This is a genomic window from Methanoregula sp. (genome assembly GCF_041663825.1).
Classification (GTDB): Archaea; Halobacteriota; Methanomicrobia; order Methanomicrobiales; family Methanospirillaceae; genus Methanoregula.
Genome location: NZ_JBAYLY010000011.1, coordinates 1 through 86,079, shown reverse-complemented (window position 1 = coordinate 86,079; position 86,079 = coordinate 1). Strand labels below are relative to the sequence as shown.

Annotated in this window: 80 protein-coding genes and 5 tRNA genes; 46 read left to right on the top strand and 39 right to left on the bottom strand. The window is 55.2% G+C overall.

What is annotated here, in order from left to right; translation table 11 throughout:
- The 11 genes from WCX19_RS07160 to WCX19_RS07110 all read left to right on the top strand — a co-directional run.
- Positions 1-301, top strand: a 301-nt coding sequence (locus tag WCX19_RS07160; RefSeq protein WP_373006592.1) for a hypothetical protein, incomplete at its 5' end; no start/stop codon positions are given.
- A gap of 312 nt (positions 302-613) precedes the next feature.
- Complete coding sequence (locus WCX19_RS07155) at positions 614-2,398, top strand: N-6 DNA methylase (RefSeq protein ID WP_373006590.1); 1,785 nt, start codon at positions 614-616, stop codon at positions 2,396-2,398.
- Positions 2,398-3,480, top strand: coding sequence for a virulence RhuM family protein (locus WCX19_RS07150; protein WP_373006588.1), 1,083 nt, complete (start codon positions 2,398-2,400; stop codon positions 3,478-3,480). Before WCX19_RS07155 ends, WCX19_RS07150 begins: the two co-directional genes overlap by 1 nt.
- Complete coding sequence (locus WCX19_RS07145) at positions 3,477-3,722, top strand: hypothetical protein (protein ID WP_373006586.1); 246 nt, start codon at positions 3,477-3,479, stop codon at positions 3,720-3,722. Before WCX19_RS07150 ends, WCX19_RS07145 begins: the two co-directional genes overlap by 4 nt.
- Positions 3,706-5,589, top strand: coding sequence for an SIR2 family protein (locus tag WCX19_RS07140; protein ID WP_373006584.1), 1,884 nt, complete (start codon positions 3,706-3,708; stop codon positions 5,587-5,589). The genes WCX19_RS07145 and WCX19_RS07140 overlap by 17 nt, the downstream gene beginning before the upstream one ends.
- A gap of 1 nt (position 5,590) precedes the next feature.
- Positions 5,591-6,862, top strand: coding sequence for a restriction endonuclease subunit S (locus WCX19_RS07135; protein ID WP_373006582.1), 1,272 nt, complete (start codon positions 5,591-5,593; stop codon positions 6,860-6,862).
- A gap of 3 nt (positions 6,863-6,865) precedes the next feature.
- Positions 6,866-7,750 carry a HEPN domain-containing protein gene (locus tag WCX19_RS07130; protein WP_373006580.1) on the top strand — a complete coding sequence of 295 codons (885 nt, stop codon included), beginning with the start codon at positions 6,866-6,868 and terminating at the stop codon, positions 7,748-7,750.
- Positions 7,747-8,964 carry an HsdR family type I site-specific deoxyribonuclease gene (locus WCX19_RS07125; protein ID WP_373006578.1) on the top strand — a complete coding sequence of 406 codons (1,218 nt, stop codon included), beginning with the start codon at positions 7,747-7,749 and terminating at the stop codon, positions 8,962-8,964. The genes WCX19_RS07130 and WCX19_RS07125 overlap by 4 nt, the downstream gene beginning before the upstream one ends.
- A complete protein-coding gene (locus tag WCX19_RS07120; protein WP_373006598.1) occupies positions 8,919-10,772 on the top strand; it encodes an HsdR family type I site-specific deoxyribonuclease in 1,854 nt (617 codons plus the stop codon). The genes WCX19_RS07125 and WCX19_RS07120 overlap by 46 nt, the downstream gene beginning before the upstream one ends.
- Positions 10,756-11,304: a YgjP-like metallopeptidase domain-containing protein gene (locus WCX19_RS07115; protein WP_373006576.1), complete on the top strand. Its 549-nt coding sequence runs from the start codon at positions 10,756-10,758 to the stop codon at positions 11,302-11,304. The genes WCX19_RS07120 and WCX19_RS07115 overlap by 17 nt, the downstream gene beginning before the upstream one ends.
- 653 nt (positions 11,305-11,957) lie before the next feature.
- Entirely contained in the window at positions 11,958-13,289 is a 1,332-nt protein-coding gene (locus WCX19_RS07110) for a Fic family protein (protein ID WP_373006574.1), read from the top strand.
- Positions 13,290-13,297: 8 nt separating this feature from the next.
- Here the strand turns inward: WCX19_RS07110 and thiI are convergent, their stop codons facing one another.
- The 8 genes from thiI to WCX19_RS07070 form a co-directional block, all read right to left on the bottom strand.
- Positions 13,298-14,410: a tRNA uracil 4-sulfurtransferase ThiI gene (thiI, locus tag WCX19_RS07105; RefSeq protein ID WP_373006572.1), complete on the bottom strand. Its 1,113-nt coding sequence runs from the start codon at positions 14,408-14,410 to the stop codon at positions 13,298-13,300.
- A 7-nt stretch (positions 14,411-14,417) separates the two neighbouring features.
- The gene (locus WCX19_RS07100; RefSeq protein WP_373006570.1) at positions 14,418-14,726 is read right to left on the bottom strand and encodes a DUF1894 domain-containing protein; all 309 of its coding nucleotides are present in this window, start codon (positions 14,724-14,726) and stop codon (positions 14,418-14,420) included.
- A complete protein-coding gene (locus WCX19_RS07095; protein ID WP_373006568.1) occupies positions 14,705-15,187 on the bottom strand; it encodes a DUF1890 domain-containing protein in 483 nt (160 codons plus the stop codon). The genes WCX19_RS07100 and WCX19_RS07095 overlap by 22 nt, the downstream gene beginning before the upstream one ends.
- The gene (locus tag WCX19_RS07090; RefSeq protein WP_373006596.1) at positions 15,184-16,662 is read right to left on the bottom strand and encodes a homoserine O-acetyltransferase; all 1,479 of its coding nucleotides are present in this window, start codon (positions 16,660-16,662) and stop codon (positions 15,184-15,186) included. Before WCX19_RS07090 ends, WCX19_RS07095 begins: the two co-directional genes overlap by 4 nt.
- A gap of 11 nt (positions 16,663-16,673) precedes the next feature.
- The gene (locus tag WCX19_RS07085; protein WP_373006566.1) at positions 16,674-17,969 is read right to left on the bottom strand and encodes an O-acetylhomoserine aminocarboxypropyltransferase/cysteine synthase family protein; all 1,296 of its coding nucleotides are present in this window, start codon (positions 17,967-17,969) and stop codon (positions 16,674-16,676) included.
- An 83-nt stretch (positions 17,970-18,052) separates the two neighbouring features.
- Positions 18,053-19,426: an O-phospho-L-seryl-tRNA:Cys-tRNA synthase gene (gene pscS / locus WCX19_RS07080; RefSeq protein WP_373006564.1), complete on the bottom strand. Its 1,374-nt coding sequence runs from the start codon at positions 19,424-19,426 to the stop codon at positions 18,053-18,055.
- Between the two features lie 13 nt (positions 19,427-19,439).
- A tRNA-Cys gene (locus tag WCX19_RS07075) sits at positions 19,440-19,510 on the bottom strand.
- Between the two features lie 374 nt (positions 19,511-19,884).
- A complete protein-coding gene (locus WCX19_RS07070) occupies positions 19,885-20,175 on the bottom strand; it encodes a hypothetical protein (protein WP_373006562.1) in 291 nt (96 codons plus the stop codon).
- Between the two features lie 372 nt (positions 20,176-20,547).
- Here WCX19_RS07070 and WCX19_RS07065 point away from each other — a divergent pair, with 372 nt between their 5' ends.
- Entirely contained in the window at positions 20,548-21,840 is a 1,293-nt protein-coding gene (locus tag WCX19_RS07065; protein WP_373006560.1) for a response regulator, read from the top strand.
- Here the strand turns inward: WCX19_RS07065 and WCX19_RS07060 are convergent.
- The 4 genes from WCX19_RS07060 to WCX19_RS07045 form a co-directional block, all read right to left on the bottom strand.
- Positions 21,834-22,142 carry a two-CW domain-containing protein gene (locus WCX19_RS07060; RefSeq protein WP_373006558.1) on the bottom strand — a complete coding sequence of 103 codons (309 nt, stop codon included), beginning with the start codon at positions 22,140-22,142 and terminating at the stop codon, positions 21,834-21,836. The two genes, WCX19_RS07065 and WCX19_RS07060, sit on opposite strands and share 7 nt — an antisense overlap.
- A gap of 198 nt (positions 22,143-22,340) precedes the next feature.
- Positions 22,341-22,412, bottom strand: a tRNA-Cys gene (locus WCX19_RS07055).
- Positions 22,413-22,522: 110 nt separating this feature from the next.
- Positions 22,523-23,518 carry a radical SAM protein gene (locus WCX19_RS07050; protein WP_373006556.1) on the bottom strand — a complete coding sequence of 332 codons (996 nt, stop codon included), beginning with the start codon at positions 23,516-23,518 and terminating at the stop codon, positions 22,523-22,525.
- 66 nt (positions 23,519-23,584) lie between these two features.
- Positions 23,585-23,656: transfer RNA gene (locus WCX19_RS07045), tRNA-Cys, on the bottom strand.
- A gap of 395 nt (positions 23,657-24,051) precedes the next feature.
- Between WCX19_RS07045 and WCX19_RS07040 the strand changes: the two genes are divergently transcribed.
- The 13 genes from WCX19_RS07040 (at position 24,052) to WCX19_RS06980 (ending at position 37,036) form a co-directional block, all read left to right on the top strand.
- The gene (locus WCX19_RS07040; RefSeq protein WP_373006554.1) at positions 24,052-25,170 is read left to right on the top strand and encodes an ABC transporter substrate-binding protein; all 1,119 of its coding nucleotides are present in this window, start codon (positions 24,052-24,054) and stop codon (positions 25,168-25,170) included.
- Between the two features lie 399 nt (positions 25,171-25,569).
- Positions 25,570-26,232 (top strand): hypothetical protein, encoded by a 663-nt coding sequence (locus tag WCX19_RS07035; protein WP_373006552.1) that lies wholly within the window; start codon positions 25,570-25,572, stop codon positions 26,230-26,232.
- Between the two features lie 575 nt (positions 26,233-26,807).
- Positions 26,808-27,635, top strand: a complete 828-nt coding sequence (locus WCX19_RS07030; RefSeq protein ID WP_373006550.1) for an ABC transporter ATP-binding protein — start codon at positions 26,808-26,810, stop codon at positions 27,633-27,635.
- On the top strand, positions 27,632-28,567 hold the full coding sequence (locus tag WCX19_RS07025; protein WP_373006548.1) for an ABC transporter permease: 936 nt from the start codon (positions 27,632-27,634) through the stop codon (positions 28,565-28,567). Before WCX19_RS07030 ends, WCX19_RS07025 begins: the two co-directional genes overlap by 4 nt.
- A 123-nt stretch (positions 28,568-28,690) precedes the next feature.
- Positions 28,691-28,981: a hypothetical protein gene (locus WCX19_RS07020; protein WP_373006546.1), complete on the top strand. Its 291-nt coding sequence runs from the start codon at positions 28,691-28,693 to the stop codon at positions 28,979-28,981.
- A gap of 195 nt (positions 28,982-29,176) precedes the next feature.
- The gene (locus WCX19_RS07015) at positions 29,177-29,941 is read left to right on the top strand and encodes an FRG domain-containing protein (protein WP_373006544.1); all 765 of its coding nucleotides are present in this window, start codon (positions 29,177-29,179) and stop codon (positions 29,939-29,941) included.
- Between the two features lie 219 nt (positions 29,942-30,160).
- Positions 30,161-31,363, top strand: a complete 1,203-nt coding sequence (locus WCX19_RS07010) for a pyridoxal phosphate-dependent aminotransferase (protein WP_373006542.1) — start codon at positions 30,161-30,163, stop codon at positions 31,361-31,363.
- Positions 31,364-31,372: 9 nt separating this feature from the next.
- Positions 31,373-32,674, top strand: coding sequence for a phenylacetate--CoA ligase family protein (locus tag WCX19_RS07005; RefSeq protein WP_373006540.1), 1,302 nt, complete (start codon positions 31,373-31,375; stop codon positions 32,672-32,674).
- 136 nt (positions 32,675-32,810) lie between these two features.
- The gene (locus WCX19_RS07000; protein WP_373006594.1) at positions 32,811-33,689 is read left to right on the top strand and encodes a thiamine pyrophosphate-dependent enzyme; all 879 of its coding nucleotides are present in this window, start codon (positions 32,811-32,813) and stop codon (positions 33,687-33,689) included.
- Positions 33,686-34,798: a transketolase C-terminal domain-containing protein gene (locus WCX19_RS06995; RefSeq protein ID WP_373006538.1), complete on the top strand. Its 1,113-nt coding sequence runs from the start codon at positions 33,686-33,688 to the stop codon at positions 34,796-34,798. The genes WCX19_RS07000 and WCX19_RS06995 overlap by 4 nt, the downstream gene beginning before the upstream one ends.
- Positions 34,791-35,318, top strand: coding sequence for a 2-oxoacid:acceptor oxidoreductase family protein (locus WCX19_RS06990; RefSeq protein ID WP_373006536.1), 528 nt, complete (start codon positions 34,791-34,793; stop codon positions 35,316-35,318). The genes WCX19_RS06995 and WCX19_RS06990 overlap by 8 nt, the downstream gene beginning before the upstream one ends.
- Positions 35,315-35,572 carry a 4Fe-4S binding protein gene (locus WCX19_RS06985; protein ID WP_373006534.1) on the top strand — a complete coding sequence of 86 codons (258 nt, stop codon included), beginning with the start codon at positions 35,315-35,317 and terminating at the stop codon, positions 35,570-35,572. The genes WCX19_RS06990 and WCX19_RS06985 overlap by 4 nt, the downstream gene beginning before the upstream one ends.
- Positions 35,573-36,520: 948 nt before the next feature.
- Positions 36,521-37,036 (top strand): hypothetical protein, encoded by a 516-nt coding sequence (locus WCX19_RS06980; RefSeq protein WP_373006532.1) that lies wholly within the window; start codon positions 36,521-36,523, stop codon positions 37,034-37,036.
- A gap of 103 nt (positions 37,037-37,139) precedes the next feature.
- On the opposite strand, the gene tsaA is transcribed toward WCX19_RS06980, so the two are convergent.
- Positions 37,140-37,583, bottom strand: a complete 444-nt coding sequence (gene tsaA / locus WCX19_RS06975; RefSeq protein WP_373006530.1) for a tRNA (N6-threonylcarbamoyladenosine(37)-N6)-methyltransferase TrmO — start codon at positions 37,581-37,583, stop codon at positions 37,140-37,142.
- A 375-nt stretch (positions 37,584-37,958) separates the two neighbouring features.
- Here tsaA and WCX19_RS06970 point away from each other — a divergent pair, with 375 nt between their 5' ends.
- Positions 37,959-38,156 carry a winged helix-turn-helix domain-containing protein gene (locus WCX19_RS06970; protein WP_373006528.1) on the top strand — a complete coding sequence of 66 codons (198 nt, stop codon included), beginning with the start codon at positions 37,959-37,961 and terminating at the stop codon, positions 38,154-38,156.
- A gap of 186 nt (positions 38,157-38,342) precedes the next feature.
- On the opposite strand, the gene WCX19_RS06965 is transcribed toward WCX19_RS06970, so the two are convergent.
- The 7 genes from WCX19_RS06965 to WCX19_RS06935 form a co-directional block, all read right to left on the bottom strand.
- Positions 38,343-39,554 carry a PLP-dependent aspartate aminotransferase family protein gene (locus WCX19_RS06965; protein WP_373006526.1) on the bottom strand — a complete coding sequence of 404 codons (1,212 nt, stop codon included), beginning with the start codon at positions 39,552-39,554 and terminating at the stop codon, positions 38,343-38,345.
- A gap of 207 nt (positions 39,555-39,761) precedes the next feature.
- A complete protein-coding gene (cysS, locus tag WCX19_RS06960) occupies positions 39,762-41,021 on the bottom strand; it encodes a cysteine--tRNA ligase (RefSeq protein ID WP_373006524.1) in 1,260 nt (419 codons plus the stop codon).
- 22 nt (positions 41,022-41,043) lie between these two features.
- A tRNA-Cys gene (locus WCX19_RS06955) sits at positions 41,044-41,116 on the bottom strand.
- Between the two features lie 223 nt (positions 41,117-41,339).
- The gene (locus WCX19_RS06950; RefSeq protein WP_373006522.1) at positions 41,340-42,449 is read right to left on the bottom strand and encodes a PLP-dependent aspartate aminotransferase family protein; all 1,110 of its coding nucleotides are present in this window, start codon (positions 42,447-42,449) and stop codon (positions 41,340-41,342) included.
- Between the two features lies 1 nt (position 42,450).
- The gene (locus WCX19_RS06945) at positions 42,451-43,431 is read right to left on the bottom strand and encodes a PLP-dependent cysteine synthase family protein (protein ID WP_373006520.1); all 981 of its coding nucleotides are present in this window, start codon (positions 43,429-43,431) and stop codon (positions 42,451-42,453) included.
- Positions 43,432-43,866: 435 nt separating this feature from the next.
- Positions 43,867-44,091 carry a hypothetical protein gene (locus tag WCX19_RS06940; protein WP_373006518.1) on the bottom strand — a complete coding sequence of 75 codons (225 nt, stop codon included), beginning with the start codon at positions 44,089-44,091 and terminating at the stop codon, positions 43,867-43,869.
- On the bottom strand, positions 44,088-44,444 hold the full coding sequence (locus WCX19_RS06935; RefSeq protein WP_373006516.1) for a hypothetical protein: 357 nt from the start codon (positions 44,442-44,444) through the stop codon (positions 44,088-44,090). Before WCX19_RS06935 ends, WCX19_RS06940 begins: the two co-directional genes overlap by 4 nt.
- A gap of 480 nt (positions 44,445-44,924) precedes the next feature.
- Between WCX19_RS06935 and WCX19_RS06930 the strand changes: the two genes are divergently transcribed.
- The 3 genes from WCX19_RS06930 to WCX19_RS06920 all read left to right on the top strand — a co-directional run bounded on the left by WCX19_RS06930 (position 44,925) and on the right by WCX19_RS06920 (position 46,434).
- Positions 44,925-45,161, top strand: a complete 237-nt coding sequence (locus tag WCX19_RS06930) for an Lrp/AsnC ligand binding domain-containing protein (protein WP_373006514.1) — start codon at positions 44,925-44,927, stop codon at positions 45,159-45,161.
- 363 nt (positions 45,162-45,524) lie between these two features.
- Positions 45,525-46,163 (top strand): hypothetical protein, encoded by a 639-nt coding sequence (locus tag WCX19_RS06925; RefSeq protein WP_373006512.1) that lies wholly within the window; start codon positions 45,525-45,527, stop codon positions 46,161-46,163.
- On the top strand, positions 46,138-46,434 hold the full coding sequence (locus WCX19_RS06920; protein ID WP_373006510.1) for a hypothetical protein: 297 nt from the start codon (positions 46,138-46,140) through the stop codon (positions 46,432-46,434). The genes WCX19_RS06925 and WCX19_RS06920 overlap by 26 nt, the downstream gene beginning before the upstream one ends.
- 76 nt (positions 46,435-46,510) lie before the next feature.
- Here the strand turns inward: WCX19_RS06920 and WCX19_RS06915 are convergent, their stop codons facing one another.
- Both WCX19_RS06915 and WCX19_RS06910 read right to left on the bottom strand, forming a co-directional pair.
- Positions 46,511-47,581 (bottom strand): ThiF family adenylyltransferase, encoded by a 1,071-nt coding sequence (locus tag WCX19_RS06915; RefSeq protein ID WP_373006508.1) that lies wholly within the window; start codon positions 47,579-47,581, stop codon positions 46,511-46,513.
- A gap of 25 nt (positions 47,582-47,606) precedes the next feature.
- Complete coding sequence (locus tag WCX19_RS06910) at positions 47,607-48,791, bottom strand: cysteine desulfurase (protein WP_373006506.1); 1,185 nt, start codon at positions 48,789-48,791, stop codon at positions 47,607-47,609.
- Between the two features lie 1,029 nt (positions 48,792-49,820).
- Here WCX19_RS06910 and cysK point away from each other — a divergent pair.
- The 4 genes from cysK to WCX19_RS06890 all read left to right on the top strand — a co-directional run bounded on the left by cysK (position 49,821) and on the right by WCX19_RS06890 (position 56,490).
- Positions 49,821-50,750, top strand: coding sequence for a cysteine synthase A (gene cysK, locus WCX19_RS06905; protein WP_373006504.1), 930 nt, complete (start codon positions 49,821-49,823; stop codon positions 50,748-50,750).
- A 13-nt stretch (positions 50,751-50,763) separates the two neighbouring features.
- Complete coding sequence (gene cysE, locus WCX19_RS06900) at positions 50,764-51,729, top strand: serine O-acetyltransferase (RefSeq protein WP_373006502.1); 966 nt, start codon at positions 50,764-50,766, stop codon at positions 51,727-51,729.
- A gap of 50 nt (positions 51,730-51,779) precedes the next feature.
- Positions 51,780-52,976, top strand: a complete 1,197-nt coding sequence (locus WCX19_RS06895) for a pyridoxal phosphate-dependent aminotransferase (protein WP_373006500.1) — start codon at positions 51,780-51,782, stop codon at positions 52,974-52,976.
- A gap of 568 nt (positions 52,977-53,544) precedes the next feature.
- Complete coding sequence (locus tag WCX19_RS06890) at positions 53,545-56,490, top strand: kelch repeat-containing protein (protein WP_373006498.1); 2,946 nt, start codon at positions 53,545-53,547, stop codon at positions 56,488-56,490.
- A 239-nt stretch (positions 56,491-56,729) separates the two neighbouring features.
- Here WCX19_RS06890 and WCX19_RS06885 read toward each other — a convergent pair whose 3' ends face one another.
- Positions 56,730-57,071 (bottom strand): DUF3147 family protein, encoded by a 342-nt coding sequence (locus tag WCX19_RS06885; protein ID WP_373006496.1) that lies wholly within the window; start codon positions 57,069-57,071, stop codon positions 56,730-56,732.
- A gap of 137 nt (positions 57,072-57,208) precedes the next feature.
- On the opposite strand from WCX19_RS06885, the gene WCX19_RS06880 reads away from it, so the two are divergent.
- Together WCX19_RS06880 and WCX19_RS06875 are read left to right on the top strand one after the other, a co-directional pair.
- Positions 57,209-58,420 carry a YcaO-related McrA-glycine thioamidation protein gene (locus WCX19_RS06880; protein WP_373006494.1) on the top strand — a complete coding sequence of 404 codons (1,212 nt, stop codon included), beginning with the start codon at positions 57,209-57,211 and terminating at the stop codon, positions 58,418-58,420.
- On the top strand, positions 58,383-59,036 hold the full coding sequence (locus WCX19_RS06875; RefSeq protein WP_373006492.1) for a TfuA-related McrA-glycine thioamidation protein: 654 nt from the start codon (positions 58,383-58,385) through the stop codon (positions 59,034-59,036). Before WCX19_RS06880 ends, WCX19_RS06875 begins: the two co-directional genes overlap by 38 nt.
- Before the next feature lie 60 nt (positions 59,037-59,096).
- On the opposite strand, the gene WCX19_RS06870 is transcribed toward WCX19_RS06875, so the two are convergent.
- From WCX19_RS06870 to WCX19_RS06845, 6 genes are all read right to left on the bottom strand, one after another.
- Entirely contained in the window at positions 59,097-59,693 is a 597-nt protein-coding gene (locus WCX19_RS06870; RefSeq protein ID WP_373006490.1) for a CDP-alcohol phosphatidyltransferase family protein, read from the bottom strand.
- Entirely contained in the window at positions 59,690-60,202 is a 513-nt protein-coding gene (locus WCX19_RS06865) for an adenylate kinase family protein (RefSeq protein ID WP_373006488.1), read from the bottom strand. Before WCX19_RS06865 ends, WCX19_RS06870 begins: the two co-directional genes overlap by 4 nt.
- Complete coding sequence (gene hisC, locus WCX19_RS06860; RefSeq protein WP_373006486.1) at positions 60,199-61,254, bottom strand: histidinol-phosphate transaminase; 1,056 nt, start codon at positions 61,252-61,254, stop codon at positions 60,199-60,201. The genes WCX19_RS06865 and hisC overlap by 4 nt, the downstream gene beginning before the upstream one ends.
- Entirely contained in the window at positions 61,226-62,377 is a 1,152-nt protein-coding gene (locus tag WCX19_RS06855; protein WP_373006484.1) for an aspartate aminotransferase family protein, read from the bottom strand. Before WCX19_RS06855 ends, hisC begins: the two co-directional genes overlap by 29 nt.
- A 102-nt stretch (positions 62,378-62,479) precedes the next feature.
- On the bottom strand, positions 62,480-63,397 hold the full coding sequence (gene guaA / locus WCX19_RS06850; protein ID WP_373006482.1) for a glutamine-hydrolyzing GMP synthase: 918 nt from the start codon (positions 63,395-63,397) through the stop codon (positions 62,480-62,482).
- A 12-nt stretch (positions 63,398-63,409) separates the two neighbouring features.
- Positions 63,410-64,990 (bottom strand): CTP synthase, encoded by a 1,581-nt coding sequence (locus WCX19_RS06845; RefSeq protein ID WP_373006480.1) that lies wholly within the window; start codon positions 64,988-64,990, stop codon positions 63,410-63,412.
- Between the two features lie 211 nt (positions 64,991-65,201).
- Here WCX19_RS06845 and WCX19_RS06840 point away from each other — a divergent pair, with 211 nt between their 5' ends.
- Positions 65,202-65,924: a tetratricopeptide repeat protein gene (locus WCX19_RS06840; RefSeq protein WP_373006478.1), complete on the top strand. Its 723-nt coding sequence runs from the start codon at positions 65,202-65,204 to the stop codon at positions 65,922-65,924.
- A 729-nt stretch (positions 65,925-66,653) separates the two neighbouring features.
- On the opposite strand, the gene WCX19_RS06835 is transcribed toward WCX19_RS06840, so the two are convergent.
- The gene (locus WCX19_RS06835; protein WP_373006476.1) at positions 66,654-67,070 is read right to left on the bottom strand and encodes a PaaI family thioesterase; all 417 of its coding nucleotides are present in this window, start codon (positions 67,068-67,070) and stop codon (positions 66,654-66,656) included.
- Positions 67,071-67,200: 130 nt separating this feature from the next.
- On the opposite strand from WCX19_RS06835, the gene WCX19_RS06830 reads away from it, so the two are divergent.
- The 5 genes from WCX19_RS06830 (at position 67,201) to WCX19_RS06810 (ending at position 71,917) form a co-directional block, all read left to right on the top strand.
- Positions 67,201-67,431 (top strand): hypothetical protein, encoded by a 231-nt coding sequence (locus tag WCX19_RS06830; protein WP_373006474.1) that lies wholly within the window; start codon positions 67,201-67,203, stop codon positions 67,429-67,431.
- A 98-nt stretch (positions 67,432-67,529) separates the two neighbouring features.
- Positions 67,530-68,237, top strand: a complete 708-nt coding sequence (locus WCX19_RS06825) for a dolichyl-phosphate beta-glucosyltransferase (protein WP_373006472.1) — start codon at positions 67,530-67,532, stop codon at positions 68,235-68,237.
- Complete coding sequence (locus tag WCX19_RS06820; protein WP_373006470.1) at positions 68,234-70,048, top strand: tetratricopeptide repeat protein; 1,815 nt, start codon at positions 68,234-68,236, stop codon at positions 70,046-70,048. The genes WCX19_RS06825 and WCX19_RS06820 overlap by 4 nt, the downstream gene beginning before the upstream one ends.
- Positions 70,029-71,330 carry a BREX system ATP-binding protein BrxD gene (brxD, locus tag WCX19_RS06815; RefSeq protein ID WP_373006468.1) on the top strand — a complete coding sequence of 434 codons (1,302 nt, stop codon included), beginning with the start codon at positions 70,029-70,031 and terminating at the stop codon, positions 71,328-71,330. The genes WCX19_RS06820 and brxD overlap by 20 nt, the downstream gene beginning before the upstream one ends.
- A gap of 50 nt (positions 71,331-71,380) precedes the next feature.
- Positions 71,381-71,917, top strand: coding sequence for a hypothetical protein (locus tag WCX19_RS06810; protein ID WP_373006466.1), 537 nt, complete (start codon positions 71,381-71,383; stop codon positions 71,915-71,917).
- Between the two features lie 36 nt (positions 71,918-71,953).
- Here the strand turns inward: WCX19_RS06810 and hisD are convergent, their stop codons facing one another.
- Positions 71,954-73,234 (bottom strand): histidinol dehydrogenase, encoded by a 1,281-nt coding sequence (hisD, locus tag WCX19_RS06805; protein WP_373006464.1) that lies wholly within the window; start codon positions 73,232-73,234, stop codon positions 71,954-71,956.
- A gap of 103 nt (positions 73,235-73,337) precedes the next feature.
- Positions 73,338-74,465 carry a putative sulfate/molybdate transporter gene (locus WCX19_RS06800; protein WP_373006462.1) on the bottom strand — a complete coding sequence of 376 codons (1,128 nt, stop codon included), beginning with the start codon at positions 74,463-74,465 and terminating at the stop codon, positions 73,338-73,340.
- Between the two features lie 195 nt (positions 74,466-74,660).
- Here WCX19_RS06800 and WCX19_RS06795 point away from each other — a divergent pair, with 195 nt between their 5' ends.
- The 3 genes from WCX19_RS06795 to WCX19_RS06785 all read left to right on the top strand — a co-directional run bounded on the left by WCX19_RS06795 (position 74,661) and on the right by WCX19_RS06785 (position 75,928).
- A complete protein-coding gene (locus tag WCX19_RS06795; protein ID WP_373006460.1) occupies positions 74,661-74,849 on the top strand; it encodes a hypothetical protein in 189 nt (62 codons plus the stop codon).
- An 11-nt stretch (positions 74,850-74,860) separates the two neighbouring features.
- Positions 74,861-75,046: a hypothetical protein gene (locus WCX19_RS06790; protein ID WP_373006458.1), complete on the top strand. Its 186-nt coding sequence runs from the start codon at positions 74,861-74,863 to the stop codon at positions 75,044-75,046.
- 93 nt (positions 75,047-75,139) lie between these two features.
- Entirely contained in the window at positions 75,140-75,928 is a 789-nt protein-coding gene (locus tag WCX19_RS06785) for an MBL fold metallo-hydrolase (RefSeq protein WP_373006456.1), read from the top strand.
- Positions 75,929-75,933: 5 nt separating this feature from the next.
- Here WCX19_RS06785 and WCX19_RS06780 read toward each other — a convergent pair whose 3' ends face one another.
- Both WCX19_RS06780 and WCX19_RS06775 read right to left on the bottom strand, forming a co-directional pair.
- Complete coding sequence (locus WCX19_RS06780; RefSeq protein WP_373006454.1) at positions 75,934-77,010, bottom strand: response regulator; 1,077 nt, start codon at positions 77,008-77,010, stop codon at positions 75,934-75,936.
- Between the two features lie 70 nt (positions 77,011-77,080).
- Entirely contained in the window at positions 77,081-78,274 is a 1,194-nt protein-coding gene (locus WCX19_RS06775; RefSeq protein ID WP_373006452.1) for a hypothetical protein, read from the bottom strand.
- Between the two features lie 163 nt (positions 78,275-78,437).
- Here WCX19_RS06775 and WCX19_RS06770 point away from each other — a divergent pair, with 163 nt between their 5' ends.
- A complete protein-coding gene (locus WCX19_RS06770; RefSeq protein ID WP_373006450.1) occupies positions 78,438-80,090 on the top strand; it encodes an ATP-dependent DNA ligase in 1,653 nt (550 codons plus the stop codon).
- Positions 80,091-80,094: 4 nt separating this feature from the next.
- On the opposite strand, the gene WCX19_RS06765 is transcribed toward WCX19_RS06770, so the two are convergent.
- From WCX19_RS06765 to WCX19_RS06750, 4 genes are all read right to left on the bottom strand, one after another.
- Complete coding sequence (locus WCX19_RS06765) at positions 80,095-81,237, bottom strand: hypothetical protein (RefSeq protein WP_373006448.1); 1,143 nt, start codon at positions 81,235-81,237, stop codon at positions 80,095-80,097.
- A gap of 69 nt (positions 81,238-81,306) precedes the next feature.
- Complete coding sequence (locus WCX19_RS06760) at positions 81,307-81,576, bottom strand: hypothetical protein (RefSeq protein WP_373006446.1); 270 nt, start codon at positions 81,574-81,576, stop codon at positions 81,307-81,309.
- An 11-nt stretch (positions 81,577-81,587) separates the two neighbouring features.
- A complete protein-coding gene (locus tag WCX19_RS06755) occupies positions 81,588-82,718 on the bottom strand; it encodes a glycosyltransferase (protein ID WP_373006444.1) in 1,131 nt (376 codons plus the stop codon).
- 901 nt (positions 82,719-83,619) lie between these two features.
- Positions 83,620-83,693, bottom strand: a tRNA-Val gene (locus WCX19_RS06750).
- Between the two features lie 161 nt (positions 83,694-83,854).
- On the opposite strand from WCX19_RS06750, the gene WCX19_RS06745 reads away from it, so the two are divergent.
- Complete coding sequence (locus WCX19_RS06745) at positions 83,855-84,175, top strand: DUF4389 domain-containing protein (RefSeq protein WP_373006442.1); 321 nt, start codon at positions 83,855-83,857, stop codon at positions 84,173-84,175.
- A gap of 81 nt (positions 84,176-84,256) precedes the next feature.
- Here the strand turns inward: WCX19_RS06745 and serA are convergent, their stop codons facing one another.
- On the bottom strand, positions 84,257-85,861 hold the full coding sequence (serA, locus tag WCX19_RS06740) for a phosphoglycerate dehydrogenase (protein ID WP_373006440.1): 1,605 nt from the start codon (positions 85,859-85,861) through the stop codon (positions 84,257-84,259).
- Between the last annotated feature and the right edge of the window lie 218 nt (positions 85,862-86,079).

The window sequence follows — 86,079 nt, the reverse complement described above, 5'->3', positions numbered from 1 at the left end:
TGCTGTTGACGGGGATAAATACTTCAACCAGTTAAAAAAGCAGTTCAGGGCGAATCCCAATACCATTGACAAAGCACTCAAATCCCTTGTTGAGGGCGGCCTTGTCGCAAAGAAGGTAAAGCAACTTGTGGATACCAGTGATACCAACAAGACCTACTATACCACAACAAGACTTGGCGAAAAATTGCTGGCCGGCTTATACGATGCCGCACTGCCTCCGCTTGCGGCACACCCGCCGGCCCCTGCGGCGCCCGCCCGCTCCCAGTCCCGCAGCCGTGCCGCACGGGTCGAGGAAGCCTGAACCGGTCTTACTCAGGTCTTCCTGTTTTTCGTAACAGATCAGCCGGATAGGTATAACCTGCGGGTTAGCTGAATGGGCCGCGGAGGGATGGACGGGAAATGACTTGGCAAATAGGGGGAGAGAGCACCTGATTTTTTACTGCTTTGCGTCAATAAACACCAATATTTTTCTACATCTAAAACAATTACCTATAAATAGATAATTTGAAGTGTGCGCCTTTCATATTGGTGAGTACCAAAAACATAAACAAAAATGCAATGTGTTTATACAATTAACAAAAGTTTTATGTGCAATCGAGTCCAATAAGTGATTATGAGTTTAAACGGTAACCTACCCGGATGGGTTGAGAAAGGGCACTCAACTCTCTGGGCACGGTTTGAAAACAAGCCTTTCCGCCTCGATGAGGCCATTAACGTCCTTGGGGAGGTTGAGCATGATTCTCCTGAAAAGGTGCCTGTCCTGCTCTCCCGGCTACGAAAGGCAGGTCTGCTTTCTGTTACCTCAGACGATAGCGATGCACGCAAGAAGATCTACCAAGTCATCAGCAAAGACGCTCGGGTCACTAAGATTTTTGAAACCGATACCAATCTCACCCGGGGCGACCTTGAGGCCCTGTTGAAACGTGCCGCAGATATCATCAGGACCCGTGTTGATTACAAGTTCATCCTCCTGCCCCTGTTTCTCAAGCGGATCAGTGATAAATGGGAGCTGGAGTATGAATCCACAAAACAAGAGGCCCTTGATGATGGGTACTCGGAAGCTGAGGCCAGTGCCGAGGCCAAGCGGGCGATGTACCATGATTTCGATCTGCCGGACGATTTCCTCTGGGAGAATATCCGGAAGTCCGTGAATAACCTTCCCGAAGTGTTCTCAAAGGCGCTCAAGGAAATTTCCGAACGGAACCCAGAACTCAGCGATGTTCTTGATTCGGTTGATTTTATCGAGTTTGCAAAAAGCCAGGAAAATGCGGAGATCCTCCGGCAACTGGTTGAACTGTTCAGCGAGAAGAAACTCCATCACGTATCCCCGGATATCCTCGGAGATGCCTATGAGTGGATTCTCCGGTACTTTGCACCCCAGAAGGCGAAAGAGGGGGAGGTATACACCCCAAGGGAAGTGATCAGGACCCTTATCGGTATACTCGATCCGAAACCCGGCGAGAGCGTGTATGATCCCGCGTCAGCTTCGAATGGAATGCTCATTGCTGCGCATGCGCATGTCAGGGATCACTTCGGTCCTTCTGCGGCTGAACAACTGTTCCTCTTCGGGCAGGAAGCGAATGCGAAGACCCTCGCGTTTGGCCGAATGAACATGTATATTCATGATATCCGGAATGTGCAGCTCGGGTATGGCGACACGCTCCTGTATCCCAAATTCAAAGACGGCGAGACGATACAGAAGTTCGATATCGTCGTCGCGAACCCTCCGTGGAACCAGGACATGTACGACGAGAACCAGCTCAAAAAAGGCGAGTTCTGGAAGCAGCGGTTTTCCTATGGGTTCCCCAACCGGCAGTCGGCAGACTGGGCGTGGATCCAGCATATGCTTGCCTCTGCAAAGGACGGGAACGGACGCGTGGGGGTTGTTATCGATAACGGCTGCCTCTTTCGGGGCGGCAAGGAGAGGGCCATACGCCAGAAGATCCTTGAGGCGGACCTGCTCGGCTGCGTGATACTGACCCCTGAGAAACTCTTCTATAATACCGGAGCTCCGGGTGCCCTGCTCTTTTTCTGGAAGAACAAGCCGGAGGAGCACCGGAATAAGGTGCTTATCATCAATGCAGCACAGGAGTTTGGGAAGCATCCAGATGTCAGGAAACTCAACATCCTCGCGGACAAGAACATCGAGAAGATCGTCCGTGTGGCAGACACCTGGGAGGAGATTGACGGTTTCTCGAAGGTAGTCCCGCTCGCAGAGATCGAAAAGAACGATTTCAGCCTGAACGTGACGCTGTACGTATCGCCGCAGAAAGTGGTCGAGGAAGTCGATATCCCTGCGACGTGGGCTGCGATAAAGGGTGTGGAGAAAGAACTACTGGCGGTAGATGATCAGATTGCCGGGTATCTCAAAGAGATCGGGTACGGGGGAGGGGAATAATGGCTGAAGAAAATTTGCCTGAAGTATATGACGCTGAACGGGCAGCATCCGAATTTATAATTTATCAGACTGAAGGTGGAGAGACCCGGGTTCAGGTTCGATTGTTTGAACGATCCGTTTGGTTAACTCAGCGATTAATTGCGGATCTGTATCAAAAATCGGTAACCACGATCAATGAACACATACGGAATATCTACGAAGATACAGAACTCGATCCCGCGGCAACTATTCGGAAATTCCGAATAGTTCAAAGTGAAGGTGGCAGAAAGGTCGAACGACTTGTAGATTTTTATAATCTCGATGTTATTCTTGCAGTTGGTTATCGTGTCCGATCTTCTCGTGGCACACAATTCCGCCAATGGGCAACGAAGAGTTTACGGGAATACGTCGTTAAAGGGTTTGTTCTGGATGATGAACGCCTCAAAGAGGGGACAGGTCTTGGAGAAGATTATTTCGATGAGCTCCTTGAGCGTATCCGGGATATCCGGGCTTCTGAGCGGCGGTTCTACCAGAAAATAACCGATATCTATGCTACCAGTATCGATTATAACCCCCATCACCAGATAACACTGGACTTTTTCAAAACGGTGCAGAACAAGATGCACTGGGCAATCCATGGACATACAGCTGCTGAGCTGATTGCAGAGCGGGCTAACGGGAATAAACCGAATATGGGGCTGACCACGTGGAAGCAAGCCCCGAAAGGCCGGATACACAAGACCGATGTGACTGTTGCCAAAAACTACCTCACGCAAGAAGAGATATCGAACCTTAACCTGATCGTGAACCAGTACTTGGACTTTGCTGAGTTCCAGGCACGCCAGCGAAAATCCATGACAATGGAAGACTGGATCGTGAAACTGGACGGTTTTCTGAAACTGAACGACCGTGAGATTCTCCAGACTGCCGGACGCATCTCTGCTGAACGTGCACATCAGAAGGCTGAAGCAGAATTCGAACAGTTCGAACAACGAAGGAGATTGCGGGAATCCTCCGAACCGACCAGTGACTTTGATCATATGGTGGATGAAATAAAGGCACTCCCTTCAGGGAAATCGAAGAAGAACGGTGGTTCTGCATGACGGGGATTGTCCCGATGCCGGCAACTATCTGGAAATTCCAGATAGTTCGATTTTTTGGTACGCAAGATGGAAACGATCTGGAAACCCCGACTCGTCCAAATAATACCGAAAATGCCAAAAACACCAGAATGTCGGCCGGAATTGCAAACCAAGCAATTTTAGATCGTTTTGTTGACGCCAGCAAAACGATCGGTGTCTTTGATCAAACAACAGGAGGGATTTCTTATGCCATCTCCCGATGAAGTCCTTCCCGCTGCATTTGCGTTGCACAACTCCCCCCGGAGATATGCTCTTCTTGTCGGATCCGGTATATCACAGGATACCGGCATTTTTACCGCAAGAGAAATTACCGATGACATTCTCCTTCAAGCGGCAGGAGAGAAAATAACCCCTCCCCGGGAACCCATCGATTGGTACAGGGAAACGCATGGGAATGCTGAACCCACCTTCACCGGCCTTTTTGAAGAATATGCTCAATCGCCCGATGATCGTGAAGCGTTTCTCCGGCAATATTTCGAACCTTCTGAAAAAAACGGTAATGCACAGGTAACGACACCCACTCCCGCCCATATGAGTATTGCCCATCTTGTCCGGGATGGAGTTATCAGCGTCATCATTACGACCAATTTTGATAACCTGCTGGAAAAGGCGATAGAGCAGGTAACCGGGAAAGTGCCGGTCGTGATAACCTATGAGAGCGACCCAAGGAAGATGGAAGTCGCGGGAGAGCACTGCCGGATCGTAAAGGTTAACGGGAGTTATCCCGGTACCGATTTGAAATTGACACCGAAGGATCTCGCAGAGTATGTTCCCTCCCTGGCAGCGTACCTTGACCGAATCTTTTCAGAGTACGGTCTTGTAATCTGCGGATGGTCCGGCGAACACGATACCGGTCTTGTAAAACTCCTCACTGCTGACAGAACAAGGCGATTTGCCACCTTCTGGTGCAACCGGGAGATCCCGGAGAAAATCCCGGAAACGATCAGGACAAAACTGCATCTCTCAACCATCGGGATTACATCAGCAAACGAATTCTTTGGCGATCTCGAATCCCAGATTGCCATGCTCGGCCGCCATGAGCGGAAAACTCCGCTCACGGTTGAACGTGCAATCCAGAATGTCAAAGATGTATTAAAAGAGTCACGACCTGAATTGACACTCCCGGATTTAGTGAACAATGAATTAGATAAAGTTCTGATCGAACTCAATAAAGAGGGATATGTAAAGGATATACATATTGATGGTAAAGCTTGTTATCGACAGAGACTTGAAGATCTTGAAACCGTGACTGCTCCCTTGGCAGCTATGGTGGCAACAATCTCATTTTATGATAACGAAAAATATGGAGATTTACTATCTGATATTATTGAAAGGTTGATCAATTTAGAAAGGAGAGAGCCATTTCCAATTGGTCATCGAAATACAACTTATTTCTCATCTGTTGAAAAATTATCTGAATGTCTTAATAATTTGAGATTTTATCCTGCGTTACTTGTTATTTATTCCAGTGGGATTGCTGCAGTAAAAAAATATAATCTCAAAACAATCGAGGCAATTTTACTAAATCCCTCTATTCGAGAATTTGATTTAAACCATGTCAATTATTCACCTTATTTCAGGTATGTAAACGTCACATCGATTTTCGGTTGTGATCAACACCTTATAATTGAATTTAATCAGGCTAGATTCGGAACTGCACAGTACATGTATTATTATCCCTATCGTGTTGTTCAATCGATTATCCAGTCTTTAATTCCAAGCGAGATTGCCTACGAAGCGGCATTCGATATATTCGAATATCTCTATGGGATTTGTTTTCTTTCTCGTGGCGGAAAAATTAGAACAAGTTCCGTTAAAGATCCCACCAATCCTTTATTGACGCGGGCTTGGGTGAAAACCGTAGGATATGGTGGTCGCGGTCGAATGATGTTACCACACTCTGTCAGATCATATATCCTTGAAATCAACTCACGGGCTGGCGACTCAAAATTTTTCGGACATGATTTCCAGCGGTTTGAACTATGCAATCATGATTTAGCTGAATATTACGAGACAGTACCGCCATTGACCAGAATACAGCCTGCTGGTGAAGTCGGAGGTGAAAATTGAGATGACAATTACCCCCTCATTATCGGCTCATGGCGACCCTTTCGAAATCTGGCCAATTGCTGTATTGAATGACCTCGTATATATCAATCCTGAATCTCGCGACCCTACACTAGATCCCCAAGATAAATTTTCTTATATCGATATCGATTCGGTTGAAAATGGGACCGGATTAATTAAGGGTGTAAAAATAATCTTGGGAAAAGACGCCCCCTCGCGAGCCCGCCGTATTGTACGGGCGGATGATGTAATTATGTCAGAGGTACGCCCGTATCTCAAAGCCTTTGCAATTGTCCCGAAAAAACTGGATAACCAAATTTGTTCTACCGGGTTTGCGGTGTTAAGAAGCAAGGGAGATATTGAGCCGGAATTTTTACTCAATGTACTATTCTCCAATGAAGTTATTGAACAATGTAACCGGATGATGGTCGGGGCTCAATATCCTGCTCTTAATGATTCTCAAGTGAAAAAGATCCATATCCCCCTTCCCCCTCTCCCCGAACAGCGCCAGATCGCCACCATCCTCTCCACCGTTGACAACGCCCTCCAGCGCTCGCAACAGGCGATTACCGAGACGGAGCGGCTCAAGGTAGGCGTGATGCAGGAGCTGATGACGAAGGGCATCGGGCATACAAAATTTAAGGAGGATCCGGATGTCGGGAGGGTGCCGAAGGAATGGAATGTCAATTCATTAGAGCACATTTCAGAGCGGATAACTGTAGGTATAGTTGTAAAACCCGCAGATCATTATGTCGCACAAGGAATTCCAGCATTTAGATCATTTAATATCTTGAGTGATAAACTCAACACGAATGATCTTGTATTTATTTCAAAGATTGAAAACGATAGTATCTTCCTAAAATCAAAGATTTTTTATGGAGATATTCTTGTTGTAAGAACTGGAACTCCAGGAACTGCTTGTGTAGTACCGAAAGAATTTGACGGTTGTAACTGCATTGATTTGATTATAATTAGTCCGAAAAAAATAGCGGTTATTGCGGAGTATCTAAGTAGATATATCAATTCCCAAATAGTCAAATCTCAGATTTTCAATCTAAAATCTGGACTGGCTCAACAACATATCAATGTTAATGAAATTAAAAAGGTCAAAGTCTCAATTCCTCCGCTTACGGAACAACAACAGATTATCGCTATTTTAACGAAAATCGATAGCAAACTCCTCCTCCAGCGCCAGCGTACCTCCCACTACGAACGCTTGAAGCAGGGCCTGATGAACGATCTCCTGACCGGAAAACGAAGGGTGACGGTGACCTGAAGTATGGAACAGACAAAGGTTCCGCAATCCGCATTGCGGTTTCTTGCGACTGCCCAGCAGGATCTCAAGGCTGCCCGTTGCCTGCACGAAAACGGTTACTATCCTCAGGCTGTTTTTTACCTTGAGCAGAGTGTTGAAAAAGGTCTGAAATCCTATTCAATAACATTAGGGATTATCGATGAGAGCGAGGCACGGCGGGAGATCAGCCATAAAACTTTGAAGATTTATGAAAAATCGACAAAAAATTTCAGACAGAGAGTGGTAACTCTTCAGGAAAACCTGAAAAAGATCCCGCAGTTAGAAAATTTCTTTAACCAACAGGTAAATTTTGCTGAAATCCTCGGACAACGTGATCACGCACTCGACCAGATACACACACTCTTAAAACAGGATATTGGATCATTACGGCTCACACAAGAGGAATTAAACAAACACATCACGTCACTTCAGGATCTCCACAGAGAGGCTCAACGAGAAAAATCAAAAATACAATCACGACCGATTACCCCGTCGGAATTTCGTAAATACAAACGCTCTATCGTAAACATGCTGCGTGCCGCCATTCCGAATGATCCTGAAAAAATAAAGCAGGCTAACGAAGAATTGAATCGGGATTTTACATTCGAAACGTATGAAAAAATAATGAAAGATGCGATTACCCGGTATGTCCCTCCAATAGAAGTATTTCAATCGCTTTTGCCTCTTTCGATAATATTGCAATCTCATGCTGTTGCACGATATCCCGCTCCGGATTTCGTTCCCCTTGAGTTTTATACCCCGGATCTTCCTCTCATAAAATCATTTTCGAAACTGGCAGATATTACGGAACGGGTGTTGAATCAGGTAGATGAGATCTATCAAAATGCTGAAGGGAGGTCCGTCTCATGAAATCCCTCGAATCTATCCTCGTCGAGGACCCGTTCATCGAGAAACTGAAGGCAACCGGCTGGACGCTGACCCCGGCCGATCAGCTGGAGCGGGAGAGTTACAGGGAACCACTCCTCGTTAACCCACTCATCCGCGCCATAAAAAAAATCAACAGCGGGATAGGGATCGGGGAGAAGGAGATCTGGCTCGCCGTCCGGGAACTCCAGAGCCGGGGCCCGGGTATTGAATCCGCCCGACAGATCCTCCGGTTCATGAAAGAGGGCATCCCGGTCCGCTTCGAGAAGAGCCGGACCGTGGAATATATCCGGCTTTTCGATTACGATACCCTCGAAAATAACGAATTTGTCGTCTCGCGGCAGGTTATCCACGAGGGGGGAAAAGACCGGATCCGGAACGATATTCTCCTCTATATCAACGGAATCCCGCTCGTCAATATAGAGTGCAAGGACCCGGCAAGCCTCACGGAAGACTGGCACAAGGCATACGCCCAGATCCGGGAATACAAGAAGATCGTCCCGGAGCTCTACAAGTATGTCCAGATCGGGATGGCCGCCGAACAGATCGTGAAGTTCTTCCCGATCGTCCCATGGCTTGACGAGGTAAAGACCGACGAATGGAAGATCGAGGGCAAGGAGCCGCACGATGCCGCGATTTCAATGCTTGCGCCTGCCTGCCTGCTCGACATCCTCCGTCATTTCCTCTTCATGCGCAGGGAGATGGGCGAGGAGACCAAGGTCATTGCCCGGTATATCCAGTACCGTGCGGCAAACAAGATGGTCAACCGGGTTCTCGATAACCTGGCCGGAAAGGAAACAAAGAACAAAGGGCTCATCTGGCACTGGCAGGGTTCGGGAAAGACCCTCACGATGATCTTTGCCGCAAACAAGCTCTACCACCACCCCGCCCTGGACAATCCCTCGATCTTCTTTATTGTCGACCGGATCGATCTGGAGGACCAGCTGTACGAGGAGTATACTGCGCTCTCTCTCACAAAACCCGAGGTCATCGGCAACATCGGGGAACTAAAAAGAGTACTTTCTGCCGACCAGGGGAAAGGCCGGCGGGGGATTATGATCACCCTCATCCACAAGTTCCGGCCCGAGGAACTTTCCGGGCTCCAGAAGGAACTGGAGAACCTGCCGGCGAAAATGTCACGACCCGAAAAAACATCGTCGCATTCATTGACGAGGGCCACCGCTCGCAGTACGGCCTGATGGCCGCCCAGATGCGGCAGGGAATCTTCAAGAATGGCTTCTTCTTTGCCCTGACCGGGACACCGGTGAGTAAGATCGGGAAGGATACCTACACGGAGTTCAGCTATCCCGCAGACGGGGAACTCTATCTTGACAAGTATTTCATCCGTGAATCGATCGAGGACGGGTTTACCGTAAAGATCGTCTACCAGCCGCGCCTTGAAAAAGAGGCCGGGATCCACCTTGACCGCGAGATGCTCCGGATCTTCCTGGAGACCGAGCTCGAAGAGATCCCTGAAGGCTACCGCCAGCCCGTTGAAGAGGGCGTGAAAAAACGCCTCAATATTATCAAGGTCTATCTGGAGAACCCGAAAAGGATCGCTGCAATTGCACAGGACATTGCCGCCCATTTCCGGGAAAATGTCGACGGGAAGTACAAAGCGATGGTCGTAGCGGTGAGCCGCAGGGCATGTGGTATCTACAAGCAGGAACTCGACAAACTTCTCTCCCCGGAATATTCCAAGATTGTCATGACCTACCGGGACGATGAACGGGACGCCGTGATTGATACCTATAAACAGGGCGTCATGGAGGCAAACCCCGGGTACAGCACGGAGGAGATCAACGACAAGACCCGGGAGGAATTCCGCGAGGAAGAGACACCGAAAATCCTTATTGTCACCGACAAACTTCTTACCGGTTTCGATGCCCCCATCCTCCAGACCATGTATCTCGACAAACCGCTCCGTGAACACCGGCTCCTCCAGGCCATAGCCCGAACCAACCGACCGTACAAGGGCATCAAAAAAGCCGGCCTCGTTCTCGATTATGTCGGCATACTCAGGGATTTCAAAAAAGCCCTCGAACACTATAATGAGACCGATATCTCCAGCGCACTGTTCTCCACGGACCAGATTGTACAGGAATTCGAAGCCCTGATGAAGACGCTTACAGATATTTTTACCGGGATCCGCATCGGATCTTATGACCGGGACACGTTCCTCTCGGCAATCGAACTCCTCTCTTCGGACAATAATGCAGCGGAGGAATTTATTGATACCTACCGGGAGATGCGAAAGGTCTTTGAATTCCTCGGCCCTCACCAGATAAAACTCAAATATTTCGAACAGTACAAATGGTTCTCCGAAATCTATTCGTATTATATCCGGATGGCCCTCCGGGACAAGCCCGATTACGATACTTACGTCCAGAAATATTTTGACAAGACCGTCAGGTATGTCCATAAAACGACAGATATCAGCACCATCGAAAACAGTCTCCCCATCATCGAATTCGGACCAGAGTACCTTGAGGCCCTTGAGAAGAAATGCGACAGTACCCGTGAAAAAGCGGCAAACATTGTCTTTACGCTTAACCGCCTCGTCCTCGTTGACCGCCATCAGACACCTGTCTTTGAGTCCCTTCTTGAACGGGTGGAAAAGATCATCCGTGAATGGAAAGAGAAATCCCGGGATTACGAGACGATTTACCGTGACGGGGCAGCGATCATCCAGGAGATGCAACAGTTAAATGCCCGTCGAATCCAGATGGGACTATCAGAATTCGAATATTCTATGTTTTTAAAAATTGAGCAGTCTTGGGGCCAGGATCCGGCGCTTGCTGACGATATCCGACAATTGTCCGGGGATCTTGAAAAATCGATGTTCCCGGGGTGGATATCCCAGATCAGCGCCAAGAAGAATGTTGAGCAGGAGATCCGCCGGTTCTGCCGCAGGTACGGAAAACAGGAAGGAAAGAGCATTGAGGAGATCGATCAACTCTACATCGGGCTCATAGAGAGTGTGAAGAACTATGCAGGCACGAGCTGAAGCCGGTTCTGTTCCCTATTCGGTTACACACCGGAATATCCGGTATCCCCGCCTGGAGTTCAGAACCGGGAGCCTGCTTGTCGTTCTCCCAAAGGGTCAGGATGAAAAGAGGATACTGGAGAAACACCGGGGCTGGATATCAAAAAAATATGACTATATCCGGGCGGCTCTGGAAGCATCCGGGAATATCGAACCTGAATCCCGTTCCCGGGAAGAATTATTGGAACTGACTCTCCGGTTAATTGATGAATATTCCCGGGAGCTTGAGTGTTCCCCGACACGGATCATTACGAAAAAAATGGTGACCAAATGGGCGAGCTGTAGCAGGAGGGGATGCATAACCGTCAACACAGATGTGCAGTTCCTTCCGGAATCTCTGATCAGGTATGTCCTGTTCCATGAGATGCTTCATCTTATCCACAGAAAACACGATGAATCGTTCTGGAAATACATTAACCAGAAGTTCGATAAGCCTCAAGAACTGGAAACACAGCTCTGTTCGTACTGGTTCCTGATTCATAAAATGAAATAAGTGACCTTTCCCTCAGCTCGATCACCCACCCTTCCTTTTTCAATAAGGGCAAGGGGGTCACCCCTCCCTCCAAAAAAATTGGTCGCCCCCCTCCCCCCTACCTCCCAATCAGCAGAAAAACTGGTCGGACCGATCAATTTCAAAATCGGTCGGGGCGACTTCTTTTTTTCCAGTACCACGACCTGTATTTCCACTGAATGGTCAGACGAGAACGGGGGGTCGCCCCGACCGTACTTGATCAGAGGCCGGACCGACTGATCAGGATCATTGGTCGGGGCGACCTTTGATCCACGCGGATTTGAGGTCACCCCCCCTCCCCCTGCCTCCTACTCAACAGAAAAAATGGCCGGACCGATCATTTTCAAAATCGGTCGGGGCGACCGCTGAAACGCTCCGCAACAACATGGATGCGGAGCGGAGTATTTCAGGAAACACGCTGGCCGGGTACTGGAAGGCAGGATCTGGGATCAGGTGCCCATGATCAATGCCGGTGCGGTTTAAGCGGTGTGGTTAAGGGACCGCCCTTTTTACCTGAAAATTTTACTTTCATTTACAGAACCTTTTTGTTCTTCCGCACCAACCAATCTGTAAATACCTGAAAATTTTACAAAAATTTACAGGTTCTGACAGACACGTGGTAGTTCGGGTGCGGGATGAAAAAACCTCAGAAGCCGCCGGATTTCGGTAGGGTATGGTCGGATTATCTTGACAAGTATAATGATCTGGCCAACAAAGTGAACCAGAAGGATGAAGAATCCGAGGAAATACGCAGGCTGATCCGGAAATACAACGAGCAGGAGTATATCCACTGGGACGACCTGAGGCGAAAGAACCTCCCTTACGATCCTGTAACGTTCTGGTTCGTGATACGCACCATCCGCAGTACGAAGTACCGCGAAATCCGGATTGGCGACGAGAAATTCCCCTTCTGTACCCCGGAAAAATTCCAGAAACAACTCCATCGCATCGACAAGGCCTCCCCGGCATCATTCGACTGGCTCTTTGGGGAATTCCCGAGCGCGGCAAACAAGCAACAGTACCTCATCAACTCCCTGATGGAGGAAGCCATCGCATCCAGCCAGCTCGAAGGTGCTGCCACGACCCGGATGGCAGCAAAGAAGATCCTGCGCGAGAAAAGAAAACCAAAAAACACCTCGGAACAGATGATCGTCAACAACTACCAGACGATCAGCCGGCTCAAGGAGCTGCGGGATCAGCCGCTGTCCCGTGAACTTATCCTTGAAATTCACCGCGAGATTACCCAGGAGACGCTTGAGAGCGAAAGTGACGAGACGGACTTCCGGACTACCGATGATATTGTTGTCGGCAGCAAAGCTGATCCGACAAAGATCTACCATTACCCACCGGATGTAGCAAAGATCCCGGCGATGATCGATGACCTCATTATGTTTGCGAATGAGGACGACGAGTTTATCCACCCGATTGTCAAAGCGATCATCCTCCATTTCCTGATCGGGTACATCCACCCGTTCAATGACGGGAACGGGAGGACTGCCCGGGCGCTCTTCTACTGGTATGCCCTCAAACACCACTATGATCTGCTGGAATACATCTCGATCTCACGGATCTTTGTCCACGCCCCGGTTCAGTACACCCGTGCCTACCAGTTGACCGAGACGGACAACAACGATATGACCTATTTCATCGATTTTAATATTCATATCATCAGCCGGGCCCTGGACGCCCTGAAAGAGTACCTTGTCCATAAGAAAGAGGAGGAAACAGAATCCTTAAGTCTCGTCGAACAAATCCCGGATCTCTCTTTCAGGCAGGCAGAGATCCTCCGGGATTTCATTCGTCACCCGACACGGTACTACGCGATCAGCGAGATTGCCGGGAAGTACAAAGTATCGCTACCGACGGCAAGAACCGATCTCCTCCTGCTTGAGGAAAAAGGAAAACTCAAAAAGTATCAGGACGGGAAACGGCAGGTTTTCATGTACCGAACTGAGGCCCGGCGATAAACCCCGGCTCAAACCGGCAGCGGCATCTTCGTCGCTTCCAGCGCCTGCTCGATTGCAAGAATCTCCGCTAATTGAGCCTTGGTCGAAGGCCCCTTAGGCACCGCCTTGCACCCCGTCGCCTTGCTCGTGGACTCATCATAGGTCCCGATCTCCCGGGCGAGCTGCATCGTGTCCACCTTGTCAAACCCGATGAGCGGGCGGTAGACCGGGATGGTTGCTGCATCGGAGAGGACAACCAGGTTGTCGATCGTCTGGCTTGCCACCTGCCCGAGCGACTCGCCATTCACGACGCCCTTTGCCCCGACCTCCGCTGCGACCTTCTCAGCAATCCGGTACATCCGGCGCTTGCAGAAGAGGCAGGTATACTTCTCCTGGTGGTTCCGGGTGAGTTCCTTTTTTGCCGCCGCTAAGTACGGGTCGTGGATCACCCGGAGCTGGATGTCGGGCTGGTACTGGCGCAGGATCTCCACCACCCGTTCTGCCCGGGCAAGCACCGTCTCGTCAAGGAAGGAATCGAGCGCAACAAAGATCGGCACGATCTTACAGCCCCGCTTCATCATCATCCACGCCGCTACGGGAGAGTCGATGCCCCCCGAGACGAGCGCGACAAGCGTCCCTTCGACCCCGAGCGGGAGGCCGCCGACGCCTTTTATCACGGTGTCGTACAGGTAGCACTCGTCCTGCCGGATCTCGACATGGATCTCCACGTCGGGAGCGGCGAGGTTTACCTTCAGGTGCGGGAATGCCTTACGGACGATATCGCCGAGTTCTATCGCCTTATCGTTCGAGGAAAATGCGTGTTTGCCCACCCTTTTAATCCGGAGCGCAAACGTCTTTGCCGTGGCAAGGCCGTGGGTCCGGCCGTATTCGATGAGGGCGGTTTCGAGCGGTACGTCGTGGGGTACATGCTCGACCTCCGAGAACGAGACGATCCCAAAGACGTGCCGGAGTTTTTCGGGATCGACATCGCCGTTGACCCAGATCCTGCCCCGTTCGCTCTGGATCTTTAAGTCCGGCATCAGCAGCCGGATGTTGTTCATCAGGACACGTTCCCACTGCCGGCGCACCGGATCCGACTTCAAAAATATCTCCGAATACCTGACCAGCCATTTCTTCGACATTACAATTTCACCTTATATTACCGGCCTGTTTTTTCGTCTTTGCCGTTTTCCGGACTCGTTCAACTTCTTCCTGTCCTTCAATCCGCAGGAGATAGGTCCCGTGGCAGGGTTTCGTGTAGGGAAACGTGATCTTCGTTCCCTCTTCGATCCCGAGCGCGATGGGTGGGAGCCCGATGATGTACTCGTCGAAGAGCTTGTACCCCGGTTCCACGTACCAGACCTCGGCGTAGTTCTTCTCCACGTACTCCCGGCACTCCTTAAAAGAAGCACCCAGCGGGAGGATCTTCTCATACTTCAGACTCTCGATACAACCCATCCAAGCACCTTGTTGATCTTCGCCTTGAGCTGCGCCGGGTTGTGCACTGCTTTTTCTACAAGGGTCTCGCAGGGGAAATTGATCTCCGCTGCGAGCGGTTCGGGGTCTTTCCCGAAGACGACAACGATAAACCGGCTCCCCGGGAGCAGGTGGCGCAGGGTCGCCGCGTACGCGATGGCCGCGTCGTTATGCGCAAAAACAATGCAGAGCGTACAGTCCCGTTTCTTCTCGACGATCTCCGCGATGCAGGTCTCCAGCACGAGTGTCTTTTGGATGTAGACACTTTTCGGGTCAGAGACTTTCAGGAGGCCGAGCACCGAGGGGTTCCCGGTGACGAGCACGTCCGCCCCCCGGTCGCGGAGGCCGGATGTAACGTAGAGTGCAAGCGCCTGCTGCACCGGTACCTCCGGGCAGCCGAGTACGATAATGGCCTTTTCGTGGGGTGATACTGGATCGGTCATGGGTTCTGTCTCCCGACAAGGGTGCTGATCGCGTCGCTCGTGATAAGCCCGATCACGTGCTGGTCGGAATCGACGACCGGGAGCGCCGAGATCGAATGGGCTTCCATCTTCTGGGCCGCATCCTCCACAGGCTCGTTCTCGGTGGTCGTGACCACGTCCCTGCTCATGATCTCGTCGAGCCAGAGGAAGTTGGACGCGACCGCCTTTGCAATATCCCACGAGGTCACGATCCCCACGAGTTTGCCGCCGTCAGCGGCTAGCACCGGCAGGTGGTTGACACCGCACCGGATCATTCTCCGTGCGGCGACCGCAATCGTGGTACCTTCCTCGATGCATTCGGCGTCCCGGGCCATCACGTCCCCGACCACCGTGTGCGACAGGAACTTGGTGACAAGGTAATTGATCTGTCCCGATTCGAGGAGGAACGCGTCGTGGCCGTAGTTGGACCGGATCTCGCAGTAGTGCACCTCGCGTTCGTTTGCCGTGAGAGCCGTCACGATCTCCTGCGACTGGTAGGGCGGGTAGAGCCAGTCCGACGAGACGGAGATGACAAAGAACGCCGCTTTTGCCGGGGCAAGCCCGGGCGTAAGCGAACCATCCTTTGTCAGGTCGAAGTAGTCGATCGCCTTGGTGATATAGAGGTACGTGTTTGCATCGAACCGTTTTGTGAAGGTGTCTCCCTGGTGGTGGAGGTAACTCTCGATGGCAAACTCGGTCGAGAAATCAAACCCGACCTTATCCTTTCCCTGGAGCGCCCTCCCGAACTTCGTATGCATCGACTCGTCGGAGAGGTACGTGATGTGGCCGACCATCCGGGCGAGTGCGAGGCCATGCGTGGGAAGCCGTTTCCCGTAGTAGTCGCCCTTGTTCCAGTCGGGGTCTGAGATGATCGCTTTCCTGCCGACCTCGTTAAACGCGATCTGCTGGGGCGTCGAGTAGCCGGTTGTGGCGAGGATGATCGCCTTTTTGATCATGTCCGGGTACGAGACTGTCCACTGGAGCGCCTGCATCCCTCCCATCGACCCGCCGGCGACCGCGTAGAGTTCGGTGATGCCGAAGTGATCGAGGAGACGTTTCTGGGCATTGACCATGTCGGGGATTGTGACAACAGGAAAAGTCGCGCCATAGGGTTTGCCGGTTTCGGGGTTTATTGAGGAAGGGCCGGTCGAGCCCTTGCATCCCCCGAGAACGTTACTACAGATCACAAAATAGCGATCCGTATCGAATGCCTTGCCGGGCCCGACAACCGTGTCCCACCAGCCGGGTTTGTCGTCCCCTTCGTGGAACCCGGCGATATGGGCGTCGCCCGACAGGGCATGGCAGATAAGGATCGCGTTGCTCTTCTCTTTGTTCAGTTTGCCGTAGGTCTCAAAGGCGATCGTCACTTTTGGAAGAACCGCACCGCTCTCTAAAGTGAGGGGACCGGGGAGGTCCACCTGTTCTGTCTTAACGATGCCTAGCGAGCCTCGGAGCATACTCATACTCTTTAGACTTGGGCAAGGGCCTGATTAAGATCTTCGATGATATCTTCAATGTCCTCTGTCCCGATGGAGAGCCTGACAAAGTCGGGGGTAACACCGGTCTTTGCCTGTTCCTCAACGGTGAGCTGCTGGTGGGTGGTGCTCGCCGGATGGATCGCGAGACTCTTGGAGTCCCCGATGTTTGCAAGGTCGCTGAAGAGCTTGAGACTGTCGATGAACTTCTTGCTGGCCTTCTCTCCTCCCTTGATACCGACACCGACCAGAGGCCCGAAGCCGCCCTTGAGGTATTTCACCGCAAGTTTGTGGTTGGCGTCATCCGGCAGGCCCGGGTACGTTACCCATGCGACCTTCGGGTGGGTTTTGAGGAACTTCGCGACGGCGAGTGCGTTCTCCGAGTGCCGGGGGACCCGCAGGTGGAGGGTTTCAAGGCCGAGGAGGAGCGTCCACGCATTGAACGGGCTGATGATGGCGCCGGTATCCCGGAGAAGTGAGACACGGATCTTGAAGATGAACGCGACGTTCCCGAGGCCCGGGAAGTTCCCGAACGTGTCCCAGTACTTGAGACCGTGGTAACCCGGGTCCGGTTCGGTGAACTCGGGGAACTTGCCGTTGTTCCAGGCAAACTTACCGGAATCGACGATGACTCCTCCGAGGGAGACACCGTGGCCGCCGATGTACTTCGTGGCCGAGTGGACGATGATGTCGACGCCGTGCTCGAACGGGCGGACAAGGCCGATGCCGGTCGTGTTATCAACGATGACCGGGATGCCGTGGTCGTGGGCAATCTTCGAAATTGCCTCAAAGTCGGGGGTGTCGAGTTTCGGGTTCCCTACGGTCTCGGCGTAAATGGCCCGGGTCTTGGAGTTTATCGCTTTCTTGAACTCCTCGGGTTTTGAGGAGTCCACAAAGACGACATGGCGCCCGAACTTGGGGAGCGTGTAGTGGAAGAACTCGTAGGTGCCGCCGTACAGGTTATCAGCCGAGACGATCTCGTCGCCCGGGCGGGTGAGGTTTAAGATCGCGTAGGTGATTGCCGCAGCGCCCGAACCGGTAGCGAGTGCACTGGTGCCTCCTTCAATGGCGGCGACGCGCTTCTCGAAGACATCCTGGGTCGGGTTCATGAGCCGGCCATAGATGTTCCCGAGTTCCTTTAAGCCAAAGAGGTTTGCAGCCTGCTCGGTGTTCTTGAATACGTACGATGTGGTCTGGTAGATCGGGACGGCTCTCGATCTGGTCGTCGGGTCTACATCCTGTCCTGCATGGATGGCAATCGTGCCAAGTCTGAACTTTTTCTCTGTCATGGTAATCTTTCCTGTATTTTTTATTTCTGTTTTTGTTATGGTCGTCTGGCTTCTCTTATTCTGATACTGGATGCGGACTACACTTATCTGGCCGCTTTATCCACAGGAATCTGGTATTTATCTGCAATTTCCGTAAACGCCTCCGCAAGGTAGTGGATCTGGTCCCAGTTCAGGCCGTAGGTGTTGAGTTTCCACGTCCGGGTCGCACCCGCAAATTCGCCGACGATACCGCGTTTGGTCAGTTCGTCGGAGAAGTAGAAGCCCCGGCGCTTGTGGGTCTGGGCCACGACATCGAAGCTTCCCGTCGTATCGACCTTCGTGAGCGAGTGCTTCCTCGGGTACTCTGAGAGGACCTTGCTGCCGTTGATCCGGAGCAGGGTGTCGATGAAGTAGTTGGACTTCTTTACTTCCTCGTCCCAGTGGAGCACCCGTTCTTTTACCGTGGGGAACGATGCCATCATTGACAGCAGGGTCCCGCCCATGAGCGTGCACCCGAGCAGTTCCACCTCCTTGATCCCGAATTTCCTCTTAGTGAGATCCCCTACCATCCCGGTGGTCCGGAGGGCCTTTGGTGCGAAATCGTCGTTGACCGCAAGGACCCCCGAAGGCGCCACCGAGGCCATGCTCTTGTGTCCGGAGCCGACGACAAAGTCAGCCCCGATCTTCTTGCCGTCGACCGGCTGGACGCCGACCGTATAGGCCCCGTTGTAGAGGAAGGGGATGTCGTACTGGTGGGCGACTTTCCCGATCCCGGTAATTTCGTGCTCGTTTGCATACTGGTAATCGAAGTGGTCGATCATGACGAGCACCGGAAGTTTTCCGGTCTCAGTCTTGACATCCTCGATCTTCTGGGCGGTTGCCTCCGCGGTCACGATATGCTTGTCGTTGAGCGGGACTTCCTTTACCTGGCCGCCTGCATTTTCCACGGCGAGAAACTCGGTATAGTGGGCAAGGGCCGAGACAATGACGCTGTCGCCTTTGTTGACGAGCGTGTTTGCGACGGCCTGGAACCCGCGACGGGCACCGGGGACGACCCGGGCCTGGTCCATGTTGAGCCACTTCGCGAGTTCTTCATGGAACTCTGCGATGCCGGGCCGGGAGATCTTGTCGAGACGGAAGGGTTTGCGGCAGAAATCACAGGTGGAGTATCCGTCACCATAGGATATGAGCGCCTTTCGGGCTTCCGTCGTCAACCGTCCAGCCGCCTGGATGGGGTGGATGTTGATGTATTGTTCTTCGCGGGAACGGACATCGAGGGTTCCTGCGATCTTCGTTACCTTTGGGGTTCCGGTACCGGCCTCGAGGTCTGCAATGATGGCCTTGAGGTCGGAGACCTTTTTCGTGAACGCTGCCTCCTGCTCGGCGGAAAGGCCGGTAGGAAGAGAGTCCCGGAAGATCCCCCGGATCTCTTCAAGCTCGAAGAGTGCTTCAAATGTTTTCTGTACTCTGATACTCATGGGAACACCACGAAGCCAGAACCCGGAATTGAACCGGGATTCACTGATCTGCAGTCAGTCGCGTAGCCTTTCCGCCATCCTGGCATAATCTGTATTCACGATTGTGAATCCGACCATACTAGATAACAATCGTGAATATTTATACATTCTCCAATCGGCGGGTTTTTCCTGATCGCCATAACCGTCGTAAATGTCGGTTTTTTACCCGGAATGGGTATGCCGGATAGAGATATTGCACGCGTGCGAATCATACGCGCTGGTAATCGGAATAAGGAATTTCCCCAATATTATACTTATCTCTAAAATACAAGATGCGTCCCGGGTGGTTGCCGGGACGCGGGTGTTCTCCTGCCAGCAAAAATGATCCCCTCCAACCCTGCGGTTGCATTGAGGAAGGTGCATATGGAAAGGGCGTACCTCGTATTCTCCCGGATAGACCGGGTGTTAAGGTACTGCCATCACATCGTCATGGACCGGCTGGCCATGGCGGGACAACAGGAGTGCCCGAAGCTGGCAAATGTGCCGGTTATACTCTGTCTGTGCCGGTTGGTGCCGGAAACGATTGAACAGAGGAGTAATATCCCGCCAGGGATGCCCGAAGAGACGATGGCCTCTGCGGTACCCCGGTCGTTTCGTTCCGGCAGGTGTCCCTCGTATGACTTTTCCGCGAGAGCGGATACCGCCAGGATCAGGGTGAGTACCCCGATGATGAGGGTAAAAGTTGCGAGGTTTCTTCTTTGTGGTGCCATATTTCGTATTTCTTGTTCACGAAGGTGAACGGATATACTCTGGCGTATTTTTATTTGAACCCTGTAATACCCGCACATTTTGCTGCATTCCTCGAAAAAAGCACATACTGACGGTGAATGCCGCTCTCATCTCCCTGAATATGGCCGGCCCACCGGAGCTGGTTTCCTCATCCTGAACAGGATCGTGCTGTAACCCCGGGTGCGGGATGCATTTCTCGCATATATAACGGCATTTTGCGGCAGATCGTGCCGCAGTGGTACCATTATTACTGATTACCGCGTCACATATGGGATTAACAATTGTGAATATCCGTCGAATCACTGTTTGTGGTTCCGCCATGTACAGGTGCATACCGTTACAGGAAATTTTCCATGATCTCCGTCCTCTACGTCGATGATGATTCGGGCCTTTTGGATATCGGGAAAATTTTTCTTGAGAAAATGGGTAATTTCTCGGTCGAGACCTGCACGTCCGCGCCCGAGGCACTCAAGCGGCTGGAGCAGACGTCTTATAACGCCGTGCTCTCGGATTATGATATGCCGGTGATGAACGGCATCGAGTTCTTAAAAGCGGTCCGGGTGCAGTACCCCGCACTCCCGTTTATCATCTTTACCGGGCGGGGACGGGAGGATGTCGTGGTCGAGGCGATCAACAACGGCGTAGACTTCTACCTCCAGAAGGGGGGCGAACTCAAATCCCAGTTTGCCGAGCTGTCCCACAAGCTCCGTATCGCGGTGGAACGCCGGCAGTCGGGAGAGCAGATCCGGCACCTGGCCCGGCTATATGCCGTGCTCTCAAAAACGAACGAAGCCGCCGTCAACCTCAGGAACATGAACGAGCTTCTCACGGAAGCCTGCCGGATCGCCGTCACGGAAGGCGGATTTTTAATGGCATGGTGCGGGATGTGCCGGCGGAACCGCACCCGTTTTGAAGCCGTCGCTCACTGCAGCTGCGCGGGAACGGCGTCGGGCATGGCTGCCGAACCCGGGACCGATCTCCCGCTGGACATGGCCCCAACGAGCATGGCCCTCGCGGAGAACCGGTATTTTATCTGCGCCGATAACCGGACGGATCCCGGGGTCGCCCCGTGGAGGAACAAACTGCTCTCCTGCGGGTACCGCTCCAGTGCCGCGTTCCCGATCTGGATTGACGATCATGTGATCGGCGTGATGACCATCCATGCCGCAGAGCCCAACTTCTTTTCCGAGGAAGAAGTCCAGCTCCTTGTGGAACTGACCGATAATCTCTCGTTTGCCCTTGAGATGATGGAGAAGGAAAAGAAACGCGAAGAGGTCGAGGAACTGCTCGGGATCACCCAGTTTGCCATCGACCGCGCCGTCGATGCCGCATATCTGGTCAACAGGGACGGGCGGTTTTTATACGTCAATACCAAGACGACCCGGATCTTCGGGTACTCCTATGATGAGATGCTCTCGATGAAAATCCCCGATATCGACAGCCGGTTCCAGCCGCCGCAATCAGGATCATGGAAGGATCATCTCAACGATATCAGGACAAAAGGCGCGATGATTTTTCAGACCGGGCAGAAACGAAAAGACGGGGAGATTGTCCCGGTGCAGATCACCGCCCACCACCTGAATTATGCCGGGAAAGAGTATATCTGGGCGTTCCTGCGCGAAACACAAAAAAGCGATATTTATTGATCCTTTTTGAGCCGGGCAAGGATCTTTGCCGTAGTTTCGAACCTGGGCTTTTCTTCCCTTTGAACGGTCTGGTAAAACTCGCAGTTGAGGCAGTTACCGATCTTTGCGGCATAGGTTCCCTGTACCTTTCCGCCGCACATCGTGCCGGTGAGTGCCCAGCATGCACGACCGCCATTTTTGCCGCCATTGACGCCGTCGGTCTGCGTCTCCGTGGATGCCGGGCAGATCCCGAGTTCGGCGACTTTTGCCCCCCCGGGTTCGCGCCCGCATTTCTTGAATTCCCAGCAGTTCTGTTTTGCCATGAATAGTTACCTCCTTTGTGCCGTGTCAGGGCGCATCAGCCCGGGGAACGGGTCTGGTGCGGAGTACTTTATCGTGCCGCATCAGATACCTGACCTCCCGGGTGCCCGGTTGTCGTGGTTGCCCATGGAACCGGTGGCGTGTTCTTTCTCTTTTTTACCTGCACGATATGCCCGGGTGTTTCCGGGCACTGTCAACGAAGCCAGGACCCGGATTCGAACCGGGTTGTAGCTGATCTGCAGTCAGCCGCGTAGCCACTCCGCCATCCTGGCAGGGTTTGTTCACAATTGTGATATCGACATACCAGTGTAGGTACGGGAATTATTTAAGAGATCTTTTTTCGGCAAGATTTTCCCGTGTCCCGGTATGGCACGAACCCCGGTCAGAGATCGCGCTGGGGCGTGAGGTCGCAACCCGTGCAGGGCAGGCACATGGTCCGTGCCGCACGCACGTCAAGGCCGTGGCGTTCGAGTGCCGCCTTGTTGATCCGGGTCAGTTTTATCAGGCGCTCCGATGACGGCCGTTCGACGGAGATCTCTCCTTTCCTCAGCGGGTGCGGGGAGATCGGGCGCAGGTTGGGGATCACGCCCATCCCGGTGAGGGTTTCAACTCCCTGCCCCACGCATTCGTCGGTCTCGCCAAGCCCGATGATGAAATTCGAGGAGACGTTATTCTTCCCGAAGACCTCCACGGCACCTTTGAGCGCTGCGAGGATCTCATCGAGCGAGAGGTTCGGGCATACCCGCCGGAAGATCTCGCGGTCCATGGTCTCCACGTTGTACTTGATCTCCGATGCGCCTGCTGCATGGAGATCCTCTGTGGATGTCGCTGTCGGGTAGATGGATACACCTATGGGGAGATCGAAACGGCCGGCAAGATGACGGACGATCTGCGTCAGGTACGCCGCCTCTTTCTCCGGCGATTCGGCGACACCGCTCGTGAGGGAGATCGCCGTGATCTTCCCCCGTGCTGACGCTGCTTCAACGAGTGCTGTGATCTCGTCGATCGTCTTTACCCGGCCGTGCAGGATCGGCACCGGGCAGAACTTGCAGTCAAAGACGCACCGTTCGCTCACCGTGATATAGGCCTGTTCCGGGCAATGGCAGAGGGGCAGTTCGAGCTGGCCGCAGGCGATGATCCGCCCGTCTTTCTGGATTGCGACGCCGTTTTTAAAAGGGATCACCTTGAGTGGCGATTCTTTTTTTATGGAGAGCCGGACCCGGCGGGTGCCGGAGCGTACGAAGAAGGAGGAGCCCCCGGCGCCCGGGCCGGCGGTCGCTGTGGTTTTCATATCGGCAGGCAGTAACGAGGCATCGATATCCGCGCTCCCGATGTTGATCAGGAACGCTTTTGTTTCAGCAGTAAGTCCCTGTTCCATCCCATTTCACCCCTTGAGTTAATTAAAAAACGGTTCCCGACGGGAGGTACACTCCCGTGGAGAGCAAGCCAAGGCCCGGATTCGAACCGGGTTGTAGCTGATCTGCAGTCAGCCGCGTAGCCACTCCGCCACCTTGGCAGGGATAGTCACTCTTGTGACATCGCATAATTCCGTTGACCGGATGGTTATTAATATGCTGATTTCAGGGCATTTTTTGCCGCAAAAAGAGCGGGTGATATGCCCTGCCGGGTATCCCGGATCCAAAATTGCCGTATTTCCCCGGATTCCGGAGTGTTCAGGCATCTTTGGCTTACACGTCCGTGTTTTTATGATTTCTCCAGAAACGTATTAGCCGGCTATCTGCCGGTGCAGCACGGTCTCCCGACAGCAGTTCGCTTTCTGCGATTTTATCGCGAAAAATGCGGGCGTGTCCGCACAATAATCTGCGGCCAGGAAAAAAGGAGACCCATGCAGACATTCCTCCCGGGGGATATAAACGGGAGGACACCGCGGGAAAGCCATCGGGGATTACAATGGTAATTAAAAAAGAGTACACGTATATCATCGCAGCAGTTGTCATCATCGCTATCGCAGCTGTTGCATTCTATGCCTTTACCGGATCGAGTACGACAACAAGTGCGACAAAAACCACGGCCGCTGCCTCGTCCGGGACACAAACGCAGCTAAAATCATTGAATGTCGGGTACCTGCCGAATAACGGGCACGCCCTCATATTCATTGCAAAAGAGAAGGGGTACTTTGAAAAAGAGGGGCTGGATGTAAATCTCTTACAGTTCCAGAACAGTGCAGAGGGTACCAATGCCATCATCGCAAAGAAAGTCGATGTCGGTGGCTTTGGCCTTACACCCTTAATCTTCGTATCAAAGGGCGCCAATGAGACGATCATCGGGGGTCTTGACGGGGATGCTGCCGGTCTTGTTGTCACCGCGGACAAGGCTGACCAGTACAAGAACCTGACAACGTTCAAAGACCTTGTGGCCCTGAAAGGAAAGACGATTGCCACCGTCAGGGCATCAACCGGGGACATTCATTTCCGCGACGCCTTAACGCAGGCAGGCCTTGACTTAACAAAAGACATCACGATCCAGGAACTTGCAAACCCGCAACTTGTTCTCGACGCAGTCAAGGCCGGCAAGGTTGACGCCGGGCTTGTCTGGACGCCATACATGGAGCAGGCCCAGAGCCAGGGATTCAAAGTAGTTCTTTATACCGGGGATCTCTACCCGCATCACCCGTGCTGCCGTATCGCCGTACTGACGGATAACCTCAATACCAACCGCGACACGTATGTCAAATTCGATCGGGCACTTATCGAATCCTATAAGTGGCTCAAAGAAAACCCGGATGCATCGGTCGATATCGTCGGAAAATACGTCCCTGTGAACAGATCGATTCTTCAGGATGCCATGACCAACGGAAAAACCTACAATTCCCCGGATCCCAACAAAAACGGGATTGACAAGATCTACACGATGATGAAAAACATGAACTACATCAACACAACCGTCAATATCGACGATCATGTCGACACATCGGTGTACAAACAGGCACTGGACGAACTTGTCAGGGAAAATCCGTCTGATTCCTTCTATGCACAACAGGAGACGGTATACCAGACCCTGGACACCTGAAAAAAGGATACCCGGGGATAATCACTTTTTTTAATTTCATTGGGGCAGTCATCTGCACACAAGAGAAGAATCCTGTTATTTTACTCTCTCAGAGAGAAGGCCGGATTCGCCGGTATTACGCAGGAGTCCGGCAAGGTGGGATTGTCCTTGCCCTGCCGAGACGTTTGTTTTTTCATGAATGAATCGATTTTTAGAACCTTAATTTTAGAACCGTAATAATATCCGGCTCCGCACGGGTGCAGCAGACCCGATGCTGCACGGATTGTACTAGTTTCCTCAAACGTTCCCGGATTGTGTTGGTGTCGTCAACTTTTGCTTAAATGCGACCTGATTAACATTCCCATGCTGAATATGCCTGATGTGGCAGGGTTCACTCCTGTCCGCCAAAGGAGATAACAAATGACGCCAATGAAGTCAGAAGGTATGAAACAGAGTGGTGGTTGTCGTGCGACGGCCATGATGACTGTCTCAAAGTGTATGGACATGCGGATGGAGAAAGCCCTGTGCGATTTCCAGGCCGTGATGTCACAATGCATGGCGCAGTGCATGACCGCTCACTCGGCAAAATCCATGCCGATGAATGCATCCATGATGAGCTCCATGAACGATCTCATGATGATGATGACCAGATGCATGGACTCGAAGTGCATGGACGCACCCATGACAAAATCCATGAAGGGTCTCATGATGATGATGACCACGTGCATGGACTCAAAAAGCATGGACGCATCCATGATGAAGTCGATGAGCGATCTCCAGATGATGATCTCCTGTCACATGGACGCCATGTGCATGGATTCCAAGTGCATGGGTACAATGTCCATGGATTCCAAGTGCATGGACGCACCCATGATGAAGTCGATGAGCGATCTTCAGATGATGCTCATGAAATGCATGGCGCAGTGCATGGAGACCGAGTGCAAGGTCGCCCCGGGCATGATGTCAGACTGCACAGAATCCCGGATGAAGCGGGCCCTCTGCGATCTCCAGATGATGATCCCCTCATGCATGTCCGAATGCATGAATGTCCAGTGCGCCGGCTGCAAGATGCCGATGAACTGATCCGTCCATCCACGCCGAAGAGATATCCGGATAAAACCGCTTTGGCCGGGAACGGGGTTGCGGGAACACCACCCTGGTTCCGGACCACCCGGTTTATCGGGCCGGTCTTTCCTGGTTCCTGTTGGCAGGGTGGCGAGGGCAGGCAGCGATTTGTGACCCTTGTGCCCCGGGGATATCTGAATTGTTGCGAAGAGTAATGCCGCTTGCCGCTAATTCACGGAAATCCGCGATTATGTGACAAGGATTGCTCCCTTATCAGCGTATAAATCTGTTTTTGCTATTAGTATTACTACAGAAGAGCGACCCTGAGGGAACCCTGAGGGGTGACGCTCTGATACCGTTTGCTTTAAAAAAAGCAGTCACAAACGGGAAAAAACGTCGCGACAGGATACAGCAGCGTAACAGGGGCTTTCGTCAGGAGGCCCGGGTTTTTGGGGTAAAAAGGATCCGCGTACAACGAATCATGCCTTATCGGAAATGCCGGGCTGTCCGAAAAAGACCGGGCTGGTGGCGGTTTTGCCGCCTGTCCTTGTTTTTTCGCGTTTTTTGCCCGGGTCAGATAAAAAGGAGTTTTCATGGCAACTATCGATCTGCAAAATATCAGCATGGTATATGGCCTGAACGGGTCGAGCCATACCGCACTGGACTCGGTCAATGTGCATATCAGCGACGGGGATTTTATCTCGCTTATCGGGCCGTCGGGCTGCGGCAAGAGCACGATCATCGACATTGTCTCCGGCCTCAAAAAACCCTCCGGCGGAGAGGTGCTCCTTGACAATGTACCGGTGACGGGGCCCGGGACGGACCGGGGTACGGTCTTCCAGGACTATTCGCTCTTTCCCTGGATGTCGGCCTTTGAGAACATCCGGTTTGCCCTGGAGCACACGGAAGGCATCAGCGGAAAGGAGCGGATCGATGCAGAAGCAAAAAAGTACATCGATCTGGTCGGCCTGACAAACTTCGCCAACGCGTACCCGAACACCCTCTCCGGGGGAATGCGCCAGCGGGTCTCGATTGCCCGTATGTTCTCCATGGACCCGAAGGTCTTTTTGATGGACGAACCCTTCGGCGCACTGGACTCCCTCAACCGGATCTACATGCAGGATCTCCTGCTCCACCTCTGGGCGCAGGGAGAGAAAAGGAAGACCGTCCTCTTTGTCACCCACGATGTAGACGAGGCACTTCTTCTCTCAGACCGGATCGCGGTCATGTCGCCGTCACCGGGCAGGATCAAGGAAGTTATCGACATCCCGTTTGCCCGGCCCCGGTGCAGGAAGACCCTTGCCGCAAGCAGGGAGTACATCCAGCTCAAGTCCCATCTCCTCTCTATCCTGTACTGCGAGATGCTGGACGACATCGAAAAACAGGAACAGAAACTGACAGGGAGTGAATCAGCCGCATGACCCTTTCCCTGAAACTGTCAGCCGAAGGATACGTGGTCATCGCCATTTTGATCGTCACCCTGCTCCTTGCCGTGGCGATCCCGGATGCGCCAAGCCAGGTATCGCCATCGGGCACGACCCTCTTTGCCGGCATCATCATCTTCCTCCTTGCCGCGTTTGTGGCAAGCCTCCTCTACCACCCGAAGGAGGGCCAGGCAGTAAGCGACATCTTTCTGATTATTTCCCTCTTTGTCCTCTCCTGGGAGATCGCATTTGGGAAACTTGCGCTCCTTGACCCCATGCTCTTTCCCGGGCCGGCCCGGGTCTTTGCCGTCTTCGGGAACGATTATGCGCTGATACTCAAAGGGCTCGTCAACTCCTTAGGGCTCCTCGGGGCCGGCTATGCGCTTGCCCTTGCAACCGCGATTCCCATCGGCCTGTACCTGGGGTGGAAAAAACGTCTCTTTAACGCGGCATACCCGATCGCAAAGGCCATCTCCCCCATTCCCCCGACCGCGTACCTCCCGTACACGATCGTGCTGCTCCCGACCTTTGCCTCGGCGTCGATCTTTTTGATCTTTATTGGCGCTTTCTGGCCCATCCTGATCGGGGCCGTGTACGGGGTTCATAGTATCGACCACCGGCTGATCAATTCCGCCCGGACCCTGGGGCTCTCGGAAAAGGACATGGTAAAAAAGGTCCTCTTCCCCGGGGCGCTCCCCTCGATCTTCTCGGGAGCGATGATCGCGTTCATCCTGTCGTTTATCACGCTTACGGTCGCCGAGATGCTTGCCGCGACATCGGGCCTCGGGTGGTACATCCAGTACAACCACGACTTTGCCAACTACGACAAGGTGGTCGCCGGGATCATCGTTGTGGCTCTCGTTGTCATCGTACTGATGTACTTCTTTGACCGGATCCAGAACTACTGCCTCCGGTGGCAGACCCCGTGACTGACAAAAATTGCCGAAGTGTAAACAATCATATGGTGTCCTTTATAAAAGTGGTAAATACGAACCCGCCGGTACATCAATCGGGATTCCATGACAACGAGGGGATGCAACAACAGGAGGTGAATGATGGGTGAGCAGGCAGTTTTTTTCCGGAAAGCGGAGACGTACCGGGTCATGATCGATACCGACGGGACCGGGCATATCCGTATCATTAAAAGGATGAATTTCCGGATGGTGCTTGCCCTCTTTAAGGAGCTCTACCTGGAGATCCACAAGGGTTCCGGCCGCAGCCCCCATATCATCATTCACGTCTCGCAGTCCCTCTACGATGAGATGTCCGAGAACCTCAAGGAATTCTTACTCTTCTGTTCCGCATGCCTCGACGGGACGTTTGAGCTGTCAATTGTGGAATGACAGGGAACCCCGAGAAACAGGCATCAGCCCGTTTCTCTTGGCTACTTTTGACTAATTCGGTGGAATTCAGAAAAGGAAACCGAATGCTCCTAGGCTCCCATAGTATAGATCACAGAATTGATGCTGTTCAAGAGAATAATTCACAGTTGAAAGTATATTATTCTGAAACAATTATGTAACAACTGAGGTTAAAAAATGTCTTGGGCAGACTTCTATTCCGAGATAATCGAAGAAATTGACCGGCTTTCCGAAGACAAAACTAATGGATGCTATTCCCCATTTTTTCGAGGTTTATCAAAAAAATCTCATAACTTGTTGCCCGCTTTATTTAGAGGCATAGACATTTCTCAGGATCTTCAGTATTCAAAAGATCAAGAAATGACCGTATATTACGATTTTCTGAGCAATTCATCAAATTTTCATTCAAACTGTGTGAAAGATTCTTGGGAAGTACTTTATGCGATGCAGCATCATGGAATTCCGACAAGGCTTCTTGATTGGACGGGAAGTTTTGCGGTCGCATTATATTTTGCACTACGCAATTATGATGCTACTAAAACTCCCTGCGTGTGGATATTGAACCCTAAAATGTTAAATAAAAAATCTGTGAAAAAACCACGAATCATCAGTATTGAGGAAGGACAGTTACTTGATTATAAGAAAATGTTTGTAACACGTGAATTCGAGGAAAAGGCATTTGAAAATCCTATCGCGATATTTCCTGTTAAAAGTCATCCTCGTATAACTGCTCAAAATAGTTTTTTTACAGTGCACGGTTCTAATTTAAATCCGTTAGACAAAATTTACTCAAACGATGTTGTCAAACGATTCGATATACCAAAAGAAGTCATTCCCGACGCGTTAAAATTTTTAAAGATGGCAAATATGAACGAATTTGCGTTATTTCCAGACCTTGATGGATTGGGCCGTAGGATTAAGAAAATATATTTTTCGGATTAATCAAAGTTAATAATGTGTTATTCTGGAATGCACTCTTGACATGTGCACTTGCGCACTTTTTGACGTTAACACAAAAAGACAAAGTGTTGAGTTATTCACGTTGACTTTCTTAAAAAAGACGAACTCCCATAATCCTTGATTAACCCTTATTTTGCATAATTGCGGCAAAAATTTCTCGAATCCTGTGGATTATATCACGTAAAATCAACCTCATGAGATGTGACAAGGGTTATTCCAGAATCAACCAGTTCCCCGGCGGGTACGCCTCCCGCTCCGAAGAGACCGCTCCCTGTTTCGCGTGCAGACACCTTCACGGAATCTGTTATACGGGAGATGACCCGGCTTGCCCTGAAGCACGGTGCGGTCAACCTTGCACAAGGATTCCCGGACTTTCCCTGCCCGGACGAACTCAAATCTGCGGCTGGTGAAGCGATCGATGCCGACGTTAACCAGTACGCGATCACGTGGGGGTCAAAAGAACTCCGCGAAGAGATCGTAAAGAGGGTGAAAACCTACAACGGGATGGCATTCGATCCCGAAACCGGGATAACCGTGACCTGCGGCTCGACCGAAGCGATGCTCGCCTCGCTTCTCGCAGTCATCACCCCCGGCGAGGAAGTCATCGTACCTGAGCCTTTTTACGAGAATTACGGCCCCGATGCGATCCTCTCGGGTGCCGCCCCCCGGTATGTACCCCTCGGGGACGATCTCTCCATCGATGAGGAGTCGTGGAAATCGGCATTCTCAAAGAAGACAAAGGCGATCATCCTCAACACCCCGAACAACCCGTCGGGGAAAGTCTTTTCAAAAAAGGAACTCTCGTTTATCGCCGACCTCTGTCTTGATTACAATGTCATCGCGGTCACCGACGAGATCTACGAGCACATCCTCTACGACGGGCATAAGCACGTCTCCATCGGATCGCTTGACGGGATGCAGGACCGGACCATCACGATCGGGAGTTTTTCAAAGACCTACAGTGTTACCGGCTGGCGGGTCGGGTATGCCCTTGCAGACCCGGATCTGACGAACCGTATCCGTAAGATCCACGACTTCCTGACCGTCGGTGCCCCGGCCCCGCTCCAGCAGGCCTGCGCAGCAGCCCTCCGGCTCCCGGCCTCGTATTACCGGGAGCTTGCCGCGGATTACGACAAGAGACGGAAGATCCTCTACAACGGCCTTCGCGAGGCAGGGTTTGCCTGCGAACTGCCCGAGGGAGCCTATTACATCTTCACCGATATTTCCGAATCCGGGAAAACCGACGTGGAGTTTGCCCGTCACCTCATAGAAAAAGCCGGCGTCGCCGCTGTTCCCGGCAGTTCGTTCTACCACGATGGCGGAGAGACAAAACTCCGGTTCACGTTCTCCAAAAAAACCGAGACCCTGCAGGAAGCCTGCAGACGGCTCGAAAACGCATTTTAAGGTGCCCTTATGACTGATAAGAAATACTGGGACAAGGAAATCGAAACAATGCCCCGTGACAAGCTGGAGAAATACCAGCTCAAACTGCTCAAAAGCGAGATTGCCGTTGCACGAAAGGGATCGCCGTATTACAAGAAGGCCCTTCCGGATGTCAATTTAAAATCAATTGACGACCTCCGCAAGTTCCCGTTCGTGACGAAACAGCTCATGCGCGAACGCCAGCAGGCGAGCGAACCGTTTGGCGACATGGTCGCTGTCCCTGAAAAGGACATTGTCTATATCTCCGCATCGAGTGGTTCGACCGGTGTCCCGACCGCATCACCGTTTACCGCACAGGACTTCGATGACTTCATCGACTGCGAGGCCCGGCTCTTCTGGAGAAGCGGGATGCGGCCCAAGGACCGGTACATCCACGCCCTGAACTTCTCGCTCTTCATCGGCGGGCCGTGCGTGCTTGGCGCACAGAGGCTCGGGGCGCTCTCCATCCATGCCGGGTCGATCCCCTCCGACAGACTGATCAACTTCATCAAGCAGTTCAAGCCCAACTGGACCTGGACGACACCGTCCTATGCCTGGTACCTGGGCGAGACCGCGAAAAACGCCGGGCTCAACCCGGCCAAGGACTTAAGCCTCAGGAATTTTATCTGCTCGGGAGAACCCGGCGCCGGGATTAAGGAGACCCGGGAGAATATCGAGGCGCTCTGGGGCGCAAACCTGTACGAGTATTACGGGCTCTCGGATATTTTCGGGGCCTGCGCAGGGTCGTGCACGGAGAAATCCGGGATCCACATCGAAGAGGACCACATGATTGTCGAAGTCCTCGACCCAAAGACCCTTGAACCGGTGGGAGAAGGGGAACGCGGCGAGATGGTGCTCACGACCTTAAAGAAGCGTGCCCGGCCCTTAATCAGGTTCCGGACCGGGGATATTGTCACGTATACTGATGAGAAGTGCAACTGCGGCCGTACCCACAAGAGGCTGCTCGGCGTTCACGGCAGGACTGACGACATGCTCATCATCAAGGGTGTGAACGTCTTCCCCAGCGACGTCGAGGCGGTTGTCCGGGGCCTGGATTTCCTGACCGGCGAGTACCGGCTGATTGTCACCCGTGAGAAGCACCTCGATGTGCTTACGATTGAAGTCGAGAATCTCAAAAAGACGGTTCCCGAAGTCCAGGACATTGTCGCGACCGCCATCAAGGCAAGGCTCGGTGTGAAGGCAGGTATCATCGTACACCCGCCGGGGACACTCCCCCGCGAGACTCACAAGGCAAAGCGGATCATCGACAAGAGAACGAAGGTCTGGGGATAAGATTCCCGGGGGATCCGGAGGATAAGAACCGGAACCGTGCCGTCACCGGGAAAATCCCGGTCTCTTTTTTGCACGGCTCCGATTGATTAAAAAATGCCGGACTGGCCGGCAAAAATAAAAAAAGGATGTGGATATCATCGCTGAAATTCCTGAAACTGAATATGTCCTGAAATGCACGTCGGCCTGTGCCGGCTGCGGGGACTCGCTTGCCCTGCGCTATGTGCTCAAAGCGGCAGGGCCGGATACCGTGCTCGTGATGCCCGCCGGCTGCACGGCCGCATTCCAGGGGGTCTACCCGAAGACTGCCTATACCCTGCCCGTGGTCAACATCGCCTTTGCGGCGGCAGCCTCGTGCGCATCGGGACTCAGCACGTTCCTGCGGGCGAAAGGAAAGAAGACAAAAGTCGTGGTCTATGCCGGGGACGGTGCGACGCTTGACATCGGGCTCTCGGCGGTTTCGGGCGCATTCGAACGCCGCACCGATTTCCTGTATGTCTGCTACGACAACGAGGCATACGGGAACACCGGGATGCAGCGGTCCGGCGCGACGCCGCTTGGCGCAAAAACGACAACGACCCCGGCCGGGAAACCCGAGGTAAAAAAGGACATCGACACGATCATCGCCGCCCACGAACCGCCGTACCAGGCGACCGCTTGCGCCTCGTATCCCCAGGACCTGTTCAGGAAAGTCCAGAAAGCCCTCACGTTTACCGGCCCGACATTTGTCCACGTCCTCTCGCCCTGCCCGCCCGGGTGGCGGTACTCTGCGGAAAAGACGGTTGAAGTCGGCAAACTCGCGGTAAAGTCCGGCATGTGGGTGCTCTACGAGCGCGAGCAGGGAAAACTCACCATAAGCCCCCCCTCGAAAGCCGCGATGAAAAACCCGGTCCCGCTTGAAGAGTACCTTGCGCTCCAGGGCCGGTTCAAAGGCATCGATGCAACAACCGTGGAACATCTCAAGGAACGGATCGCCGGGAACTTCCGGCGGCTTGCGGCAGAGGAGGCAGAGCCATGAGAAAGATCGCGACGGGAAACAAGGCGGTAGCCGAAGCCGTCAAGCAGGCCCGGCCCGACGTGGTCGCCGCGTACCCGATCACGCCCCAGTCCGAGATCGTGGAGACGATTGCGGAGTACATTGCGACCGGCAAGCTCGAAAGCCAGTTTATCCCGGTCGAGAGCGAGCATTCGTCGATGGCTGCCTGTATCGGTGCGAGCATCGCGGGGGCGAGGACATTTACCGCGACAAGTTCGCACGGCCTCGCATACATGCACGAGATGACCAACTGGGCGGCCGGCGCACGGCTTCCTGTCGTCATGGTAAACGTGAACCGGGCGCTCGCCCCCGGCTGGAACATCTGGGCGGAACATTCCGACGCGATACAGGAGCGCGATACCGGCTGGCTCCAGGTCTTTGTCTCGACCGTGCAGGAAGCCTACGATACGACGCTCATGGCGTTTCGGATCGCGGAGCACACCGACGTCCTCCTGCCGGTGATGGTGAACCTGGACGGCTTTACCCTCTCGCATATCATGCAGCCGCTCGACACCGTAGAGCCGGGCGATTTCATCCCGCCGGTCCATACCCCTCATCCGGTCGACCCGGCCCATCCCGGGGGGTACGGGACGATCACCGGCCCGGCCGACCAGTTCCGGTTCCGGTATGAGATGGAGCGCTCGATGCAGCAGGCAAAGGCTGTCATCGGTGAGACGGAGCAGGAGTTTGCCCGGCGTTTCGGCCGGGCGTACGGTGCGGCCGAGGAGTACCGGGCCGGGGATGCGGACGTGGTCGTCGTGGCTCTTGGAACGCTCGGGAAAGAGGCGGAGGTTGCGGTCGATATCCTGCGAAACGAGGGGATCAAAGCAGGATCGGTCCGGCCCCGCTGGTTCCGCCCGTTCCCTGACCTGGATCTCGCCGGGAAGGAGGTCGTCGTGATCGACCGGGATTACTCGTTTGGGTTTGGCGGCGTGCTTGCCCATGCGATCCGGTCAAAGAACCTGACAAAGGTGTACAGCGTGATCGCCGGCCTTGGCGGGCAGGAAGTGACGTACGATGATATCGCGGAGTTTGTCCGGCACCGGCGGATCGGGGAAGAGTTCTGGTTCGGGGTGAACGACCGTGTATGAGATCCGGATCCACTCCCGGGGCGGGCAGGGCGGCGTGACCGCGGCCCGACTCCTTGCGACTGCCGCACTCCATGACGGGAAGTTTGCGACCGCCTGCCCGTTCTACGGCGCCGAGCGCCGGGGGGCGCCGGTGGTCTCATTTGTCCGGATCGACGACCGCCCGATTAAGGTCTACAGCCAGATCCACGAGCCGGATCTCGTGGTGGTGCTCGATGCGAGTGTCATGGACGTCGTCGATGTGCTGCACGGTCTCAAAACCGGCGGCCGGGTGTTCATCAACAGCGCCCATCCCCGGGAGTTTGCCGGGTTTGCTGCGCATCACGCGGACCTCACCGGGATAGCCCTGAAGGAAAACCTCGTTGTTTCAGGGAGCCCGATCCTCAACACCCCGGTCATCGGGGCACTGGCAAAGCTTGGGATCATATCGCCCGGCTCGGCGACATCTGCGATCCGGGAGATGTTTGCCGATGAACGGAACGTGCGTGCGGCCGAGGCCGCATACCGGGAGATGATCGTATGAGCCAGAAAAAGAGCGAGTATGTTGCCGTCAGCAGGCCGGTCCCGGGCTCTGCCGGCCAGACCGGTTCGTGGCGGGTCTTTCGGCCCGTTGTCGACAAAGAACAGTGCAATGCATGCGGACTCTGTGCGGTGTACTGCCCGGATGCCGCGATTGATAAAGAACTGGACATCGATCTCGCGTTCTGCAAGGGCTGCGGCATCTGCGCAAACGAGTGCCCGAAAAAGGCTATTGCGATGGTCAGGGAAGAGAAATAACTTTTTTACCGGCGGCCCGGGTCATTCAGGTTGTTCCTCTGCCGGCACCGGTTCCGTGCGCATACCGGGAATATTACCTGACCCCCCTCATTTTCCCGGGTAGTTGTAAGGTTCATTGCCGCCAGTTCTGGATAATTCGCACAGATCGGGATTTTTTGCTCATTTATGTGCATTCATATAGGTACCCTGCCCAGCAGTACCTGTGTCAGTACGGACGATCTCCCGGAAATGTACCCGCAAAAACCGGCTATCCCTACAGTCTTTTCTCGACAGGAGAACCGTTTACTGCAACCAGTGTTACTGTCATGACCCGCGGCACTGCTCCCGCCCGGAGGATCGCACTGCTGCTGCCCCGCGGCAGGCCGGCCTGAAGAATGGCGATGCGGAACTGTTTTTCTGAATTGGGATGCTGATCGGCCGGCCCTGACCGCCCCCCACAAGAGGGGGGGTCGCACCAAATTATGCATGACCCCCCCTACCGGTACGACCCGTTTTTAAACCTCAAATACATCTGTTTTTACGTCATAGAATCCCGCAAAATAGTGCCCCGGGATCCCAAAATATGGTGGGGGGGTCGTACCCTGTTTGAAACACCGGCCCGGGCCATGAAAACCCCGCGATCCCGTGCACATAATTTCAGCACAACCTGTTCCCAGTTTTCACCGTAAATATCCGCGCAGTACAGTTTTTTGAACCGGCCGGAAAACAGGATCATGAATTTTAAAAAAATGACCGGATCCAATCCTCAAAAAGAGGGGGGTCACACTAAATTATGCATGACCCCCCCTCATTTTGCCCTAAAAAAGATGCGGTTTTAAGGGATGAACCGGGTGCCCGGGCTGCCCGGTAAAAATGACCGGAAACTATGTAATACAACCACCCGTTTATCTGTTATCGCGAAAGGCGGCAGAGAACAAAATAAGCCCCGCTGCCCCGTGAAAAATTCCCGTGCTGATCACCATGGCCATATTCAGACAAAAGACAGAGAAAAGAAGTGCCGTCCTTTACCTTCCCACGCCCTTTCCTGACATCAGGGCGTTTACTGCGCTCGTCCAGTTAGTCATCATGAACAACCCGTTCGGGTGCACGTCCTATATGACCGACAGGAAAAACCATCCGCCGGTCGAGAAAATCCGGGAAATGTACACCGCGAAATTCGTGTACATCGGTACCGGCCGCCTCCAGACCGGGTCGGGCTCGGAGATCTACGACACCCTCGAAGGGTACGAGGACGGGATTGCCGCGGTCGTCTCAAACACCGCAAACGCGATGGCACACCGGGGGAAGGCAAAACACACTCCCGACGCCGACCTCTTCGCCGTGACCCTCCAGTGCCATGAACCAGACGATACGCTCTGGTTATTCAGTGTCTCACGCGACCGGATCACGATCTCTTCCTACCAAGATGATGCGGTAAAAAAGCGGGTCGATGCATGGGCAAAAACGGTGCCGGCACTGCAATAAACAGTCCCCTGTCGGCAGGTACCTCAACATTTTTAGGGTACAGGTGAGCGAACACTCCGGATCGCACATCCTTGTGCGGTTCAAAAAAAACTGCCCTTACCATTCAGTGCCGGGCATCGGCATGCGCATCGAACGCCGGCACATAGGGTTTGATATCCAGGAGCGGCGTGCCGTCAAGGATGTCCACATCTTCTATCGTTATCACGTTACCCTCGACACCCACGAGCCGGACGACCGAGAGGCCGATCGCGTTCGGGCGTTTCGCCGACCGGGTCGCAAAGATGCCACGGGGAACGGGATCAAGGAAGGGGGTGATCGTCAGGCTGTACCCCGTGGACCGGTGCAGGGCGTATAAGAGGATGATATGCGAGAACCCGCCAAGATCCGCCAGGCCCCCCACAAGATCGCTCCTGATATCGACGCTCCCCCGAACACCCCGGGCTCCCACAGGCTGAATGGGCATATCGGTGACATCGGAAAACGGAGAATGGATCGTACCAATTGATGTGTAGGTGAAGGCCGTGTCCTGGTCGGGCGCAGTAGGCATAGATAAGTATCGGTGTACGCACGTAAAAAACCGGTGTCTTCGGCAGCTTTTGTACATGCAGCAAAAATGCGCGGTGAGAATGCGCGGCACATACTTGTATGATTACTGTGCATATTAAAAGAAGAGTTGCCCGACAGGAAAATACAGGCAATATTTGTCTTAAATGACCATTGTGTCAAAATTTGCCAGTATTTTACCTGTGGGCGATGCCTGCTCAAGGGGGGAGGTGAAGCGAAAGACTTAACAATTGTGATTTCTCACTTAGTTATGGTGATTCCACTATGAGGGATCGTCTTTGTTGTAAACACAAACGAATCTGACAAACCGTTTGCTCGGCTCGGGCACCTGCCCCCGTCAGCAAAACTGGTGTATAAAGTGCTGGAAACAAGCGGACAACTGACGCAGAAGGATCTCATCCGCGAGACCTCGCTGCCATCCCGGACTGTCCGGTATGCATTAAACAGGCTCAAGGCAGAGAAGTTCTTGATCGAACACTACTACTTCATCGATGCCAGGCAAAGCCTGTACGGCCTGAACAACACAAAGCCGCAGGAAGAGGTGGTCGCTGCATGATGCGTCCTATGCATACAACCGGCACGTTCCTATCCAGATAGGTTCTGTGGTAAAGCCTCCCATGGGCCTCCCTTTTTTTCCGCGTTTAATATTCCAATAACGAATTTTTAATGGTCATTCCGACCCATCCGTGACCCAGTGAGTAGTACATGTCTCCGGTCAGGGTGGAAAAAAGGGTGGGCTTCTTCATATGCATTCGAGGGCATAGGCAAGGTCGGCGATAAGATCCTCAGGATCCTCAAGGCCGACCGAGAGCCGGAAGATCCCGTCGCCGGCAAAGGCCCGGTAGGACTGCTCCTGTGCCGGGGTCATCCTAAAGGAGGTCCGGAGCATCTCCGATGTCGGGAGGTAAAATACAAGGCTCCGCTGGTGGCCGAGCGAAACGGCATAGAGGATGACCGAGAGCCGGTCGGCGATGATCTTTGCCGCACGGGCGCCGTCCCTGACCTGGAAGGTCACCATGCCGGAGAAGTTGGTCAGCTGCCTCCGTGCGAGTTCGTGCTGGGGGTGCGAGGGAAGCCCGGGATAGATGACCCGGATCACCTTCGGGTGCGATTCGAGGAACCGGGCGACGGCTAGGGCGCCCTCCTCGTGGGCTTTCATCCGGAGCGGGAGGGTTGTTGCGCCCCGCTGGATGAGCCACGCGTTGAACGGGCTTAAGATCCCGCCGGTCCGGATGGCGACGTCTTTTTTTATCCGTGCCATGTCCTGTGCCGTTCCAAGGATGGCCCCGCCGATCGCGTCCCCGTGGCCGCAGATATACTTGGTGAGGGAGTGGATTACGAAGTCAGCACCGAGCCGGATCGGATGGCTTCCGATGGGGGAGGAAAAAGTGGCATCCACGGCAAACCGGGCCTCGTGGTCGTGGGCAATCTGACTCACCGCTTCAATATCGGTGAGACGGAGGATCGGGTTTGAGGGCGACTCGGCGTAGACGAGTTTTGTGTTAGGCCGGATCGCGTCCGCCACATTCTGCGGGTCCGACATATCGACTTTGGTCACCGCGATACCGAGCCGGGGGATGAGTTCGTTTGTCATCTCGGCCGTTGCCGCATAGGAGACATCGCTGATGACAAGATGGTCGCCGGCTTTTAAGGTGTAGAGGAAGAGTGCCGTGACGGCGGCCATCCCGCTCCCGAACGCGATGGCAGCTTCCGATCCTTCGAGTGCGGCAAGCTTGTGTTCCAGCTGGTCGACCGTGGGGTTCTTCCACCGGGTATAGAGATACGGGGTCGCATCCCCGAAGTCCTCTGCCGAAAACGAGGTACCGGCATCGGCGACAAAGGCAGTCGACATGACGATCGATGGAGCCGCGGCGCCGGTGACCGGGTCCGGGGACTCCCCGGCATGGATGGCGGTAGTGCGGATCCCCCGCACGGGCTGGTGGTTTTCTGTCATGGTATCGCACCGGTCCCGCCGGGCCGGGAACCGGGACGACGGGATTTAATCGGTTTTCCGGTGAGATTGGAGATATACGGGGATATTCCTGGGGCACGGGGCAATTCTTGCCGCATCCGGAACGTCTCCAGGGAGTCGCAGGATGCACCGTTAGGGAAACGGACGTACCCTCTTTCAGGCTTCCCCAGCCTTGACAGGAGAGTACCCTCACAACGGCTTGTCCGTGACCGGGACCCCGGCCGCCGCCATTCGCTCGCGGATCAGGTCGGCTACCTCGAACTGCTTCTTCGCCCGCAGCTCTGCCCGTATATCCTGCAGGACACTCAACGGTGCGCTCGTCTCGCGCAGGAAATTGATACCGAGGATCTCCCCGTACTCCCGGAGCGCCTCAAGGTCGCCGCTTCCCGCAAGTTTCTGGATGGCGGCAATGGCCATGGGCGTATTGAGATCGGCTTCCATCGCATCGGCAAACGCCTTTCGTCCCTCCGCGTCAGGCCCCTTATCCTTCGTGGCAATCGCCCGGATATGGTCGAGCCCTTTTGCCGCGTTGGCAAATCCTTCATCGGTCGCCTGGAGCGGGGACCGGTAGTGGGAGAGGAGAATACAGTAGCGCAGGACGTCCCGGTTCCACGTTTTTAACGCATCCCGGATCGTGATAAAGTTCCCGAGCGACTTTGACATCTTCTCGCCTTTCACAGTCAGGAACCCCGTATGCAGCCAGTACCTGACCATCGGGTGCTTCCCTTCGAGCGACTCCATCTGCGCGATCTCTGCCTCGTGGTGCGGGAAGATCAGGTCGAGACCGCCGCCGTGCATGTCGTACTGCTGGCCGAAATATTTCTCGGAGATCGCCGTGTCTTCGATGTGCCACCCGGGCCGGCCCCGGCCCCACGGCGAGTCCCAGGTATACTCCCCGAACTCGCCCAGTTTCCAGAGCGCAAAGTCCAGCGGGTTGTGCTTGGTCGCATCGGTGACCCGGCTGACCCGTTTTGCCCGTTCCTGGCCGGAGAGTTCCCCGTTATGGTCGAACGTGTCGAGGTTGAAGTAGACCCCGGTTTCCGTGACGTAGGCCGAGCCCCGGTCGACCAGCCGTTGTACCTGGCCGATGATCTCGGGGATGTGGGTGGTGGCCCGGGCATAGTAACTGACCGCATCGATCCCGAGGGACTTCATGTCCCGGAGGTATTCGGTCTCGAACTTTCGGGCAAGGGAACTCTGGGAGACACCCTCTTCTTTAGCGCGGTTGATGATCTTGTCGTCGACGTCGGTGATGTTCTGGAGATAGAACACCTCTTTTCCGGTCCACCGAAGGTACTTTGCGAGGACGTCAAAGACGACATAGGTCCGGGCATGCCCCAGGTGAGAATAATCGTATACCGTCGGGCCGCAGACAAAGAGCGCGACCCGGTCAGGGTGAAGCGTCACCAGCGGTTCAACGGTTCGTGATAATGTGCTGTACAGTTTCATGGCAGTGATCCTCGTTCTTTGACGCCGGCGGAGGGAGTCGAACCCCCAGACATTCGCTCTGCAGGCGAAGGCATTTGCCGCTCTGCCACACCGGCCCTTATCTTTTTAGTGTTTTTTGGATCACTGTTCTGGTCCCGCGATGCTGCCGGGCACCCCGGCATTCACGGTGTATGATCTCTCATCCCCGTTTACCTCCTCATCGTCTGTCTCCTTTAATGTTGGGGTGGGTTTCTTTTTGAACGGTGGCTCTCATGGTTGTTCTCCCCCTCATATGGCATCAAATGCCTGCCCGAGATCCGCGATGAGATCTTCGGTGTTCTAGATACCTGCCGAGACCCGGATAAGCGAGTCTTTCACGCCCACCTTCTCCCGCTCCTTTTTCGGGACGGAGGCATGGGTCATCGTCGCCGGGTGCTCGATGAGCGATTCGACCCCCCCGAGGCTCTCGGCAAGGGAAAACAGCCGGAGGGCACGGAGAAACTTCAGTGCCGCCGGTTTCCCGCCCTTGATCTCAAACGAGATCATGCCGGAGAACCCGTCCATCTGCTTTTTTGCAAGCGCGTACTGGGGATGGGACCGGAGCCCCGGGTAATGGACAGCGCTGACTTTCTCATGCCCTTCAAGGTACTTGGCGAGAGTAAGGGCATTTTTCTGGTGCCGCTCCATGCGGAGGGCGAGCGTCTTGATGCCCCGGGCAACAAGGAAACTGTCGAACGGCGAGAGGATCGCTCCTGCGGCGTTCTGGTTGTACCGGATCCTCTGGTGCAGGGCCTCGTCGGAGAGCATGACCGCCCCGCCCACGGAATCGGAATGTCCGTTGATGTACTTGGTCGTGCTGTGGACGACGATATCGGCGCCGAGCGCAAGCGGGTGCTGGAAGTACGGGCTCGCAAACGTGTTGTCGACGATGACCGGTATTCCCTTTTCGTGGGCAACTTTCGCAATCCCCCGGATGTCGCAGAGCCGGATCAGGGGGTTTGTCGGGGTCTCCAGCCAGACAAACCGGGTGTTCCTGCGCAGGGCGGATGCGACGTTCTCTGTCTCCCGTGCGTCCACGTAGGAGAATTTTATGCCGAAGTTCTCCTGGAACACGTGGTTGAAGAGTCGTCTCGTGCCACCGTAGAGGTCGTCGAACGCGACAACATGATCGTCCTTTTTGAGGAGCGTGAGCGCCACGGTCGTCTCCGCAGCAAGCCCGGACGAGAAGGCAAGCCCGAATTTCGCGCCCTCGATGGCCGCGAGCTTCGTCTCAAGCGCATCGCGTGTCGGGTTCCCGCTCCGGGAGTACTCGTAGCCCCCGGTTGGTTTTGCCACGTCCCTGCGAGCAAATGTTGAGGCAAGGTGGATAGGGATCACGACATCCCCGGACCCGCCTTCCGAGAGGACCGGCTCCTCCCCGGCATGTACTGCGGCGGTCTCAAACTTCATCTCAGATCACGTCCGCAAAACCGTTTGCCTTCATCCATTCGTCGTTGAAGATCGTGGTGAGGTAATTACGGCCGGTGTCCGGCAGCAGCACCACGAGCAGGTCATCTTTCTTGAGGTCTTTTGCCACCTGTGCGGCGGCAAAGACCGAAGCCCCTGCCGTCCCGCCGACAAGGATGCCCTCTTCCCGGGCGAGCCGCCGGGTCATCCGGAACGCATCAGCGTCGTTGACGACAATGATATCGTCAACGACCTTGAGATCAACGGTCGGCGGGATAAAGTCCTCCCCGGTCCCCTCGACCTTGTACGGGTAGCTCTCGGGAGTAGTCCCGTAGAACACGTGGTGGTAGATCGAGCCCTCGGGGTCGACCCCGATAATTTTGATGTCCGGGTTCTTTGCCTTGAGGTACCGTGCGGTGCCGGAGATCGTCCCTCCGGTTCCGATGCCGGCGACAAAGTGCGTGATCTCGCCGTCGGTGTCCTTCCAGATCTCCGGGCCGGTCGAGGCAAAGTGGGCGGCAGGGTTGTTCGGGTTTGCGAACTGGTTGGGGACAAAGGCCCCCGGCGTCTCGCGGGCGACTTTTTCTGCCACCTTGTAATAACTCCGCTCGTCTTCGGGCGGAACGTTCGTCGGTGTCCTGATCACCGTTGCCCCGTAGGCTTTCAGGAGGAACTCTTTGTCCTTACTCATCTTTTCCGGCATCGTAAAGACGGTCTTATACCCCCGTGATGCCGCAAAGATCGCAAGGCCTACACCGGTGTTACCCGACGTGGGTTCGACCACGGTCCCTCCCGCCTTGATCTGACCCTCTTTTTCGGCAGCAAGGAGCATCGCCTTTGCGATCCGGTCCTTAGCGCTTCCCCCGGGGTTGAAACTCTCCGCCTTTGCAAGGACAAGCGGTTGTGTTCCGGGCTGGAGCACGCGGTGCAGCCGGACAAGGGGGGTGCTGCCGATGGTATCGATGATATTTTCATAGAATCGCATGAGCGATCATCTCCTTTTCATGTCAGATTTTTATCGGGCGGTACGATGGAATGCCGGACTGATGTCAGGGCGTCGCGGTCAGAACAGACCTGCGCCTTAAAATGCCGGCAGCAGAATTATCGTATCAACAGCGACACGGGAAAAAAATACTTTCAAAAGAGGGAAAAACCTGTTTTGGTACCTGATGGAACATACCAGACTGCCGCATACGCCGCATTTCCGTGGTCTGTGTCATCGTGTCCATTTTTGGTTTTCTCCTGAATGCTGTGTGTCGATGGTTTATCGTATGATACTTGTGCGTGACAACGTTACCTGTTATCCCATAAAACCGTTCAGGTAGCGGTAAAATCTGCCCGCACTTTTTTATCGGAGGCAGATCCCCCTTCGGGGCACTCCGCAGATTCTCTCGGGATGATTGGATTGGATTAAAAAAAATTACCGGGACCGGCCTTTGGCAACCTGCGCCGCAGCCGATGCAAAGGCGATCTGGTTCTGGACCTGGATGCCTTCAGAGAAGGATTCCAGGGATTCGGGAACGGATTTTCCCGGGCACTGGAACCCGAGCTCCGTGCATGAGGGAAGGAAGTGCCAGTACAGGACGTTCTGCCTGAACCGGGCAGAGTCCCGGAAAAACCCGAACCCGTTTGTCCCGAGGGTCATAACTGTTCTGCCTCCTTTACTGCATACTCCGAAAAGACTGGATTTGATGAGTAGTCATAGAAGTGCACGAGGGAGCAGACAGCGTTCATGTGGGCACGGGCCCGTTCGAGCCGGCTGATCATCTGGCAGGTATCGAGATACAGTTCTGCCAGGTCTTCTTTGGTGCCATACGATGCGTCCTCTTGCAGGTTTGCTGCATGCTGGAAGAAGAACCGATCGTGCAGGTGCAGGTGGTTCCTCGCAGCAGCCGCTACCCTGTCAAGCTCGTCAATCTCGGTGACGATAGTGGACAGGTTGGCGAGAATCTTCTCCCGGTATTCCCGGCGGTTCTCGCGGTCTATGGTGGTCTGCATGGTTAGTATAAAGTCAACTCATATGCATATAAAGCATAATTTATGGGCAAAAAACATACTTTATAATTACCAGAGGTAATAAAAATCACTGTTTTTCAGGAAAGTGGAACTGGTAATATCCGGTATTCCCGCCGACAAGGGCAATCACGGGCTCGCAGTACCTCATGAGTATAGGTACAAAAGCGACTTTTTGCCTGCACTTATCATTTCTGTAATAATCCGGTCCCTTCCGCCGCATTAATCAGGTTCTTTTGTGTGTCAGGGCCATTTTTGCGGATTTCTCCACCGATAAATATCAGGCTGTCCGATACAAGTGATGAGGATTTTGAAAAGACACCCAAAGGAAATAATCGGGCATATCCACTTGTCCAGTCTTAAAAATGGCAGGAGAAGGGAAAGTTCGTTGGGAACTCATCAAAATCGTCTGTCGTGAACCAGTCTCTGGCACGACATAAGAAACACCAAGGAGTTGACCTGATAATGGCAAAGGCATATCTGAAAATTGATATCGAAACGGGAAAAGAGAATGAAGCAAAAACTTCATTAAAGAAGATCACCGGCGTAAAAAGTGCAGACTTTGTAACAGGAGCACATGATCTCCTGGCATCGGTCGAAGGCAAGAACTATGAAGAGATCGTTACAAAAATCCTGCCGGAGGTAAGGAAGGTCAAGGGGATTAAAAAGACGACCACAGACTTTGCGTTTGAATGGGCCTGAACGTCCGGACAATCGTAGAGGGAACACTAAAAACGCCCTGATCTCCAGACTTGAGCACCACGGGAGACCAGGGCTCTATAAATATACGGCTTTATCCCGGATCATGGAACGATAGGGATAAAGGCCAAAAAAGCACGTGTCACCTTTTTTTGCCAGTCTTTTACATGCAGTATGAATCTGTACTACCATACCGGTGCCAGGTACGTTTCCCGCCGCTTGCTCCGGGATAAGTTCCTGAAGATTCCTGCCGGGCTGCCCCTCCCGGAGTACACAGGCATATGCAGAAACTATATCTGTCGACAATAATGACATAATACTGCAATTCACAATTGTGAATATAGTGTTTGACCGGGGGAACCTAAAGTGAAACTTGTATCACTTATCTCAGGCGGGATTGACTCACCGGTGGCAACGTACCTCATGATCCAGCGCGGTGTGGAGGTCGTCGCAGTCCATATGGACAACCGCCCGTTCACGGACGATAAAAACCTCAACAAGGCGATGGACCTCGTCCTCCATCTCCGGAACCTGACCGGGAGCCCGATCAAGACCTACGTCGTCCCCCACGGGCCCAACCACATCGCCTTTGCCCGGAACTGCCAGCGTCACCTGCACTGCCTCTTCTGCCGGAGGATGATGTACAGGATCGCGGAACGGATCGTGGAAAAAGAGGGCGCCGACGGGATCCTGACCGGGGAGTCACTCGGACAGGTGGCAAGCCAGACCCTCCAGAACATCCTGGTCGAGAACCAGGCCGCAAAGGTGCCCATCATCCGCCCGCTCATCGGTCTTGACAAGGTCGAGATCATTGAGATCGCCCGGAAGATCGGTACCTATGAGATCTCTACGCTCCCGGGCCTCTGCTGCACGATCGTACCCAAGAAACCTTCGACAGCAGCCCGGGCCGATGACATCTTTTGTGAAGAACAGAAGATCGATATCGACGCGCTCGTCGAAAAATCGCTGGAAGGGATGTATGTATTCAGTCCTGAAGCCCTGTAAAACGTCGGCCGCGTTCGAGGCAATCCCCCGGGAACGGTTCAGCCTTGACCTCGACCGGTCTGAGGAGATCTTAAAAGATGTCTGCACCATTGTCACGAACGCCGGTATCCTTTTGATCGTCAACGACCGGTGCGAGGTCTCGATCCATAAGGACGGGCGGCTCATCCTCAAGACGGATTCACAGGAGGTTGCTGCCGAGCAGGCCGGGCGGATCGCCGGATGGCTGGAAGGGACGCCTGCGATACGGAAACACCGTGATTCCCGGGGATAAACCCCGGCGCAGAGGATAGGGGAGAAAAAAACCTACCCGTGACCAAATGCCCGCAGATCACTCAAGCGGTGTCGACCTACAACCCGATATACCGCGCATAGAGCGAACGGGCTGCGGCTTCGTCCTTTGTGCCCTTGATAATCGCCCGCCCGTCCCGGAATATTGAGATCTCTTCTGTGCCCGATTTGAAAGTAAGCATGTACCGGGTGGACCGCACCTCGCCGAGCCGGGAGAGCCGGCTCTCCAGTTCTTCAAGAGATATTTCCATCGCGGTCGCAGGGGTGATCTGGATCGCATCCCTCCCGCAGAGAGAGGTGACCATCTCCGGGGATACCGCATTAAGGAAATCCAGCTGCCCTTTCCCGCAGCACGGGCAATCGGCCCGGCGCCCGACCTCCATCCGGTCGAACGTCTGGCGCCATGCATCAACATGGACCAGGTACGCAGTTCCCTCCCCGGATTCGAACCGGCCGGTGAGGATCTGGAATGCAAGGGTGCACTCGAGGGAGGCAATGATGGTGGGAATCGTGTTGAGGACACCTGCGATATCGCAGGTCTGCAACAGGCCGGGCCCGGGAAGCGACGGTACGAGGCACCGGAAACAGGGGGTCCGGCCCGGCACGATGGGCATTACCATGCCACCGGTCCCGACCGCCCCGGCATAGACCCAGGGGATCCGGTATTTGACGCAGACGTCGTTTATGAGAAACCGGGTCTGGAGGTTGTCGGTGCCGTCCAGTATTATGTCCGCGCCGGTAAGGAGTTTTTCGGCATTCAGAACATTCAGGTCGTTTGTCCGTGCCTCGACTTCAACGGAAGAATTGATTGTGTGCAGGATCTCTGCCGCAGCGACGGCTTTCGGGCGGTCCACGTCTTCTTCGCTGTACAGAATCTGGCGCTGCAGGTTGTGCAGTTCCACCAGGTCGCGGTCGATTAAGACGACATGCCCGACCCCTGCCCGCACGAGCGTATTTGCCACAGAACTCCCCATGGCCCCAAGACCGACGATAACAGCCCGGCTCTCGCCGAGCCTGCGCTGCCCTTCCAGCCCAATTTCTGGGAGGATGCTCTGGCGGCAGTAGCGATCCCGGGCTATCCCGGGGGACGCTGTCAGTGCCCCGGTATCGTTTTCTTTCGGAGGTATCATCCGGTCATCTCCTGTGTCCCGCGTTTTAAAAGTCCCCGGCAATGGTCCTGACGGTATCCACGAGCCGGTCCGCATCTTCGATCGTATTGTAGCAGTGCAGGCTCGCCCGGACGGTCCCGTCCGGAAGGTTCAGGAGATCCATAAGGGGCATGCAGCAGTGGTGGCCTGACCGCACCATAATGTCTGCCTCCCCGTCAAGCATGATGGCCACATCATGGGGGTTGAGTCCCTTAATGACAAACGAGATAACCCCGATCCGGGTTCCCTCCGAACCGGGGCCGACGACCTGCACGTTCCCGATACCGGAAAGACCGTCGATAATGCGCCGGGTGATCTGCTGCTCGTGGCGCTGGATCTCCTCCATGCCAAGGGCTTCCAGATATTCGATGGCACGGCCGAGGCCGATGGCTCCTGCAATATTCGGGGTTCCTGCCTCGTACCGTTCGTACCCTTCCGCAAGGGTATATCCCGCAGCCGTAACCCGATCAACGATTCCTCCGCCAAGAATCAGGGGTTCCAGGCAGGGTTCCTTCATGTAAAGGACCCCGGTGCCGGTGGGGCCGAGCATCTTGTGTCCGGAGAAACAGAGAAAGTCGCAGCCCAGCTGCCCGACATCCACCGGGATATGGGGAACGGACTGGGACCCGTCGACAAGGAGAAGCGCCCTGTAATCGTGGCAGATTTTCGCAAACTCTGCTACGGGCACGACGTTACCGAGCACGTTGGAGGCCTGGGTGATGGCCACGAGCCGGGTCTTCTTCGTGATGACTGCTTCAAGGTCAGCTGGATCGAGCGTGCCGTCCTGAGCCGGGGTGAGCAGCCGGAGATCGATTCCCTGCCGGTTGCGGAGGCGCATCCAGGGAAGGAGATTGCTGTGGTGCTCAAGGAGAGTGGTAACGACCCGGTCGCCGTTCTGCCACGGAAGTCCTGATGCCACCATGTTGATAGCCTCGGTGGAGTTCCGGGTAAAGACCAGATCCCCTTCGTCGGCATGGATAAATTTTTTGACCTTCTGGTGGGCATCCCGGTACTTCTGCGAGGCCTGCTGGGCGAGCCGGTGGACACCCCGGCCGGAATTTGCCCGGCAGGTATGCTCGTACTCAAGCATCGCCTCAAGGACCGGCTCCGGCGAGAGACTTGTCGCTGCACTGTCAAGGTAACAGACGCTTGAAAGGAGCGGGAAATCCGCCCGTATATCCCCGGGAATCATGGAACCCCGCGAGCGCGATCCTCACCGTGAATCACGACGGGGAGTCGTTTCATGAGGATCGTGTATCCCTTTCCGGAGATACGCAGGTTATCTTCAGGTATTCCCGTTTCAGGTATTGCAGTCATAGAATGAACCGGCTGTTCCTTTTATTCCATCAGGGAGATTCAGGCAATCGTCGGGATTCTGCGTTCCGGGCGATCCCGTCACCCTTCATGGAGGCTTGTTGCCCTGATGCTGTACTGGTAGAAGAGTATGTAGGTTCACAATTGTTAATGTTTTGCTGCAAAGCTACGGATCTCCACAAAACAGGCCCCGTCTTTTTTGTTCGGTTCAGAGGAGGAACTGCGGTGTTTTTTAAAAATCGATCCGGAAAAAAAGTGTTATACCCGGGAGAGCTGGCGGCTCCCCGGCATTATAACGGAGGTGTGTGGTGCATGTTACATGAGGCTTATTGATCCGGCAGGTGTGTCTGCCATAACGGGTGAGATGAACCCGAAATTGCACTGCCGGGTTTTTGTACGAGGACGTGAACTTAAGGGGATTTTCACGGACACATACCAGGGACAGCCATCATTTTGCGGGTTGGGCTGATTGCTGTCACAGGCGGGTCTCGGTTTGTCAGCCCCATAGGCCTACAATACTGCCCGGAGCTCCGGATACCGCCCGACCATACCACCGGCCTTCCCGGCAGGATGCCAGGAGAGGCTCGGGCAGCGGTACCGGGTGCGTCCGGTCCGGCTGTTGGTCCAGCGATATTCGCGTGGTGTGTGTTCATGGAATTCTTCCTGTTCACTCGATTGTGAACACGAAGTATGGGGCAGGCAGGGTAATATACCCTGATTTTGCGTCAGGTTTTGCCGCCATATTCTTATCTTCCATAAGAATAAGGGTATCATACTAAGGTTAAATGTGCAAAAACTTGGAGAAGTAGAAAACCAAGGTATATAATCTCCAAACAATTAACAATTGTGAAGTACCGGGATCCTGCCCGGTCGTGTGGAAGCATATCAGGACGTGGAGAGGCAGACTATGACGAAGATTTACGATACTATCCTTGCAACCATCGGCAACACCCCGCTCGTGCGGCTGAACCGTGTCGCCCCGAAGACCGGCGCAACGGTGCTTGCCAAGGTTGAGTCCTTCAACCCTATGGGGAGCGTTAAGGACCGGATCGCGGTGGCGATGATCGATGCGGCAGAAGAAGCCGGGCTTATCCATCCGGATACTATTATCCTCGAACCCACCAGCGGGAACACCGGGATAGGGCTTGCGATGGTAGCAGCGGCCCGGGGGTACAAGATCACGCTTGTCATGCCGGAGACGATGAGCATCGAGCGGAGAAAACTCCTCAAGGCGTTCGGGGCCGACCTGGTTCTTACCCCGGGAAAAGAGGGGATGAAGGGCGCGGTGGGAAAAGCCGAAGCGCTCCTTGCGGAGAACCCTCAGTATTTCTATATCCCCCAGCAGTTCCGGAACCCGTCGAACCCTGCCATTCATAAGAAGACCACCGCAGAGGAGATCTGGCGGGACACTGACGGAAATGTCGATGCTATCGTCGCAGGTGTGGGTACGGGCGGCACCATTACGGGGATCGCAGAGTTGATAAAACCCCTCAGGCCATCGTTTAAGGTCATCGCGGTCGAACCCGATGCCTCACCGGTGCTGTCCGGCGGGCAGCCCGGGCCGCACAAACTCCAGGGACTGGCGCCCGGTTTCATCCCCGATGTTCTCAGGCGCGATCTTCTCGATGAGGTAATCCGTGTGACCTACGAGGATGCCATTGCCATTGCACGGCGCATGGCAAAAGAGGAAGGCATCCTGATTGGCATCTCGGGCGGGGCAGCGACCTGGGCCGCACTCCAGGTGGCGGCACGCAAGGAGTACGCGGGTAAGACGATCGTCGTCCTCCTGCCGGATACCGGGGAACGGTACCTGAGCACGGAACTCTTCGAAGCATAACGGGGCGGGGACCATGGTTTTCGACCACCTCAGGGAAGATATACGGGCAATCTTTTCAAAAGACCCCGCCGCCCGCTCCACCCTCGAGGTCATCTTCTGTTACCCCGGGCTCCACGCACTCTGGTTCCACCGCAGGGCACACTGGCTCTGGGTACACAAATTCAACTTCTGGGCCCGGCTGGTCTCCCATATCGGCAGGTTCCTCACCGGCATCGAGATCCATCCCGGGGCCGTGATCGGCCGGCGGGTGGTCATCGACCACGGCATGGGGATCGTTATTGGTGAGACTGCCGAGGTCGGCGACGATGTCCTGATCTACATGGGCGTGGTGCTGGGCGGCACGGCGCTCGAAAATGTCAAGCGTCACCCGACCGTGGAGGACGGCGTCATCCTCGGGTCCGGCGCCATTGTCCTTGGCCCCATCCGGGTCGGGAAGGGTGCAAAGGTCGGGGCCGGGTCGGTTGTGGTCCGGTCTGTCCCCCCCGGTGCGACCGTGGTCGGGGTTCCGGCCAGGATCGCGGGGCTGGACCAGGGCATGGAAACCGAGATCCCGGGAGAGATCATGCCCGATCCGGTGCTCCGGGTGGCAAGCCGGCTGCTGGAGCGGCAGGACCAGTTCGAAGAGAGGCTCCGCGCCATGGAGCAGGCACAGCCGGGCCCGGTCCCTGCTGCCGCCCGGCAGGAGATTGTCTGCGAGAACCAGATCCGCGATGCACTACGGGAAGTGATCGATCCTGAGGTGGGCCTCGATATCGTCGATCTCGGGCTGATTAAAGAAGTCCGGGTGAAGGGCACCGGCGTGGAGATCGACATGGTCCTTACCTGTAAAGCCTGCCCTCTCGCCGACCACCTGTCAGAGCAGGTGAAGCGCAAGGCCCTCGGGGTCTGCGGCATCGAGCAGGTGACCGTCAATGTGCTGGACGAACCGTGGAACTGGAAGCAGTTCTCACAAGAGCACGGGAATCCAAAATCAGTCTGAACGCTGGCCATAACGGTACCTTATTTTTTTATAAAAGCCAACTAATCCCCATGAAGCAGACCCGGCCCGGCATCGCACACTCTCCCATACACCCGACACCCGTCCACACACCCCACCCCTCACGTGCCGATGCCTTTACCGAATCCGTGATCCGGGAGATGACCCGGCTTGCGCTCGCCCATAACGCGATCAACCTCGCGCAGGGCTTTCCCGATTTTCCCTGCCCGCCGAAACTAAAAGCGGCGGCCTGCGCCGCACTCAACGAGGATTTCAACCAGTACGCGATCACGTGGGGGGCGCAGGATCTCCGTGCGGCCATCGCCTATAAGGTCGAGACCTACAACGGGATCGTGCTCGACCCCGATACCGACATTACGGTCACCTGCGGGTCGACCGAGGCGATGATGGCCTCGATGCTTGCCCTGATCACCCCGGGAGACGAAGTGATCGTGCCCGAACCATTCTACGAGAACTACGGGCCCGATGCCGTCATTTCCGGTGCCGTCCCGCGCTATGTCCCTCTCGGCGACGGGGAGTCTATCGACGAGGAGGCGTGGAAGGCCGCGTTCACGAAAAAGACCCGGGCCATCATCATCAACTCGCCGAACAACCCGACCGGCAAGGTGTTTTCCAACGATGAACTCCGGTTCATCGCCGACCTCTGTATCGAGCATGACGTGATCGCGATCACGGACGAGATCTACGAGCACATTCTCTACGACGGGCACCAGCACATCTCCATCGGGTCGCTCTCCGGCATGGAGGACCGCACGGTCACCATTGGCAGCCTCTCGAAGACCTATTCCGTCACCGGCTGGCGGGTGGGCTATGCCCTTGCAGGTGCAGGTTTATCGGGACGCATCCGCAAAATCCATGATTTCCTCACGGTCGGTGCCCCGGCCCCGCTCCAGCACGCGGCTGTTGCCGCCCTTTCCCTGCCTGAGTCCTATTACCGGGCTCTTGCCCGGGACTATGACCGCCGGCGGAAGATCCTGTACAAGGGTCTGGTTAAGGCAGGCTTTGACTGCCGGCTCCCCCAGGGTGCGTATTACATCTTCACGGATATTTCGGAGTTCGGGATGACCGATGTGGCATTTGCCCGGCACCTCATTGAAACCGTGGGCGTGGCGGCAGTCCCGGGCAGTTCGTTCTACCACGAGGGAGGGGAGACAAAACTACGGTTCACGTTCTCCAAAAAAGACGCGACGCTCCGCGAGGCGTGCCGAAGGCTGGAACAACTTGAATGAGCGGGAGCGATTACCCGTATCACTGCTTTCCAACCCGGATAGTTTCCCAAAAAGAGGACCGACATGGGAACCTCCCCACTCACCCACCCCGACCTCCAAAAAATCGGTCACCCCCCTCCCCCTACCTCCCACTCAGCAGAAAAACTGGTCGGACCGATCATTTTCAAAATCGGTCGGGGCGATCTCTCTTTTTCCAGTGCCGCAATCTCCATTTCCACTGAATGCTCAGACGGGAACGGGGGGTCGCCCCGACCGTACTCGATCGGAGGCCGGACCGACCGATCATGATCATTGGTCGGGGCGACCTTTGATCCACGCGGATCTGAGGTCACCCCCCTCCCCCCCACCACTCATTCACGCAAAAAAATGGTCGGACCCCCCTGATCCAAAAGAAAGGGGGGTGGCATGATCCGGGAAATGGATGGGGTAGCCGGGCTGGCTGCCCGGCCAGGGACACCAGCACCCTCCCGAACACGAAAACAGAGAGATCCTAACGAGGACCGATGGTTTCCCGTTAATGACGATAAAATCGGAATACCCAAATAGGTTTCAGGAGGTTTATCTATCAATGCCGGGTCCCACGAAAAAGAATTCCATAATTACGGTATGCATGGTTACTGCCACGCTCCTGTTGCTTGCCGGTACCGCCTGCGCTGCAACTGCCCCGCTCGCAGTGTTCAACGGCACGCCGACCTCTGGTACATCCCCCTTGACCGTAACCTTCGCGGACGAATCGACCGGCGGTCCAACGGGATGGGCATGGTTTTTCGGCGATGAGACCTATGCGCAGTCCTGGGTACGGGTGAACGCAAGTTCGGGATTGCCGGCCCGGGAAACCCAGTCGGCGGTCGCGCTGCCGGACGATACCATCGTTCTCACGGGCGGTTCCGGCTACCCTCCCGCCGACACAGAATTCAACGATACCTGGCAGTCGGCCGATAAGGGAAGTACGTGGACACGGGTGAACCCGCGTTCCGGATGGCTGGCACGGGAGAATCACAACAGCGTAGCGTTGTCCGATGGCAGTATTGTCCTTTTTGGCGGCTGGGGGGATGTCGAATTCAACGATACGTGGCGGTCGACCGATAAGGGAGTTACGTGGACACTCATGAACGCAAGTTCCGGGTGGATGGCCCGGGAGAGCCATGCATCGGTCGTACTCTCTGACGACACCATTGTTCTCATGGGAGGGTGGGACGATGGCAGTGACTTAAACGATACGTGGCAGTCAACGGATAAGGGCGCCACGTGGTCACTCGTGAACGCAAGTTCCGGGTGGACGGCACGGGACTGCCATACGGCGGTTGCAATGCCCGATGACAGCATTGTCCTCATGGGAGGCTGGGGTGACACCTGGGCCCGGTTGAACGATACGTGGCGGTCGACCGATAAGGGAGTTACGTGGACACTCATGAACGCGAGTTCCGGATGGTCCCAAAGATCGGCTCACAGCAGCGTAGCGCTGTCCGATGGCAGTATCGTCCTCATGGGCGGGTATAACAACAAGACCAAAACCCTGGGCGATACGTGGAGATCGACGGATGAGGGCACCACATGGACGCTCATGAATGCAGGTTCCGGATGGCCCAAAAGAGACTATCACAGCAGCGTAGCGCTGTCTGACGACAGTATCGTCCTCATGGGAGGATGGAACGAGTCATCCAAGAGACTGAGCGACACGTGGAGATCGATGGATAAGGGCGCCACATGGACGCTCGTGAACACGGGTTCCGTGGGGCAGGCACGGGAATACCAGGCGGCAGTCGCGCTGTTCGACGGCAGCATCGTCCTCACGGGGGGGTCTAACGGCGCCTTATTGAGAGATACGTGGCGGTCGACCGACAAGGGAGCCACGTGGGCGCTCATGAACGCAAGTTCAGGGTGGGCGGCCCGGGAGAACCACAACAGCGTCGTGCTGCCGGACGACAGTATTGTTCTTTTGGGCGGGTGGGGGAGCAGCAAAAAACATCTGAACGACACGTGGCGGTCGACCGACAAGGGAGCCACATGGGCGCTCATGAACGCAAGTTCCGGATGGCCGGCCCGGGAGAACCACAACAGCGTCGTGCTGTCCGACGGCAGTATTGTCCTTTTTGGCGGGTGGAACAACGTCACCGACTTAAACGACACGTGGCGGTCTACGGATAAGGGCGCTACCTGGACGCTCATGAACGCAAGTTCAGGGTGGGCGGCCCGGGAGAGCCAGGCGTCGGTCGTTCTTTCTGACGACACCATTGTCCTTATGGGTGGGTGGGACGGTGATAACGACAGGAACGACACGTGGCAGTCTACGGATAAGGGCGCTACCTGGACGCTTGTGAACCCGGGTTCCGGGTGGACGGCACGGGACGGCCATTCGGCGGTCGCAATGCCCGACGACAGCATTATTCTTCTGGGCGGCTGGGGAGATACCTGGTCCAAATTAAATGACATGTGGCGGTCTACGGATAAGGGTGTTACCTGGAAACTCGTGAACGCTGATTCCGGGTGGGCGGCACGATCCTTCCACAGCAGCGTCGTGCTGCCGGACGGCAGCATCGTTCTTATGCGGGGGTACGACGATTATGACACCCTCTTGGGCGACACATGGCGGCTCCAGCCCGCAGGATCTTCAGAAGAGAACCCGTCACATACCTATTCGGCCGCGGGTACCTACCCGGTAACATTGCAGGTATCCAATGCCGGCGGGCACAGCAGTCTCCGGAAGAACGGGTACATCACGGTCACGATGCCGGGACAGTCAGGGAGTGACAGCAGCGGGAGTTCCGGTGTCGGCGGGTCGACAGCAACAACCGTTTCCGGTGTTGTCGCAGGACAACCGACGATCTTTACATTTAACCAGGTGCCCGGTGTGACCGCGCCGGTTGCATTAGACCGGGTACAGATCACCTTTTCAGAGAGCCCGGGGACGGTGGAAGTGACCGGCATGCCCGTCAGCAGCGGAGGTTCCCCGCCGGGACAGACGGTTATCGGGTATTTCGCGATCGAACCGGTGGGCATCAACCAGAATACGGTAACCGAGGGGGTCATCTCGTTTGCCGTGAACGGCGAATGGCTTGCCAGCCATAATCTAGATCCGGCTCTAGTGACCCTGATGCGGAACCATGACAACCGGTGGGTTTTGTTGCCGACGACGCAGGTCAGCCGGGGCGGGGATACGTATCATTATGAAGCCACAACACCGGATTTCTCGTACTTCGCCGTTGTGGTTCAGACTTCGGGAACAACCGCGAATACAACGGAGATCCCGGCATCGTCCCGTGCGGGTACACCCCGGGGTCAGGTCGTGACAACGGGCACGGTACCGGCAACCCCTGTCCAGCATACCGTCACCACGGTGCCGGCGACAACTGCAACGACTGCGGTCCTGTCATCGCCGGGAACGTTTACCGGCCTCCCGGTTCTGGTAATTGCAGGAATCGCGGGGATTGTTGCCGTTGCCGGCGGAATTTTCCTTGTCCGGCGATGGTGGATACGACGGCAGAACCCGGCGCTGTTCCGGAAATACGATTAACCTTTTTTTGGTCCGGCCAGACGTATCGCACGGTGCCTTGCATTTATTTCTGAAAAAAGCTTTCCCCGTCACCAGCGGCGGTTTTGGTTGTCCACATCGGGGAGTTTTTGCGATCCGGGATAAAAAAAATGGTCGCATAAGGCAATCTACACGTCGGGACTTCCCACCCAGCCCCACCTCTATCAGCATGAGCAGGAGTTCCTGCTATACCGGCGTGCAGCAATCCTCCCGGGAAGTCCTCACACAGGTACAATCACCCGGTTCATCGCGACAACAACTGCAAGCCAGACCAAACCCGCCCCTCCGAAGCTGGGAATAAGGGGATAGCGGCCCATCAGGACGTAGAGCACGAGCAGGAAGAGCAGGGTCGGGATCGCAAACCAGAACGCCCCTATTGCAAGCTGCCGGGCAACGGACTGCCCGGCTTCGGAATACACAAAAATAATGGCAAGCGTGGTGATGATCGGGGCCGCCACAAGGATGCCACCGTACTTCGGGTCGACATGCTCGGCAAGGAGGGTTACCCCGACAATGATGCCCCCTCCGATGAGGAATTTTAAGGCAAGATATAGATAGTCCATAGTCCACCTTTACCCGGCTGGAGAGATATAGCCAAAGGGTTTTTTTGTCACCGTCAGATGGACATGTATAAACGCGAACAGGGTGAAGTTTCACAAGAGAGAGATCCGTCCCAAAACACGGCACTCCGGTGACCCCCATGCAGATCGCTTCCTGCAAGAAAACCTACCTGTATGAAACCCAGCGGGCAGTCCCGCTCGCAGAGACCCTCGCCCGCATCGAACCCAAAGTCCCGGCCGCCGGCATCACCCGGGTCGCTGACATCACCGATCTCGACCGGATCGGCATCCCCGTCTTCTCCTGCATCCGCCCGACTGCGGACGACGGCGCGATCACGGTCTACAACGGCAAGGGGGCAACCGTCGAGGAATCGCGGATCTCCGGGATCATGGAGGGGATCGAGCGGTATTCTTCGGAGATCCACGACCGGAAGGTTCAGCTCGACACCTTCGAGATGCTCGACGGGCGGGAACCGGTCGTCAACCCAAAAGACCTCATCCTCCCTGCCGAAACTGAAACCGGGCACGTGCTCCCCTGGGTCGAGGGCTGGGACATCGCAAACGATGAACGGGTGCTCGTGCCGGCGCAGGCAGTCTTCCACCCGCTCCCGCGGAACTTCCGGCAGATCTTCCGCACCTCGACAAACGGTCTTGCCTCGGGGAACACGAAAGAAGAGGCGATCTTTCACGCGCTCTGCGAGGTCATCGAACGGGACGCATGGTCGCTTGTCGAGGCGACAAGGGATACCGGCCCGGCGGTGGCCGGGATCGATGACCCGATGCTTGCCGGCATGCAGAAGAAGTTTGCCGACGCACAGGTCGAGGTGATCCTGCGGGACATCACAAGTGACATCGGTATCCCCACGATGGCAGCAGTAGCAGACGACGTACTTTTAAAAGACCCGTCACTTCTGACCATCGGGATCGGCACCCATACGAGCGCCAGAATCGCCGCGATGCGGGCGCTCACCGAGGTGGCGCAGAGCCGGCTCACCCAGATCCACGGCGCACGCGAAGACACGACGATCGCAGATCTCCGGAAAAAGATGGGCTACGAACGGGCAAAACGGATCAACGGGTACTGGTTCAAGGACAATGGCACCGTGGACTACCCTACGCTCCGGTCGTTTGACAGCGACGATTTCGCAAAAGATATCCAGTTTGCCATCGACGCTCTGAAAAAACAGGGCCTTTCCCGGGTGATAGTCATCGACCTGACCCGGGAGGAGATCGGGGTGCCGGTGGTAAGAGTGATTGTCCCGGGCCTCGAAGTTTACGCGATGGACCCGGAGCGGCGGGGGGACAGGGTAAAACATGCCAAAAATCATCGTCTTTCTCGGGCCAAGCCTTGATCTCGCATCAGCAGAGAAGATCCTCACCGCAGAGTACCGGCCGCCGGCAAAACGGGGAGATATCCTTGCCGCAGTCGCGGATGGTGCGGATGTCATTGCCCTGATTGACGGTGTCTTCCACCAGGACTGTGCCGTCGCCCACCGGGAGATCCTCACCGCAGTCAAAAAAGGCGTAAAAATGGTCGGTGCATCCAGCATGGGAGCGCTCCGGGCCGCCGAAATGGACACTCTGGGGATGATCGGCATCGGGAAGATCTACCGGATGTACAAGGATGGCACTCTCGTCTCAGATGACGAGGTAGCGCTGGTCTTTGACCCGGTCTCGGGTTACTCACTCTCCGAGCCGCTCATCAACATCCGCTGCACGCTCAAAAAAGCCGAGGCAGCCGAGATCATCACCCCGGCGGCGCACAGAGCACTGCTCGCTGCCGCCCATGCGGTCTTCTACCCGCAGCGCACCTACCCGAAGATCGTAGCCGTCGCGGGTAATGCCATTTCCCCGTCGACAAAAGAGCGGTTCCTTGCCTTTGCCGCAACCACCCCTGCCGACCAGAAGAGGGAGGATGCGGTTGTGGCGCTGGAGTATATCCGTGAACTCACGATAAAAGGCGCGTAAAAATACTATTTGAAACGCTGCGGATACAGGATCCAAGAAACCCTGGAGAAAAAAGGGAACTTATTCCAGCTTAATCCACACGTACGCGAACCGCTGGAACGCAGTTACATGGCCGAAGACCCCAAAGAGGAGGAGGAGCCAGCCAAGCAGGTTCAGCCCGTAAATGGTCATGGGGAAGAAGATGAAGAGAATCCCGACTACCATGATCAAAACAAGCCGATCGGCCCGGCCAAGCACCCCGGCATAGACCCGGCCCACACCAACGGCCTGCGCCTGCGTACCCAGGTACGAGGACATCAGGACACCCGTGAGCGCGAGCACGCCGATCGGCCAGGGCACAAGACCGCTTGCAAAGATACCGGTGATGATGAAGATATCCGCGTACCGGTCGACCGCATGGTCGAGGAAATCGCCCCGCAGGCTCTGGTTCTTCATCTCCCGGGCGACCGCACCGTCCATCGCGTCACAGAAGGCGTTCACCGCAACCGCAAGGACTGCCCAGATCTCCAGCCGGAAGAAGAAGAGGATGCCGGCCACAGCCGATGCCACGAGGGCGGCGATGGTCAGGACGTTCGGCGTGATCTTACACCGGATGGCAAACCGCACGAGCGGGTCGAAGTAGACCTTCACGTGCGGGCGGAACTGGTCGAGCGTCATGATGATACCTCCACGAATGCCGACCAGTCAATGTTCCCGAATGAGGCCGGGACCTTCCCTTCGTAAAACTGGACGATCGAATCGGCACAGGCCGCAGGAGTCATATCAGTCGTGTCCAGTTCAAAGATCTCGTCAGGCTCGTACTCTTCCACGGTCTCGATCAGGCAGACATCGAGCGCCTCTGCATCCCGGTTCTCCCCGGTCTTTTCCTTTGAATACCCGCGGGCCTCGAGCCGGGCTGAAAGTTCGTCGGGCCGCAGACGCAGCACAACAATCCGGTCGCAGGGGAGCAGGTGGGCGAAGTGTCCCTCGACAAAACCCTCGAAGGGCACGAACTCGTCCGCCATCTTATCGGTATCGATGATCTGCGTGTCCCGCTCGGGATCCTTTCCCTGTGCGTAAGGCCCGACTATATCCGTGATGTGGACCACCCGGTACCCCCGGCGGGCCAGTTCGTCGGCCACAGTCGATTTCCCGGTCCCCGGCGTCCCGGTGATACCGCACATCATAGGGCGTTTAACTCCCGGATAAACAACTCGTTCTCCCAGTTTTCTCCGACACTCACACGGATATAATGATCTGAAAGGCCCGTAAAACTTCTGCATGAGCGCACGAGCACGCCACGGGCGGCGAGTTTCTCCACGATTTCATCGCCGGTGTGCGGTGCCACATCCACCATCACGAAGTTTGCATCAGAGGGGAGCACCGGGAACTTCAGTTCGGATGCAAAATGCCTGCGCCAGACCTGCACCTGTGCGATATACCGGGCGGCGTGATCCTTATCAGACAACGCTGCTGCGGCTGCTGCGGCCGAGACCGAGTTCACCGTAAACGGCGTGCCTGCCCGCAGGTAGAACGGCTGGAGCCAGGCCGGGACAAACGCGTACCCGATCCGGAGGCCGGCAAGCGAGTGCACCTTCGAGAATGTCCTCCCGATCACGAGGTTGTCGTATTTCTTCATCAGAGACACATAATCGATCCCCGAGAACTCGACATAGGCGTTGTCGAGGAAGAGCACGCCCTTAATCCCGTCGAGCACACGTTGCACCTCTTCAACCGATGTCGCGTTGCCGGTCGGGTTGTTCGGGGTGCAGAGCACGACAATCTTCGCGTCCTTTCCCACCCGGACAAGCGCATCGGTATCGACCGAAAAATCAGCCCGACGGGGGACCGTAACGACCTGTGCTGCCTGTGCCTGTGCGGCGAGCCCATAGTAGGAGAAGGTGGGTGCCGATATAGCTACCGTCTCCCCAGGGTCGACAAGCGTCCGGATCAGGGTCTCGATCACCCCGTCCATCCCGACACCGGCAACAAAGGTGTAATCCCCGTAATATGCACGGAGCGCCGAGACCAGCACGTCCACCCGCTCATCAGGGTACCGGTTCGCGATAAGAACCGCTGCCTGCGCCGCCGCTACCGCTGCCGGTGACGGGGCTTCGGGGTTCTCGTTGCTCGCAAGCCGGGCGATACGATCAACGCCCGCACCGTGTGCACTGCTTCCCGCCTTTTTTGCGAAAACATACCCGCCCTGCCTATAGCATGACCTTACCAAGCGCTCCATCGATCACCTTCACCACCCGGTCGATCTCCGCATCCGAGATCACGAGGGGCGGGACGAGCCGCAGGTTCCCGTCAGCGGCACAGTTCACGAGCACGCCGTTCTCGGCGCATTCCTTCTGCACATCGGGACATTTTTCCCCGACAGAGATACCGATCATCAGGCCGCGGATACGGGGATTATACCGGGCAAGGCCGGTTTTGAACCGCTCTCCTTTGCGAGCGATGTTGGGGAGGATCTGTTCCAGTACCCCAATCGTCGCAAGCCCTGCTGCACAGGCAAGGGGCCCACCTGCAAACGTGCTTCCATGCTCGCCTTTCGTGAACTCTAATCCGTCGCGGGCGACGAGCGCCCCCATCGGAAAACCACTCGCGATGCCTTTTGCGAGCGTCACGATATCTGGCTGCACCTTTGTGTGCTGGATCGCGAGCCACTTTCCGGTCCGGCCCATGCCGGTCTGGACTTCGTCAACGATCATGAACGTCCCGGTCTTGTCGCAGACCTCCCGTATCCCTTCAAGGAAACTGTCTTTCGGGATGATGACACCGGCTTCTCCCTGGATCGGTTCGACGATAACCGCGGCGGTATCGCCGTCAACAGCCTTTTTGAGGGCATCGAGGTTCCCGTACTCCACAAACGTGGTCGGGAGCCCGAGGGGCTCGAAGGGCTCGCGGGCGGCAGGCTTGTGAGTCACGGCTAAGGACCCGATCGTCCGGCCGTGGAACCCGTGGGTGAATGCAACAAATTTCCGCTTTTTGGTCCTGACGCGTGCGAGTTTCAGGGCCCCGTCGCTCGCCTCGGCTCCCGAGTTCGAGAAGAAGGCCTTTTTGAGGCCGGTGATCTCGACTATCTTTTTTGCGAACTCGCCCTGGTTGGGGGTATAGTAGAGGTTGGAGCAATGGATGAGCTCGTGTGCCTGGTCGCAGATCGCTTTTACGACAGCCGGGTGGCAGTGCCCGGTGCTGCAGACGGCAATGCCGGCCACGCAGTCGATGTATTCCTTTCCGTTGCCGTCCCAGACGGTCGAACCTTTTCCGCGGACAATCGCCATGTTCCGCGAGAAGGCGGGCATATAATACTGGTCATCTAGCGCCTTGTACTGGCTTGTAATATCGCTTTTTTTCATGGGTATCACATGAATTTTAGGTTTTTAGGGTGTTCCATTCGTTGTTTTCGTATTTCGGACAGGGATTCCCCGGCATTCCCGTTCAATCACGGGACAGAAGGGTTATTCGTACTCTATCGTCGCCGGAGGTTTCGGAGTGATGTCGTAGACCACGCGGGAGACGCTCGGGATCTCGGCGGTGATTCTCGCACCGATTCTTGTCAGATCGGCAAACGGGATCTCCATAGGATCGGCGGTCATCCCGTCCCGGGAGTTCACGGCCCGGATGGCGACGATCCACCCGTGGATCCGGTTGTCCCCTTTCACCCCGGTCCCAAGTCCGATGAGGGCGGCAAAGCACTGCCAGGGGTGGTACTGCTCGACGATCTCGGACTCGGCGATCCAGTTCGCCTCTCTGACCACCGCAGCCTTCTCCCGGGTGACCTCCCCGAGAATCCGGACGGCAAGGCCTGGGCCGGGGAACGGCATCCGGTGCTGGATCTCTACGGGAAGGCCGAGCGCCCCGGCCACTTCCCGAACCTCGTCCTTGTAGAGGTCGCGGATCGGCTCGATCACCTTGGTAAACGCTGTCTCTAACGGCATGCCGCCGACGTTGTGGTGGCTTTTAATGCCCCCTTCGCTCTCGATCCGGTCCGGGTAGATCGTGCCCTGCAAGAGGCAGGTCGCGCCCGACTTTTTTGCCTCCCGCTCGAAGACCCGGATAAAACGCTCGCCGATTGCCTTGCGCTTCTTCTCAGGGTCGGTGATCCCGGCAAGCGCGGTAAAGAACTCGTCGCTGGCGTCGATCACCTGGAGCCGGATGTTCGAAAAGACTGTTTTGATCCTCTCGGTCTCGCCCTTGCGCATCAGGCCCGTGTCAATGTAGATCGGGATCAGCCGGTCGCCGATCGCCCGTGCGGCGAGTGCGGCACAGACTGAACTGTCGACACCGCCAGAGAGCGCCATCACGACCTTCTCGTTCCCGGCCTCCTTTTTGATCTCCTCAATTGCCTGCGGGATGAACTTCTCTGTTTTTACCATGTTTTTCCCTGCCTATGTTGTCCGCTTGTTTGCCCGGCATGCCTCGACAAACCCGATATAGGGCGGCGAGGGCTTGGTTGGCCGTGACTTGAACTCGGGATGGAACTGCGTTGCAAAGAAGAACGGGTGATCGGGGAGTTCCAGGCACTCCATCCTGTTTTTGTTGGTTGCCGAGAAGACCATCCCCTCTTTTTCCAGTTTTTCGATATAACGCGGGTTTACTTCGTACCGGTGCCGGTGGCGTTCGACAATCTGTGATTTCCCGTACAGTTTCATCGCAAGGGTACCGTCACGGATATCGGAAGTATAATCCCCAAGCCGCATCGTCCCGCCCAGTTCGGTTACGCTCTCCTGCTCGGGAAGAATTGCAATCACATGCGAACCTTCCCCGAATTCCTCGCTTGTGGCATCCGCAATCCCGCATTTATGCCGGGCATACTCGATGGTCGCCAGCTGGAACCCAAGGCAGAGACCCAAGAATGGGACCTTGTTCTCGCGGGCGAACTGTATCGCCTCGATCTTGCCTTCGATGCCCCGCTTCCCAAAGCCCCCCGGGATGAGGAGCCCATCGTAATCCTTGAGCTGGCAGCGCTCGTACCGCTCCGCGTCCAGCCATACGATTTTTACTTCGGTCGAAAGCGACCTGCCGGCATGCTTGAGGGCTTCTTTGATACTGATATAGACGTCCTCGATACCGTACTTGCTCACGATCGCAACGGTCACCCGGTTCGTGTACTCCCTGGTGACGAGCCGGTACCAGGACGGGTCGCTCTCTCTCTTCTCAAGACCAAGATGGGTGGAGAGGACATCTGCTATACCCTCCTTTTCCATCTCCATGGGGACTTCATACGTATCGGCTGCCGTGGCAGCCGATATGACATCACTGATAGGGAGGTCGCAGAACGACGAGATCTTGCGCTTGGTGTTGGCGCCGATCACCCGGTCGCTCCTGCAGACGATTATATCGGCATGGAGCCCGAGTTCCCGAAGGGCTTTTACCGAGTGCTGGGTGGGTTTCGTCTTTAAGTCCCCCATCGCGTCCTCGGGAACGAGCGTGACATGGATCAGGACATAGTCGTGCGCGGGAAGTTCGCCCCGCATCTGGCGAACGGCTTCCAGGAATGGCATGCTCTCGATGTCGCCGACCGTACCGCCTACCTCGACAAGGCACGCATCTGCTTTTGTGCCGTCGGGGAACTCCTCCTCTGCTGCCTGCTGGATGCAGGCCTTGATCTGGTCGGTGATGTGGGGGATGATCTGGACTGTCTCGCCAAGGAAGTCTCCCCGGCGTTCCTTCTCGATGACCGTACGGTACACCTTGCCGGTCGTGATATTGTGCGAGGAGGTAAGCTCGATATCAAGGAACCGCTCGTAGTTGCCGAGATCGAGATCGACCTCGCCCCCGTCCTTTAAGACAAAGACCTCGCCATGCTGGGCCGGGTTCATCGTTCCCGCATCGATATTTAAGTAGGGGTCGATCTTGACTGCCGTGACCCGGTACCCCCGGTTTTTCAGGATCCGTCCCACAGATGCGGCCGTGATCCCTTTCCCCAGGCCGCTCATAACACCACCGGTGACAAAAATGTATTTCACGTGATCTCCCCGATTGCGTACCATTTGCGCCGCATTCCCTATTATTATTATCTTAACGACGGCATAGAACGGCCGGGCAGTTGGCAGCGGGCATTCTGCGGACATATCCTTTTTTTGTAGGGTACCTTCAGTAAACATCCCCGGGCGACCCGGACAAAGATCCGGACCACCAAAGCAAGGTTGATGTCAGGACAGCACCCATATACCGGACATGAAACGAGGGCAGATTCTTGGTATTCTGGCACTTCTTCTGGTCTGTGCCGTAACAATTATTCCCGCCATGGCAGCCAACGAAACCACCACTCCTGATGCTGCCACGAGTTATTACAATAATGCCGTGCAGTTAACGGCAAGTGGAGACTATTTAAGGGCGATTGCACTCTACGATCAGGCACTTGGATCGAATACGACAATGATTCGGGTGTCCGATGCACTTCTCTACACCTACCAGGGCAAAGCCTATGCGCAGATCCAGTTGGGCAATTACACTGAAGCGATAACGACCATCAATGCCGGGCTCGTGGAGTATCCCAATGATGAGATGCTCTGGAATAACAAGGGTTATGCCCAGTACAGCCTCGGGAAGTACGCAGATGCAGTGACCTCCTATAACCGGGCACTTGCCAGTGACGGGAACTATACCGGCGCCATGATCAACAAGGGAGATGCACTGGTAAAAATGGGAAACTATCAGGATGCCATAACGGCCTATAAATCAGCACTTGAAACCGATCCCGGCAACAATGCGACAGCCACCAAACTTGCCGATGCAGAGAAAGCCACTGCGTCCGCTCTGCCGGTCACCCTCATCGTCATCGTAGTGGTGATTGTTGTTGCCGCCGGTTTCGCGTACTCTGTCACCAGAAAGAAGCCCGACAGCAGCAAAAAGGCTTCCAGTCAACCGGATAAAAAAACCGGCTCGAAGAAAAAATAAATGTGAATGAACCACTTTTTTCTTTTTTATACCCTGTAGATAATCGGATCCAAAACCGGGGAGTCAGATGACGGAAAGATCGAAGGTACAGTATCTCCTGCCGCGAATGTGTGTCTGAAAAATCAGGAGACTCATAAAAAGTCAACAAGCCGGGATATCCGGTTTATTCTAGCAGCGCTGTCAACGGTAAAGTCAACGATGATTTTGCCGTATTCCTGTATATAGTTGAAGATATTTTACACCAGGCATCAGCATCTTGCCAGTAGTCTTTTTAAAAGACTATCAGAACCAGCAGTACCGGAACTTTATTGAAGATATCTGCTCTGTCGAAACCCTCAACGAAGAATTTGGGAGGAAAAGACTACCGCTGGCGTTTTTTTTAGTGAAACTTTGTAATGACCGCAAATCTGGGCCGGATACATTCCCAGGATTCACAAACCCCCATCGACTCTCCAACAATTTCCCCCACTGACCCCCTCATGCCACCGTACTACAATTTCAAAAAAGTTAACGTCGTGAAATTTCCCAAAATCGTCTCTCTTTTTCGCAAGGTCATGGGGGGGTCTGTGGGGGAAATTGCATGTACCGACAGGTACTAGGGAATCCTACAAAAGAACCAAAAAGGTTTTGTTGAAACCCTCAAATCGGGTTCAACGCATTGTTCCTTTTTTTAAATTAACATGTGGATTCTGTGAAACGGGATGGCTTTCAACAGAGCCCTTTTTTAGATTATTTGCAGGTCGTTACGGCAAATGAGGCCGTCGTCCGGGAGAGCATTGTCTTTTCTGTAGTATCGGTTCTGACCTCCCCCTCACAGAACGCGACCCTTCGTCCTTTACGAATCACCCGGCCTTCAGCGAAAATAACGCCGTCCCGCACACCCTTGATGAAACAGGTAGACTCCGATATGGTCGCTATCCCTTCGGTCGTTTCCAGCATTGGGTAGAGTGCAAGTGCCATCGCCTCGTCAGCAAGCGCCACGAGCATCCCGCCCTGCAGCCACCCCACACCATTGTGCATGTCGGGACGGACTGCCATCTTCAGCGTGGCCCTGCCTTCCTCCGCATGGACGACCTCGATCCCAGTAAGGCAGAAGAAGGGGTTTGCGTATTTCCCGTCCTTTCGTATATTATCCAGATATGTCATAGTACTACAGGTGAAGATGTCTGGATCGAAAAGGGGATTAAAGTTGCCATCTCCCGGCGGTTCTTTTATCCTCGCGGCTATCGTCCTGTCAATACCCCCATCTTAAATATGCGCATTCCTGATATTTTGTATGGAAGATACAGAACTCAAAAGCATGCTCGCCGACCTGATCTGGCTGGACGCGCTGATAGCAACCGAACTCATCCAGGTGACCGAGAACACCTCCGCTATCCTGCGCAAGTCCCCACCTCCTGAAACATGTCTTAAGGATCACCAGGCCCTCCGGGCAACAGCGCTTGCCATTGCAGAGAAATACCATAAAGACACGGCGCTTGCCCGTCACCTGGGTAAACACCAGTAATATTATTGACGAGCTCCACCCAACGGTACAGGACTGCACCGCTGCCGGGCCGGTTGTTTTTTTGGGCTGACAGAAGGAGCAACGAGTTACTGCCAGTTATGTCCCCTGCCCCCGTTATCAGATACAGTCTGGTTATCCCTGCCTACAATGAGGAAAACCGGATTCTTAGCCTCTTTGATTCTCTCACGCAGTTCGAAGGGGAACTTATTTTTGTCTGCGACGGGAGCGACCATACGGCAGATGTAGTGGAGGCAAAAGCAAAAAATTGCCCCAGTCTCGCAATCCGGTGCCTGCGCTTTACCACACGGCTCGGAAAAGGCGGGGGTGTGATTGCAGGGCTTGCCGCAGCCCAGGCGCCGCTCGTGGGGTACATGGATGCGGACGGGTCCACCGGCATCGAAGAGATGTCCCGGCTCTTCGGGCATCTTTCCTCTTCAGACGTTGTTATCGGCTCCCGTTGGGTACCGGGTTCGACACTTGCAATCCGGCAGGGCTGGTTGCGCCGGCTGGAGAGCCGGGGGTTTAACCTGATTATCCGACTCCTGTTCGGGCTCTCCTTCCACGATACGCAGTGCGGGGCAAAAGTCTTTAAAAAATCCGCGGTCGATGCTGTATTACCTCACCTCATGGCACGGGGCTTTGAGTTTGACGTCGAACTGCTCTGGAGGCTGTCACAGGCCGGGTACCGGATCGAGGAGGTTCCCATCGCCTGGCAGAACAAGGGGGATTCCCGGGTGAGGAAATGGGATATGATTCGGATGCTCGTCGGTCTCCTCAAGGTCCGGCTCCATCCAGGTACGTCATGATACCGGCAACCGCAGACGACCAGAGTAAAGATGCATTCAGATTGTACAATGAGGGGCGGTACCAGGAATCGCTCGCGGTGTGCAATCGGCTGCTCGAAACGACACGGGACCCGGCCCTTGAAGTCCTTGCAGCTACCAACCTGTTCTCACTTGGAAAAACCGAGGATGCAGAGGTGTATTTTCGGGATCTCGCCCGGAAGATGCCGGAGTCGTCACATGTCCACAGTTACCTTGCGAAGGTGCTCGAACAACGGGGTGACGACGGGGCGATCGCAGAGTACGCAGCGGCAGTCCGTCTCGATCCCGACAACCAGGACGCCCTGCGCAGTTATGCGGCCTGTCTCATCGCACGAAATGATGATCGGGGGGCGCTGCCGGCCTTAAAACGGCTCTATATTCTTGGGAAACGGCCTGAAGATGGCCGGCACCTGACCGCAGCACTCACCCGTACGGGAAGGGCAGAGGAAGCCTGTGCCCTGTACCAATCACCCGGAGCAACGCTCACAAAAAGCCGGGAATATTCTGATGCACTTTACGCAGCCGCGAAGTATCGCGAAGCGGCTGACGAGGCACGAGTGCTCTGCAATGAGACGAGCGACCCCGGCATCCACCGGTTATACCTTGCTGCACGTGCCCGTGCAGACCCTGTTGACGCTCCCGCTGCTTACGCCTCGTTTCTCAAAGAGAAACCCGATCCCGGAATCTATCTGGATTATACCCTCCTGTTACAGGAGCGGGAAGAATATCTCCGGGCGCTTGCCACGGTAAAAAAACTGATCGCAATAGATGGCCGGCCGGAGTACCGGCTCATCGCCTGCGAACTTTCAGCAGCGCTGGGCGACCATGCAAACGCCCTCCTGGCATACGAGAACCTGATCCGGGAGGCTCTGGATGCGTCATGCCCCACAGAGACCCTCAGGCAGATACTCCGGTCGTACCGCGGGTATATCCGGGCGCAGTTCCCGCCAGAAAAGGCACGCGAACGGTTCCTTGCGCTTGTCCCGGGCGACACGAACGTGATCTCTCTTATAGAGACGGCACAGATGTATCGCGAGCTGGGTGATACGAACGAAGCGCGATCCTGGTACTACCGGGCATACCGCGCCGATTACTTAAACGGCGGGCTTCCGTACGCAGAATTCCTTGCCGATCAGGGTGACGACCGCGAGTGCGAGAAGGTGCTGCTTTATATTCTCGCAAACGTCAGGAGACTGACCGATCTCATCCGTGTTGCAGTTACCGTGACAAAAAAAGACGGGACGCTGGACCGGATGAGACGGTTCACAAAAGAGTTGATCCGGCGCCTGGAAGAGCGGCGGGAAATGCTCGGGTCTGCAGCACGGGAGTGCCTTGCCACCGCGTACCTGAGCGCGGCCGCCGATGCACTGTCACGGGAGGACTATGCCGCATGTATGCGCAACTGCCTCTGCGGTATCGATGTATTACCTGCGTATTCCCGCGACTGCTGTACTGACGATTTTCTTATTCTGATACACCGCACGAAGGAGCAGATGCTCACGGACTGCCCGGTCGTAAATGCGCCCCGCACAGAAAAAACGGCTGCGTCACTGCGGCCGGTGCAGGCCATCTGTGATGTCATGGCGCTCTCGGAACCCGAGCAGAAGATCCTCACATTCCTTGCCACCCACAGGAGAGCAAGCGAGACGGACCTGCGCCGATTGCTTGGCAACCGCAGGGTCTCCGGGATCGTCAACCTCCTGATCCGTAAAGCGGCAGCACAGGGGATTATGCTCATAGAAAAAAAAGGTATGAGTGCGGAAGGGGAGATCTATGAGTACTGCGGAACCTGAACGGACGGACCGGCGCCGGCACCAGAGTCTCAATATTATAAACGCGCTCCGGCGGGGAACCGTGCCTGCGGATGGCCTTGAGCGGATCGCGGTCGGCCTTGACATGGAAGAGGGCGTGATCGGCAGGCAACTGGATTATGTGGCAGACGGAGGGGGCGACCTCAAGTTTATCCGGGGGGATTACGGGAGCGGCAAGACGTTTTTTGTCGCCCGCGCACTTGAGATCGCCGGCACAAAAAACTTTGTTACAGCCCATGTTTTTGTCTCCCCTCAGGCTCCGCTCTCAAAACCAAAAGCACTATACCAGCAGATCTGTGCCAATATCAGGACAAGCGAGACAGAGCACGCACTCAAAACCATCGTCGACAACTGGCTTTTTGCCATCGAGGAACGGCTGATCTCAACGGCCAGTGGGGAGACAAAAGATGCCGATCTCGAAGCAGCAACAGAAAAAGAGATCGAAACCGCCCTCGCAGGTATCAGCGAAAAGAACTCCGCTCTTGCCGCCGCGCTGCGTACCTACTACCGGGAGAACAATGCCGGTGACTTCCCGATCGCCCAGGCGGCCATTGGCTGGATCGCTGCAGAGCCTACCGTGGGGCGCGACTTCAAGCAAAAGGCGGGTATCAAGGGGGAAGTCGATGATTCCACCGCATTTCTTTTCCTTTCGGGTCTTGTCGAGATCGTCCACGGTGCGGGATATCGTGGGCTTGCAATTGCTATCGACGAACTGGAGACAACGCAGGGGCTCCAGCGGAACCAGCGGGATAGGAGTTACCAGACGCTTGCCCGGATCATCGACGCACTCGATGGCGGCCGGATGCCACATTGTTATTTCCTGTTCACCGGCACCCCGGCATTCTTTGACAGTTCGCGGGGTATACGTTCGGTAACGCCGCTCTACGACCGGATCAGCGTGGCCGAGACCGGCGCCTACAAGAACCCCCGCCAGCCCCAGATCCAGCTCTCCCGGTTTGATACCGGCAAACTCGAACTGGTCGCACTCAAGATCATTGATGTGTATTCACAGGCCTACCGGGAGGTTGACCGGGAGAAGGTCTCCCACCGGTTCATCCGGGCCATGATTAAAAAGATCACCGGCCGGTTTGGCGGCAGAGTCGACGTGATCCCGAGAATTTTCTTAAAAGAGTTTGTCGATGTACTGGATAAGTGCGAACTCTACGAGGACTACGACCCGGCCGACGGTTATGAGTTCGAGGCCGAACACCTCAAAGGGGAACTTAAAGCAGAAGAAGAAGCAGTCATGGTCGTGGAATTTTAAAATACGACCGTGTGATACTGTTTTATCGTTTCAGCAAGAATGGTACTGGTATGCGTTCGGGGTTCTGTCCGCTTGTTGCAGTTGCCTTCCTTGTTTTTATGGCAATACTTCCGGCAGGTGCACAGACGGTCACTATCAATGCCACTCCCACCGTGGTGCATATGGGGAACACGGTCTACCTGAACGGCACGGTCTCGGGCATCCACACAATCGCGGTTTACCTCTTTGTGACCGGCCCGGATCTGGACTCACGGGGCGTCACGCTGGAGAACCTCAATATCCCGGCTGGGCGCGGCCTTTTTACCACTGCATCGGTGGACCTCAAAACGGGTACCTGGAATTACCCGTGGGACACATCCATCATCCTCGGAAACATGAACCCTGGAACCTACAAGGTTTACGTGGCAACCTCCCCGATTGACCGGGAACGGTTCAGCCATGAAGGTTATGCCTCGGTTGATGTCACGTTCCTGCCCTCAGAGAAAGAGGCAACACCGGTGCCCCTGTCCCCGGGGATTGCGGTTGTTGCACTCGGGATAACCATCATTACCGGCTCCTGCATGATCCGCCGACTGAAAAACACTTGAAAAAACGATACACCCGGGAAAACCCGGTTTGATACATCAGCAGTCGTTGTTCTTCCGGCTGCCCTTCGTCTCCTGACGCCGCACCCGTACCGATTGTGCATGGGCAGACAATCCCTCAGCGGTGGCAAGGGTTTCAATAATGTCACCGATGCTGTCCAGACCCTCTTTTGTGAGAATCTGCACCGATGAAGTCTTGCAGAAGTGGTGCACGTCGAGGCCCGAATACTGCCGGGCATACCCGGCCGTCGGGAGCACATGGTTGGTACCCGAGGCATAGTCCCCACAGGCAACCGGGGTGTACGGCCCGACAAAGATCGCGCCTGCATTCTGTATCCCGTTAAGGACCGTGAGAGGATCTGTCACCTGGATGGAGAGGTGTTCCGGGGCGACGGCATTTGAGATCGCAACCGCTTCGGTCAGGTCGCGAGTGACGATATAACCGGAGTTTTCTAGCGCTTTAGCGATGATCTCCTTTCGCGGGGCATGTTCTGCCTGTTTTTTGATCTCGGCGCTGACACGGTCTGCGATAGAGGCAGACGTGGCGATGAGAAGGCAGGCCGCATGCGGATCGTGCTCGGCCTGTGCGAGGATATCGGCTGCGACATACGCAGGCACGGCACTTTCGTCCGCGATAACTGCGATCTCGCTGGGGCCCGCCGGGAAATCGATCTCAGCATTCCCCCGGAGCATCATCTTTGCGGCAGTCACATACACGTTCCCCGGCCCCACTATCTTGTCTACCGGATCGATAGTCTCGGTCCCGAGCGCCATCGCGGCAATCGCCTGAGCACCCCCGCACTGGTAGATCTCGTGCACGCCGGCAATATCGAGCGCGACGAGCGTGAGAGGCTGGATCGGCGGCGGGGAACAGCAGCAGATCTCCGGGACGCCAGCGATCCGTGCGGGAACCGTGCACATAAGAGCAGTCGAGGGATATGAGGCACGACCCCCGGGGATGTATGCCCCGACACGGAAGAGCGGTGTGGTCTTCACGCCAAGGGTGATACCGGGCTCAAGCTCGTTTAGCCAGAGCCCCCGGGGCAGCTGGAGCTCGTGGAACCGGCTGATCCTAGCCTCAGCTTCCACCAGGCACTCGGTGACCTGTGCATCGACTTGTTCGTAGGCCGCCTCCCGTGCATCCTCATCAACCGCGATCGTGTCGAGATGCACCTTATCGAATTTTTCAGAAAGCTCGATGAGGGCTGCATCTCCCCCCGTCCTCACCTTCTCGATGATCTCCTGTACCGGGCCATGCACGGCATCCAGCCGGGATGTGCGCCGCGAGACCCAGGTTTCGACATCAACCGCGCTCCACATAGCAGAAAAAATCGGCGGGAAAGGTTGTTAAGGTTTCGTTAACAGGAACGGATTCGCTCCATAATATCAGCGGACACCCTACGGGATACGCTTCCGTCAGGACCTATGCTACGGGATCTTTGTGGGTCTTCCTCTTTTTTATCCACCCAAGCAGGTACACAGCAACCATGCCAACAATAAACGCGACGGTCATGGAAACGGCAAGGGCAAGCGCTCCTATAAGGCCGGTGACGATAATCGAGTCTGTCTTGAGGCTGTGCCTGCCCATTTCGATCCCGACAAAGACCAGAAGCGCCCCAAGGACTCCTACTGCCACGATGGAGAGTACCTCCGGGGAAGTAAAGAACAGGGCGAGGGTGATAAAAATCAGGCCGGCAATAATGCTCGCCCCCCCGGTCCGTGCCCCATAACGGTACTGGCCGGCAAGTCCCCCGGCCCCGTGGCACATGGGAAACCCACCGAAGGGAACCGAAGTGAGGTTCATAAGCCCGATAGTTGTCGAGAACTTTTTGGGGGGTACATCCTTCCCGAAGAAGTCTTTTGTCAACAGGGAGGTCGCGAGGATCGCATTTGCGATGGTAAGAACCACCTGTGGCAGGACAAGGGTGGAAAGGGCTGACGGGAAATCCGTGGGCAGGGGGATCACGAGTTGGGGCGCAGGGATCAGACTGAGGGGGGGAATTCCATGCATGATAATCCCCCCAATCACACCCACTGCGATGACACAGATAGACGAAAGATCAGGGGTCTTGCGGTAATGGACAAGGAGGATAAATGCCACGATGACAGCGATGCCGAGAACAAAAAAGAGGGAATCCTTGATCACAAAATCCACGGATGCCTTAAAGAGGAGCAGGGCAAGTCCGAGCTGGATGCCCCGCACGACGCTCTCCGGTACCCATTTCTCGATGACCGAAAAGCACCGGCCGTAGCCGAGCACCAGAAAGAGCACCCCGAGGATGAGGCCGGCGGCTGCGATCTCCCCGCTCCCGATCCCACCGGCGATCACGATCACCGCAATCGCCTTCATCGGTTCGAGCGGGATGGGCAGCCGGTAATAGAGCCCGGTCAGGATGAACCATATCCCAAAAAAGAGGAGGATGTAGCGCGGGTTGACATCGGAGACCAGTGCGACAGCAAGGACGAGTGGGATGATCGTCCCAAAGTCCCCGAGAGAGCCGGCAAACTCGGAAAGCGTGAAACGGAGGGGAATGGCTTGTTCGCCCGTCATGAACTCCCGCACCTGAAACTACAATCCATGAGTTTTCTCCCCGTACAACGATACCAACGTTCTTGCCGTTAATGGTCTTTTCTCTCTTTCCCTAAAAAAAGACAATGATCGGGACATAAAGCCATCTCTGTGAAACGGAGAGACCCTGATTCAATAAATTTATCTGTATCCTGCCGTAACAGTCAATGTGGTGTCATGACTGACCTGCTGATGGATCTGCTTATCTATTTTGGCTTTGGGATTATTATGTTCTCGATAGGAATGATCATCGGGTATCAGGTCCTGAAGTTGAATTTTTCGAAGCGTTTTATGGTGCTCGCAAAAGAATGCTCCGATACCGACTCTTTAGTACCGCTCGTGGATGAACTCGCAAAGGAGACCTGAGGGGATATTCGATGGTTGAAATTACAAGTTATATCCTGATCGGCATCACGTGCTTCTGTTTTGGCCTGATTGTAAGTATCCAGATCGCCCACATCAATTACTGCCGGAAACTAGTACAGCTTGTGCGGCGTTCTGTCTCCACGAAAACCATTGCCCCGGTGCTCGCGGAGTATGAAGCGATGAAAGCGAAAAAATAACCATCTTTTTCCCCTTTTTTTGCATTCTTCCCGTACCCCGGCAGGGGCTGGATGAAAGCAGGTTAATACAAAAAACGCTTAGGGTAGGAAGACATGCGGTGCACGATTCTTGCAAGCGGGAGCAAAGGTAACTGTACGTATATTAAAGGCAGTGACGGTGCTATCCTCGTTGATGCCGGCTTGAGTGCAAAGGAGACCCTGAACCGGCTCACGCAGACCGGTTGCGCTCCCGATGCAATTAGTGCAATCATCGTTACCCACGAGCACGTGGATCATATCAGGGGCCTGGACGTGCTCGCAAGAAAACTGGAATGCCCCATTTATGCAACCAGGGGTACGCTTGAAGATTTTCTCAACCACCGTCGCACATCGGATAAACCACTCGCGACACATGCCTGCCAGTATGATAACCCCTTTGCTGTCGGGGGGTTTACAGTCTCCCCGTTTGCTACCTCCCACGACGCGGCAGAGCCATGTGGGTTTGTCATTGCAGAAAACGGTACAAGGCTTGGCTATTGCACCGATACGGGTATTGTTACCCCTCATATGCTGAACCTGCTCCGGCGTTGCGACGGCCTCGTGCTCGAAAGCAACCACTGCCCGGAGATGCTTGCAAATGGGCCATATCCCGAGTCACTGAAACGGCGGATCCGGTCCAGCCGGGGACACCTCTCAAACCCGGCGGCCGCCGCAGCACTTCAGGTGCTCGGAAAAGACGTGTCGCAGGTAGTACTCTCCCACTTAAGCGAGATCAACAATACGCCGGACCGTGCAATGGCGAGTGCACGCGGGGGTCTCGGACTCTTCTTTGAAGAAAAGAGCCTGATCGTAGCGACACAACGGGGTTCGTCCCCGGATTCCCCACAGGAAATCCGGTTGTAGTCCACTTAAGACCGAAACGCCTGTGAAAGAGATTCTTCGAGCTCCTTGAACCCATAGGGTTTTACAAGGGCCGCCATAAAGCCGCTGTTGGCGAAACTGACAACGAGGGGATGCGTGGCATACCCGCTGGAGACGATCGCCCGCACGTTGGAATCGAGCGCCTGAAGCCGGGGCAGGGTTTCCTGTGCCCCTTTGCCGCCCGGCACGGTGATATCGAGGATGACGGCATCAAAAGGCACGGCACCTGTCTTTGCCTGTGTATACAGCCTAAGGGCTGTATCGCCATTTTCTGCCACCGTAACCTCGTGACCCATGAACGAGAGCATATCGCTTGTGGCCGAAAGGATCGCCGATTCGTCGTCCATCAGCAGGATCCTGTACCGTGTGGTCACCCCTTCTTTTTGCACCCGCGCACTTTGAAGAGACTCATTTAGGTCCTTTGCCCCACGTTTTGCACCGGCCTCTTTCTTCGGCCGCACTGATGGCGTGAGCAGCTGGTGGGAGTGATCCCGCGCCCGCAGCACGCTCGCCTCAGCGCTGTCCAGGTGCTCCAATACGCGATCCTTATGGGGGCACGACCGGCGGGAAAGCTGGATATTCGCAAGCGCTGAGCTGAGTGAGTTGTTGATATCGTGAGCAATCTTACGCACCGCCGGGTCGGAGTACGTCTTTTTACCTCCGCCGTTTCCGCTGAGACCCGGCTCCCGGGAATGCCGGTAGACCGCGGCTTCGATAACCTGACGAAACTGCCGGGTACCAAACGGCCGTACCAGGCACCCGTACGGGACAGCAGCATTCCGGTGCAGGATTGGGACTGCCTCATCGGAATCGGCGACCAGCACTACCGGGGTGTTGCAAAGTGTCTGGAGTTTTTTTACCACTGCAGAGCTGCCCATGTCGCCGTGTCTGTGTGTGTCTATCAACACGAGATCCAGATGCCGGGCCTTTTTTGCCAGCGCAACTGCTTCTTTCCCGGAAGACGCCCGTGCCTCCACCCGGCACCCTGCCGCCTCTGCCAGACAGGAGAGATCATCTGCATCCACCGCGTCGCCCGCTGCGATAAGGATTCGCACTACTGCCATAACACAACCTCCATCTGTCCCCAAAAAACCGTTCTTCTTTCGCCGGCACCTGTCATCATATGTCTTCTCCTTATCCCGCCTCAATCTTGAGCAGTTTCATACAATACTGGTTGATTGCATCAAAACTCGCCTTCTTTGCCCGCTTGACTTTTTTCAGGTCCTCTGACTGAAAATCGTGTGCCACGTACTCAAGCAGCGTCACAAAATAGTGCTGCGGGCCGAATTGTTTTTCTATCTCGACCATGCAGGCGGCAGCCTCGATCTTCCTGTCACGCATCACCTCGAACGCATAGTCCAGCAGGAGGGGCGCCTGTGCCGGGATATTCTTATTAAAGGCAAGTTTCCGGAACCGGAAATAGGTGTCCATGCGGCCGGTGATGATCGAGAGAGTCATGCCATAGTAGATCGGCTCGATGTCATCAGGATACTGCTGGGTCATCTGTTTAATAACCCCGGCTACGCCGCCAGCGTCCCGGTTTTCGAGCTTAAATTTGTAAAACTCGCGCAGGAAGAACTTATCATTGTAAAACCGCTCGATCGCAATATTGAGAAGCTCCTCTTTTACGTCACGTTTCCCGTCGTAAGATGCCTTTTCTATCCCGATGCGGACAAACTCGCGCTCGCTGGGGAACCAGTCGATTGCCTGCTTGATCATGAACCAGAAGATCTTGTCGATTTGCGGGTCTTCGGTAATTTCGAAATCCTGAAGCCGGTTGATCGGTGGATTGAGCCGGACGAGTTCGATCATCTGCTCCCGTGCAGCAAGCGACATATTGTTGGGGCGCTGGGATCTCCCGTTTTTCTCGATGGGGGTCTGTTGGGTGGAAAGGACGAAATAACAGTAGGCGATCGCCGGGCAGATCATGACATCCAAAGCCTGGTACTTCTTGAGCTGCTGAACAGCCTCCGCATACTTCCCGGTGGTTATCATCTTCATGCCAATCAGGATGTCATAGACAGCACGGCTCCTGTTCCCGCGCTTGCTGCGCATGGCATGATCGAAAAGTTTCTGGATAAACGGGATATCATCAGATCGCTTCGATGCTGCAAGCACGGCAAATGCCATCGCATCGATGAACGGGTCGATAAACTCATCGCCGAGGCCGGGAAGCGTCTTCTCAAGGGACGAAATGACCTGGCCGAAAAAAACCGGAATGTTGGCATCAATCTTTTCGCTGTTGACACCAATGTAATCAATAAACTCTTTTTTACGGCGCTCCAGTCTCAACCGGACAACCGCCTCTGGCAGCCACTCATTACCCATAGAGATAATCCACGACCTGCACTACATAACCTATCGGCAGGTCATTAAAAATACTTTACTTTTTGTTTTGACTCGAAATAACATTATTTGAGGGGGATTGCCGGTTCCGGCGATACAGTAAATTGTTAATGCTCCGGTCGCCAACTCACAAAGCAGAAACGTCATGCTCTTTCTGGAGTTCTCACGGTGCTGTGAAGAGATTGAGGGCATCTCCGGCCGTCTCGACATGATCGATGTGATAAGCCGGGTCCTGCCCGGGCTTTCACCGGATGAACTCCCGGTCTTTGTCCGGTTTATTATGGGGAGGATCTTTCCCGACTGGAGTGCGCAAAAACTCGGGATCGGACCGAACCTGCTCTACGAAGCCGTGGGTTACGTTGCCGGGATAAAAAAGGACGCGGTAATCGGGAAAATCAACAAAAACGGGGACGTTGGAAAAGCCGTAGAAGAACTCCTTTCTAAAAAATCGCAGGTCTCGTTATCCCATCAGGATCTTGAAATTGTCGATGTATACGATAAACTCATCAGCATAGCAGCGCGTGGCGGGGCAACTTCCCAGAAGGAGAAATTGCGTACGGTCAAGTTGCTGCTTGGGGATGCCAGCCCGCTCGAAGGGAGATACCTTGCCCGGATCATGCTCGAAGAACTCCGTATCGGCGTCGGGGAGGGAAGTGTCCGCGAGGCGATCGCAAAGGCATTTGGGGTTGATTCCGCTCTTGTTGAGCACGCGATGCAGGCCAAGAACGATTTGGGCGAAGTAGCACGCCTCGCACGGATCGGGCCGGACGCCCTTATGGATATACGCATTACCCCCTTTCACCCGGTGCGGATGATGCTTGCCCAACAGGGCTCGATTGCCGGAATGGTGCAGGAGCACGGCGAGGTGGCAGCGGAGTTCAAGTACGACGGATCGCGGTTCCAGTTCCACAAGGAGGGCGTCACAGCAATGATGTACTCCCGCAGGCTCGAAGACGTCAGCGGGGCACTTCCCGATGTGATCGGACTCCTGCAGGGTTCGACCACCCACAATGTGATCCTCGACGGGGAGGTGATTGCGATCAAAGACGGCAAACCGATGCCATTCCAGTCGGTGCTCCGCCGGTTCCGGCGCCGGCATGATATTGCCGAGGCACAGGAAGAGATCATGCTGGTGCCCAATGTCTTTGATATCCTCTATCTTGACGGCAAAACCCTGATCGACCTCCCGTTCCTGGAGCGCCGGAAGATCCTTGTGGATGTGGTCACGCAGTACGTGGCCCCGCAGGTAGTAAGTGCCGATCCGCAGGTGATCGAGGACACCTACAACCGTGCGCTTGCCGCCGGCCACGAAGGGATCATGCTCAAGGTCGCTGATTCGCCCTACACCCCGGGCCAGCGGGGAAAGAACTGGATCAAGATCAAACCCGAGGTGGACACGCTCGATCTCGCAGTCATCGGGGCAGAGTGGGGCGAGGGGAAGCGGGCACACGTGTTTGGCTCTTTTCTGGTGGCCTGCCAGGACCAGGGAAAACTCGTCCCCCTCTCCCGGGTGGCGACCGGCTTTTCCGATGACCAGTTGGCCGAAGTCTACGCACTCCTCAAAGACACCGTGATATCAAGCGCCGGAAAAGAGGTGCGCTTTGAACCGGAACTTGTGTTCGAAGTGGGATATGCCGAACTACAGGTCAGCCCGACCTACGGGGCCGGGTTTGCCCTCAGGTTCCCCCGGTTCATCCGTCTCAGGGACGACAAGGACACGACCGAGATCGAGACACTCGACAGCATAAAAGACCGGTACCAGCGGCAGTCAAAGTCGGCGCAGGCATACACAGGTTAAGGGATCAGAACGAAAAGAGCGTCCGCTGCGTGCGCATCTCCGGGATGAGGGTGCTGTGCTGCTGCCAGTAATCAAACCCGAGCCGGGCAGACGCCACGGCAACCGCCGCATCCAGAGATTCGCATGAAACCGGGGAAGATGCCATCGCTTTGCGTGCCGCCTCCCGGATCACCCAGGTCCCGAGCGGTGCCCAGTAATCGCTCGATATGTGGCGCAGCACGATCACCCGGGCCGAGCGGCGGATACCCTTGAGATACTCGCACGCAGCGAGCCGGGCCGAGTAATAGGCGCCTGAAATCGGCGAATATCCCTGTTTTTTCAACGCTTCCCGGTCCTCGACGATCACTTCCGTATCCCCGGCCCAGAGCGTGCGGCGGCCCCAGATCTCGATCATCTCGTACCGCCAGTCCCCCGGTGCAAGGATGCAGACGATATGGTTCCCGAAAACCTCCCCGGAGAAGACCCGGCACTCGTCAAGGGACGGGAACCGTGCGATCTCTTTTTTAAGCGCCGTGGAAAGGGTATCGTCAACCGCCGTAATCGCCCACCGGGTGGGAACAAAATGACGGCGTTTCCCGAGAAGCCCCGCGGTCATGAGCTTGGTGATCTCATAGACATCGCTCCCGCCCTGCTTGAGTTCAACGCAGGCATCGGTGGCCCGTATATCCACATCTGACGTGATTCTGTCAACCACCCGCCCCACTCTCGCGCTGCCGATCACGTCGAGGTTCCGGACAGCCCCGGAAAATCCCACCGGGGCGACCGTGCCGTCAAAGGTCATTGCAAAGGAGACGGGTTTTTCAAACGCCACGTCGACATCAAGAGGCTGCGATGAAAGGGCGATCTCCTGGAGGTTGCCCGTGAACCGCTGGAGGGGCGATCTCCCGCGGATCGTCCGTGCACGTATACCCACAATATCCTCGATCCCGAGGTTCCGGCCCAGCCAGTCCGGGGGATGATCGCTGTCGTTTATCATGAGCGGGCCGCCCTGGACATCCGGATACCCGAAACTGCCGACAAAAACCGAAGGGGCGCTGCCCTGGTAAGTAGCAGAGGGTTTTACATCTGCCTGTGCATGGAACCTGCTGGTGATGGGACACCGGGCGAGGCCGCACATGCCTTTCCCCTTGCACCGGATACACTGCATTACGCACCGCCTCCCGGCTCCGCGTGGCCATTCCCGTTCCCCGGCTGCAACAGGGACGGGACAAATGTATCAGTGCAGGATACACGTTGTCTTGAAAACACGGTTCTCCTCATCATGAAACGAGATCCGCCAGCCCGCATCGAACCGCGACCCACACTCCGGGCAGATCAGTATCACCCGGTAGAGTTCCCGGGTTGATTTCACCGGGGACGCCTTCCCATTTTTCCCGGCGTTCACGCTGACAAAGGATGTATGGAACCCGTATTCGTACCCGCAGGCCGGGCACGTATGCAGTTCCTCACCGGGGTTTATCGATTTAATCTCTTCAGAAATGCCCATATCGGTCTCCTTCACTGGCGGTGGATCAGCGGCCATAATTTTTTTTGTCTGCGCGATCCCACCAATTCGATGATCTCCGCTGCATTCTCCCTTCCGTTCACCTTCGAATGCTCCTTTCCATATGAGCTTGGGGAAAGCGCCAGCGTCTCAGCGATCTTCTGTTCAAGGATCTCCCGGGTGATCGTCCGCCCGTCTACAACAGTACCGGCACCCATTTCGACAATCTTCTTTGCATTATTCTGCTGTTCGGGATGACCCGGGTCCACGATGATAAGGACCGGCTTGTTAAAGAGGAGGACCTCATGCAGGGTGGTAAGCCCGCCATGCACGATGGCAATCCGTGCCTTTGCGAGATGTTCATACAGGTTGGGCACGTACCCGTGGGAGAGGTAATTATCCGAAGATCCGGGAAGGTCTGCCCCGGTATAGAATACATCGAAGAGCAGATCCTTTCTTTCATCGGCAATCTTCCGAAGCAGCTGGTAGAGTGGAAGCTTGTACGGCTCTCCCCCGAAACTGGCAAAAATCGTCTCTTGTGAGAAATGGTACCGGGACAGGTCAATATCGAGGAACGGGCCGGTGAAATGATAGTGGTTCCGTTCGTGTGCCGGAATAAACAAGTTATACTGGCTTACTGTATCCGGTGGGGTATAATCGGGCACGATTACCGTGTTAGAAAGACACAGGTACCTTCGGATCAAAAAATTGAGAATAAACCAGACCGGGTTCTTCCGGCCGCCGGGACCGATGAAACGGTTCTGGTTGGTTATAAAGATGACCGGTACCCTCCGGAACCGTGCCGCCATAACCCCCCCGTACATCGTATCACAGACAACGCAGTCGAACCCGTGCTCACGGATCAACCGGCGGGCACGAAATCCGGAACGTGCCAGGTTAAGGGCCGTCCATTTCGAGCACCAGAGGGTCTTTTTTAAGGAGAAAAACCCGTTTGCCCCTTCCAGGCAGACCTCACGTTCCCCCCGGTACACGTTGATACACCCATGGTCGTGGAAAAAATCATAGGATTTCCCGTAAGCCACAAAGCTAACCGAATGCCCGTGCTGCTCCAGATAATGGCCGAGGTGGATGCACCGGGACGAATGTCCCAGACCTTCGCCGCACACGACAAACAGTATCCGCATTTTTTTGTTTCCTCACTTTAAGAGGGAACCCGCAGTAACGGCATCAAAGCACGGGACCCCTTTTAATCCGGACTACAGGATGATACCGCCGGAACACACTGGCACTACAATTATAGCATTGGATCGTGTGTTGTTATCGATTATGATGGTTGCCGTAATGATGAGAGCCTTGTTTTACTCAGATCTTAACAGGTATTCGAAAAAAGGATCTTCTTTGAGGGGGGTAAAATAGGGGAACTTAAAACCCTGTATTTCTCTGAATTTTCCTTTGCAAAGATCAGAATTTTTTAATAGGACCTGCCGAAGCGATTCCCGGTCCATTGGGGGTACCCCCTCCAGCCAGCCCGGAGTGGCACCCCCCGCTCCCAAAAACGGGAGGTACCCTGACCCCCGACCAATTTTTTAAAAGTTTTACCCCCCACCCCCCTGTCCGGGTATAAGAGGGGGCCTACCCCCTCTTTCCTGCATTCCCAAAACCTGTGCTTCGCATGGAGTTATCGTCTGAACGTATGTTTTGCCGGCCGGTGGCTTGGGGGGGTAGGGGCCTCTTTTCTTGCTAAGGGGGTACCCCCCGCTCCCAAAAATGAGAGGTACCCTGACCCCCCGACCAATTTTTAAAAGTTTTACCCCCCACCCCCCTCTTGTGACCCGGGGTGGGGGGTACCCCCTCCTGACTAAAGAGAGTGGCGGCTGCCAAAAAAGGGATACTCCGCTACCCTCTCAAAGGAAGACCCCGACCATTCCGGCCGGGAGACCGTTTGTCACCGGGATTGTCCCGGCAACCCTGTTCTGGCGGGCCGGGGAGTACCACCAGCAGTATCATGAAAAGCGTGGAGAATCCGGGTGCCAACGCAGATGAGCAGAAACCTAAAACAGGAAAACACTGAAAAATTAAAAATAATGGGCCCGCTGAGATTCGAACTCAGGATCTCCGCCATGTCAAGGCGACGTCATAGCCAACTAGACCACGAGCCCGCGTCGATCTGATGCTCTACAATGTTTGTCATCCTATTATTAAAAAATAGTGTCCCCATGCTTGAGATCCGCGCTGCCGCACCCCCCAAGACCCGGATGAGGGCGCACAAAAGACCGGTCAGTTTATCACTCCTGACCTCAAAAAAGGAATCTGGTATATTATGACCGATGGAACAACCCCGAAACCAACCCAGCTCTTCACGTACGTGCATGAATCAAGCCGTCTTGAACTGCTTATCCGTATCGTCTACTGGATCCTGATCGGTATTGTTGCATTCGTATATGGCATCGTCGCTACTATCTGCCTGATCATCCAGTGGTTCCACATCCTTATCTTCGGCACACGACATGAAGGGCTCTCGGACTTTGCCAAAGGGTATCTTGAGTACTTGGTGCACGTGATGAGTTACACGTATATCATGAACGATAAGCGCCCCAACATTATGCCGGTCAAGGTCCTGGTGTTCGAGGAAGAAGCGTAACCGGCAACCCCATTATTCTTTTTTTGGCTCGGGCACAGCGCAGCTTCGAATGAAAATCCCGTAAAAACGTATAAAAAAGATTTAGATCTTCTTTGATGAAATCCTGGCAAACGTCGCTGAGAAGATACCCGGCATCGAACGGATCTCCTTCATTACGTCCTCGGGTACTTCGCTGTCCACATTTAAGACCATAAGCGCCTCTTCGCCCGGGTTGATCCGGCCGACCTGCATGCCGGCAATGTTGATGTTACACTTCCCAAGAATCGTAGATGCCCTGCCAATCACGCCCGGCTTATCCATGTGGCGGGAGACAATCACGTAACCCTCCGGGATCAGATCCATCGTGTACTTGCCGACCGAGACGATCCGGCTGCGGTCTTTTCCAAATACCGCACCGCTCACCGCCATCTCGGTCTTGTCGGTCGTTACCTTGATTGTGATCAGGTTCTTGAACCCGTGGGACTCTTCGGTCACGGTCTCGCTCACCGCAATGCCGCGCTCCTTTGCAACAAACTCGGCGTTCACGATATTGACCGGTGTCTGGAGAATCGGATCGAGCAATCCTTTGAGGACCAGACGGGTCACAAACTTCATGCTGCCCGCATACTTGGAGAGTTCGCCACCGTAGATGCACTCGACCGATGTGAGCCGCCCTTCGACGGTCTGGATCGTAAAGCGTCCCATCTTCTCGGCAAGCTCCGCATACGGCTGGAGCACTTCGGCCTGTTCGGACGGAACCATCGGCGCGTTTACCACGTATTTTGCCGAGCCGCCGTTTAAGACCTCGACGCACTGCTTTGCAACCTGGATTGCCACGTTCTTCTGCGCCTCGACCGTGCTTGCCCCCAGATGCGGGGTCACAATTACCTTATCAAGGGTCAGAAGCGGAGATTCGAGCGGAGGTTCTTCCTCGAAGACATCGAGCGCCGCACCGGCAACCTTGCCGCTCTGGATCGCATCGTAGAGCGCTTTCTCATCAATGATGCCGCCGCGTGCGCAGTTGATGATCCGCACGCCGTCTTTCATCGTCGCGATGCTCTTGGCATTGATCACGTGCTTGGTTTCCTTGATCAGCGGCGTGTGCACCGTGATCACATCGGCAACCTTGAAAAGATCCTCAAGGGTCATCACCTTGACACCGAGCTGGGCTGCCCGGTCCTTGGAAATGAACGGATCGTATGCGACGCATTTCATTTCCATTGCGATGGCACGCTTTGCCACCTCGCGCCCGATCCGGCCAAACCCGACAATCCCGAGCGTCTTCTCGTTGAGCTCGACACCCATGAACTTCGAACGCTTCCACTCCTTCTTTTTCAGGCTCGCGGTCGCCTGCGGGATGTTCCGTGCAAGCGAGAGCATCATCGCCATCGTGTGCTCGGTCGCCGCAAGGGTGTTACCCTCAGGGGCGTTTGCGACAATGACACCCTGTTTTGTCGCTGCATCCACATCGACATTATCCACACCGACACCGGCACGCCCGATAAATTTCAGATGTTTGCCGGCCGCTATCACCTTTGCGGTTACCTGCGTGCCGCTCCGCACGATCAGGGCATCGTAATCTTTAATAACCCCGCAAAGCTCGTCCTCTTTGAGGTCTGTCTTGACATCTACAGTACAAGCCTCTTTGAGGATAGCAAGCCCCTCTTCCGCCAGCGGATCGCTGACGAGCACTCTCGCGTTTGCCATAAAAACCCATACAATATCTGCGCAATACCTAATCAGGGTTATTCTTGTCTCGTACAAAAAAAAGGCCGGCCGGGGCATCCATGGGGACGTACTGACAGATGATAATACTTAAACAGGGGGGAGGTGAGATCATAAGTGGTGCGAGCATGAAAGAAGTGCCCAATATTCTATGGCTCGAAGAGATCAGGAAGGAGGATATCTCGTCGGTCGGCGGCAAG

Excerpts from the sequence above, each read along its gene's own strand:
- WCX19_RS07155 (WP_373006590.1), top strand. The coding sequence starts at position 614 with ATGAGTTTAAACGGTAACCTACCCGGATGGGTTGAGAAAGGGCACTCA.
- WCX19_RS07150 (WP_373006588.1), top strand. The coding sequence starts at position 2,398 with ATGGCTGAAGAAAATTTGCCTGAAGTATATGACGCTGAACGGGCAGCA.
- WCX19_RS07145 (WP_373006586.1), top strand. The coding sequence starts at position 3,477 with ATGACGGGGATTGTCCCGATGCCGGCAACTATCTGGAAATTCCAGATA.
- WCX19_RS07140 (WP_373006584.1), top strand. The coding sequence starts at position 3,706 with ATGCCATCTCCCGATGAAGTCCTTCCCGCTGCATTTGCGTTGCACAAC.
- WCX19_RS07135 (WP_373006582.1), top strand. The coding sequence starts at position 5,591 with ATGACAATTACCCCCTCATTATCGGCTCATGGCGACCCTTTCGAAATC.
- WCX19_RS07130 (WP_373006580.1), top strand. The coding sequence starts at position 6,866 with ATGGAACAGACAAAGGTTCCGCAATCCGCATTGCGGTTTCTTGCGACT.
- WCX19_RS07125 (WP_373006578.1), top strand. The coding sequence starts at position 7,747 with ATGAAATCCCTCGAATCTATCCTCGTCGAGGACCCGTTCATCGAGAAA.
- WCX19_RS07115 (WP_373006576.1), top strand. The coding sequence starts at position 10,756 with ATGCAGGCACGAGCTGAAGCCGGTTCTGTTCCCTATTCGGTTACACAC.
- WCX19_RS07110 (WP_373006574.1), top strand. The coding sequence starts at position 11,958 with ATGAAAAAACCTCAGAAGCCGCCGGATTTCGGTAGGGTATGGTCGGAT.
- thiI (WP_373006572.1), bottom strand. The coding sequence starts at position 14,410 with ATGTCGAAGAAATGGCTGGTCAGGTATTCGGAGATATTTTTGAAGTCG.
- WCX19_RS07100 (WP_373006570.1), bottom strand. The coding sequence starts at position 14,726 with ATGGGTTGTATCGAGAGTCTGAAGTATGAGAAGATCCTCCCGCTGGGT.
- WCX19_RS07095 (WP_373006568.1), bottom strand. The coding sequence starts at position 15,187 with ATGACCGATCCAGTATCACCCCACGAAAAGGCCATTATCGTACTCGGC.
- WCX19_RS07090 (WP_373006596.1), bottom strand. The coding sequence starts at position 16,662 with ATGCTCCGAGGCTCGCTAGGCATCGTTAAGACAGAACAGGTGGACCTC.
- WCX19_RS07085 (WP_373006566.1), bottom strand. The coding sequence starts at position 17,969 with ATGACAGAGAAAAAGTTCAGACTTGGCACGATTGCCATCCATGCAGGA.
- pscS (WP_373006564.1), bottom strand. The coding sequence starts at position 19,426 with ATGAGTATCAGAGTACAGAAAACATTTGAAGCACTCTTCGAGCTTGAA.
- WCX19_RS07070 (WP_373006562.1), bottom strand. The coding sequence starts at position 20,175 with ATGGCACCACAAAGAAGAAACCTCGCAACTTTTACCCTCATCATCGGG.
- WCX19_RS07065 (WP_373006560.1), top strand. The coding sequence starts at position 20,548 with ATGATCTCCGTCCTCTACGTCGATGATGATTCGGGCCTTTTGGATATC.
- WCX19_RS07060 (WP_373006558.1), bottom strand. The coding sequence starts at position 22,142 with ATGGCAAAACAGAACTGCTGGGAATTCAAGAAATGCGGGCGCGAACCC.
- WCX19_RS07050 (WP_373006556.1), bottom strand. The coding sequence starts at position 23,518 with ATGGAACAGGGACTTACTGCTGAAACAAAAGCGTTCCTGATCAACATC.
- WCX19_RS07040 (WP_373006554.1), top strand. The coding sequence starts at position 24,052 with ATGGTAATTAAAAAAGAGTACACGTATATCATCGCAGCAGTTGTCATC.
- WCX19_RS07035 (WP_373006552.1), top strand. The coding sequence starts at position 25,570 with ATGACGCCAATGAAGTCAGAAGGTATGAAACAGAGTGGTGGTTGTCGT.
- WCX19_RS07030 (WP_373006550.1), top strand. The coding sequence starts at position 26,808 with ATGGCAACTATCGATCTGCAAAATATCAGCATGGTATATGGCCTGAAC.
- WCX19_RS07025 (WP_373006548.1), top strand. The coding sequence starts at position 27,632 with ATGACCCTTTCCCTGAAACTGTCAGCCGAAGGATACGTGGTCATCGCC.
- WCX19_RS07020 (WP_373006546.1), top strand. The coding sequence starts at position 28,691 with ATGATGGGTGAGCAGGCAGTTTTTTTCCGGAAAGCGGAGACGTACCGG.
- WCX19_RS07015 (WP_373006544.1), top strand. The coding sequence starts at position 29,177 with ATGTCTTGGGCAGACTTCTATTCCGAGATAATCGAAGAAATTGACCGG.
- WCX19_RS07005 (WP_373006540.1), top strand. The coding sequence starts at position 31,373 with ATGACTGATAAGAAATACTGGGACAAGGAAATCGAAACAATGCCCCGT.
- WCX19_RS06995 (WP_373006538.1), top strand. The coding sequence starts at position 33,686 with ATGAGAAAGATCGCGACGGGAAACAAGGCGGTAGCCGAAGCCGTCAAG.
- WCX19_RS06985 (WP_373006534.1), top strand. The coding sequence starts at position 35,315 with ATGAGCCAGAAAAAGAGCGAGTATGTTGCCGTCAGCAGGCCGGTCCCG.
- tsaA (WP_373006530.1), bottom strand. The coding sequence starts at position 37,583 with ATGCCTACTGCGCCCGACCAGGACACGGCCTTCACCTACACATCAATT.
- WCX19_RS06965 (WP_373006526.1), bottom strand. The coding sequence starts at position 39,554 with ATGACAGAAAACCACCAGCCCGTGCGGGGGATCCGCACTACCGCCATC.
- cysS (WP_373006524.1), bottom strand. The coding sequence starts at position 41,021 with ATGAAACTGTACAGCACATTATCACGAACCGTTGAACCGCTGGTGACG.
- WCX19_RS06950 (WP_373006522.1), bottom strand. The coding sequence starts at position 42,449 with ATGAAGTTTGAGACCGCCGCAGTACATGCCGGGGAGGAGCCGGTCCTC.
- WCX19_RS06945 (WP_373006520.1), bottom strand. The coding sequence starts at position 43,431 with ATGCGATTCTATGAAAATATCATCGATACCATCGGCAGCACCCCCCTT.
- WCX19_RS06940 (WP_373006518.1), bottom strand. The coding sequence starts at position 44,091 with ATGACCCTCGGGACAAACGGGTTCGGGTTTTTCCGGGACTCTGCCCGG.
- WCX19_RS06935 (WP_373006516.1), bottom strand. The coding sequence starts at position 44,444 with ATGCAGACCACCATAGACCGCGAGAACCGCCGGGAATACCGGGAGAAG.
- WCX19_RS06930 (WP_373006514.1), top strand. The coding sequence starts at position 44,925 with ATGGCAAAGGCATATCTGAAAATTGATATCGAAACGGGAAAAGAGAAT.
- WCX19_RS06920 (WP_373006510.1), top strand. The coding sequence starts at position 46,138 with ATGTATTCAGTCCTGAAGCCCTGTAAAACGTCGGCCGCGTTCGAGGCA.
- WCX19_RS06915 (WP_373006508.1), bottom strand. The coding sequence starts at position 47,581 with ATGATACCTCCGAAAGAAAACGATACCGGGGCACTGACAGCGTCCCCC.
- WCX19_RS06910 (WP_373006506.1), bottom strand. The coding sequence starts at position 48,791 with ATGATTCCCGGGGATATACGGGCGGATTTCCCGCTCCTTTCAAGCGTC.
- cysK (WP_373006504.1), top strand. The coding sequence starts at position 49,821 with ATGACGAAGATTTACGATACTATCCTTGCAACCATCGGCAACACCCCG.
- cysE (WP_373006502.1), top strand. The coding sequence starts at position 50,764 with ATGGTTTTCGACCACCTCAGGGAAGATATACGGGCAATCTTTTCAAAA.
- WCX19_RS06895 (WP_373006500.1), top strand. The coding sequence starts at position 51,780 with ATGAAGCAGACCCGGCCCGGCATCGCACACTCTCCCATACACCCGACA.
- WCX19_RS06890 (WP_373006498.1), top strand. The coding sequence starts at position 53,545 with ATGCCGGGTCCCACGAAAAAGAATTCCATAATTACGGTATGCATGGTT.
- WCX19_RS06885 (WP_373006496.1), bottom strand. The coding sequence starts at position 57,071 with ATGGACTATCTATATCTTGCCTTAAAATTCCTCATCGGAGGGGGCATC.
- WCX19_RS06880 (WP_373006494.1), top strand. The coding sequence starts at position 57,209 with ATGCAGATCGCTTCCTGCAAGAAAACCTACCTGTATGAAACCCAGCGG.
- WCX19_RS06875 (WP_373006492.1), top strand. The coding sequence starts at position 58,383 with ATGCCAAAAATCATCGTCTTTCTCGGGCCAAGCCTTGATCTCGCATCA.
- WCX19_RS06870 (WP_373006490.1), bottom strand. The coding sequence starts at position 59,693 with ATGACGCTCGACCAGTTCCGCCCGCACGTGAAGGTCTACTTCGACCCG.
- WCX19_RS06865 (WP_373006488.1), bottom strand. The coding sequence starts at position 60,202 with ATGATGTGCGGTATCACCGGGACGCCGGGGACCGGGAAATCGACTGTG.
- hisC (WP_373006486.1), bottom strand. The coding sequence starts at position 61,254 with ATGGAGCGCTTGGTAAGGTCATGCTATAGGCAGGGCGGGTATGTTTTC.
- WCX19_RS06855 (WP_373006484.1), bottom strand. The coding sequence starts at position 62,377 with ATGAAAAAAAGCGATATTACAAGCCAGTACAAGGCGCTAGATGACCAG.
- guaA (WP_373006482.1), bottom strand. The coding sequence starts at position 63,397 with ATGGTAAAAACAGAGAAGTTCATCCCGCAGGCAATTGAGGAGATCAAA.
- WCX19_RS06840 (WP_373006478.1), top strand. The coding sequence starts at position 65,202 with ATGAAACGAGGGCAGATTCTTGGTATTCTGGCACTTCTTCTGGTCTGT.
- WCX19_RS06835 (WP_373006476.1), bottom strand. The coding sequence starts at position 67,070 with ATGACATATCTGGATAATATACGAAAGGACGGGAAATACGCAAACCCC.
- WCX19_RS06830 (WP_373006474.1), top strand. The coding sequence starts at position 67,201 with ATGGAAGATACAGAACTCAAAAGCATGCTCGCCGACCTGATCTGGCTG.
- WCX19_RS06825 (WP_373006472.1), top strand. The coding sequence starts at position 67,530 with ATGTCCCCTGCCCCCGTTATCAGATACAGTCTGGTTATCCCTGCCTAC.
- WCX19_RS06820 (WP_373006470.1), top strand. The coding sequence starts at position 68,234 with ATGATACCGGCAACCGCAGACGACCAGAGTAAAGATGCATTCAGATTG.
- brxD (WP_373006468.1), top strand. The coding sequence starts at position 70,029 with ATGAGTACTGCGGAACCTGAACGGACGGACCGGCGCCGGCACCAGAGT.
- WCX19_RS06810 (WP_373006466.1), top strand. The coding sequence starts at position 71,381 with ATGCGTTCGGGGTTCTGTCCGCTTGTTGCAGTTGCCTTCCTTGTTTTT.
- hisD (WP_373006464.1), bottom strand. The coding sequence starts at position 73,234 with ATGTGGAGCGCGGTTGATGTCGAAACCTGGGTCTCGCGGCGCACATCC.
- WCX19_RS06800 (WP_373006462.1), bottom strand. The coding sequence starts at position 74,465 with ATGACGGGCGAACAAGCCATTCCCCTCCGTTTCACGCTTTCCGAGTTT.
- WCX19_RS06795 (WP_373006460.1), top strand. The coding sequence starts at position 74,661 with ATGACTGACCTGCTGATGGATCTGCTTATCTATTTTGGCTTTGGGATT.
- WCX19_RS06790 (WP_373006458.1), top strand. The coding sequence starts at position 74,861 with ATGGTTGAAATTACAAGTTATATCCTGATCGGCATCACGTGCTTCTGT.
- WCX19_RS06785 (WP_373006456.1), top strand. The coding sequence starts at position 75,140 with ATGCGGTGCACGATTCTTGCAAGCGGGAGCAAAGGTAACTGTACGTAT.
- WCX19_RS06780 (WP_373006454.1), bottom strand. The coding sequence starts at position 77,010 with ATGGCAGTAGTGCGAATCCTTATCGCAGCGGGCGACGCGGTGGATGCA.
- WCX19_RS06775 (WP_373006452.1), bottom strand. The coding sequence starts at position 78,274 with ATGGGTAATGAGTGGCTGCCAGAGGCGGTTGTCCGGTTGAGACTGGAG.
- WCX19_RS06770 (WP_373006450.1), top strand. The coding sequence starts at position 78,438 with ATGCTCTTTCTGGAGTTCTCACGGTGCTGTGAAGAGATTGAGGGCATC.
- WCX19_RS06765 (WP_373006448.1), bottom strand. The coding sequence starts at position 81,237 with ATGCAGTGTATCCGGTGCAAGGGGAAAGGCATGTGCGGCCTCGCCCGG.
- WCX19_RS06760 (WP_373006446.1), bottom strand. The coding sequence starts at position 81,576 with ATGGGCATTTCTGAAGAGATTAAATCGATAAACCCCGGTGAGGAACTG.
- WCX19_RS06755 (WP_373006444.1), bottom strand. The coding sequence starts at position 82,718 with ATGCGGATACTGTTTGTCGTGTGCGGCGAAGGTCTGGGACATTCGTCC.
- WCX19_RS06745 (WP_373006442.1), top strand. The coding sequence starts at position 83,855 with ATGACCGATGGAACAACCCCGAAACCAACCCAGCTCTTCACGTACGTG.
- serA (WP_373006440.1), bottom strand. The coding sequence starts at position 85,861 with ATGGCAAACGCGAGAGTGCTCGTCAGCGATCCGCTGGCGGAAGAGGGG.